The organism is Polynucleobacter sp. MWH-UH25E (genome assembly GCF_018687095.1).
GTDB lineage: Bacteria > Pseudomonadota > Gammaproteobacteria > Burkholderiales > Burkholderiaceae > Polynucleobacter.
Genome location: NZ_CP061286.1, coordinates 1,744,892 through 1,860,234, shown reverse-complemented (window position 1 = coordinate 1,860,234; position 115,343 = coordinate 1,744,892). Strand labels below are relative to the sequence as shown.

General features: G+C 45.8%; 108 protein-coding genes and 3 tRNA genes (2 of these 111 running past the window's edge). 68 read left to right on the top strand and 43 right to left on the bottom strand.

Annotation, left to right across the window (positions count from 1 at the left end; translation table 11 throughout):
* The 3 genes in view from ICV39_RS09515 to argH are tightly spaced (at most 5 nt apart) and all read right to left on the bottom strand, a layout consistent with a single transcriptional unit that may run on beyond the window.
* Window positions 1-647, bottom strand: partial view of a TRAP transporter large permease subunit gene (locus ICV39_RS09515; protein WP_215389842.1) — the 5' end (the start) only. The gene continues 883 nt to the left of window position 1, outside the view; the window shows 647 of its 1,530 coding nt (coding positions 1-647); the start codon lies at window positions 645-647; its stop codon lies off the left edge, out of view.
* Window positions 644-1,195, bottom strand: coding sequence for a TRAP transporter small permease subunit (locus tag ICV39_RS09510; protein WP_215389841.1), 552 nt, complete (start codon window positions 1,193-1,195; stop codon window positions 644-646). The genes ICV39_RS09515 and ICV39_RS09510 overlap by 4 nt, the downstream gene beginning before the upstream one ends.
* A gap of 5 nt (window positions 1,196-1,200) precedes the next feature.
* On the bottom strand, window positions 1,201-2,619 hold the full coding sequence (argH, locus tag ICV39_RS09505) for an argininosuccinate lyase (protein ID WP_215389840.1): 1,419 nt from the start codon (window positions 2,617-2,619) through the stop codon (window positions 1,201-1,203).
* 43 nt (window positions 2,620-2,662) lie between these two features.
* On the opposite strand from argH, the gene hemC reads away from it, so the two are divergent.
* A complete protein-coding gene (gene hemC, locus ICV39_RS09500) occupies window positions 2,663-3,640 on the top strand; it encodes a hydroxymethylbilane synthase (protein WP_215389839.1) in 978 nt (325 codons plus the stop codon).
* 40 nt (window positions 3,641-3,680) lie between these two features.
* Window positions 3,681-4,502 carry a uroporphyrinogen-III synthase gene (locus ICV39_RS09495; protein WP_215389838.1) on the top strand — a complete coding sequence of 274 codons (822 nt, stop codon included), beginning with the start codon at window positions 3,681-3,683 and terminating at the stop codon, window positions 4,500-4,502.
* A gap of 49 nt (window positions 4,503-4,551) precedes the next feature.
* Here the strand turns inward: ICV39_RS09495 and ICV39_RS09490 are convergent, their stop codons facing one another.
* Both ICV39_RS09490 and ICV39_RS09485 read right to left on the bottom strand, forming a co-directional pair.
* Window positions 4,552-5,124, bottom strand: a complete 573-nt coding sequence (locus ICV39_RS09490) for a chorismate lyase (protein ID WP_215389837.1) — start codon at window positions 5,122-5,124, stop codon at window positions 4,552-4,554.
* 2 nt (window positions 5,125-5,126) lie between these two features.
* The gene (locus ICV39_RS09485) at window positions 5,127-6,623 is read right to left on the bottom strand and encodes a DEAD/DEAH box helicase (protein ID WP_215389836.1); all 1,497 of its coding nucleotides are present in this window, start codon (window positions 6,621-6,623) and stop codon (window positions 5,127-5,129) included.
* 264 nt (window positions 6,624-6,887) lie between these two features.
* Between ICV39_RS09485 and leuE the strand changes: the two genes are divergently transcribed.
* Window positions 6,888-7,565, top strand: coding sequence for a leucine efflux protein LeuE (leuE, locus tag ICV39_RS09480; protein ID WP_215389835.1), 678 nt, complete (start codon window positions 6,888-6,890; stop codon window positions 7,563-7,565).
* Between the two features lie 5 nt (window positions 7,566-7,570).
* On the opposite strand, the gene ICV39_RS09475 is transcribed toward leuE, so the two are convergent.
* Window positions 7,571-8,968, bottom strand: coding sequence for a coniferyl aldehyde dehydrogenase (locus ICV39_RS09475; RefSeq protein WP_215389834.1), 1,398 nt, complete (start codon window positions 8,966-8,968; stop codon window positions 7,571-7,573).
* Window positions 8,969-9,044: 76 nt separating this feature from the next.
* On the opposite strand from ICV39_RS09475, the gene msrA reads away from it, so the two are divergent.
* A complete protein-coding gene (gene msrA / locus ICV39_RS09470; RefSeq protein ID WP_215389833.1) occupies window positions 9,045-9,617 on the top strand; it encodes a peptide-methionine (S)-S-oxide reductase MsrA in 573 nt (190 codons plus the stop codon).
* A 19-nt stretch (window positions 9,618-9,636) separates the two neighbouring features.
* Here msrA and pdxH read toward each other — a convergent pair whose 3' ends face one another.
* Entirely contained in the window at window positions 9,637-10,272 is a 636-nt protein-coding gene (gene pdxH / locus ICV39_RS09465) for a pyridoxamine 5'-phosphate oxidase (RefSeq protein WP_215389832.1), read from the bottom strand.
* A 20-nt stretch (window positions 10,273-10,292) separates the two neighbouring features.
* On the opposite strand from pdxH, the gene ICV39_RS09460 reads away from it, so the two are divergent.
* The 5 genes from ICV39_RS09460 (at window position 10,293) to pepN (ending at window position 17,171) form a co-directional block, all read left to right on the top strand.
* A complete protein-coding gene (locus tag ICV39_RS09460) occupies window positions 10,293-11,057 on the top strand; it encodes a ThiF family adenylyltransferase (protein WP_215389831.1) in 765 nt (254 codons plus the stop codon).
* A 325-nt stretch (window positions 11,058-11,382) separates the two neighbouring features.
* Window positions 11,383-12,711, top strand: a complete 1,329-nt coding sequence (locus ICV39_RS09455) for an amino acid permease (RefSeq protein WP_305848930.1) — start codon at window positions 11,383-11,385, stop codon at window positions 12,709-12,711.
* A gap of 9 nt (window positions 12,712-12,720) precedes the next feature.
* Window positions 12,721-13,839, top strand: coding sequence for an alanine dehydrogenase (gene ald / locus ICV39_RS09450; protein ID WP_215389829.1), 1,119 nt, complete (start codon window positions 12,721-12,723; stop codon window positions 13,837-13,839).
* A 95-nt stretch (window positions 13,840-13,934) separates the two neighbouring features.
* On the top strand, window positions 13,935-14,510 hold the full coding sequence (locus ICV39_RS09445) for a TMEM165/GDT1 family protein (RefSeq protein WP_215389828.1): 576 nt from the start codon (window positions 13,935-13,937) through the stop codon (window positions 14,508-14,510).
* Between the two features lie 51 nt (window positions 14,511-14,561).
* Complete coding sequence (pepN, locus tag ICV39_RS09440; protein WP_215389827.1) at window positions 14,562-17,171, top strand: aminopeptidase N; 2,610 nt, start codon at window positions 14,562-14,564, stop codon at window positions 17,169-17,171.
* Window positions 17,172-17,180: 9 nt separating this feature from the next.
* Here the strand turns inward: pepN and ICV39_RS09435 are convergent, their stop codons facing one another.
* Entirely contained in the window at window positions 17,181-17,369 is a 189-nt protein-coding gene (locus ICV39_RS09435) for a type II toxin-antitoxin system VapB family antitoxin (RefSeq protein ID WP_215389826.1), read from the bottom strand.
* A 116-nt stretch (window positions 17,370-17,485) separates the two neighbouring features.
* Here ICV39_RS09435 and ICV39_RS09430 point away from each other — a divergent pair, with 116 nt between their 5' ends.
* On the top strand, window positions 17,486-18,481 hold the full coding sequence (locus ICV39_RS09430) for a class 1 fructose-bisphosphatase (protein ID WP_371816537.1): 996 nt from the start codon (window positions 17,486-17,488) through the stop codon (window positions 18,479-18,481).
* A 94-nt stretch (window positions 18,482-18,575) separates the two neighbouring features.
* Here ICV39_RS09430 and cphA (ICV39_RS09425) read toward each other — a convergent pair whose 3' ends face one another.
* Both cphA (ICV39_RS09425) and cphA (ICV39_RS09420) read right to left on the bottom strand, forming a co-directional pair.
* Window positions 18,576-21,146, bottom strand: coding sequence for a cyanophycin synthetase (gene cphA / locus ICV39_RS09425; RefSeq protein ID WP_215389825.1), 2,571 nt, complete (start codon window positions 21,144-21,146; stop codon window positions 18,576-18,578).
* Entirely contained in the window at window positions 21,147-23,339 is a 2,193-nt protein-coding gene (cphA, locus tag ICV39_RS09420) for a cyanophycin synthetase (protein ID WP_215389824.1), read from the bottom strand. It abuts the gene before it with no gap.
* A 175-nt stretch (window positions 23,340-23,514) separates the two neighbouring features.
* Here cphA (ICV39_RS09420) and ICV39_RS09415 point away from each other — a divergent pair, with 175 nt between their 5' ends.
* From ICV39_RS09415 to ICV39_RS09370, 10 genes are all read left to right on the top strand, one after another.
* On the top strand, window positions 23,515-25,899 hold the full coding sequence (locus ICV39_RS09415) for an ABC transporter ATP-binding protein (protein ID WP_251372676.1): 2,385 nt from the start codon (window positions 23,515-23,517) through the stop codon (window positions 25,897-25,899).
* Entirely contained in the window at window positions 25,896-26,372 is a 477-nt protein-coding gene (locus ICV39_RS09410) for a DUF1854 domain-containing protein (protein WP_215389823.1), read from the top strand. The genes ICV39_RS09415 and ICV39_RS09410 overlap by 4 nt, the downstream gene beginning before the upstream one ends.
* Before the next feature lie 15 nt (window positions 26,373-26,387).
* A tRNA-Thr gene (locus ICV39_RS09405) sits at window positions 26,388-26,463 on the top strand.
* Window positions 26,464-26,987: 524 nt separating this feature from the next.
* The gene (oxlT, locus tag ICV39_RS09400; protein ID WP_215389822.1) at window positions 26,988-28,250 is read left to right on the top strand and encodes an oxalate/formate MFS antiporter; all 1,263 of its coding nucleotides are present in this window, start codon (window positions 26,988-26,990) and stop codon (window positions 28,248-28,250) included.
* Between the two features lie 112 nt (window positions 28,251-28,362).
* Window positions 28,363-28,731 carry a DUF2946 family protein gene (locus tag ICV39_RS09395; RefSeq protein ID WP_215389821.1) on the top strand — a complete coding sequence of 123 codons (369 nt, stop codon included), beginning with the start codon at window positions 28,363-28,365 and terminating at the stop codon, window positions 28,729-28,731.
* A 79-nt stretch (window positions 28,732-28,810) separates the two neighbouring features.
* Window positions 28,811-28,999 carry a hypothetical protein gene (locus ICV39_RS09390; protein WP_215389820.1) on the top strand — a complete coding sequence of 63 codons (189 nt, stop codon included), beginning with the start codon at window positions 28,811-28,813 and terminating at the stop codon, window positions 28,997-28,999.
* Window positions 29,000-29,035: 36 nt separating this feature from the next.
* Window positions 29,036-31,219, top strand: coding sequence for a TonB-dependent receptor (locus ICV39_RS09385; RefSeq protein WP_215389819.1), 2,184 nt, complete (start codon window positions 29,036-29,038; stop codon window positions 31,217-31,219).
* 86 nt (window positions 31,220-31,305) lie between these two features.
* A complete protein-coding gene (locus ICV39_RS09380) occupies window positions 31,306-32,466 on the top strand; it encodes a sialidase family protein (RefSeq protein WP_215389818.1) in 1,161 nt (386 codons plus the stop codon).
* On the top strand, window positions 32,463-32,942 hold the full coding sequence (locus tag ICV39_RS09375) for a TlpA disulfide reductase family protein (RefSeq protein ID WP_215389817.1): 480 nt from the start codon (window positions 32,463-32,465) through the stop codon (window positions 32,940-32,942). Before ICV39_RS09380 ends, ICV39_RS09375 begins: the two co-directional genes overlap by 4 nt.
* A 38-nt stretch (window positions 32,943-32,980) precedes the next feature.
* A complete protein-coding gene (locus ICV39_RS09370) occupies window positions 32,981-33,463 on the top strand; it encodes a copper chaperone PCu(A)C (protein ID WP_251372675.1) in 483 nt (160 codons plus the stop codon).
* 75 nt (window positions 33,464-33,538) lie between these two features.
* Here ICV39_RS09370 and ilvD read toward each other — a convergent pair whose 3' ends face one another.
* Entirely contained in the window at window positions 33,539-35,230 is a 1,692-nt protein-coding gene (ilvD, locus tag ICV39_RS09365; protein WP_215389816.1) for a dihydroxy-acid dehydratase, read from the bottom strand.
* A gap of 227 nt (window positions 35,231-35,457) precedes the next feature.
* Here ilvD and ICV39_RS09360 point away from each other — a divergent pair, with 227 nt between their 5' ends.
* The gene (locus tag ICV39_RS09360) at window positions 35,458-36,087 is read left to right on the top strand and encodes a response regulator transcription factor (RefSeq protein WP_215389815.1); all 630 of its coding nucleotides are present in this window, start codon (window positions 35,458-35,460) and stop codon (window positions 36,085-36,087) included.
* A gap of 90 nt (window positions 36,088-36,177) precedes the next feature.
* Window positions 36,178-37,191: a helix-turn-helix domain-containing protein gene (locus ICV39_RS09355; protein ID WP_215389814.1), complete on the top strand. Its 1,014-nt coding sequence runs from the start codon at window positions 36,178-36,180 to the stop codon at window positions 37,189-37,191.
* A 25-nt stretch (window positions 37,192-37,216) separates the two neighbouring features.
* Here the strand turns inward: ICV39_RS09355 and ICV39_RS09350 are convergent, their stop codons facing one another.
* The 3 genes from ICV39_RS09350 to ppa all read right to left on the bottom strand — a co-directional run bounded on the left by ICV39_RS09350 (window position 37,217) and on the right by ppa (window position 39,816).
* Window positions 37,217-37,555 carry a P-II family nitrogen regulator gene (locus ICV39_RS09350; RefSeq protein ID WP_215389813.1) on the bottom strand — a complete coding sequence of 113 codons (339 nt, stop codon included), beginning with the start codon at window positions 37,553-37,555 and terminating at the stop codon, window positions 37,217-37,219.
* Between the two features lie 71 nt (window positions 37,556-37,626).
* Window positions 37,627-39,246: an NAD+ synthase gene (locus tag ICV39_RS09345; RefSeq protein WP_215389812.1), complete on the bottom strand. Its 1,620-nt coding sequence runs from the start codon at window positions 39,244-39,246 to the stop codon at window positions 37,627-37,629.
* 33 nt (window positions 39,247-39,279) lie between these two features.
* Window positions 39,280-39,816, bottom strand: coding sequence for an inorganic diphosphatase (gene ppa, locus ICV39_RS09340; protein WP_215389811.1), 537 nt, complete (start codon window positions 39,814-39,816; stop codon window positions 39,280-39,282).
* A gap of 173 nt (window positions 39,817-39,989) precedes the next feature.
* Between ppa and ICV39_RS09335 the strand changes: the two genes are divergently transcribed.
* Window positions 39,990-42,050, top strand: a complete 2,061-nt coding sequence (locus tag ICV39_RS09335; RefSeq protein WP_215389810.1) for a sodium-translocating pyrophosphatase — start codon at window positions 39,990-39,992, stop codon at window positions 42,048-42,050.
* Window positions 42,051-42,146: 96 nt separating this feature from the next.
* Here the strand turns inward: ICV39_RS09335 and trxB are convergent, their stop codons facing one another.
* Window positions 42,147-43,103, bottom strand: a complete 957-nt coding sequence (trxB, locus tag ICV39_RS09330) for a thioredoxin-disulfide reductase (protein ID WP_215389809.1) — start codon at window positions 43,101-43,103, stop codon at window positions 42,147-42,149.
* Between the two features lie 39 nt (window positions 43,104-43,142).
* On the opposite strand from trxB, the gene ICV39_RS09325 reads away from it, so the two are divergent.
* The 5 genes from ICV39_RS09325 to ICV39_RS09305 all read left to right on the top strand — a co-directional run bounded on the left by ICV39_RS09325 (window position 43,143) and on the right by ICV39_RS09305 (window position 47,959).
* The gene (locus ICV39_RS09325) at window positions 43,143-45,455 is read left to right on the top strand and encodes a DNA translocase FtsK (RefSeq protein ID WP_371816536.1); all 2,313 of its coding nucleotides are present in this window, start codon (window positions 43,143-43,145) and stop codon (window positions 45,453-45,455) included.
* On the top strand, window positions 45,415-46,146 hold the full coding sequence (locus tag ICV39_RS09320; protein WP_251372674.1) for an outer membrane lipoprotein carrier protein LolA: 732 nt from the start codon (window positions 45,415-45,417) through the stop codon (window positions 46,144-46,146). Before ICV39_RS09325 ends, ICV39_RS09320 begins: the two co-directional genes overlap by 41 nt.
* Window positions 46,147-46,204: 58 nt before the next feature.
* The gene (serS, locus tag ICV39_RS09315) at window positions 46,205-47,515 is read left to right on the top strand and encodes a serine--tRNA ligase (RefSeq protein WP_215389807.1); all 1,311 of its coding nucleotides are present in this window, start codon (window positions 46,205-46,207) and stop codon (window positions 47,513-47,515) included.
* 61 nt (window positions 47,516-47,576) lie between these two features.
* A tRNA-Ser gene (locus tag ICV39_RS09310) sits at window positions 47,577-47,666 on the top strand.
* Between the two features lie 29 nt (window positions 47,667-47,695).
* Entirely contained in the window at window positions 47,696-47,959 is a 264-nt protein-coding gene (locus tag ICV39_RS09305; protein ID WP_215389806.1) for a hypothetical protein, read from the top strand.
* A 14-nt stretch (window positions 47,960-47,973) separates the two neighbouring features.
* Here the strand turns inward: ICV39_RS09305 and ICV39_RS09300 are convergent, their stop codons facing one another.
* On the bottom strand, window positions 47,974-48,810 hold the full coding sequence (locus ICV39_RS09300) for a hypothetical protein (RefSeq protein ID WP_215389805.1): 837 nt from the start codon (window positions 48,808-48,810) through the stop codon (window positions 47,974-47,976).
* Between the two features lie 223 nt (window positions 48,811-49,033).
* Here ICV39_RS09300 and ICV39_RS09295 point away from each other — a divergent pair, with 223 nt between their 5' ends.
* A complete protein-coding gene (locus tag ICV39_RS09295; RefSeq protein WP_215389804.1) occupies window positions 49,034-49,252 on the top strand; it encodes a YdcH family protein in 219 nt (72 codons plus the stop codon).
* Window positions 49,253-49,289: 37 nt separating this feature from the next.
* Here ICV39_RS09295 and ICV39_RS09290 read toward each other — a convergent pair whose 3' ends face one another.
* From ICV39_RS09290 to ICV39_RS09275, 4 genes are all read right to left on the bottom strand, one after another.
* Window positions 49,290-49,631, bottom strand: a complete 342-nt coding sequence (locus ICV39_RS09290; RefSeq protein WP_215389803.1) for a zinc ribbon domain-containing protein YjdM — start codon at window positions 49,629-49,631, stop codon at window positions 49,290-49,292.
* A 13-nt stretch (window positions 49,632-49,644) separates the two neighbouring features.
* Window positions 49,645-49,992, bottom strand: coding sequence for a phage holin family protein (locus ICV39_RS09285; protein ID WP_215389802.1), 348 nt, complete (start codon window positions 49,990-49,992; stop codon window positions 49,645-49,647).
* Window positions 49,993-50,060: 68 nt separating this feature from the next.
* Window positions 50,061-50,261: a SlyX family protein gene (locus ICV39_RS09280; RefSeq protein ID WP_215389801.1), complete on the bottom strand. Its 201-nt coding sequence runs from the start codon at window positions 50,259-50,261 to the stop codon at window positions 50,061-50,063.
* A 12-nt stretch (window positions 50,262-50,273) separates the two neighbouring features.
* Window positions 50,274-50,495 carry a hypothetical protein gene (locus tag ICV39_RS09275; protein WP_215389800.1) on the bottom strand — a complete coding sequence of 74 codons (222 nt, stop codon included), beginning with the start codon at window positions 50,493-50,495 and terminating at the stop codon, window positions 50,274-50,276.
* Window positions 50,496-50,524: 29 nt separating this feature from the next.
* On the opposite strand from ICV39_RS09275, the gene ICV39_RS09270 reads away from it, so the two are divergent.
* Window positions 50,525-51,523 carry an LLM class flavin-dependent oxidoreductase gene (locus tag ICV39_RS09270; RefSeq protein WP_215389799.1) on the top strand — a complete coding sequence of 333 codons (999 nt, stop codon included), beginning with the start codon at window positions 50,525-50,527 and terminating at the stop codon, window positions 51,521-51,523.
* 39 nt (window positions 51,524-51,562) lie between these two features.
* Here ICV39_RS09270 and ICV39_RS09265 read toward each other — a convergent pair whose 3' ends face one another.
* Together ICV39_RS09265 and ICV39_RS09260 are read right to left on the bottom strand one after the other, a co-directional pair.
* A complete protein-coding gene (locus ICV39_RS09265; protein WP_215389798.1) occupies window positions 51,563-51,973 on the bottom strand; it encodes a putative toxin-antitoxin system toxin component, PIN family in 411 nt (136 codons plus the stop codon).
* 16 nt (window positions 51,974-51,989) lie between these two features.
* Entirely contained in the window at window positions 51,990-52,538 is a 549-nt protein-coding gene (locus tag ICV39_RS09260) for a YaeQ family protein (protein ID WP_215389797.1), read from the bottom strand.
* Between the two features lie 76 nt (window positions 52,539-52,614).
* On the opposite strand from ICV39_RS09260, the gene ICV39_RS09255 reads away from it, so the two are divergent.
* The 4 genes from ICV39_RS09255 (at window position 52,615) to ICV39_RS09240 (ending at window position 57,478) form a co-directional block, all read left to right on the top strand.
* Window positions 52,615-53,601 (top strand): tripartite tricarboxylate transporter substrate binding protein, encoded by a 987-nt coding sequence (locus tag ICV39_RS09255; protein WP_215389796.1) that lies wholly within the window; start codon window positions 52,615-52,617, stop codon window positions 53,599-53,601.
* A 23-nt stretch (window positions 53,602-53,624) separates the two neighbouring features.
* Window positions 53,625-55,244: an NAD(P)/FAD-dependent oxidoreductase gene (locus ICV39_RS09250; RefSeq protein WP_215389795.1), complete on the top strand. Its 1,620-nt coding sequence runs from the start codon at window positions 53,625-53,627 to the stop codon at window positions 55,242-55,244.
* Window positions 55,245-55,253: 9 nt separating this feature from the next.
* Window positions 55,254-56,681 (top strand): oxygen-independent coproporphyrinogen III oxidase, encoded by a 1,428-nt coding sequence (hemN, locus tag ICV39_RS09245; RefSeq protein WP_215389794.1) that lies wholly within the window; start codon window positions 55,254-55,256, stop codon window positions 56,679-56,681.
* A 167-nt stretch (window positions 56,682-56,848) separates the two neighbouring features.
* Window positions 56,849-57,478 (top strand): OmpW family protein, encoded by a 630-nt coding sequence (locus tag ICV39_RS09240; RefSeq protein WP_215389793.1) that lies wholly within the window; start codon window positions 56,849-56,851, stop codon window positions 57,476-57,478.
* Window positions 57,479-57,527: 49 nt separating this feature from the next.
* Here the strand turns inward: ICV39_RS09240 and ICV39_RS09235 are convergent, their stop codons facing one another.
* Window positions 57,528-58,124, bottom strand: a complete 597-nt coding sequence (locus ICV39_RS09235; RefSeq protein ID WP_215389792.1) for an AAA family ATPase — start codon at window positions 58,122-58,124, stop codon at window positions 57,528-57,530.
* Window positions 58,125-58,191: 67 nt separating this feature from the next.
* Between ICV39_RS09235 and ICV39_RS09230 the strand changes: the two genes are divergently transcribed.
* On the top strand, window positions 58,192-60,108 hold the full coding sequence (locus ICV39_RS09230) for an ATP-binding cassette domain-containing protein (RefSeq protein WP_215389791.1): 1,917 nt from the start codon (window positions 58,192-58,194) through the stop codon (window positions 60,106-60,108).
* Window positions 60,109-60,112: 4 nt separating this feature from the next.
* Here ICV39_RS09230 and ICV39_RS09225 read toward each other — a convergent pair whose 3' ends face one another.
* Genes ICV39_RS09225 through ICV39_RS09210 form a run of 4 tightly spaced genes read right to left on the bottom strand, consistent with a single transcriptional unit; the run spans window position 60,113 to window position 64,015 of the window.
* On the bottom strand, window positions 60,113-60,433 hold the full coding sequence (locus ICV39_RS09225) for a chaperone modulator CbpM (RefSeq protein ID WP_215389790.1): 321 nt from the start codon (window positions 60,431-60,433) through the stop codon (window positions 60,113-60,115).
* A 4-nt stretch (window positions 60,434-60,437) separates the two neighbouring features.
* Window positions 60,438-61,418, bottom strand: coding sequence for a DnaJ C-terminal domain-containing protein (locus ICV39_RS09220; protein WP_215389789.1), 981 nt, complete (start codon window positions 61,416-61,418; stop codon window positions 60,438-60,440).
* A 60-nt stretch (window positions 61,419-61,478) separates the two neighbouring features.
* Window positions 61,479-63,026 carry a UxaA family hydrolase gene (locus tag ICV39_RS09215; RefSeq protein WP_215389788.1) on the bottom strand — a complete coding sequence of 516 codons (1,548 nt, stop codon included), beginning with the start codon at window positions 63,024-63,026 and terminating at the stop codon, window positions 61,479-61,481.
* 26 nt (window positions 63,027-63,052) lie between these two features.
* Window positions 63,053-64,015 (bottom strand): tripartite tricarboxylate transporter substrate binding protein, encoded by a 963-nt coding sequence (locus tag ICV39_RS09210; protein WP_215389787.1) that lies wholly within the window; start codon window positions 64,013-64,015, stop codon window positions 63,053-63,055.
* A gap of 61 nt (window positions 64,016-64,076) precedes the next feature.
* Between ICV39_RS09210 and ICV39_RS09205 the strand changes: the two genes are divergently transcribed.
* Window positions 64,077-65,222: a mandelate racemase/muconate lactonizing enzyme family protein gene (locus tag ICV39_RS09205; RefSeq protein WP_215389786.1), complete on the top strand. Its 1,146-nt coding sequence runs from the start codon at window positions 64,077-64,079 to the stop codon at window positions 65,220-65,222.
* Here ICV39_RS09205 and ICV39_RS09200 read toward each other — a convergent pair.
* Window positions 65,209-66,144: a 3-hydroxyacyl-CoA dehydrogenase family protein gene (locus ICV39_RS09200; RefSeq protein WP_215389785.1), complete on the bottom strand. Its 936-nt coding sequence runs from the start codon at window positions 66,142-66,144 to the stop codon at window positions 65,209-65,211. The genes ICV39_RS09205 and ICV39_RS09200 overlap by 14 nt on opposite strands.
* A gap of 146 nt (window positions 66,145-66,290) precedes the next feature.
* On the opposite strand from ICV39_RS09200, the gene ICV39_RS09195 reads away from it, so the two are divergent.
* Genes ICV39_RS09195 through ICV39_RS09180 form a run of 4 tightly spaced genes read left to right on the top strand, consistent with a single transcriptional unit; the run spans window position 66,291 to window position 70,000 of the window.
* Window positions 66,291-67,217 (top strand): SMP-30/gluconolactonase/LRE family protein, encoded by a 927-nt coding sequence (locus tag ICV39_RS09195; RefSeq protein WP_173956703.1) that lies wholly within the window; start codon window positions 66,291-66,293, stop codon window positions 67,215-67,217.
* Window positions 67,204-67,953, top strand: a complete 750-nt coding sequence (locus ICV39_RS09190; RefSeq protein WP_215389784.1) for a GntR family transcriptional regulator — start codon at window positions 67,204-67,206, stop codon at window positions 67,951-67,953. Before ICV39_RS09195 ends, ICV39_RS09190 begins: the two co-directional genes overlap by 14 nt.
* Before the next feature lie 6 nt (window positions 67,954-67,959).
* Window positions 67,960-69,009, top strand: coding sequence for an Ldh family oxidoreductase (locus ICV39_RS09185; RefSeq protein WP_215389783.1), 1,050 nt, complete (start codon window positions 67,960-67,962; stop codon window positions 69,007-69,009).
* 19 nt (window positions 69,010-69,028) lie between these two features.
* Entirely contained in the window at window positions 69,029-70,000 is a 972-nt protein-coding gene (locus ICV39_RS09180) for a tripartite tricarboxylate transporter substrate binding protein (RefSeq protein WP_215389782.1), read from the top strand.
* A 32-nt stretch (window positions 70,001-70,032) separates the two neighbouring features.
* Here ICV39_RS09180 and ICV39_RS09175 read toward each other — a convergent pair whose 3' ends face one another.
* Entirely contained in the window at window positions 70,033-70,734 is a 702-nt protein-coding gene (locus ICV39_RS09175; protein ID WP_215389781.1) for a pirin family protein, read from the bottom strand.
* 78 nt (window positions 70,735-70,812) lie between these two features.
* Between ICV39_RS09175 and ICV39_RS09170 the strand changes: the two genes are divergently transcribed.
* The gene (locus ICV39_RS09170) at window positions 70,813-72,225 is read left to right on the top strand and encodes a TAXI family TRAP transporter solute-binding subunit (RefSeq protein ID WP_215389780.1); all 1,413 of its coding nucleotides are present in this window, start codon (window positions 70,813-70,815) and stop codon (window positions 72,223-72,225) included.
* Between the two features lie 9 nt (window positions 72,226-72,234).
* Here the strand turns inward: ICV39_RS09170 and ICV39_RS09165 are convergent, their stop codons facing one another.
* The 3 genes from ICV39_RS09165 to ICV39_RS09155 all read right to left on the bottom strand — a co-directional run bounded on the left by ICV39_RS09165 (window position 72,235) and on the right by ICV39_RS09155 (window position 74,416).
* Window positions 72,235-72,693: a phosphate-starvation-inducible protein PsiE gene (locus ICV39_RS09165; RefSeq protein WP_173955551.1), complete on the bottom strand. Its 459-nt coding sequence runs from the start codon at window positions 72,691-72,693 to the stop codon at window positions 72,235-72,237.
* 106 nt (window positions 72,694-72,799) lie between these two features.
* The gene (locus ICV39_RS09160) at window positions 72,800-74,074 is read right to left on the bottom strand and encodes an NAD(P)/FAD-dependent oxidoreductase (RefSeq protein WP_215389779.1); all 1,275 of its coding nucleotides are present in this window, start codon (window positions 74,072-74,074) and stop codon (window positions 72,800-72,802) included.
* Window positions 74,075-74,083: 9 nt separating this feature from the next.
* Window positions 74,084-74,416, bottom strand: coding sequence for a c-type cytochrome (locus tag ICV39_RS09155; RefSeq protein WP_215389778.1), 333 nt, complete (start codon window positions 74,414-74,416; stop codon window positions 74,084-74,086).
* A 199-nt stretch (window positions 74,417-74,615) separates the two neighbouring features.
* Between ICV39_RS09155 and ICV39_RS09150 the strand changes: the two genes are divergently transcribed.
* The 3 genes from ICV39_RS09150 to ICV39_RS09140 are packed head-to-tail and all read left to right on the top strand — an operon-like array spanning window position 74,616 to window position 78,237.
* Window positions 74,616-76,349 carry a glycosyltransferase family 39 protein gene (locus ICV39_RS09150; protein WP_215389777.1) on the top strand — a complete coding sequence of 578 codons (1,734 nt, stop codon included), beginning with the start codon at window positions 74,616-74,618 and terminating at the stop codon, window positions 76,347-76,349.
* The gene (locus ICV39_RS09145; protein ID WP_215389776.1) at window positions 76,346-77,617 is read left to right on the top strand and encodes an exo-alpha-sialidase; all 1,272 of its coding nucleotides are present in this window, start codon (window positions 76,346-76,348) and stop codon (window positions 77,615-77,617) included. Before ICV39_RS09150 ends, ICV39_RS09145 begins: the two co-directional genes overlap by 4 nt.
* A complete protein-coding gene (locus tag ICV39_RS09140; RefSeq protein WP_215389775.1) occupies window positions 77,614-78,237 on the top strand; it encodes a hypothetical protein in 624 nt (207 codons plus the stop codon). The genes ICV39_RS09145 and ICV39_RS09140 overlap by 4 nt, the downstream gene beginning before the upstream one ends.
* 73 nt (window positions 78,238-78,310) lie before the next feature.
* On the opposite strand, the gene ICV39_RS09135 is transcribed toward ICV39_RS09140, so the two are convergent.
* The 6 genes from ICV39_RS09135 to fabI all read right to left on the bottom strand — a co-directional run bounded on the left by ICV39_RS09135 (window position 78,311) and on the right by fabI (window position 84,699).
* Entirely contained in the window at window positions 78,311-79,300 is a 990-nt protein-coding gene (locus tag ICV39_RS09135) for a tripartite tricarboxylate transporter substrate binding protein BugD (RefSeq protein WP_215389774.1), read from the bottom strand.
* Window positions 79,301-79,390: 90 nt separating this feature from the next.
* The gene (locus ICV39_RS09130; RefSeq protein ID WP_215389773.1) at window positions 79,391-80,236 is read right to left on the bottom strand and encodes a CoA ester lyase; all 846 of its coding nucleotides are present in this window, start codon (window positions 80,234-80,236) and stop codon (window positions 79,391-79,393) included.
* Between the two features lie 24 nt (window positions 80,237-80,260).
* Window positions 80,261-81,637 (bottom strand): MmgE/PrpD family protein, encoded by a 1,377-nt coding sequence (locus ICV39_RS09125; RefSeq protein WP_215389772.1) that lies wholly within the window; start codon window positions 81,635-81,637, stop codon window positions 80,261-80,263.
* Window positions 81,638-81,659: 22 nt separating this feature from the next.
* Window positions 81,660-82,544 carry a MaoC family dehydratase N-terminal domain-containing protein gene (locus ICV39_RS09120; protein WP_215389771.1) on the bottom strand — a complete coding sequence of 295 codons (885 nt, stop codon included), beginning with the start codon at window positions 82,542-82,544 and terminating at the stop codon, window positions 81,660-81,662.
* A gap of 35 nt (window positions 82,545-82,579) precedes the next feature.
* The gene (gene chrA, locus ICV39_RS09115; RefSeq protein ID WP_215389770.1) at window positions 82,580-83,917 is read right to left on the bottom strand and encodes a chromate efflux transporter; all 1,338 of its coding nucleotides are present in this window, start codon (window positions 83,915-83,917) and stop codon (window positions 82,580-82,582) included.
* Window positions 83,914-84,699: an enoyl-ACP reductase FabI gene (gene fabI / locus ICV39_RS09110; protein ID WP_215389769.1), complete on the bottom strand. Its 786-nt coding sequence runs from the start codon at window positions 84,697-84,699 to the stop codon at window positions 83,914-83,916. Before fabI ends, chrA begins: the two co-directional genes overlap by 4 nt.
* A 53-nt stretch (window positions 84,700-84,752) precedes the next feature.
* Here fabI and ICV39_RS09105 point away from each other — a divergent pair, with 53 nt between their 5' ends.
* From ICV39_RS09105 to ICV39_RS09085, 5 genes are all read left to right on the top strand, one after another.
* Window positions 84,753-86,639 carry an extracellular solute-binding protein gene (locus ICV39_RS09105; RefSeq protein WP_215389768.1) on the top strand — a complete coding sequence of 629 codons (1,887 nt, stop codon included), beginning with the start codon at window positions 84,753-84,755 and terminating at the stop codon, window positions 86,637-86,639.
* A gap of 11 nt (window positions 86,640-86,650) precedes the next feature.
* On the top strand, window positions 86,651-87,721 hold the full coding sequence (locus ICV39_RS09100; RefSeq protein ID WP_215390970.1) for a microcin C ABC transporter permease YejB: 1,071 nt from the start codon (window positions 86,651-86,653) through the stop codon (window positions 87,719-87,721).
* Window positions 87,718-88,743 carry an ABC transporter permease gene (locus tag ICV39_RS09095; RefSeq protein WP_215389767.1) on the top strand — a complete coding sequence of 342 codons (1,026 nt, stop codon included), beginning with the start codon at window positions 87,718-87,720 and terminating at the stop codon, window positions 88,741-88,743. Before ICV39_RS09100 ends, ICV39_RS09095 begins: the two co-directional genes overlap by 4 nt.
* Window positions 88,740-90,386, top strand: a complete 1,647-nt coding sequence (locus ICV39_RS09090) for an ABC transporter ATP-binding protein (RefSeq protein WP_215389766.1) — start codon at window positions 88,740-88,742, stop codon at window positions 90,384-90,386. The genes ICV39_RS09095 and ICV39_RS09090 overlap by 4 nt, the downstream gene beginning before the upstream one ends.
* 157 nt (window positions 90,387-90,543) lie before the next feature.
* Window positions 90,544-91,197, top strand: coding sequence for a C40 family peptidase (locus ICV39_RS09085; RefSeq protein ID WP_215389765.1), 654 nt, complete (start codon window positions 90,544-90,546; stop codon window positions 91,195-91,197).
* Window positions 91,198-91,214: 17 nt separating this feature from the next.
* Here ICV39_RS09085 and ICV39_RS09080 read toward each other — a convergent pair whose 3' ends face one another.
* The 3 genes from ICV39_RS09080 to ICV39_RS09070 form a co-directional block, all read right to left on the bottom strand.
* Window positions 91,215-91,487 carry a BrnA antitoxin family protein gene (locus ICV39_RS09080; RefSeq protein ID WP_215389764.1) on the bottom strand — a complete coding sequence of 91 codons (273 nt, stop codon included), beginning with the start codon at window positions 91,485-91,487 and terminating at the stop codon, window positions 91,215-91,217.
* Window positions 91,471-91,740 (bottom strand): BrnT family toxin, encoded by a 270-nt coding sequence (locus ICV39_RS09075; RefSeq protein WP_215389763.1) that lies wholly within the window; start codon window positions 91,738-91,740, stop codon window positions 91,471-91,473. Before ICV39_RS09075 ends, ICV39_RS09080 begins: the two co-directional genes overlap by 17 nt.
* An 88-nt stretch (window positions 91,741-91,828) precedes the next feature.
* The gene (locus ICV39_RS09070; protein WP_215389762.1) at window positions 91,829-92,725 is read right to left on the bottom strand and encodes a patatin-like phospholipase family protein; all 897 of its coding nucleotides are present in this window, start codon (window positions 92,723-92,725) and stop codon (window positions 91,829-91,831) included.
* Between the two features lie 184 nt (window positions 92,726-92,909).
* Between ICV39_RS09070 and scpB the strand changes: the two genes are divergently transcribed.
* The 12 genes from scpB (at window position 92,910) to ICV39_RS09010 (ending at window position 109,546) form a co-directional block, all read left to right on the top strand.
* The gene (scpB, locus tag ICV39_RS09065; protein WP_215389761.1) at window positions 92,910-93,653 is read left to right on the top strand and encodes an SMC-Scp complex subunit ScpB; all 744 of its coding nucleotides are present in this window, start codon (window positions 92,910-92,912) and stop codon (window positions 93,651-93,653) included.
* 6 nt (window positions 93,654-93,659) lie between these two features.
* Window positions 93,660-95,417: a 23S rRNA pseudouridine(2605) synthase RluB gene (gene rluB, locus ICV39_RS09060; RefSeq protein WP_215389760.1), complete on the top strand. Its 1,758-nt coding sequence runs from the start codon at window positions 93,660-93,662 to the stop codon at window positions 95,415-95,417.
* 184 nt (window positions 95,418-95,601) lie between these two features.
* Window positions 95,602-96,093 carry a ribosome maturation factor RimP gene (gene rimP / locus ICV39_RS09055; RefSeq protein WP_215389759.1) on the top strand — a complete coding sequence of 164 codons (492 nt, stop codon included), beginning with the start codon at window positions 95,602-95,604 and terminating at the stop codon, window positions 96,091-96,093.
* Complete coding sequence (gene nusA, locus ICV39_RS09050; protein ID WP_215389758.1) at window positions 96,090-97,571, top strand: transcription termination factor NusA; 1,482 nt, start codon at window positions 96,090-96,092, stop codon at window positions 97,569-97,571. Before rimP ends, nusA begins: the two co-directional genes overlap by 4 nt.
* A gap of 13 nt (window positions 97,572-97,584) precedes the next feature.
* A complete protein-coding gene (infB, locus tag ICV39_RS09045) occupies window positions 97,585-100,344 on the top strand; it encodes a translation initiation factor IF-2 (RefSeq protein WP_215389757.1) in 2,760 nt (919 codons plus the stop codon).
* Window positions 100,345-100,356: 12 nt separating this feature from the next.
* Window positions 100,357-100,725 carry a 30S ribosome-binding factor RbfA gene (gene rbfA, locus ICV39_RS09040; protein ID WP_173955571.1) on the top strand — a complete coding sequence of 123 codons (369 nt, stop codon included), beginning with the start codon at window positions 100,357-100,359 and terminating at the stop codon, window positions 100,723-100,725.
* 1 nt (window position 100,726) lies between these two features.
* The gene (gene truB / locus ICV39_RS09035; RefSeq protein ID WP_215389756.1) at window positions 100,727-101,638 is read left to right on the top strand and encodes a tRNA pseudouridine(55) synthase TruB; all 912 of its coding nucleotides are present in this window, start codon (window positions 100,727-100,729) and stop codon (window positions 101,636-101,638) included.
* Between the two features lie 58 nt (window positions 101,639-101,696).
* A complete protein-coding gene (gene typA / locus ICV39_RS09030) occupies window positions 101,697-103,514 on the top strand; it encodes a translational GTPase TypA (RefSeq protein WP_215389755.1) in 1,818 nt (605 codons plus the stop codon).
* 126 nt (window positions 103,515-103,640) lie between these two features.
* Window positions 103,641-105,998: a Tex family protein gene (locus ICV39_RS09025; RefSeq protein WP_215389754.1), complete on the top strand. Its 2,358-nt coding sequence runs from the start codon at window positions 103,641-103,643 to the stop codon at window positions 105,996-105,998.
* Window positions 105,999-106,034: 36 nt separating this feature from the next.
* Window positions 106,035-107,210, top strand: a complete 1,176-nt coding sequence (locus tag ICV39_RS09020; protein ID WP_215389753.1) for an HD-GYP domain-containing protein — start codon at window positions 106,035-106,037, stop codon at window positions 107,208-107,210.
* Window positions 107,211-107,306: 96 nt separating this feature from the next.
* Complete coding sequence (locus tag ICV39_RS09015) at window positions 107,307-108,608, top strand: glycosyltransferase family 2 protein (protein ID WP_215389752.1); 1,302 nt, start codon at window positions 107,307-107,309, stop codon at window positions 108,606-108,608.
* Window positions 108,605-109,546: a hypothetical protein gene (locus ICV39_RS09010; protein ID WP_215389751.1), complete on the top strand. Its 942-nt coding sequence runs from the start codon at window positions 108,605-108,607 to the stop codon at window positions 109,544-109,546. The genes ICV39_RS09015 and ICV39_RS09010 overlap by 4 nt, the downstream gene beginning before the upstream one ends.
* Here the strand turns inward: ICV39_RS09010 and ICV39_RS09005 are convergent.
* Window positions 109,513-110,379 carry a diguanylate cyclase gene (locus ICV39_RS09005; RefSeq protein ID WP_215389750.1) on the bottom strand — a complete coding sequence of 289 codons (867 nt, stop codon included), beginning with the start codon at window positions 110,377-110,379 and terminating at the stop codon, window positions 109,513-109,515. The two genes, ICV39_RS09010 and ICV39_RS09005, sit on opposite strands and share 34 nt — an antisense overlap.
* Before the next feature lie 163 nt (window positions 110,380-110,542).
* Here ICV39_RS09005 and ICV39_RS09000 point away from each other — a divergent pair, with 163 nt between their 5' ends.
* The 7 genes from ICV39_RS09000 (at window position 110,543) to ICV39_RS10110 (ending at window position 115,118) form a co-directional block, all read left to right on the top strand.
* Entirely contained in the window at window positions 110,543-111,376 is an 834-nt protein-coding gene (locus tag ICV39_RS09000; protein WP_251372673.1) for a pseudouridine synthase, read from the top strand.
* A gap of 101 nt (window positions 111,377-111,477) precedes the next feature.
* A complete protein-coding gene (locus ICV39_RS08995; protein ID WP_215389748.1) occupies window positions 111,478-111,861 on the top strand; it encodes a translational machinery protein in 384 nt (127 codons plus the stop codon).
* On the top strand, window positions 111,858-112,124 hold the full coding sequence (locus ICV39_RS08990) for a DUF1488 family protein (RefSeq protein ID WP_215389747.1): 267 nt from the start codon (window positions 111,858-111,860) through the stop codon (window positions 112,122-112,124). Before ICV39_RS08995 ends, ICV39_RS08990 begins: the two co-directional genes overlap by 4 nt.
* A 19-nt stretch (window positions 112,125-112,143) precedes the next feature.
* Window positions 112,144-112,398, top strand: a complete 255-nt coding sequence (locus ICV39_RS08985; protein WP_215389746.1) for a hypothetical protein — start codon at window positions 112,144-112,146, stop codon at window positions 112,396-112,398.
* 109 nt (window positions 112,399-112,507) lie between these two features.
* On the top strand, window positions 112,508-113,593 hold the full coding sequence (gene dusA / locus ICV39_RS08980) for a tRNA dihydrouridine(20/20a) synthase DusA (RefSeq protein WP_215389745.1): 1,086 nt from the start codon (window positions 112,508-112,510) through the stop codon (window positions 113,591-113,593).
* Between the two features lie 54 nt (window positions 113,594-113,647).
* Window positions 113,648-113,723: transfer RNA gene (locus ICV39_RS08975), tRNA-His, on the top strand.
* A gap of 36 nt (window positions 113,724-113,759) precedes the next feature.
* The gene (locus ICV39_RS10110) at window positions 113,760-115,118 is read left to right on the top strand and encodes an ATP-dependent RecD-like DNA helicase (RefSeq protein WP_305848927.1); all 1,359 of its coding nucleotides are present in this window, start codon (window positions 113,760-113,762) and stop codon (window positions 115,116-115,118) included.
* Here ICV39_RS10110 and ICV39_RS08965 read toward each other — a convergent pair whose 3' ends face one another.
* Window positions 115,119-115,343: the 3' portion of a gamma-glutamyltransferase family protein gene (locus ICV39_RS08965; RefSeq protein WP_215389744.1), read on the bottom strand. It continues 1,365 nt past the right edge of the window; the window shows 225 of its 1,590 coding nt (coding positions 1,366-1,590); its start codon lies off the right edge, out of view; the stop codon is at window positions 115,119-115,121.

Sequence of the window (115,343 nt, the reverse complement as noted above, 5' to 3'; positions counted from 1 at the left end):
TAATCAGGGCGAATACGTGAGAGGAAGAATGTATAAAGCGCAAATAAAGCAATTTGCAAAATGGATGGACCCCATGCGCCTAGATACATACTGCCTACATCAGCACTACCGCTTTGGGTTTTGAGTTGATCTGCCAAGACAATGAGTACTAGTGAGGGCGGCACTAATTGGGTAATGGTGCCAGAGGCTGCTAGAACGCCTGTAGCGTAGCGCATGTTGTAGCCATAGCGCATCATTACTGGAAGCGAGATCATCGCCATGGCAATCACTTGGGCAGCTACCGTGCCGGTAATCGCCCCAAGAATAAAGCCAACAATAATGACGGAGTAGCCAAGACCACCTCGCACTCGGCCAAAGAGCTGGCCCATCGAGTCCAGCATTTCTTCTGCAAGGCCGCAGCGTTCCAGAATAGCGCCCATAAAGGTAAAGAAGGGAATGGCCAACAGCAAATCATTGGCGAGCACACTACCAAATATGCGTTGTGGAATAGCTTGTAAAAATGCGATACCAAAAAAACCTTCGCTCATGGCGATCACAGAAAAAAATAATCCTGCGGCCATTAAAGAAAATGCAACCGGAAAGCCGATCAGCATAAAGATGATCAAGCCGCCGAACATGAGAGGGGGCATCCACTCTAATGGAATCATTGCATGGGCTTTTCGTAATGAAGATCTTCAGCGGACAAGGTGTATTCACCTTTGAGTGCGCCAATCCGTTTGATGATTTCAGATAAGCCTTGCAGGCTCAGCATGAAGAAACCAAATGGCACGATGAACTTAATGGGATAGCGAGCCAGACCCCCTGAATTCAGGGAGCCTTCAGAGATGAGCCAAGAGGGGTAAAACAGGCTGGTCCATGAGAGCCAGGTAAAGAGTAGGCAAGCAGGCATCAAGAAGCAAATAAAGCCAAATAAGTCTAGCCAAATACGACCACGATCAGAGAGTTGCGAGTAGATCAGGTCAACTCGTACGTGCTCATTTCGTTTGAGCGTGTAAGAGGCGCCGAGCATGACAGCTGCGCTAAATAAATACCACTGCAATTCCAGCGGCCAGTTATTGCTAATGTCTAATCCATAACGTAGTAAGGCATTCGCAGCGGAAACAACGCAAGATAGCAAAATCATGATGCTGGCTGCGCTGCCAAGCAACTGATTGATCGCGTCAATGCCCTTGGAGACTTTGTTCCAAAACCCCATGCTGATTAGAGGTCTGCACGACCCCGTTTGATAGCAGCGAGTACTTGGGCTGGGGCTGTGCCACCAGCATGCTGGCGGGATTGCACAGAACCTTCTACCGTGAGTAATTTAAATACGTCATCACCAATAAGTTCAGGGCGACTATCTAAGCCGCATGCAAAGCGTAACTCTGACAGACTTAAGTCGGTCAACATGCAGTTTCTGCCAACGCAGGCTTTAACTGCATGGGCTACCGCCTCATGCGCATCTCGGAAAGCCAGACCTTTTTTTACCAGATAGTCAGCTAAGTCTGTTGCTGTAGCAAAACCTTCTTCTGCAGCTGCCTTCATCACTTCTGCTTTGACCTCAATGTGCGGCACCATATCAGCGAAGATGCGCAAAGTGTCTTGCACGGTATCAACAGCATCGAATAAAGGTTCTTTGTCTTCTTGGTTATCTTTGTTATATGCAAGTGGTTGACCCTTCATAAGTGTCAACAAAGAAATCAGATCACCATAAACACGCCCAGTCTTGCCGCGAGCCAATTCAGGAACATCGGGATTCTTCTTTTGGGGCATGATTGAGCTGCCAGTGCAGAAGCGATCTGGTAAATCAATAAAGCCAAAGCGAGGACTTAACCAGAGGATCAGCTCTTCAGAAAGACGTGAAACATGCATCATCAAAATAGATGCAAAGGCACAGAATTCAATCGCAAAATCACGGTCAGACACAGCATCCAAAGAATTGTTGCAGATGCCATCAAAGCCAAGTGTCTTGGCCACTTGCTCGCGATCGATTGGGTAGGTGGTCCCCGCCAGCGCAGCAGCGCCTAGAGGCAAGCGATTAAAGCGCGCACGCAGATCAGCAAGACGACTTGCATCACGGCTGAACATTTCAAAGTAAGCCATCAAGTGATGGCCAAAAGTGATTGGTTGAGCAACTTGTAAATGGGTATGCCCGGGCATGATTGTTTCAGCATGCTTTTCGGCTAAATCTAATAATGCTGTGCGCAGTGCTTTCAGGCTAGCGGCAATCTCATCGACGCTAGCTCTTAACCACAGGCGCAAATCGGTAGCCACTTGGTCGTTACGTGAACGACCAGTGTGCAAACGTTTGCCAGCATCACCAACTAATTCTGTAAGACGGGCTTCTATATTGAGGTGGACATCCTCGAGGGCAAGTTGCCAGTTAAATTCGCCAGTTTCGATTTCGCTCTTAATTTGAGCCATGCCGCGCTCAATATCAGCGAGGTCTTGGGCGCTGATGATTTTTTGAGTGGCTAACATCTGGGCGTGAGCTAAGGATCCCGCAATATCGACAAGCGCAAAACGTTGATCAAAGCCGATCGAGGCTGTATAACGCTGAACGAGTTCGTCAACCGGTTCGGCAAAACGGGCCGACCAGGCTTGGGCTTTATTGGCTAAGGAATTTTTGGATGAGCTCATAAACACAGTATATTGGTGTAGGTCTTTGATTATTTTAAATGTTATGTCTGATTCCCTGAATTCTTCATCCCCAGTAGCTGGCCAGTTAGCCCCTGAGCGGCTAGTCATTGCCTCCCGTGAGAGCCGATTAGCCATGTGGCAGGCCCAGCACGTGCGTGATTGCCTAAAAAAGCTCTATCCAGCATGCGATGTTCAGATTTTGGGAATGACAACCCGTGGCGACCAAATTTTGGATCGAGCCCTTTCCAAAGTGGGGGGTAAAGGTCTTTTTGTAAAAGAATTAGAAACCGCGCTAGAAGATGGTCGAGCTGACCTCGCAGTGCACTCACTTAAAGATGTCCCTATGGTCATGCCTGAGGGGTTTGAGCTGGCATGTGTGATGTCAAGAGAGGATGCCAGAGATGCTTTTGTATCCAATGACTACGCTAGCTTAGATGATCTTCCAAAAGGTGCAATTGTGGGTACTTCAAGCTTGCGCCGCGAGTCTGTATTGCGAGCAAAATTTCCGCATTTAGAAATCGTTCCCTTGCGCGGTAACTTAGATACTCGGATGGGTAAGTTGGATCGCGGTGAGTATCAGGCCATTATTTTGGCGGCGGCTGGTTTAAAGCGATTGGGATTGGAGAATCGGATTCGCAATTACTTGCCATACGATCCTTACACTCCCGCAGCCGGCCAGGGCGCCTTAGGTATCGAAACATTAAGCAAGCATCCAAATATCAAACAATGGTTGGCACCATTAAATGATCTTCCAACTCTTTATGCAGTATCTGCTGAGCGTATGGTGTCTCGTCAGTTAGGCGGGTCCTGTGAAGTGCCTTTGGCAGCTTATGCGCAGTGGAAAGACCAACAGATGGATATTCGTTCTTTTGTAGCGAGCACCGATGGCAAGGCTTTTTGCTTGGCTACTGGCAATGCAAAAGTAAATTCGGTTGCAGAAGCCGAAGCTCTTGGTATGACAGTGGCTCAAGATCTGATTACGCAGGGCGCTGAAAATCTGATTCCTAAGATTGCAAAGTAAGCATCTTTAATCTTTTTGCGCATCCATTATTTAAGTCATCATGAGCACTAAAACCATCGTGATTACTAGACCGAGTGGTCAAGCGCGACAGCAAGTGGAATTGCTGCATAAAGCGATTGAACAAAGCGGTATCAAATCATCATCGGTCAATATTATTTCTTTGCCTTTATTGACGATTGTTCCAAAAGATAATGAGCAATTGGCGGACCATATTGCTAGCGCTTTAAAGGATGCGGATTTGGCCATCTTTGTTAGTCCAAATGCGATTGAAAGTGTGATGCGCTTGCTTGAGCGTAACTGGCAAGATTTTTCTAAGAAGATCATCCCCATTGGTGTGATGGGTGGCAGTAGTCGTTTGGCATTAACCAATCATGGGATCGGTCTAGAAGATGCTCCGATCCCGGTGTTCATGCCGCAAGAAAGCGGACAGTGGGACTCGGAAGGTTTGTGGCAAGAATTGCAAATGCTAGGTTGGGATTGGGCTACCAAGAAAATTGTGATCTTTAAAGGTGATGGTGGCCGTGAGTGGCTCGCCGACACCCTGAAAAAAGCCGGAGCAATAGTAGAAGCCATTTCTACCTATTCCCGCATTCCTTTAGATCTTGATAATCCTGCTTGGCAGTCTATTCGAGAGCTAGATATTTCAACATCGCTGTGGATATTGACCTCTTCAGAGGCGGTGCGATATCTAGGAAGTGTTGCAAAAGATCAGTTTTCACAAACTCTGAGCCATGCAACTGCGATATGTCCACATTACAACATTGCCGACGCAGCGGAAGCGATCGGTTTTGGTGAGGTCTTTGCGACTGATCCAGGTGATGAGGCTATGATCAAAGCTGCATTAGCTTGGCTCTCAATCTAAAAGTCTTGCCTCTTTATCCCTCAGTCATTCACACCCTTAATTAACGAAATTAAGTTGCTGGGTATTGGAGTAGGGCGGGTAAAAAAACTTCGTTGACTAGGATGGGGTGACCCTTTAAGCGGTATAAGGTACGACGCGCCCAAAGAGGTGAAGGCAATGTAATGCCTGCCTTATAAAAACCTTTCCACAGTGGTGCGCTTTTATCAATACGAGCAATATCACGCCGAGGTCTAGCCTTGGAATGCATTCGAGTTTTGCTAAATAGAACTGCGCCTAAAGGTCTTGTGCCTAAGCGCAGGATCGAATGATTGCTGCCGCTTGAGCTCAATGTGGGAATGATGCTGCGGGCGATGACGAGTGGTGTTTCATTAGCGCAGAGTAGTACCTCTCGTACTCGGCAGTGTTTAATTCTCTTTCGAAATGAGAGGAGTTCATCATCATGCAAAGATTGAGGGCGATCCCGTAAAACCTTAACGGTTAATTTTTTACCAATCGCTTTCTCAATCTTGTGCGTAAGTGACCCAGTGTCGCTTAACCATGGTTGCCACTGAAGGGGCGCCCGATGAATTTCACCGGAATCGACTCGATTCCATGCAGAACGGAGACGATTGCGGTGGGGCATATTTAGCTGCCGCTAAAGTTGCGACGTTGGCTGCCCGACTTTGGTTTTGCAAAGCGAGGACCTGCTGGACGGCTTGGACGAGAGTCTGCGGAGCGTGCAGGACGTGAATCAGCTGAGCGGCTAGGACGAGAGTCGCCAAAGCGATTTCCACCCTCTTTATTGCCGCCAAAACGAGATTCAGAGCGTGCGCCAGAGCCATAACGACCACCACCGCTACCGCCACCACCACCAGAGCGATTCCCACCAAAACCGCCACCGGATCTGTTGCCGGAACGGCCGCCGCCAGAGCGATTACCACCGCCAAAACTCGGTTTGGCTTGTGGCTCAAGGCCTGCGATTACGGAAGCAACGATATCTTGCTGAGTGAAGCGTTCAATGTTGCGAATCTTTGCGCGATCACGATGTTCAACCAAGGTAATGGCGACCCCATTGCGGCCGGCGCGACCCGTACGGCCAATACGGTGCGTATAGTCTTCCGGTTTCATGGGTAGGCCAAAGTTAATCACGTGGCTAATGCGTGGCACATCAATACCTCGAGCGGCAACATCGGTTGCGACCAAAATCTTGGTGTGGCCTTTACGCAAGGACTCTAGGCGACGCATGCGAACTGCTTGGGGCATTGCGCCATGAAGTGCTGTTGCCTCATAGCCATTAGAGCGCAATGTATCAGCAATCTTTTCACTTTCTACCTGTGTACTTGCAAACACCACTGCTTGATCTAAAGAGGCATCAGCCAAGATGTGCTCAAGAAGCTTATGTTTGTGTGACATGCTGTCAGCCCAGTGCAACTTCTGCTCAATGTTGGCGTGCTTTTCACCGGCATGAGCTAGTTCAATACGCTTCGCATCTGTGGTCAACTCATTTGCTAAAGACATAATCTTTGGTGCAAAGGTTGCAGAGAACATTAAAGTTTGCTTGCGACCAGCGCAGCGTTGATCAATGGCTTCCAAATCTTCAGCAAAACCCATGTCTAACATGCGATCTGCTTCGTCAATCACCAGCTGTTGTACATCATCCAAGCGAATCGCTTTGCTATCGCATAGATCTAGTAAGCGTCCTGGAGTAGCGACCACCAATAAGGCGCCTTTAAGAGCTTGGATTTGTTTGCCATAAGGCATGCCACCCATGATCGTAGCAATACGAATGCCTTTCATGCCACGCACGAAATTCACTGCATCAGCAGCAACCTGTTGAGCCAGCTCACGAGTAGGGCAGAGTACGAGAACCTTTGGTTGCGCGCGACCTGGTACAGGTGAGTTTTTAGGATTGTCTTCAATCAACTGATGAATGATTGGCAACAAAAAGGCGCCGGTTTTACCGCTACCCGTTTGACTGCTAACCAATAAGTCACCACCTGCTAAAGCCGCAGGAATAACCTGCGCTTGAACAGGAGTTGCCTGAGTAAAGCCCAACTCAGAAATGTTTTTGAGTAGCGGTGCTGCTAAGGCGAAATTCTGGAATTCAGTTCCAGTCTGTTTGTTTTCTTTAGAAAAAGTCATGCTATTACACATCTCCTTTTGAGAGATGTCTCCGTACGTTGCACTCATGTTTTTTGAAGTGCGATGGTCAAAGGCATCGACCATCAGACAGGCGGCAGCGCGATTTTGTTTCCGGTTGTTCCGGGGTTTAGGGCTTATCGCTTCTAAACAGTGCGCTGAAATATAGCTGGGGGGCGATGAATCAAATTGCTTAAAAAAGCCTCTCATTATGACAGTTCGAATATCTAATTACAAGGGTTTTCCCGAATTTATTATGATGTAGCAATGGAATGGAGTGCATTAACCCTTTTATCACCAACAAATGCTGGAATAGCGGATTTCTCAAGCTATTTGCTCGGAACCCTGCTCATTATTTTGTTGCCAGGCCCTAACTCGCTTTACGTACTGACCATTTCTACACAAAAGGGATGGCGCCATGGTGCTTGGGGTGCTATCGGTATTTTTATCGGTGATTCCATTTTGATGATCGCTGTTGCCTTAGGGGCCGCATCGATGTTGATGTCATCCCCGGTACTTTTTCAGATAGTGCGAATCGCTGGTGCCTTGTATTTGGGATGGATGGGATTTGGTTTATTGCGTAGTGGGCAGCAACGCTGGGCCTTATCTTCTAAAACAAACGCCTATGAAATCCAAGCGGGCCTCATGCAGTTACATCCCTTGATTGCGGCCTTGTCACTATCATTAACCAACCCCAAGGCAATCTTTTTCTTCATTGCGTTCTTCTCGCAATTTATTCGTCCAGATTTTGCTTATCCTGCTTACACCTTTATGTATCTTGCAGTTGTTCTGCAGATGATGAGCATGGCTTACCTAACGGGCTTAATCTTTGCTGGCCAATATTTCTCAAGCTATTTCCAAAGTCGCCAGCGTTTAGCGGCAGGACTCTGGTTGCTTACCGGAGTTCTGTTTATCAGCTTTGCGATACGTCTAGTGTTGGTCTAGGTCGCTTACTTTAGGCGCCGTAGCAATCGCTCTGTCTTTTTTCCGTAGGGTGGACGCGCGGGTTTGGTTCCCTTGAAAAGACTGGTTCCCAAAAAGCCACGAACATCGAGGATGGATTTTTGGTGGCTGAAGGTATCAAATCCAGCCTTGCCGTGATAACTGCCCATGCCGCTGGCGCCAATGCCACCAAACGGTAAAGTTTCTGCAGCAGCGTGCAGAAATACATCGTTTACTGTTACTCCGCCAGAGCGGGTCTCTTGTAATACTTGTTCTAACTGCTTTTTGTTTTTACCAAACCAATAGAGGGCTAGCGGATTTGGTCTCTGATTAATGTAAGAGATTGCAGCAGCTGTATCTTGGATAGCAATAATCGGTAAGATCGGACCAAAGATTTCTTCATGCAATACACGTGCCTCAGCTGGAGTGTTGATGAGCACAACGGGTTCAAAGCGACGTGCACCAGCTCCAGGATTCTGAAGAAGCGAAACAGGTTTAGCGCCACGATCAATCGCATCGCTCAACAAATGTCGCCAATTCTGTAATTGGTTTTCGTCAATTGGGCCCGTTAATTCTTCTGGATTGCTAAATTGCACTTGTGCGGCAATCTGTAGCTCCTTAATTAATGCCTCTTGTTGGTTGGTTTCCACTAAAACATAGTCTGGAGCGATACATGTCTGGCTATTATTGAGTAACTTGCCGTAAATAATTGCTTCAGCCGCATCCTTAATGTTTGCGGAGGAGTCAATAATCGCTGGAGACTTGCCGCCGAGCTCTAAGGTCACGGGTGTGAGGCTTTCGGAGGCGGCTCGCATTACTTTTTTGCCAATTGTTTCTGAGCCGGTAAAGAAAAGGTGTGCAAATGGTAGGGCGGCAAATTGCTCTGCTACCTCAGTGCCACCAGTGCTCACGCAAAATTCAGTTGGATGAAAGTATTCCTGAATCAGGCTCGCCAAGAATCCTGATGTGCGAGAACTACGCTCTGAAGGTTTGAGCCAAACACGGTTACCAGCAGCAAAGGCGGAGATGGCTGGCAGAAGTGCGAGTTGCACGGGGTAGTTCCATGGGCTGATGATGCCAACCACACCAATCGATTGGCTTTCAATCCATGCTTCTGAAGAGCCTAAATAGGATGGTGTTTCCATCTGGACTGGCTTCATCCAATCTTTTAGATGCTTGCGAACAAATTTGCAGGCTTGATACACCATCTGAAATTCAGCGAGACGAGTTTCTGATGAATGACGCACACCAAAATCCGCCGTCAGTGCTTTGCATAACTTTTCTTCATTCGCTTTGATCATCTTCTCAATACGCCCAATACGCTCGAGTCGGACCTCGATGCTGGGATTGGGTTCAGCCGCATAGGCTGCTTTGATTTCATCAAGCTGAATGGTGAAGCGATTCATGGTGTATTAATTAATGGGTAAATAAGGCGATGATTATGGTTTTGCAGGGATTTCAATAAGGCATTAGGATAAAGCTATGAATGAAATCTTCGATAAAAACCCATCCAAACTTGAGCGGGCAACCCTAGGTGGTGGTTGTTTTTGGTGTCTTGAGGCTGTTTACCAGCAGATTCAAGGGGTAAAAACAGTTGTATCTGGCTATGCTGGTGGTGCGATACCAAATCCTTCATATGAGGCAGTATGTGATGGCAATACTGGCCATGCGGAAATTGTTGATATCGAGTTTGATGCTCAAGTGATCAGTTATCGAGACCTCTTAGAAATTTTCTTTGTGATTCATGATCCAACGACCTTGAACTATCAAGGTAATGATCATGGTACGCAATACCGATCAGTGATTTTTACCCATAGTGATGAGCAACTCAAAATTGCGCAGGAGGTAGTGCGTGAATTAGAGGCTTCGAAGATTTATCGTGATCCAGTCGTCACACAGATTGAAGCTGCGCCAATCATTTATCCAGCGGAAGACTATCACCAGAATTATTTTCAGCAACACCCGAATCAAGGGTATTGCGCATTTGTGGTTGCGCCTAAGTTAGAAAAATTCAGAACTAAATTTCAATCTTTAATCGCCCCGAAATATCAGTAAACCCAGTGCCCACCAGAAGTTAGGGAGCAAGTCTGCTGATTTCCCAGTCCTTGCCTTTAAGTTGGTAGTGGATGCGATCGTGGAGACGAGAAGGGCGACCTTGCCAGAACTCAATTTCCGTAGGACGCAGGCGATATCCACCCCAATGTTCTGGACGCGGTGGGTTTTCTCCAAACTCCGCCTTAAATTTCTGCTCCGCTGCCTCTAGAAATTCTCGATTGGGGATAGCGGCACTTTGAGGGGAGGCCCAGGCACCAATTCGAGATGCGGGTGGGCGTGAATGGAAGTATTGATCGCTCTCAGTCGCATCAACTCTTTCAACAATACCTTTAATACGGACTTGACGCTCAAGTTCATGCCAGTGAAATAGAAGTGCTGCCCGTGGGCGAATAGCTAATTCCTTACCTTTTTGACTCTCATAGTTGGTAAAAAACGTAAAGCCATTTTCGTCAGCCCCTTTTAGTAAGACAATACGGGCTGATGGGTTTCCAGCTTGATCAGCGGTGGCCAGTGTCATTGAGTTGGGCTCAGGGCACTCCGCCTTGATTGCTTGATCAAACCATAGCTGAAAGAGGGGCAGTGGTTGATGAGGAACTTCGGTTTCCGAAAGCTGACCAAGGGTATAGTTTTTGCGAAGTTGGGCAATGGAGTTCATTTATTCAGTATAAAGAGGCTATGGCAGAAAACAAGGCAGAAATAAAGGCGCAAGACAGCATTGAAGATCGCCGTTTTGGGGGGGTTTCTAGACTCTATGGGTCCGACCTGCGCGTGAAGTTTCTGAATGCCACTGTCGTAGTCGCTGGATTAGGTGGTGTTGGTTCATGGGCGGCTGAGTCACTAGCCCGTACCGGTATTGGCCACCTTGTTCTAGTAGATCTTGACCACATTGCGGAGAGCAATACCAATCGTCAACTCCATGCTGTTGAGGGTCAGTATGGAAAAGCAAAAGTCCAAGCGATGGCTGAGCGCATTTTGCAGATCAACCCCGAGATTCATTTGACAGTTTGCGATGAATTTTTAGAGCCAGATAATTTAGATCGCATCATTCCTGCTGATGCTTATGTATTGGATGCTACCGATTCAGTTCAAACAAAGATTGCGTTATCAGTATGGGCTAGAACGCATAACCGTGCTTTAGTGATGTGTGGCGCCGCTGGAGGAAAGACCCAGCCCACAGCAGTGCGATGTGATGATCTCTCGCGAACCGAGCAAGATGCCTTATTAGCAAAAGTTCGGCAGGGGCTGAGACAAGATCATGGTTTCTCAAGAAACCTCAAACATAAGATTGGCATTAGGGCAATCTACTCTCATGAGCCCCGTGCGGGTGCTTCCACTGGCGGCCTGGCTTGCTCGGGTTATGGCTCAACTGTTATGGTGACTGCAGCTTGTGGTTTGGCGGCTGCTGCCGAGATTCTCAATCTAATTAGTCAAGGGCAATAGTAAGTCGCGCCTTATCAATTAATTTAAAGCCTTCAATTCAGCAAAAATTCCTAAGGGGATTCCCTGTAGGAAATTACTGATTCTCTTGCAGGTAAAAATTAATTCTTGATAGAGCTCAGTTGTTTTTAAAGAGAATTTTCCATTTCTGAATTCATATTTAGTCATTAAATCACTTTAAGAACTTTTGCCCTCTAGTGAATAATAAAACTCCTCCCTAGACTTTGTCTCGTTGGCAAACCGCCAACAGCAAATCGAAAGGAGGTCTCTTTTGCAGACTGAACAAACTGGCTTAAAACGCCATCTCAAAGTGCGACACATTCGTTTGATGGCTTTAGGATCAACGATTGGTGTTGGTTTATTTCTAGGATCCGCTAGCGCTATTCAAATCGCCGGCCCATCGATTCTGTTGGGATATTTACTCGCAGGAATCGTTGCTTTTATTGTCTTGCGCACCCTAGGTGAAATGGCTGTACATGAGCCTGTAGCAGGTTCTTTTGCTGCTTATGCCAATACCTATGTTGGACCGCTGGCAGGTTATATGGTCGGATGGGGCTATTGGACCTATTGGATAGTCGTAGGTATTGCCGAAGTAACGGCTGTGGGCATTTACATGGGAATTTGGTTCCCTGAAGTTCCGCAGTGGATTTGGGCGCTGTCCTCAATTGTATTGATGGGCTTGATTAATCTCATCGCTGTAAAAGTATTTGGCGAATTTGAATTTTGGTTTGCGCTGATTAAAGTCGTCGCAATTATTGCCATGATCGCATTAGGCGGCTCGGTTATCTTATTTGGCTTTACAAATGATTGGCAGCCTATTGGCTTAAGCAATCTTTGGCAGCATGGTGGATTCTTTCCAAATGGCTTTGAGGGGATGTTGCTCTCATTGCAAATGGTTTTATTCGCCTATGTTGGTATTGAGATGATTGGTCTTTCTGCTGGAGAAGCGGAGAACCCGAAGAAAACGATTCCGATGGCAATTGATTCATTAGCCTGGCGAATTTTGATTTTCTACATGGGCGCGATTCTGGTGATCTTGGCCATCTTCCCATGGAATGAAGTGGGTCAGCAGGGCAGTCCTTTCGTAGTGATGTTTGAACGGATTGGTTTGCGTGAAGCGGCGGGGCTGATTAACTTTGTGGTGATTACCGCAGCACTCTCATCTTGTAATGCAGGCATTTTTAGTGGTGGTCGATTGCTGTACTCCTTATCTACCAATGGCTATGCACCCGCATCTTTTGCAAAGCTATCTAAATATGGGGTTCCGCATCGTGCAGTAATGGCTACGGTTGGTGTCTGTATGTCTGGGGTTGTTTTGAACTACTTCGTGCCGGATAAAGCCTTTCAATACATCATGGCGGCCGTGACCTTTGTGGGTTTGATGGTTTGGATTGCCATCCTGTTTACCCAAATGAAATTCCGTCGTTCGTTAACAAAAGCACAAGTAGCTGAGCTTGGTTATCGCGCTCCTTGGTGGCCTTATTCCTCGTGGTTTGCTTTGGCATTTATTTGCTTAGTTGTGGTGCTAATGGGCTTTCATGAGGATGCGCGGATTGCGTTGATATTGGGTCCGTGCTTACTGGGGGTGTATCTCGCGATGTTCTACATCGTGGGCTTGCATCGCAAAACAAAAACGCAAGCTGTATTTAAATCATAGGAGATCAACATGATTATTGGTGTTCCACAAGAGGTAAAAAATAATGAGTTTCGGGTTGGCTTAACGCCAGGCAATGTCAGCGGACTTTGCAAACAAGGGCATTCGGTATTAGTTCAGCGAGGCGCTGGTGAGCAAATCGGTCTAAGTGATGAGTCATACCGAATTGCTGGAGCCACGCTGATCAATAGTGCCGCCGAAGTTTTCAAAAAAGCAGAAATGATTGTGAAGGTAAAGGAGCCTCAGCCACAAGAGTGCGCCATGCTGCGTGAGGATCAGATTCTGTTTACCTATCTGCACTTGGCTCCGGACCCGATTCAAACCCAAGCGTTGATTCAGTCGGGTGCCAGTTGTATTGCATATGAGACTGTCACGGCATTCAATGGGGCTTTGCCCTTGTTGGCTCCCATGAGTGAAGTGGCGGGGCGGATGTCGATTCAGGCAGCTGCTACCCACTTAGAAAAAACGCATGGAGGTATTGGGGTCTTAATGGCAGGAGTGCCCGGTGTTTCGCCCGCTAAGGTTGTCATTCTTGGTGCCGGAGTAGTAGGACGCAATGCATTACAAATCGCTGTGGGTATGGGGGCTGATGTTTGTGTCTTTGATCGTGATATTGATCGATTACGGCAAATTGATCTGTTTTATGGCAATCGAGTCCGTACCTTTTACTCGGATAGTTTGCTAATTGAGCAGGAGGTGACTGAGGCTGATGTCGTGATTGGGGCGGTACTGCTTCCAGGAGCAGCTGCGCCAAAGTTGGTGACTCGAGAGATGATCAAGAAAATGAAGTCAGGCGCAGTAGTGGTTGATGTTGCCATTGATCAGGGTGGTTGCTTTGAGACTTCAAAGCCAACAACGCATGCAGATCCCACATTCATGATGGATGGCATTTTGCATTATTGCGTTGCTAATATGCCTGGTGCCGTTGCCAGAACCTCTACCTTTGCCCTAACCAATGCCACATATCCTTATGTAGAGGCCTTGGCTAATCGTGGAGTCGTGCAAGCTCTGTCAATTGATCATCACTTGCGTAATGGTTTAAGTGTGCATAAAGGTGTGCTCACTTCCAAGCCCGTAGCTCAGGCGCAAGGCTTGGAATATGCTCTAGCTGAAGACCTATTGCCTGCCTAGCCAGGAGCATTGGTTCATTGGTGAAAGTGAAATCTCAAAATAGTCATCAAGAAGATTTAAACTGACTGGATTCTGATAACTTCATTACCAAACTCATGGACCTATCTGCTGTAACCCTCTCGGCTGGCGTTGTTGCGTTAGCTGAGATGGGTGACAAAACCCAATTGCTTTCTTTAATGCTGGCGGCTCGCTACCCTAAGCAAGCGCTAGCCATTATTGCTGGTATTTTTATTGCAACGATTGCTAATCATGCTTGCGCCGCACTCTTAGGGCATTGGCTGATGACTTTAGTTTCGCCCGATGTAATGAGATGGATTTTGGGGTTGAGCTTTTTAGGTATCGGTCTTTGGTTATTGGTACCCGATCATATTGACGACGCAGCTGAATCAAAAGTAGTGGACCGAGCCACGCAGGTTTTTATTCTGACTGTGGTGTTGTTCTTCTTGGCTGAGATGGGTGACAAAACACAAATCGCCACAATCGCCTTGGGTGCGAAATACGAAGATGTGATCGCCGTAACAATGGGTACTACCTTGGGCATGATGTTGGCGAATGCACCAGCGGTTTGGTTGGGTCAGAGATTTACCAGGCGTATGCCAATTAAGTGGGTCCATGGCGTTGCCGCTCTGACTTTTATTGCTATTGGGGCAGTTACTTTGCTTTGGAGCTAGACAAGTAGCTAGCCCTCTGCAATAGCGTGGCCTTAGACTTAAAATAGGCCTATGAAAACTGAATTAGCACAGAGCTTTCGTCGGCTCGAATACCGTCCTCCTGTTTACATATTTGATCAAGTTGAATTAGACATCGCGCTCGATCCTGCGCGCACGATTGTTAAAAGCAAGATTGAGGTTTTACCAGGTAAAAGTTTTGAACCAGGCGCACCATTAGTACTGACTGGCCAAGAACTGGAGTTTGTCAGTTTGCGAATTAATGGTGAAGCGCATCGACACTTTGAGCTCACGCCAGAGACCTTGACTATTCACTCTTTGCCAAAAGAGGGCAATGAAAAATTTACCCTTGAAATCATTTCAATTTGTGTACCGGAGAAAAATACCAGCCTGATGGGTTTGTATGTCTCTAATGGAAACTTCTTTACCCAATGCGAGGCAGAGGGCTTTAGAAAAATTACTTATTTCTTAGACCGACCTGATGTCATGGCTCGCTATCGGGTGACCTTGCAGGCACCTGAAGCTCGATACCCTGTATTGCTATCCAACGGTAACTTACTCAAAGAAGAAAAGTTGCCAAACGGTTGGCATAGTGCTACCTGGGAAGACCCATTTCCAAAGCCATCGTATCTATTTGCATTGGTAGCTGGAAAGCTTGAGTGTATGGAAGAGACCATCACTACCAGTAGTGGCGCAAAAAAATTACTGCAAATCTGGGTTGAGCCCCATGATTTGCAAAAGACGCGCCATGCGATGGACTCTTTGATCGCATCAATACATTGGGATGAAAGACGTTTTGGTCTAGAACTTGATTTAGAGCGCTTCATGATTGTGGCGGTTGGCGACTTCAACATGGGCGCCATGGAAAACAAGGGGTTGAATATTTTCAATACCAAGTTTGTGTTGGCTCAGCCAGAGACTGCCACCGATGCTGACTTTGCCAATATTGAAAGCGTTGTTGCTCATGAGTATTTCCATAACTGGACAGGCAATCGTGTGACTTGTCAGGATTGGTTCCAGCTATCGCTTAAAGAAGGTTTAACGGTTTTCCGTGATCAGGAGTTCTCAGCTGACCAAATGGGTAGCGAGTCTGGGAGAGCTGTGAAACGTATTGAAGATGTGCGCTTATTACGTCAGTTGCAGTTTCCAGAAGATGCGGGTCCTATGGCGCACCCCATTCGTCCTGACGAATATCAAGAGATCAATAACTTTTATACAGTAACTGTGTATGAGAAGGGGTCTGAAGTGGTGCGGATGTATCAAACCCTATTGGGCAGAGATGGTTTCCGCAAGGGTATGGACTTGTATTTCCAGCGCCATGATGGTCAGGCGGTAACGTGCGATGATTTTCTCGCAGCGATGGCTGATGCCAACGGTAAAGACTTAAGCCAGTTTAAGAATTGGTATAGCCAAGCAGGCACCTCACGTGTGAAAGTGGAAGAGCAATATGATGCAGCTAATAAGCAATACCGTCTCACATTAACCCAGAGCTGCGCGCCTACACCTGGTCAGGCAGAGAAGAAGCCATTTCATATTCCATTGAAGGTACGCCTCATTACTACTGGTAATGATCAAGTAGAAAAACTACTGGAGCTAAAAGAGCCAACTCAAACATGGACTTTTGATCAGATTGAAGATCGACCTGTGCTATCTATCAATCGAAACTTCTCTGCACCAGTCAATATTGACTTTGAGCGGCCCGAGGAAGATTTATTGACACTACTTTCTAGCGATGACGATCCATTTAATCGCTGGGAAGCAGGGCAGAAGCTAGCTATGCAAATGATTTTGAATAATCGTTTGCCAGATTCAGCTCTCATTAATGCCTATCGTGAAATTTTGCTAGATCCAAACCTTGATCCAGCATTTAAAGAGTTAGCACTGACGCTGCCTGCCGAATCTTATTTATATGAGCAGTGCAAGAGTGTTGATCCCCAGAAGATATTTACCGCGCGACAAGCTTTCCGGAAAGAGTTGGCCAAGCAATTGCAATTAGAGTGGGCCGCACTTTACCAACAGAATCAAACTCCAGGATCTTTTAAGTCTGATGCGATTGATTCTGGAAAGCGCGCCCTCAAGAATTTGGCTTTAAGCATGTTGTTGGATGCGGATCCCAAGATTTGGGCGCCAATGGCTCGCAATCAATACCAGATTGCTGACAATATGACAGATCGTTATGCAGCCTTATCTGCTCTGGTAATGCATGGTGCAAAAGGCGCGAAAGAATGCCTTGAGGATTTCTGTAAACGTTTTGCAGATGATGCGCTCGTGATTGATAAGTGGTTTGCATTGCAGTCTAGCCGCCCACCTATTGATGGTCTTGAGTCCACACTTGATGAAGTGAAGCGCTTGCGTGAGCATCCAGCATTTAAGTTAAATAATCCAAATCGTGCCCGCAGTGTTATCCACATGTTCTGCGCAAATAATCCTGCGAGTTTTCATCAGGCTGATGGAAGTGGTTATGCTTTCTGGGCGGAGAGTGTTTTGGCTCTAGACCCCATCAACCCCCAGGTTGCCGCTCGTCTTGCGAGAGCCTTAGATCGCTGGCGCCTATTTGCCGAGCCCTACCAGAGCAAGATGAAGGCCGCTTTAGAGCAGGTAGCAGCTTGTCAGACCTTGTCACCTGATGTTAAAGAGGTGGTTAGCAAGGCTTTGGGAGCTTAGTTTTAAGTATTAGTTTGGGTTTCGGCGCCGTATATCTTTCATGTCTGGTGCCTTACCCCCAAGTTTGGCTAAGCGATGCCCTGCTTGAGTTTGGGTATAGGTCAAGATGACCTTATGGACAAATTCTTGGGCGCTTAGTGTCGATTGAGATATCTCTAGCGCAGTTAGTATTAAATCATCGTCAATTTCTATTTTCATAATCAAGAATTGCTATCTCTGAGTGAGTAAACCCTTTATTTGTACATAAATTCTCACCTCGGGGAAGAACAAGGCAAAATAGACCCTAATTTCAATAGTGTTTCGGAGAAATCGTTTTGTCTTCTACCCATACCAATTTCAAGCAGTATTTGGCAACAGCCAAACCAAAGGGGGCTGCTGTGCCAGCTGGCCTCCAAGATTTATTACTTGCTGTAATCGATACCTGCTCAACCTTAAGTCATGAAGTTGCTCAAGGAGCATTAATTGGACTGCTGGGTTCTGCTGGTACCGGTAATGTTCAGGGTGAAGTTCAGCAAAAGCTCGACATTATTGCGAATGATTTATTAATTGATGGTGTAAAGAACTGCAAATCATTGGCTGGACTAGCATCTGAAGAAATGGAATTGCCTGTTCCTGTTCATCGTACAGGCGACTATTTATTATTATTTGATCCACTCGATGGCTCATCTAATATTGATGTCAATGTTTCCATTGGGACAATTTTCTCAATTCTCAAAAAGCAAGACCCGCAAGCGCCACTACAAACCTCTGACTTTTTATTATCAGGTCGTCACCAAGTGGCTGCTGGATATGTCGTGTATGGACCCCAAACCACAATGGCTCTGACCTTGGGCGATGGCGTTGTGATGTTTACGCTGAATAAGGTGACGGGTGAGTTCTTGCTCATTAAAGACGCCGTGACGATTGCGCATTCAACCAAAGAGTTTGCAATCAATATGTCCAATATGCGCCATTGGGCGGATCCAGTGCGCCGCTATGTGGAGGAGTGCTTAGCCGGAGTAGGCGGCGCTCGTGAAAAAGACTTCAATATGCGTTGGATTGCATCTATGGTGGCCGATGTTCACCGTGTACTTTCTCGTGGTGGCGTATTTATGTATCCATGGGATAAGCGCGAGCCAAATAAGCCGGGTAAATTGCGCCTGATGTACGAAGCCAACCCCATGAGTTTCTTGGTGGAGCAGGCAGGTGGCGCATCTACCAACGGCAAAGATTTGATTATGGATTTGCAACCTACCGATCTGCATGAACGTGTTTCAGTAATACTTGGGTCTAAAGAAGAAGTTGATCTTTTGCGTCATTACCATGCATAAGTAATGCCTCTGAAGCAAATGCTGAGATTAAATGCAAAAAACCCAATCGTCTGATTGGGTTTTTTATTGGGTGAAGCTAAATAAATTCAGTCTTCTACGGCTGAACCTTTTCTTTGAGATAAGCCAATGATTCCTCAACCTGATCAATCAGAATGAGACAGATATCACCCTCAGACACTTCACTCAAGGCGGCATCAATAGCTAGAAACTCCCCATGAATTTCTTTCACCTGTTTAGCTCTAGTTGCGCCAACCAAGCCTTCTTGTAAAAGCTTTAATACTTCGCCGTCTTCACGACCTCGCTGACAGGCATCTTGATACAGGATAACGTTATCAAACGCATTACCTAGAATGCGTGTGAGATCACGAATATCTTCATCACGACGATCCCCGGCGCCACTAATAACCACATGGCTCTTCTTGGGTTTCATCGCTTCAATTGCGCTGGTCAGAGCACGCATGGCATCTGGATTGTGACCATAGTCGGCAATAACAGTGGCGCCTTTGTGTTTGAATTGGTTAAAGCGACCCGGCACAGAATTGGCTGTGCTTTCAAAGCTGCTTAATCCGCGTGCAATTTTCTCTGCATCTAGACCAAGTGCCCAGGCAGCACCAATTGCGGCCATCGCATTCTCGATTTGGAATCCAAGAACACCATTTTGCGTTAGTGGAATTTCGCTAACGGGGAAGCGGTACATTACGCGTGAACCTTTTGAGGCGACGATATAGGTGCCATCAAAGAAAATCACTTTTTTGTTTTTTGCCCGATGTGCCGTAATCACAGGGTGATGTTGGTTCTGGGCAAAGAAGATGACGCGACCAGGGCATTTATCACCCATCTTTGCAACCATTGGATCTGCAGCATTTAGAACAGCGGCGCCAGTAGGTGCCACATTTTGCACAATCACGCGCTTGAGGATTGCGAGATCTTCAACACTGGTGATGTAGTTCAAGCCTAGGTGATCACCTTCACCAATATTGGTTACAACGGCCACTTCACAACGATCAAATCCTAAGCCTTCACGCAATAAACCGCCGCGAGCGGTTTCTAGAACGGCTGCGTCTACGTCTGGGTGCATTAATACATTACGTGCACTCTTTGGGCCGCTGCAATCACCGGTATCAATTAGGCGGTTATTAATGTAGACGCCATCAGTCCCGGTCATGCCTACTCGTAAGCCTGTTTCACTTAATAGATGGGAGATTAATCTAACGGTCGTGGTTTTACCGTTGGTTCCAGTGACGCCTACTACTGGAATGCGGCCATCTTCACCGGGAGGAAACATCATATTGATGATGTCTTCACCAACAGGGCGACCTTTGCCATAAGAGGGTTTAAGGTGCATGCGTAATCCGGGGGCTGCATTGACCTCTACGATGCCTCCACCTTGTTGCTCTAATGGTTTGTAGATGGACTCGCACAGAATGTCGACGCCTGCAATATCAAGACCAATCATTTGCGCTGCCGCAACCGCGCTAGCCGCGACATCTGGGTGAACATCGTCAGTGACATCAGTTGCGGTGCCACCTGTACTGAGGTTGGCGTTATTGCGTAATAAGACACGCTCACCAATTTTTGGAATGTATTGCGGCGAGAGTCCGTTGCTTGCCAAGTGTGCAAGTGCAATATCGTCAAAACGAATCTTAGTCAGGGCGGTAGCGTGACCATCACCACGCAAGGGGTTTTGATTCTCTTTTTCAACAAGCTCAGCAACTGTGTGTTTGCCATCGCCCACAACTTGAGCGGGCTCACGACGGGCGGCAGCTGATAAGCGATTACCTACAACTAAAAGGCGGTAGTCAGCCCCAGGAAGATATCGTTCAACAATCGTTTCACGACCAAAGGCTTGGGTAACTTCAAAACCAGCACGAACTTCTTCCTCGGTTTGTATGTTCGCTACAACCCCTTTGCCTTGGTTGCCATCTTTAGGTTTGAGAACAATAGGGCCGCCAATCTTTTGGGCGGCACGCCATGCATCATCAGCACTGGTAACCACCTCCCCAATGGGGACGGAAACGCCCGCGGCGGCGAGTAAGTTCTTTGTGAGCTCTTTGTCTTGGGCAATCGCTTCTGCAATTGCACTCGTATCACTGGTTTCAGCCGCTTGAATACGCTTCTGTTTACTTCCCCAACCAAATTGCACCATGCTGCCTTCAGTCATGCGGCGATAGGGAATATTTCTTTGAATGGCGGCATCTACGATCGAGCCAGTGCTAGGACCTAGACGCACATCTTCATAAAGTGCTTCGAGTTCTGCTAAAGCAGCGGCTAAGTCAAAAGGGGCATCATTGAGAGTCGCTTGAATGAGTGCGAAGGCAAAATCAAACGCCATACGACCAACAACTTCTTCGATGTATTCAACAACTACTTGATAAACACCTTCATCAATTGTTTGCACGGTGCGACTAAATGTCACCGGACATCCTGCTTGTGCTTGCAAACCAAGCGCGGCATGTTCTAGGGCATTTGCAAGAGAGAGTGGGTCAGTGAGTCCGCCGCGGCGCATGCTGCCAAGCTGCGGAAAGCGCTCACGAATTTTGGTTTCAAACTGCGGAATAGCATCGATTGAGCGCTCGTTCACATCGCAGGTGACTATAGCTTCTAATGCTGTGTGGCGGCTCCACAAATTTGGGCCGCGCAACATACGAATGCGGGTGATTTCCAATTAAGCCCCTGTTATTAATGTTGCATCTGGCACAAAGGTTTGCGCGCCAGCTTCAATCACGTTAAATGGAATATCGAGAGCCCACGCTGCTGCAATGGCAGCGCCTAGATTCATGGTTTTCCAAGGTGTAGTGGTATTTGATTCAGAGTGTCTTGGTACGGGAATCGATTTTTGATCCAGCTTGCCAGATTTCAGGGTGATTTGTTGTTTGCCTACAAGCACAGCGCGACCGCCATTTTGAAGATGGGTTTTAATCACTTCAGAGTCAGGATTCTCACTAAAGAAAATCACCTCACCATCGCAAAGCTCAGCCATTTGAACGCACATCGCATCATCAGCATTCAGAACGCCAACCCCAGTTGGGAGCACAACATCAATTTGAGTACGCACGATACTAAAGACTTGGTCTTCATCGTAGATAGCGTACTCAGGGAAGTTCGCTTTAGGGTCTACATTCAGAACAACGCCCACTTGGCAGCGATCATAAGCCAAGCCTTCAATCAACATGGATAGATGATTGTTTTCAATAACCGCAGCTTCAACGGCGCGGTTCAATAGTGTGCGACGAGCGTTTTCCCAATTTGATGCATTGGTATTCGGTATGGCGCGGTTACCAAAGAACAAGCCTTTACTGCAAGACAGGCCAACATAGACATTGGTTAGGCGTAAAAAGTGGGCAACCATCTCAGCAACAGGGGTCTTACCGCTTTGGCCACAGATGCCAACTAAAGGAACACGGAAGTCAGTGCCTGGAGGGAAGAGGTGATTGGCAATCTCTTTACCAACAGGCTGTGGCTTACCGCTTGCAGGCTTTAGGTGCATCAACAGGCCTGGGCCCGCGTTAACTTCAACAATCGCCGCGTTTTGTTCTGCCAGTGGACGGCTAATATCTTGCGCCACGAGATCAACGCCAGCAATTTCTAAGCCAACAACACGAGCTGCTAATGCGACCTGGCTGGCAACATCAGGGTGAACTAAATCGGTGACATCGAATGCCACATTGCCATTGCTCTGAATAAGTACTTTGTGATCTAAGGCAGGTACGCTATCACCAGTAAGTTTTTGACGAGCCAACTCCAACTCAACAGCAGAATCAATTCTGACTGGATTTAAGGGATGTTCTTCGGCGGTACCGCGGCGTGGGTCAGAATTAATCTGAATCTGAATGAGTTCGTGAACGGTATGTTTACCATCACCAGTAACCCAAACGGTTTCGCCTTTTGCGGCAGCAACTACTTTATTGCCCACGACGAGTAAGCGATGCTCGTCACCAACAATATGACGCTCAACCAAAACTTCGCTGCCTTCATCAATCGCTACAGCATAAGCTGCTTCGATTTCTTGTTGGGTATACAAATTAATAAAGACACCGCGACCATGATTGCCATCGATTGGTTTCACCACAACCGGCAAGCCAATATCTTGTGCCGCCTCCCAAGCATCATCAGGGCTGGTAACGGTTCGACCTTCAGGTGTTGGAACGCCGGCGCTACGTAATAGACTTTTCGTTAAATCTTTGTCACGAGAAATCGTTTCTGCAATCGCGCTGGTTTGATCGGTCTCAGCAGTCCAAATGCGACGTTGCTTAGCGCCATAACCTAGTTGTACTAAGTTGCCTTCGGATAGGCGAATCGATGGAATGCCGCGCTCTTCAGCCGCATTCACAATACATGCAGTGCTAGGACCGAGTAATAAGTCATCACCCAGATCGCGCAACTTCTCAATGATGTCTTTTACTAATGCAATGTAGTCTTGATTATCTTGAGCAAGAGCCAAGTAAAGATCGCGAGCATACTTTAATGCAGTGAGGGTAACTTCTTCATTGATCGCGCTGACCATGACTTTGTAAACGCCACGACGGTCGCCGTCACGAGCTTTGCCAAATCCACCAGGTATGCCTGCTAGATTTTGTAATTCAAGTGTGAGGTGCTCCATGATGTGAGCGGGCCAGGTACCTTCTTCAACGCGTTTGAGAAAGCCACCGGTTTCCCCATAACTGCAGCGGTGCTCAACTAGGCTTGGGAGCGCCTTCACCAGACGGTCATAAAAACCTGGGATGAGGTTAGAGGGGTAGTCCTCCAGCTCACCAATATCGATCCACACCTCAATGACAGGGTGGTAGGTCCACATATTGGGACCACGCAGGTGCTTAACACTCAGGATTTCAATGGATTTATCTAATAACTGGGGCATTTATAGGGGAGCAAGGGGTCTTGGCCGGTGTTTAGGGCTTGGACGGAACGGGCTGTCTCTGAGTTCTAGTTTTATTGAAAATCCAAAAAATGGCAAAAATACATAAAAAGGCTGATTACGCTAATTTAACGGTTTTCTGCCCCCTAAAGTTGACAGAGGCAATAAATCTAAAAAAATGAGCTCCACTATACTTTTGGAGTTAATGAAGCCAAAAATCCTACCTTTTGCCCCAGCTTTGCCAAGCCACTGGCAAGCCATTTTGAAAAGGGAAAAATCGCCTATTCAATCCCAAGAAGCTGTGTTGGCATGGGTTGAGCTCGATTTAGACGCGGATCTGCGCTTTAACAAGAGCCTCTTGCTGCTGACAGAGCAGCTTTTGATTTGGACTGACGGTCAGCATTTCGAGTCTTGGGAGGTCAGTACAGAAGAGCGCTTGGTTCATGGAGACCATGCAGGAGTTGGACATTTAAGGCTTGAGTTAGCCAATAGCTTGAAAAGGGTCTGGTATTTCACTCTGGCAGTGAACCCACAAGTATTACGTCTTCAATCGTCTTTCAGAAAGCTTACCAAGGATGGCCAGCAGAGTGAGGCAGAACTCGGTGAGTATGACAAACAAGTTTGCCCAGTTTGCTTGAGCCCTAAACCAGCAAACTCCGATGCATGTCCAACCTGCGATCCTGAGGACGATAAGCCACCATCAACTTGGACATTATTCAAGCTCTGGCGTTTTGCTAAGCCTTATCAAAACCAGTTATTACTCGGTTTCGTATTAACGCTACTTTCTACTGGCGCAACTTTAATTCCGCCATATCTCACGATGCCTTTAATGGATCATGTGTTGATTCCATATGAGCGTGGTAATCCAATTGATTTCCATTTGGCGAGCATGTATTTGCTAGCGCTATTCGGCGCTGCGCTAGTTGCTTGGGGTCTCGGTTGGTGGAAGACTTATTTGCTTGCATTAGTGAGTGAGCGCATTGGTGCTGACTTACGTAACACCACCTTTGAGCATTTGCTGAAACTCTCGCTCGAGTACTTTGGGGGCAAGCGTACCGGTGATTTGATAGCCCGCATTGGCGCTGAGACGGATCGTATCTGCGTCTTCCTATCCCTTTATGCGCTTGACTTTGCGACCGATGTTCTCATGATTACGATGACCGCGGCCATCTTAGTTTCAATCGATCCTTTGCTCGCATTAGTCACACTAGCTCCCTTGCCATTTATCGTTTGGATGATTCATGTGGTGCGCGATAAGTTGCGATTTGGTTTTGAGAAGATTGATCGCATCTGGTCTGAGGTTACCAACATTTTGGCTGACACCATTCCAGGAATTCGTGTTGTTAAAGCATTTGCACAAGAAGATCGCGAGCTCAAACGTTTTGTAGATTCCAATAAACACAATTTACAAATCAATGATCGAGTCAATCGCGTTTGGGGATTGTTTTCACCCACAGTGACTTTATTAACTGAGACTGGTTTGCTGGTCGTATGGGGCTTTGGCATTTGGCAGGTGGCGCATCAAAAAGTAACAGTGGGTGTTCTGATCGCTTTCCTTGCTTACATTGGTCGCTTCTATGTGCGCTTGGATTCCATGAGCCGCATTGTTTCGCATACGCAAAAAGCGGCCGCTGGCGCTAAACGGATCTTTGATATTTTGGATCATGTATCAAGCGTCCCTGAGCCAATTAATCCAGCACCTTTGGGTCCTGTACAAGGCCGAATCACCATGCGTGGCGTGGGATTCCGATATGGCAATCGTGCCGTATCCAAAGGAATTGATCTGGAGATTGCGCCTGGTGAAATGATTGGTTTAGTTGGTCATAGCGGTTCGGGTAAGAGCACCTTAGTGAACTTGATTTGCCGTTTTTATGATGTGAGCTCGGGATCAATTGCGTTAGACGGGCGCGATATTCGTAGTATCGGAATTGCCGACTATCGCAAGCGCATTGGTCTTGTATTGCAAGAGCCATTCCTGTTCTTTGGAACAATTGCAGAAAACATTGCATATGGCAAACCTGATGCAACTCGCGAAGAAATTATTGAAGCTGCTCGCGCTGCGCATGCTCATGAATTTATTCTGCGCTTGCCGCTGGGTTATGACTCGCTAGTAGGTGAGCGCGGCCAATCGCTCTCTGGTGGTGAACGTCAACGGATTTCTATTGCGAGAGCGTTGTTGATTAACCCAAGTATCTTGATCTTGGATGAGGCGACTTCATCGGTCGACACTACTACCGAGAAAGAAATTCAGCGGGCTTTAGATAACCTGGTTAAAGGCCGCACAACCATTGCAATCGCTCACCGTCTCTCCACCCTGAGAAAGGCTGATCGCCTAGTAGTGCTTGATAAGGGTGAGATCGTAGAAATTGGTTCTCACGAGCAGTTAATGGAAGCGCAGGGCGCTTACTACACCTTGTATCAAGCCCAATTACGTCACGCCGCAGAGCTAGTTGAAGGTGGCGCTATTGGTGAAAGTTTGGAAGAATCTGATCAAGATAAACAAGAGGAAAAACAAGAAGAGACATTGCAAGTGATCGCAAAAAATATTGGGGGAGGGGTATGACACAGCATCAATCTGCCAATGCACTTCATCGCGATTCATTAGGCCGCTTAGTTTTCGTTGACGCAAAAGGTGTTTCTCATATTGGCGTTCACCCAGTGAGAGCATTCCCCATAACTGCAACAGGTGTTGGTATTGGCATCATGAATCAAGCAGGTAAAGAAGTTTGCTGGTACCCGAATGTCGCGGATATTCCTAAAGCAGAGCTTGCGCTGATTGAAGAAGAGCTAGCCGCCCGTGAATTTATGCCGGTGATTGAAAAGATCACCAGGGTTTCTACATTTGCAACACCAAGTATTTGGGATATTGAAACTGACCGTGGGCCAACGCGCATCCGCCTAAAAGGTGAGGAAGATATCCGCAGAATTGCTGGCAATACACTTCTGATCGCCGATTCAAATGGCTTGCAGTTCTTAATTAAGGACTCTACCCAGCTAGATAAGGTCAGCAAGAAGTTTTTAGACCGTTTCCGCTAGAATTTACTCAAGAAGGCCGCTTTAGCTCAGTTGGTAGAGCAGTTCATTCGTAATGAAAAGGTCGCCAGTTCGATTCCGGCAAGCGGCACCATAAACCCTACTTCAAAAATAAAAAAATCCAATAAAAACATTTACTTATATAAATAATTGTTATCGTGTTCTATTAAAATTGACTTATCCGAACTTGTTGCATAGCAATAATATTAGGGTTATACTCTAGGTATTAACCCTTAAGGAGATTCAAATGACTGTACTGTTGAATATGATTAACCAGCTTTTTACTGAAAGCACAACTAGCCAAGAGCAGGCTCCCCGTCACTATGATTTTGACGGTGCTTACCGCGGCATGTAATTTAAAAAATTACAAAATCAAAAGGCCACCTTCGGGTGGCTTTTTTGTTTGAAAAATTTCATCTGTCAGCACAAGTAAATTCAGCAAAATCACCCTTAATAGCCCTTATTTTTAAAAGGATTTTGGGAGGGTAATCACTAGTGGGGTTTTGAAGGAATCTTGATTAACGTCAAGATTAACTTTAATCAAATGCTTAAAAATCACACAACCCCTATTGATAGGGTGATTTTAAGAATCTATAAAAGTATAAATAGGAGATTTAGATGAGCGGTACGCAAACTACTGGGCCAATTGGAGGCCGTTGGTTTCAGCTACTAATCGGCATTATTTGTATGTCGATGATTGCTAACTTGCAGTATGGTTGGACCTTGTTTGTAAACCCAATTGATGCCAAGTTTGGCTGGGGTCGTGCAGCAATTCAGGTTGCATTTACGATTTTCGTATTGACCGAAACTTGGTTGGTGCCTATTGAGGGTTACCTCGTTGATAAGTTTGGCCCACGTCCAGTAGTGTTCGGTGGTGGCATCTTATGCGGTCTTGGCTGGATGATGAATGCCCACGCAGAAACATTGACAATGCTTTACGTAGCAGCTGCTGTGAGTGGTGTTGGTGCGGGTGCTGTTTATGGCACATGTGTTGGTAATGCCTTAAAGTGGTTCCCAGATCGTCGTGGTCTGGCTGCTGGTATGACTGCGGCTGGCTTCGGTGCTGGTTCTGCGTTGACCGTTATTCCAATTGCAAACATGATTGCTAACCAAGGCTATCAAGATGCTTTCTGGTATTTCGGTATCGGCCAAGGCGCCATCGTAGTAGTGCTCAGCTTATTGCTTTCTAAGCCAATCAAGAGTGCTATTACCAGTGCAAAAGCAGCTGTTGTGCAAACACGTAAAGACTTCCGTCCAATGGAGATGGTGAAGCAGCCTGTATTCTGGATTATGTACGTCATGTTTGTGATGGTTGCTGCTGGTGGCTTGATGGCTACTGCTCAGTTGGGCCCAATTGCTAAAGACTTCCAAATTGCTGGCGTAACCGTGAGCTTGATGGGCTTGGCATTGCCAGCTTTGACATTCGCTTTGACAGTTGACCGTGTATTGAACGGTTTGACACGCCCATTCTTTGGCTGGGTATCTGACAAGATTGGTCGCGAGCAAACCATGACTTTATGCTTCGCATTCGAGTGCTTGGGTATTCTTGGTTTGTATTACCTCGGTCGTGATCCAGTATTGTTCGTTCTGTTAACTGGATTAGTGTTCTTTGCATGGGGTGAGATCTATAGCCTGTTCCCATCAACCAATGCTGATACATTCGGATCAACTTATGCAGCTGGTAATGCAGGCTTGCTATACACAGCAAAAGGCACAGCATCTTTGCTCGTTCCGTTGTCTAGCGTATTGGTAAGCGCTACTGGTGGTTGGGAAGCGGTTTTCTGGGTTGCTAGTATCTTGAACGGTACTGCTGCAATCTTGGCTTGGTTTGTATTGCGCCCTATGCGTCGCAAACTTATCGAGCGCTCTGCTAATATGTAATTTGGTTCACATACCAACGCAAAGGGGTCTTAGGACCCCTTTTTGTTTCCCCAAAATGTAATAAGAATCAAAAGAGAGGGCAGCTGGTTGATTCAGATAAAATGCTCCCATCATGAATTTCCATAAAAACTGCTTCATTCACTGGATTGCTGCCATGGCAATTGCAATGAGTGCGCTTGCGCCAGCGGTTTCACAAGCAGTGTCACTTGCGAAGGGCGGTCACGGTTTTGCAATGGAAATTTGTTCTGCGGATGGCAGCAAGATGAAGTTAGATGTACAGATTGATGACGAGGCAAGCAATTCAATGCAGCCTTGCTCATACTGCGTAGTTCACGCCTCCATCACACCGGCATTTAATACCAATCTCACTTTTGCAGCGCCAACATCATTTGCGTTGCTTCCAAAACTTTTCTATCAATCACCCAAGCCCCTCAACGTTTGGGTAACACCTCCCTCAGCTGCTCCTCCCACAAAAGCCTAAGAAAACTTAGGGCATAGCCTAGCTATGTATTGGTAATCACGCATTTCATGCGTGGCAGTCATCTTGTATGGAGAAGTACATGTTTGTGTCTGAAAAAGTCTCATATCGCTTAAAGCGCGTTTATATCGGCATTGCTATGGGCGTTGCCATCTGGCTTGTGTATGTCAGTTATTTAGTTCTTTCAAGCGCCATTAATACCAACGCCCCCATGACAAGCCTTGAGTTGACACTCACGCCGCTGACAACAGGTGGCCCAGCGCAAAAGTAATTTCAAATTTATTAAGCCCAAACACCCCATCAGAATATGAAAACTATAAAAATCACACCGATAGCCTTTGTAGCAGTATTGATGCTAAATCAAGTAAATGCTCAGACAGTTGCACCTCCTGATTATGGTCAGCGTATTGGTGATGTTATCGTCAGCGCTAGCAAAGCAGGTACAGAATTAAAAGATATGGCCCAGAACACTTCAGTTTTAACAAATGAAGATATTCAAAATGCGCCAGCTATGACCATTGATCAGGTACTAAAGAACCAATCGAGTGTTTTTTTAAATGATCAGCCTTATTATGAGAAAGACCCAACTGGACAGAGTTTAAATGTTCGCGGTCTTGGAAATGCAAGAACGCTGGCACTGATAGATGGCTTACCTGCCAATGATGCAATGTATGGGACTATTCAGTGGAATCTTGTTCCCTTGTCTGCAGTTGAAGATGTTGAGTTAATTCGTGGAGGTGTGTCTAATCTCTATGGGAATATGGGTATGGGCGGTGTTGTAAACATCACAACAAAACCAATTTCGGATAACAAAGGTGAAATATCTGGAAGTTATGGAACATTTAATACTAGTAATGCCGCGGTTTCCAAAGAAATTGCAGTTGATGAAGTATTAAAGCTTCGGGTGTCTGCTGATTACTTCAATACCGATGGATATATTAATCAGCCCACTATTTCGCCCGCTACTGTGTATCCAAACAAAAATAAGGCCAACCAATCGGCCCCGCTCTTACCAGGGATGGGGCCTGAGAGCGCGGGAAGTGCAAACTATCGACTGCAGGGTTCATTGAAATTAAGCTCTGATACTGATGCATTCTTCAATATTGGTTCGCATAATATGCATAACTTACCAACTGGTGGGTATAACTTTGCAACCAAAACAACAAACGAGACAACATTCTCCGCCGGAGCCACAACACGGTTGAGTGCCTCTGAAAAAGTACAGGTAAATGCGTATTACGAAAATACTACTTTATGGCAACAGAACGTCAGCAATAGTCCGCCTAGCGCTCCTTATATCAGCGCCAACTACAATGATCCATACTCAACCACAGGCGCATCTGCTCAATACACCAAAGATTTAAAAGATCAAATCATCGACCAAGCAATATTGAGTGTAGATGCGCGGCAAGTTGCGGCACAGAATTTAACAAACTCATTTAGCTCTGCGGCCGGCTACGCAAGCGGCACTGTTACCTCATCAGATTACGCCAAGGGTCAACAGGAATTCTATGGGCTAATGGCTCAGTTCAAGTCTAAGATGGATGTTATACCCCTGCAAGCTACTCTATCGCTGAGGGGGGATCAGTGGCAGAGTCAAACTCCAACCTATTGGATAGCGGGCTCAAACGGCATTCCATCGTATACCAACGTGCCAAATCAGACTGTCAATAAATTTAGCCCAAATCTTGGATTGTTATATCAGGCTACAAAGGAACTGGATTTTAGAGCCGCTGCATATCAAGGTTTTCATGCGCCTGGACTTAACAACACATTGAGAACTTATGGGAATGCAACCAGCGTAAGTCTTGCTAATCCACTTCTCACGCCAGAGAACATGACAGGTTATGAAATCGGAACGGACTATCGTTGGAATGCTGGATTTGTCCAGGTTACAGGATTTAGTGCGCAGGTTAAAAATGCGGTGTATGCTCCAAACGTATCATTGTCCCAGGCTCAAGCTGCTGGATGTCCTGCTACTGTATGTACTGGACTGGGTGGTCAAACATATAGCCTATACGGCAACAATCAGAACTTACAAAGTCAGGGGCTGGAGGTCCAAGCTCATCATGATATCAATGCTCAATGGGGTATTGATGGTACATATACCCATACCAACACTGTGTTGACTTGGATAGGTGATGGCGTTAGTTCAACGCTAAATCCTATAGGCTCGCAGGTTGGTGGTGTACCACAAAATATGGGCTATGCTGCTGTGACTTATTCGCCTTTGCCAAAGACCAGTATTTCTGCCAATATTCGTTGGGTTGGAAATTCTTGGTTGGATGGAGCGCATACCCTACCAGTAGCTGGGTATGCGGTAATTGGTTTGAAGGCAAATTATCAAATCACCCAACAAGCTTCTATTTTTGCTAGTGCAGTCAATTTATTTAATCGTAACTACATTACCTATGGAACTGGAACCAGCCAGGGAAGTTACATTCTTGGTCAGCCTCAAACAATCACCATTGGTGGTCGGATTATTTTCTGATGCTTGTAATACTTAACCAATCTTTTTTTGGACGTCTCCTGCTGGGCCTCGTGGGACTTTTTGCTCTCCAGTCTGCAGTTGCCCAAATGGATCACTCATCTCATGGGATAGGCATTGCCCCAGCTAAGCCTGCAGCTTGTGTTGGGTCTGGCTTAGAGTGCGCTAATGCTGCGACCCCATTCTTTATGCCTGACGGCAGTTTGTTATTAGCTTGGACTGCGGGTGGCGTGGTTTCAGTGGCGCAGTCGGCAGATAAGGGAAAAACATTTTCACCGCCAGTTACCGTTGCTCAACACGGCAAGTCTTTGGATTTAGGTGCTGACGCTAGACCGCAAATTGTTGCTAATTCCAACGACCAAGTATTTTTGGCTTACTCGTTCTTCAAGGATTCCAATTGGAACGCGCAAATCAACACTGCGATTTCAGATAATGGCGGCAAGACATTCTTGGAGCCAAAGTCCTTAGTGAGTGACTCAGCTAGTCAGCGATTTCCGTCCGTACTGATTCAACCAGACAATAAGATTTTCGTGGCGTGGATTGATAAACGCTTAGTGGCTGATGCTAAGAAGGCAGGGCAACAACGTCTAGGTGGGTCTATTGCATACACTTTCTCTGAAGATAGTGGGCTGACTTTTGCTCCAGAAAGAATTGCTAACGAAGCAAGTTGCGAGTGTTGCCGAATTGGTGCAAGCAGGGATCCTAAGGGCGGCGTAGGAATTGTTTACCGTGCAATCTTTGCTGGTGGAATACGTGATCATGCTAGCCAAATTATTACGTCATCGCGCCATGGAAAAATCCGCCGCATATCTAATGATGACTGGAAAACAGATGCATGTCCGCATCATGGGCCAACCATCGCCATCTCTGATTCAGGGAAGATGCATGTTGCTTGGTTTACGCAAGGAAGTAATCGTTCAGGGGTGTTTTACGCAAGCTCTGTTAATCAGGGTGAGACATATACAAAACCACAGCGTATTGGGGCGGTAGATGCAAATATATCAAGACCATATCTGTTAGCGGCAGGCAACTCCATTTGGTTGGTATGGAAAGAATTTGATGGGGTGCGTACAGCAATTCACCTCAAGAAATCATTTGACGATGGGAAGACATGGTCTATGCCAGTACTGGTGTCTAGCACAGCTGGATACAGCGATCATCCATTGTTATTAAATCAAGGTGCTGAGGTATATCTCTCTTGGCTTACTCGCGATAATGGCTACCAATTGATTCTATTAAACTCAAGATGATGAAAAAATTCCTATTACTGATTTCTTTGCTATGCATCTTTACTCAGTTAGGGTATGCGCAAAACAGCACACTAAAGACGTACCAAAAGGGCGATTGGAAAGCTGTTACTAAGCCTTACACTGGTCAAGCAGTAGTGATTCACTTTTGGGGTGTAACTTGCGCTCCTTGCGCTAAAGAGATGCCGCAATGGGGAAGATTTGTTGCTCAAAATAAGAATGCGAAAGTTATTTTTATACAGGTCGATGATGTATCTCCCGATAGCGCTTCAAAGATGATGTCATCTAGCGGACTTGCTAGAGTTGACGCTTATACATTGGCGTCACCATTTGATGATGCTTTGCGCTACGAGATTGATCCTAGGTGGCGCGGTGAAACACCGCTGACATTGCTTATCGATAAAAATGGCAAAGTGATTCGGAAAACAGGCACTATGGATTTCGATAAATTAAAGCAGTGGTATTTCGTAAGTGCTTAATTTGGTTGGCAAGGTAATGAATTCTTAAGGAGAATGAAATGAAACAATTTTTATTTAAAGTGATTGCTATCGGCATATTTGGACTTACTGTGTCAAGTGGCTCAATGGCGCAGGGAGTTACAAAAACTGTCAAAACCGATGTAATCAAAATCGAGGGCGCCTATACACGCGCTACTGCTCCAGGCCAACAAGTAGCTGGCGGTTTCATGAAAATCGATAACAAAGGTAATGTTGCAGATCAATTGGTATCTGCTAGTTCTCCAGCAGCAGGCGAGGTGCAGTTGCATGAAATGGCTATGGAAGGCAATGTCATGAAAATGCGTCAAGTCAAAGATATCGCGGTTCCTGCTGGCGGTTCAGTTGAATTAAAGCCAGGTGGCTACCATCTTATGTTTTTAAATCTTAAGGGCCCATTTACCGCTGGCCAAACCGTTCCGGTTAAGCTGAAGTTTGCGAAGGCAGGGGAGCTTGAGGTAAAGATGCCTGTAAATGCTATGGGTGCTCAGCACAATATGCATTGATTAATATAAATTACTAGATAATAAAAAAGCCCCTAGTTTTATCTAGGGGCTTTGTTTTACAGCTTCCGACTTTTCTTACAGATCCAAGTTCAAGTCCGTTACCGCGCCTTTACTTGCTGTACTTGCAAGCTTGGCATACTTCGCTAGCAAGCCGCGGGTATAACGTGGCTTAGGTTGCTTCCAAGCTGCGCGACGTTTAGCGATTTCTTCATCGCTCACATTGAGTTGAATTAATAGCTTATGCGCATCAATGGTTACTGAGTCACCTTCATTGATGAGCGCAATCGTGCCGCCAACATAAGCCTCAGGAGCTACGTGACCAACGACCATGCCCCATGTGCCACCAGAGAATCGACCATCGGTAATGAGGCCTACAGACTCACCTAAGCCCTGACCAACAAGAGCTGAGGTAGGGGAGAGCATCTCACGCATACCAGGACCACCCTTAGGGCCTTCGTAACGAATCACAACGATGTCACCATCTTTAATCTTCTGAGCCATGATGGCTGCCATTGCGTCATCCTCTGAGTCAAATACACGGGCTGGGCCAGTAATAGAAGGATTCTTGAGGCCGGTAATTTTGGCAACGCAACCTTCTGGAGAGATATTGCCTTTCAAGATTGCCAAGTGGCCTTGTTTGTACAAAGGATTATCTAAAGTGCGAATTACTTTTTGGTCTGCGCGCGGTACAGATGGAACATCTTTTAAAACTTCAGCAATCGTTTTACCGGTGATGGTCATGCAATCACCATGCAATAGGCCGCCATCTAACAAAATTTTCATCACTTGTGGAATGCCGCCAGCTTGATGTAAATCTGTTGCAAGGTAAGTGCCTGATGGTTTCATATCAACGATAACGGGGACGCGTTTACGAATGCGCTCAAAGTCATCAATTGTCCAGTCGATTTCTGCAGCGCTGGTAATGGCCAAGAAATGCAATACCGCATTAGTTGATCCACCAACCGCCATGATGACGCTCACAGCATTCTCAATTGATTTTTTGGTAATGATGTCACGTGGACGCAAATTATTTTTAATGGCTTCCACCAAAACACGTGCAGACTCGGCAGCGCTCGCTACTTTCTCAGCATCTTCGTTTGCCATTGTGGAAGAGTAGGGGAGGCTCATGCCTAGGGCTTCAAAGGATGAGCTCATCGTATTGGCGGTGTACATACCACCGCAAGAGCCGCTTCCAGGGCAAGCATGCTGCTCTACACCCTTTAGATCCTCTTCATTCATACGACCGGAGGTAAATTCACCAACCGCTTCGAATGCGGAAACAATATTGAGATCTTTGCCTTTGTAATGGCCTGGCTTGATGGTTCCGCCATAAACATAGATTGCGGGAACGTTAGTGCGGGCAATCGCCATCATGCCGCCTGGCATATTTTTATCGCAACCACCGATAACGACTACACCGTCTTGCCATAATCCATTGACACAAGTTTCAATGCTATCGGCAATCACTTCGCGTGATACGAGAGAGTACTTCATACCCTCTGTACCCATTCCAATACCATCAGATACGGTTGGCGTGCCAAACATTTGTGCCTTGGCGCCGGCTTCTTCAAGAGCAGTCACTGCTGCATCAGTTAATTTTTGAAGACCACTGTTACATGGAGTAATAGTGGAGTGGCCATTGGCAACACCAACCATTGGCTTGGAGAAATCCTTTTCTTGATAGCCCATCGCGTAATACATTGAACGATTAGGTGCGCGGGCAACTCCCTCGGTGACCATACGAGAGCGTTCATTGAGGCGTTTCATGCAAATTACTCCAAAAAAGGGTTGTTTCGAAAGGCTCTATTGTGCCGTGATATATCAAACGCGGTATTTCTGGGGCGGATACGGAAGCTGGCTTCTAAATGCTGCGTTGCAATATCAAATCTCAGAAAATATCGTTGTTTGGTAGTAAATATTAGCCTGATAGCTAACAGCCTGATGAAATTCTCTACAGTACATTTGCCTATCTAATACTTTTTCCTTTGAATTCAATGACTAAAGTCGGCCATGTTTATTTAATTGATGATGACGAGTCTATGCGCTTGTCTCTCACCAGGATGTTGCGAGAGTTGGGCTATCTCGTTGAGGATTACGCCTCTGCTAAGGTCTTTATAGAGAAGTCCGTCCCAGTGTCCCCGGCGGTTATTTTGTTAGATATGCAAATGCCAGATATGACCGGCTTGGATTTGCAGGAAGCGCTTTTGAAATTAGGCCGCAAAACGCCAGTCGTGTTTGTAAGCGGCCAAAGTCACCCCCATCAAATTGTCCAAGGCCTCAAGAGAGGGGCGCTCGATTTCTTATTTAAACCATTTAATCTCGAAGAGCTATTGAAGGCTGTCTCGGATGCAATTGACTTCGATAGAAGTCAATTAAAGCGTGTTTCTATTGATGTTGAAACAAAGCGTGATTATGAAAAGCTGACCCCCAGAGAGAGGGAGGTTTGTGCTTGGTTAGTTAAAGGGCTTTTAAATAAAGACATTGCCGTTAAGTTGGGTACTACAGATGCCACGATTAAGGTGCACAAGGCTAGAGTGATGGAAAAGATGCATGCGGATTCGCTGCAGACTTTAGTCAAGAAGTACTTGGAATCTGACCTTGAAAACCACCCCCTTACGGTGTAATTTGAACAATTGCCTATACAGCTAATTACTTCTGTGCAATTATGGGATTAGTATCAAATTTATTAAATTAAACAAAATTGATTCTGGCAAGTGAACACACCAAATAAACTTCCTGATATTAAGAAAGAGGCATTTACCAAGGCTCGAGAAAGTCTCGGTTTAAGCACTAAAGAATTATCTGGGATGGCTTGTTTATCTGTGCGCCAAATCGAGCAAATTGAAAATGGTGAGTCCAGCTCTTTTTATGGTCCGCAAGTAAAGGTAACTGCTGCAAAAAAAGTAGCAGGCTTACTAAAGTTGAAAGAAGAAGATGCTTTTGATTTTGGAGTAGTAGCGACTAATAAAGCAGAGAGTAAAAAAGAGACTCAAAAAGAGGCTAAGGACTCAGAAAAAGTAGTTAAGCAAGTTCAATCAGCTGATGCAGAGTCATCAAAGTCGATTAAGACAAACGCCCCTGAAAAAGCAGATAACGTAAAGAAACTTTCACCATCTCAAAAAGCGATTGATCAAAGAAACCAAAGTGCCGCTTCAAAAAACCCAAAGAGAAAGTTATACATTCTTGGGGGTGTTGCTGCGGCACTAGTTTTTTCAATTATTAATTTGCGCCCACTATTTTTCCCAGAGGTGGTTAAAGAGGAAGTGGTGGTTATGGAGCAAACTCAAGCGGCGGCTCCTGTTGATGTACCCGCTGATCCTAAGGCAACACCACCAGCGAGCACCCCAGAGCCAGTTGTAGCTGCTGTTGCTCCGGCTCCAGCTGCAGTACCATCAACAGAATGCCCCGCGGATACAGCAGCAGTGAGCTACAAACCAGACGCCCCTAAAAAGGCAGGCGATATGGTGTATTTACAATCGAAGACCGCCCAAACGGTTTGCGTTGTGGATGCGAGTGGCAAGACTCAAAATAAAACATTAGAAGCTGGAGTGGGTACCAGCGTATATGGGAAGCCGCCATTAAAGGTGCTGACATCGGGCGCAGCTCAGGTTGATATCTATTATCAAGGCGTAAAAGTACGCCTATCAAATATCACCGCAAAGAATATTCTTTTGGAGCCGGCTGAACTCACTCAGCCATTGGCTCCCACAGATTCCCAGTTTCGTTGAAATGGGATTGGTCTAAGCAAAATCCTTAGACTGCAGATTCGTTTGTTTCGCCAGTACGAATACGAATTACTTGTTCAACTGGAGTGATAAAGATTTTTCCATCACCAATCTTGCCGGTGCGTGCAGCCTTGGTAATTGCCTCGATAGCTACTTCAACTCGGTCACCAGGAACAACTGCTTCAACTTTTACTTTAGGCAAGAAGTCGACTACGTATTCAGCGCCACGATAGAGCTCTGTATGACCTTTTTGACGGCCAAAACCCTTTACCTCAGTTACGGTAAGGCCAGTTACGCCAACTTCAGCCAGTGCTTCACGAACTTCATCGAGTTTGAACGGTTTAATAATTGATGTAATGAGTTTCATGTATTCCCCCTAATGCAGTAATCATACCTAGAACTGGAAAGAAGTGCCAAATTTGGCCTTCCTCGAGCTCTTTAGGCTCTAAATTGAGATGTGATGGGATAGCGCCAGTCACGACCGAAAGCGCGGGTAGTAACGCGAACCCCAGGTGGTGCTTGGCGTCGCTTGTATTCATTTAACTTAATCAAGCGCGTCACTTTTTCTACGCTTTCGGCATCAAAGCCCTCGGCAATAATCTGCGCGATGGATTGGTTCTGCTCCATATAGCGTTCCACAATGCCATCGAGCACTTCATAAGACGGTAGGCTATCTTGATCTTTTTGATCGGGACGCAATTCTGCAGAGGGCGCGCGTGTCAGAATGCGCTCTGGAATGATAGGCGCAATACTGTTGCGATAGGCGCACAAACGATAAACTAAAGTCTTGGCAATATCTTTAATGACAGCAAAGCCACCGGCCATATCTCCGTAGAGGGTGCAGTAGCCGACAGCCATCTCACTCTTATTGCCAGTTGTTAATACAAGGCGTCCAGTTTTATTGGAGAGCGCCATCAGCAGGGTGCCACGAACACGTGCTTGAATATTCTCTTCAGTAGCATCCACAGACATGCCCTTGAACTGTTCTGCTAAAGAAGCTTCTAGCGCATCAACAGGACCGCTAATTGGAATCTCATCGTATTGGACGCCTAAGTTCTGCGCCATTTCACGGGCATCAATCCATGAGATGTCAGCGGTATAGCGTGAAGGCATCATGACCGTGCGTACTTTGTTGGCACCAAGCGCATCAACCGCAATAGCTAGTACTAGGGCAGAGTCAACGCCCCCTGATAAACCAATAATGACGCCAGGAAAGCGATTCTTATTGACGTAATCGCGCACACCCAAAACGAGAGCTTGATAAGCCTGTGCTTCTACGCTTTGTGTTGCGGTAATGGATCCAGCCTCAAGCTCGGCAGCTGCATTGACATTGACTAAGCCAAGGCTAGACTCAAATTGAGGCATTGCCATCACTACTTCGCCTTTGCTATTTAAAGCGAAGGAACCACCATCAAATACCAGTTCATCCTGACCACCAACGGCATTGACATATACCAAGGGCATTTTGGTTTGCGCGATATGACTGCGCAAGACATCAATACGTAATGCTTCTTTCTGGAGATGGTAGGGTGATGCGTTAGGCACTAGTAATATTTGTGCGCCAGAAGCGTGCGCTTGTTTTGCTGGATCAGCATGCCAAGCATCTTCACACAAAATCACACCATATGAAATGCCATCGCATTCAAAAACACAGGCTTCATTGCCGGGTACGAAGTAACGCACTTCATCAAAGACTTCATGATTAGGTAATTCTTGTTTGGCGTAACCCGCAATCACTTTACCATTGCGCAATACGGACGCATAGTTCTGCAGACCATTTTCAGTTTGTTTTGGATTTCCCACTATGACCGTGAGATCTGGAAATTGCGCTAGTAAGTTTGTAAGCGATTCCAGCTCACGTGCAGCCGCTTGAATAAAAGCGGGCCGCAGCAATAAGTCTTCTGGAGGGTAGCCTGTGAGCGAAAGCTCTGGTGTAACAAGAAGCTTGGCGCCTTTGGCGCTGGCTTCCTGGGCGGCTTTAAGAATGAGCTGCGCATTGCCGGCCAAATCGCCCAGTAATGGGTTGATCTGGGCTAGGGCGATGGTTTGCGCGCTCACTCCGAATCACAAAGCCTAATCAGTGTTTAAGAATTAAGCGTGCTCTTTGTTGTAACGCTCAATGCCCTCAAGAATTTCTTCATGGGCTTCCGCAACGCCACCCCAACCCTTGACTTTGACCCATTTACCTTTTTCGAGATCTTTGTAGTGCTCGAAGAAGTGTTGAATCTGATTTAAACGCAATGGATTAATGTCTTCTGGTTTTTGCCAATGAGTGTAAATCGGCAAAATCTTATCTTCTGGAACTGCTAACAATTTTGCATCTTGTCCTGCTTCATCTTCCATCATCAAGATACCAATCGCGCGGCAGCTTACAACAACGCCTGGAATGAGTGGGAATGGAGTAATCACGAGAACGTCAACAGGGTCGCCATCACCAGCGATGGTTTTGTTGATGTAGCCATAGTTACATGGGTAGTGCATAGCAGTGCCCATAAAGCGATCGACAAAAATAGCGCCACTCTCTTTATCAACTTCATATTTGATTGGATCCGCATTCATTGGGATTTCAATAATGACGTTAAAGCTCTCTGGGATCTTTTTACCTGGCTTGACGTTGTCGAGACTCATAAATACTCCGAATAGTGATTAGTAAATACCCTGATCCTCGAGAGGGGGCTCAGGGGTAATTCTGCTACATACTGGTACAGCTTAAAGACCATAGTTTAAAGCCTTCGCAAACCTGGTCGACCTAAGCGCTAGTAGATACAAAACAATAAAGACTAACTTTAGGGAGTTCAAGCATGAGTAATGTCACTTTAGGCTTGTATTTTGCCTTAGCATGCGGTGTCCTAGCCGTGATTTACGGTTTTGTGATGCGCGGCTGGATTTTGAGGCAAAGTACGGGCAACGCCAAAATGCAAGAAATTGCAGAGGCGATTCAGCAGGGTGCGGCAGCTTATTTATCGCGCCAATACAAAACGATTGCCATTGTCGGAATAGCCCTCACTATTTTGATGGCGCTCTTTTTAGATCTTGCAACCGCAATCGGCTTTGTAGTCGGCGCAGTTCTATCTGGTGCATGTGGTTTTATCGGCATGAACGTTTCAGTGCGCGCTAATGTGCGTACTGCCGAGGCTGCAACCAAGGGAATGAACGAGGCACTAAATGTTGCATTTAAAGGTGGCGCTATTACTGGCATGCTAGTGGTGGGCCTTGGACTCCTAGGCGTTGGCTTATTCTTTATGTTCTTAGTTTCAATTGGTGCTGGACAAGATCTCTCATCTGTCTTGCATCCATTGATTGGTTTGGCTTTTGGATCTTCTCTCATTTCTATCTTCGCCCGTTTGGGTGGCGGCATCTTTACTAAAGGTGCAGACGTCGGTGCTGACCTCGTTGGTAAGGTCGAAGCAGGCATCCCAGAAGATGACCCACGTAATCCAGCAGTGATTGCCGATAACGTTGGTGACAACGTTGGTGATTGCGCAGGTATGGCTGCCGACTTGTTTGAAACTTATGCGGTGACACTAATCGCCACAATGGTCTTGGGATCCTTGATGGTCTCTGGTGCGCCAGTGGCCGCAATTATTTACCCATTGGTTCTTGGTGGAGTATCGATCATTGCTTCCATCGTTGGCTGCTCTTTTGTTAAAGCAAGTCCTGGCATGAAGAATGTGATGCCGGCACTATACAAAGGTTTGATTATTGCTGGCGGTTTGTCATTGGTGGCCTTCTACTTTGTGACTAATTTCATCATGCCTGATGATGCTTTGGGTATTCCAGGTAGCCAGTGGCGTTTATTTGGTTCAACTGTAGTGGGTCTCTTACTGACTGCCGCATTGGTATGGATTACCGAGTACTACACAGGTACTCAATTTAAGCCAGTGCAACACATTGCTGAGGCCTCTACTAAAGGTCATGGCACAAATATTATTGCTGGCTTGGGCATCTCGATGAAGTCGACCGCTTATCCAGTGCTATTTGTTTGTGCAGCGATTTTTGCTGCTTACTGGTTAGCTGGTTTGTACGGTATCGCAGTAGCCGCTACAGCGATGTTGTCTATGGCAGGTATTGTGGTTGCGCTTGATGCATACGGCCCAATTACAGATAACGCTGGTGGTATCGCAGAAATGGCTGGATTGCCACAAGCTGTTCGCGACATCACAGACCCATTGGATGCTGTTGGCAATACAACCAAAGCAGTTACCAAAGGTTACGCGATTGGCTCTGCTGGTTTAGCCTCATTGGTGCTTTTTGCAGACTACACCCACGCATTAGAGGGCATTGGCCAGCAAGTATCTTTTGATCTATCCAATCACATGGTCATCATTGGACTCTTTATTGGCGGCATGATTCCTTACTTGTTTGGTGCGATGGCGATGGAAGCAGTAGGTCGTTGTGCTGGTGCGGTAGTGGAAGAGGTGCGTCGTCAGTTCCGCGATATCCCAGGCATCATGTCTGGCACTGCAAAACCTGAATACGGTAAGGCAGTGGATATGCTCACCTCAGCTGCGATCAAGGAAATGATTATTCCTTCCTTATTGCCAGTGATTGCCCCTATTGTTGTAGGTCTCTTATTGGGACCTGCTGCACTGGGTGGCTTATTGATGGGTACTATCGTGACTGGTTTATTTGTAGCAATCTCGATGTGTACCGGTGGTGGTGCTTGGGACAATGCCAAGAAATATATCGAAGAAGGTAACTTCGGCGGTAAAGGTTCTGAAGCGCATAAAGCAGCTGTGACTGGTGATACTGTAGGCGATCCCTACAAAGATACCGCTGGTCCAGCAGTAAACCCATTAATCAAGATTATCAATATCGTTGCCTTACTCATCGTTCCATTGCTACCAGTAATTACACGATAAGCACGCGTTAAACAATGCGCAGCTGAAGTAGTTGCAACAAACAAAAACGCCTAGCTATGCTAGGCGTTTTTTATTGCTCGATTGCTCCAGTGATATTTAAGCGAGTGATTCCAAATACCGCTGTGCATCCAATGCAGCCATACAGCCTGTACCAGCGCTAGTAATAGCTTGACGATAGATGTGATCTTGAACATCGCCCGCAGCGAACACGCCAGGGATATTGGTAGCGGTAGCGTTGCCCTCTAGACCTGAGTGGGTCTTGAGATAGCCATTGTTCATATCCAATTGACCTACGAATAGCTCAGTATTAGGTTTATGGCCAATGGCAATAAAGGCACCAGTTACGGCAATCTCTTCAGTGCTGCCATCTTGTTTTTTGATGCGAACACCAGTTACGCCTTTTTCATCACCGAGAACTTCGTCAAGAGTGGAGTTCAATTTCAATTCCACTTTGCCTTCAGCAACTTTTGCCATCAAGCGATCATTGAGGATTGGTTCAGCGCGGAATTTATCGCGACGGTGAATCACAGTAACTTTTTTGGCGATGCCAGTGAGGTAGAGCGCTTCTTCAACAGCGGTATTACCCCCACCAACAACGCACACATCTTGATTGCGGTAGAAGAAGCCATCGCATGTTGCGCATCCAGAAACACCGCGACCCATGAATGCCTCTTCACTTGGCAAGCCAATATATTGAGCAGAAGCGCCTGTACAGATAATTAACGCATCACAGGTATAGGTTCCAGCGTCACCAACGAGGCGAATAGGCTTCTCTTTGAGAGCGGCTGTATGGATATGGTCAAAAATGATTTCTGTATTGAAATGCTCGGCATGCTTTAAAAAGCGATCCATCAGCTCTGGGCCCTGAACCCCGTTAGGGTCTGCTGGCCAGTTTTCAACGTCGGTAGTGGTCATTAATTGACCTCCTTGAGCCAGGCCAGTGATAAGGGTGGGCTTGAGATTGGCTCGGGCGGCATAAACGGCAGCTGTATAGCCTGCAGGACCAGATCCGAGAATGAGAACTTTGGAGTGTTTTGGGGTATTTGTAGTCATAACCAAATTATAGAATTGCTTGTTTACAATCGGTAGAACATGGCGAGAACCGTATACCCAAAGTCTAAGAACCAAACGACCCCCCAGCCCCCTAGCGGTGATGGACAGGGCAGGATGCCCCGCCTCCTCTTGGAGGCCCGCTGGTTTATCTCCCTAGGTCTCTGTTTAGGCTTATTTGCCATATTGCTTACTTATTCCAAGGCAGACCCTGCCTGGTCGCATGCCAGTTTTGAGACCCCCAGGAATCTAGGTGGCCGTTTTGGCGCTTATTTGGCTGATTTATTGCTCTATATCTTCGGAATATCCGCTTTTTGGTGGGTTGTACTGTTTGGGCGTCGAGTTCTTCAGGGCTGGCGTGAGCTTTGGAGTATTCCGCTGCCACCCGATCCTGAAGCGAAGCCGGATTCTTTATTAACGCGTTGGTTAGGCTTTGCTCTCACTTTAATTTGTAGCATGGGTCTTGAATCAATTCGTTTGCATTCTTTGACTTGGGAATTACCAAGACCGCCGGGCGGCATTTTGGGTGAGTTAATTGGTGACCCAATGCAAATGTCTCTAGGGTTTACAGGCGCGACATTGGTTTTGCTATTTGGTTTATGCGCGGGCCTTTCACTTTTCTTGCATTTCTCATGGCTTGATGTCGCTGAAAAAGTAGGGCGCTTCTTGGAGGTTTCTTATCACCGTATTCGTGAGCGTCGTGATAGTGAAGAAGATCGCAAGCTTGGTGAGGCTGCTGCTGAAGAGCGTGAAGAGTTTGTTGAAGAAATTCGTGGGCGCGTTGAAGTTGCGGCACCTGTTCAGATTGTGCGTGCACCAGTAGAGATTCCTAAGAGCGTGCGTGTTGAGCGTGAGAAGCAACAACCACTATTCGTAGATATCCCAGATTCTGAATTACCCCCACTGGCATTACTAGATCCAGTTCCCGAAGCCAAGGAAACTGTCTCTGCGGATGTATTGGAATTTACTTCACGCTTAATTGAACGCAAGCTAGCCGAGTTCAATGTACAAGTAACTGTCATCGCCGCCTATCCTGGCCCTGTTGTAACTCGCTATGAAATTGATCCAGCGGTAGGTGTTAAGGGTAGTCAGATTGTGAACCTATCCCGTGACTTAGCTCGCTCGTTGGGTGTTGTCAGTATGCGAGTGGTGGAAACAATTCCCGGTAAAACTTGCATGGCCTTGGAGTTGCCAAATCCAACGCGTCAGTCTGTGTACTTATCTGAGATTTTGACTTCACAGGTCTACAACGATAACCATTCCTTATTGACTCTTGCTTTAGGTAAAGATATTTCTGGTAGCCCAATGGTCGCTGACTTGGCTAAGATGCCGCACTGCTTGGTGGCAGGTACTACTGGTGCTGGTAAATCCGTTGGAATCAATGCCATGATTTTGTCGCTACTCTTTAAGGCTAAGCCTGATGAAGTGCGTCTCATCATGATTGATCCTAAGATGTTAGAGATGGCGATCTACGACAAGATTCCCCATTTGCTTTGCCCGGTAGTTACAGATATGAAGCAGGCGTATAACGCGCTCAACTGGGCCGTGAATGAGATGGAACGTCGCTACAAACTCATGAGTAAGTTTGGCGTTCGTAACCTTGCAGGCTTTAATAAGAAGATTGCCGAAGCAGAAGAGAAGGGCGAGAAACTTACCAATCCATTTAGCCTAACTCCTGACGATCCAGAGCCAATCTATAAAGCGCCAGTCATCGTGATTGTGATTGACGAGTTGGCTGACCTCATGATGGTCTCTGGCAAGAAGATTGAGGAGTTAATTGCTCGTATCGCACAAAAGGCGCGTGCTGCTGGTATTCATTTAGTATTGGCCACACAACGCCCTAGCGTCGATGTGATTACTGGTTTGATTAAGGCCAACGTGCCAACCCGTATTTCATTCCAAGTAAGTAGCAAGATTGATAGTCGTACGATTTTGGATCAACAGGGTGCAGAAACGCTCTTGGGTATGGGTGATATGTTGTACATGGCGCCAGGTACTGGATTGCCAGTGCGTGTGCATGGCGCATTTGTATCTGATGATGAAGTGCATCGTGTGGTTGAGTGGCTCAAAGAGAAGGGTGAGGCCAACTATATTGACGGCGTTCTCGAAGGCGCTGACGAGTCTAATATTGACGCCCTAACTGGTGAGAGCGGGGGCGAAGCTGATCCACTCTATGATCAAGCTGTAGCCATTGTTCTAGAAAACAAACGCCCATCGATTTCTTTGGTGCAACGCCATCTTCGCATTGGTTATAACCGCGCAGCTCGCCTCTTGGAGGATATGGAGAAAGCTGGACTGGTATCTAAGATGGGTAATGGCGGTAATCGCGAGATTCTTCATCGCCCTTCGGAGTAATTTCCCTTTGCAAAAATTCTGGTCTGCGGTATTCATTGGTATTGCTTGTATTGCTCTGTCCGGCTTAGCTCTAGCAGAGGGCGAAACAGGCTCTGAGCAGTTGCGTCAATTTGTTCGCAACTCCAAAACTGCTGAAGGTGATTTTGTTCAGCAACAACTACGAGCACCTAAGGCTAATGAACCGCAAGATAAAGGCCTGAAAGTGGTGCGCCAAACCCAAGGTCATTTTGTATTTCAAAGGCCGGGCCGTTTTGTTTGGGAAACACAAAAGCCTTATGAGCAAAAACTCATTACCAATGGAAGTCAATTGATCTTGTGGGATAAAGATTTAAATCAAGCGACTATTCGTCCTGCAGGCCAAGCTTTGGCTGCAACACCAGCCGCAATATTGTTTGGTGAGACTTCACTTGATCAGCATTTTGATTTGGTAGATGGTGAAGAGCGTTTAGGAATGAAGTGGGTTGCATTAGTGCCCAAAAAAGATCCTAGCACCAAGAGTAAAAATGATCTGCCTTACACAAAGATATCTATTGGTATGAGTAATGGCCTGCCAAAGGCTTTGGAGCTAATAGACGGCTTAGGCAGTGTGGTGTTGGTGACCCTTGATAAGATTCAGTTAAACGTCAATCTGCCAGCAAATCGCTTTAATTTCACCCCTCCTGCGGGAGCCGAAGTCTTACGCTTAAACTAGAGTCTAAATAAGTAGCAGGCAGCAAATAACTGATTAACCCTTATTCATTGAGCATTACATGATTGATCCGCAACTCCTTCGTAAAGATATCGCTGCAGTACAGGCGCGTTTAGCTACTCGTAAATTCCAGTTGGATGTTGAGAAATTCAATGCCTTGGAGGCTGAGCGCAAATCTTTACAAACTCGCACCGAAGAACTGCAAGCAAAACGCAATCAGCTATCTAAAGCGATTGGCATGAAGAAGGGTAAGGGCGAAGATGCTTCCGCTGAAATGGCAGAGGTTTCTCAGGTCAATGTGGATATGGAATCTGGGGCAACACGTTTAGCAATTTTGCAGGCTGAGATATCAGATTTCTTGATGGGTATTCCAAATCTGCCAGATGAGTCTGTGCCTACCGGCAAAGATGAAACCGAAAATAAAGAAATCAAGCGTTGGGGCGAACAGCCTATTTTTGATTTTGAAATTAAGGACCACGTTGATCTTGGTAGTCCATTGGGGTTAGATTTTGAAGTAGCGGCAAAAATAAGTGGTTCACGTTTCGTAGTGCTGAAAGGGCCTATTGCTCGGTTACATCGCGCTCTAGCGCAATTCATGATTGATACACATGCAAGTAATCATGGCTATCAAGAGGTCTATGCTCCCTACATGGTCAACGCTGCATCTATGCGCGGCACCGGTCAATTGCCCAAGTTTGAAGAAGATCTTTTTAAGGTTCCCCGCCAAATGGGTGGTGATGGTGAAAGCGGTGAAGCTAAGACTGAAAATTTTTATCTCATTCCTACAGCGGAAGTGCCTGTAACCAATCTTGTGCGTGATGAGATTGTGAATGCCGATACTCTGCCATTAAAGTTTGTTGCTCATACCCCTTGCTTCCGCTCAGAAGCGGGTAGTTATGGCCGTGATGTGCGTGGCATGATCCGTCAACACCAGTTTGATAAGGTTGAGTTGGTCCAAATCACTAAACCGGAAGATTCGATGCAAGCACTTGAGGATCTAACAGGCCATGCAGAACGAATCTTAGAATTACTTGAGTTGCCATATCGTAAAGTTTTACTATGTACTGGAGATATGGGCTTTGGTAGCACTAAGACTTATGATTTAGAGGTTTGGGTGCCATCACAGAATGCATATCGAGAGATCAGTTCTTGCTCAAGCATGGGCGATTTCCAAGCACGTCGCATGCAAGCTAGATTCAAAGCGGGGCAGGGTAAGCCAGAATTAGTTCACACGCTCAATGGTTCAGGATTAGCTGTAGGCAGAGCATTAGTTGCGCTGATAGAGAACAAACAGCAAGTAGATGGCAGCATCGTAATCCCGAAAGCGTTACAGCCTTACTTGGGCGGTCTAGAAGTTCTCAAGCCAGTTTAAGCAACGCTTAGCAGGCGCAAGCACTCAAAACCACCCCAAAGCTATAATTTATTTTCGGTTCGGAGAGGTGGCAGAGTGGTCGAATGTACCTGACTCGAAATCAGGCGTACTAGCTATAGTACCGAGGGTTCGAATCCCTCCCTCTCCGCCATATTTTCAATTTCACCTTAGGAATTCAATATGAATTTCTCACGTTACATTCTTCTTGTTCTGACTGCAGCTGTTATTGTCGCCTGCTCAACCCCGCCAAGTCGCTTTGGCGTGTACCAACAATCAGATGGAACTATTGGCGTGCATGCACCCAAGGATGCAAAAGAGGAAGAGGCGCAAGACGTCGCGCTTGCAGAATGCAAGAAGTTAGGAAAGCGTAACGTGACGATTATTGACAGTCGGAAAACGATCAATGACCGTTTTCCAATGACATATAACTATCTGTGCAGATAGTGAGGTTTAGTAAGTTAGCTTAATAGCCACTTTTTGATGGATTTGTTGACACACATCGCATCTAAAGCAAGGCCAAAGAATTCAGAGCCATTGGTGACCATGTTTTCAATGGCTTCCACCTTGCCAGACTTGATTCCTCGCAAGTAAGTTGCAGCGCGGTAGCGCAAGAAATGTTCTGTCTCGCCATCTTCATTCTCGGTAGTACAGATTTCTAGATTGCCATAACGAGTTTCAGGGTTGATGTTGAGAACGGAAAGCTCAATAGCTCCCAATACCTTGCTAGGGATAGGAATTGGTACGTAAGAGTAGAGGGATACCAGCATTTCCTCTTCATCTACCTCAATGATGTGGTCGATATCCAATACATCCTGTTCAGTTAATTCCGTTTCACCAGAGTCGCCACCGCCAAATGTAGATTCAAACTGCAACATGGCGGTATTGCTGTTCTTGGAAATCTCAATCATGTCAGGATAGCCGAGCAAGCCTTTCCACCAATACATGAGTGAGAAAGTACAGGGCTTCACTTCAACCAATCCCTTTTTGGTGGATTTAGCAAAGTAAAGGCCATAAAACTCATCATCCTTCTCTAGACCATATTGATCTACCTTAGGCGACTTGTTGGTGGTCTTCTTGCTCGTTTTTGCGGATGCCTTTTTTGCTACTGGTTTTTTAGAAGTAGCTTTCTTTGCAACAGTTTTCTTGCTTGATACTTTCTTAGCCGGAGGTTTCTTATCTGCCGGCTTCTTTACCGCTTTTTTAGCAACAGTCTTTTTAGTAACTTTCTTGGCGGGAGTTTTTTTCACCGCTTTGGTAGCCACTTTCTTTTTTGTCGCCGTCTTCTTTGTGGCCATGATGTGTTGCCCTTATGGTTTGGTTATTAAAATGAGTATTTATTAGCCTTAATTTATTGATACTACCGCAAATTAATCATGCAAAACAAATGATCGTATGAAAAATAAAAATATTATTTTGCGTATTGTTCTTCGGGAGTGAGGTTGATAAACTAAAACCGTGTTGAGTGGGGGGTAATTGCTCAATACATTTTGATTTCATTACTTTTAAATGGGAGATTCTATGTTTCCGGAATATCGTGAATTAATTACTAATCTTAAAACCACCGACCGCCACTTTTCTCATTTATTTGATAAGCACAATAATCTAGATGCCAAGATCCTTCGTATGGAAGACCATAAGGAGCCGAGCACCCCGGAAGAGATTGAGACTCTTAAGAAAGAAAAGCTGCTATTAAAGGATCAGATCTACGCAGTACTCAAGAAAGCTAGCGCCGCCTAGTTGGCCTCGCTTAGTTGCTTTAAAAATAAAGGGGGCGTTAAGCCTTCTTTAAGAAGCAGGCTTTTAACAACATATTGCCTGCTTCTGTTTTGCAATCCACCTCATGATCTCCTGAGACCAATCGAATACCTTTAATCTTGGTTCCTACTTTTAGAGTGGTAGAGGAGCCTTTGACTTTGAGGTCCTTAATTAGCGTGACCGTATCTCCATCGGCTAGTAAATTGCCATTTGCGTCTTTGACAACTAAGCCAACATCTTCTTCCTCGGCTACTGCGATAGACCATTCATGCCCGCATTGGGCGCAAACATAGTTATCGCCATCGGGATAAGTCATGTCCTCTTGGCAAGCGGGGCACTTTGGAAGGTTGTCTGTACTCATGGATCGGGATGATTTAGAAAACGAGGCCGCTTACAAAGAGGCTGAAGATGGAAATAAAGATACTTGCGAAGAAGGCAGTCCAGAAGCTGGAAATTGTAAATCCGCTAACTAGTGCAGATACCAGCATCAATACCAATGCATTAACCACTAACAGGAACAATCCCATGGTCACAATCGTTAATGGGAGTGTAAATAGGATGAGTAAAGGCTTTACTACCGCATTGGCAAAGCCCAAGAGCAAGGCCGCAATTAATAGGGAGCCACCATCAGCAAACTTCAGGCCACTAAAAATATAGCTTGCTACCCACAAGGAGAGGGAAGTTAGACCCCATTGAATTAAAAACAGTGTGAGGTTACCCATATTGGACTCCTTTGATATTGGTTATTAATGAATTCTTTAAGTGATTTAGCGATATGGTATCAGCCACATCAATAATGTGGCGGAATTTCATCTTTAAGACTGCCGCCGCCTGAACCGCTGGCGCTAGCCTGTTCTTTGATAGCTTTGAGTTCTCTATAGAGAAATTCTAGTTGCTGCTGCTGTTTGTAGACCGTCTCATTCAGTTTTTCAATGAGATCTTCGGTAAAGCTCAGCTTAATTTCGAGATTAGTAATTCGATCGTCTGTCATTTCGTGCTTTCATTATTCAGTGATAAGTTCAAAGCGACCATCTTCCATTTCCGCTTTGGGTCTAATCCAAAAATCATGGGATTGCATGGATTCATAAACGTAAGCAGGCTCGAGGGTGGCCTCCACGTTGGCCAGCAAAAGAACTCTATAAAAACCACCAGTCTTTATATGTCGCAACTTGACTCCAGGCTTAAAAATTCCATCGTCTGGATCAGCCATTTTGGGTTTACTCATAAAACGCACTTTCTCGGTATGATTTGGTGATGGCAAATTCTGTTCCGTACTCTATTCTAGATATATCTCCTATTCCCCAAGGATTTACTGCGGCTGATGCTTTGCGTAACTCCTTAGACGTAGCACAGCATGCAGAGCAGTGGGGCTATACACGCTATTGGGTGGCCGAGCACCACAATATGACTGGTAACGCTAGTTCGGCCACGGCAGTATTGGTTGGCTATATCGCTAGTGGTACCACCAAGATTAAAGTGGGTTCTGGCGGAGTGATGCTACCTAATCATGCACCTTTAGTGATTGCCGAACAGTTTGGCACTCTGGAGTCTTTGTATCCAGGGCGAATTGAGTTGGGTTTGGGTAGAGCGCCTGGCACCGATCAAATGACTGCGAGAGCATTACGCCGTGATTTGCTGGGAAGCGATGATCGCTTTCCTCAAGATGTTCGTGAGTTACAGCATTACTTCGGTCCCATCCAGGATGGGCAGTCAGTAAAAGCAATTCCAGGGGCTAATACTCATGTACCTATTTGGATTTTGGGATCTAGTCTCTATGGTGCCCAGCTAGCCGCACATTTTGGCTTGCCTTATGCCTTTGCTTCTCACTTCGCGCCAGATCATCTATTAGAAGCAATGTCGATTTATCGCGATTTATTTAAGCCTTCAGAGCAATTAGTAAAGCCGTACTCTGCATTTGTGATGAATGTCGTTGCAGCTGATACCGATGAAGAGGCGCAGCATCTATTTACCACTTTGCAGCAGAATGTTGTGCGTATGCGTCGTAACACTCGAGGCCAGTTGCCGCCACCCATTGAAGATTTGGATGATTTTTGCGATCCCCATGAGCAAGCAGCTGCGGCTCATACTTTGCAATGCTCATTGGTAGGTTCGCTAGAAACCATTCGGAATGGGATGAGAACCTGGCTTGAGCGTACAGGTGCAAATGAGATTCTTTTCACAGGGCAAATTTTTGATCACCAAGCACGACTCAAATCATTTGAGATTGCAGCTCAGGCAGCTCAAAGTCTTTAGAAATTCTTAAAGAAAGCCTTGGAAATATTCGGGATGAAATTAGATAGCGCTGTAATCAGCACTAATGAGCACGTCTTCTAAAGCTGCTTTCTTGGCTAGCTTTAGAAGTTCATTGTCCTTGCTGATTAACAAACAAGGCTTTGAGGTGTAAGCAAGATTTAAGAAGATTTGATCATCAGGATCTTGGCATTGCCACGGCGCAGTATTAAGCGTTTCATCTTGAATGATGGTGGCTAAATTGCGCCATTGGCTCAGTATTTGTTCTTGAGTTGATTGTTCTAGGGAGAAGAGGGGTCTGGAGATAACATCCGCGAGTTCCTCAATCGTTTTGAGTGTGGCTAAGGCCTTCAGTTGCTTATCTACTAAAGCAGTCTTGATATGAATTGCCCTAAAGTCATTAAAGACAAATATGTCTAGCAAGACATTGGTATCAAAGATAACAGTCTTCATCAAATTAATTTAAAAATTAATCCTGAGGACTACGCCATATTTCTGGGGTAATTGTCACTTGACCTAGGTCTGAGGAAACGTAGGCTTCACCATCCTGAATATTGACATGTAACACCATACTGCGTTCCACCAGCTTATTCAGTTCTTGTGACTGTTCGGCTGGAATGGCAACCACCTGAAGATTGCGAGCACGAGTTAATTTATTCGCAATGCCATCCCACCAAATTTTGCTGGTTTGTCCACCATAGCAGTACACAATGACCTGATCTGCACGGCCACAGGCTTTCAGGATGCGGCGCTCATCAGGCTGACCCACCTCTATCCAAATTTTGATTTGATCGGTGAGGTCTTTGATCCAAAGATCAGGCTCATCGGTATCGCTCAAGCCTTTGGTGAAAGTCAAATCTTCATGAGCTTGTAGTGCGAAGGCGATGATTCTGATCATCATCCGCTCGTCAGTTTCGGATGGGTGTTTGGCAATGGTGAGGGAATGACTGCCGTAGTAGTGGCGGTCTGAATCTGCGACATGAAGGTCGGCTTTATGGATGGTTGCGCGTAGAGCCATGCGGCATTATCGCCTTTAAATGGACGAACCCCATATTGCCGTATCATTTTAGGAATTTCTCAGCTTTGGAGCCCATATGATCACCAGCAAGACTCTAAAAGTTCGCCTATTGGCGACATTCTTGCTTGGTTTATCTGTTTTGTTTAGCTCAGCAGTGAGCTCTGCTGAAACTTGGCCAAATAAACCTATCAAAATCATCGTTCCTTTTTCACCAGGCAGTGTTCAAGATGCTCTAGCTCGATCCTTTTCTAATGAGCTTGGTGCTGCCCTTGGCGAAGCCGTGATTGTTGAAAACAAGGCGGGGGCAGGAGGTACCGTTGGGACAGGTATCGTTGCCAAATCAAATCCTGATGGATATACATTCCTATTGGCTGCTGCGAGCCATAACATTAATGGCAGTCTTTTTACTAAGTTGAGTTTCGATCCTCTTAAAGACTTTACTGGCGCAGCTTATATTGGCACTAGCAGTTACATCATGATGACAAATGCAGAGTTTCCTGCGAAGTCGGTGGCAGAGTTCATTGCTCTTGCAAAGGCAAACCCAGGTCAATATAACTATGCAAGCGCTGGCAATGGTAGTGCCTCACACTTGGCGATGGCTTACTTTGACAGTATGGCTGGCATTCAGTTGGTGCACATACCCACCAAAGGTACTGGCGATGCTATTACTGAATTGCTAGCGGGCCGCGCTCAAGCGGTGATTGCAGCGAATGTAGCCGCTTTACCTTTCACAAATGATCCCCGCATTCGTTTTCTAGGGGTCTCTTCAGACAAGCCTTCGCCATTCGTGCCAGGCATTCCGCCTATTGGTAATACTGTGAAGGGCTATGTCTTTGATAGTTGGTTTGGATTGCTCGCGCCAGCAGGAACTCCACAAGAGGTTATTAGCAAAATGCAGGCGCAAATGGGCAAGATATTGAAACAACCTGAAATCATTGAGCGTATGAAGCGCCAAGGTATTGAGATTGGTCGTTTGACCCCTAGCGAATTTAATCAGTTATTGGTGGGAGATTATGTCCGTATGGCAAAAGTCGTTAAAGCATCCGGCGCTAAGCCCGAATAAGTAAATACAGTAAATTAAGTCTCATGATTCGAATTACTGAACTGCGCTTACCAATTGATCACGCGCCAGAATCTTTAGAGGCGGCGATATTAAAGCGTCTTGGCATTGCCGCAAAAGAATTAATTTCATTTGAGATCTTCAAACGTAGTTATGACGCTCGCAAGAATGTCTCGCTGGCCTTCATTTATACCGTCGATGTTTCGGTAAAGAACGAAGAGGACGTCTTAAAGAAATTAGCAAACGATACCCACATCCGTCCATCACCAGATACTAGCTATCACTTTGTAGCAAAGGCGCCTCCATCTATTGATTTAGGTAAAACATTGCGCCCTGTAGTAATTGGATTTGGCCCATGTGGAATCTTTGCCGCCTTATTGCTAGCGCAAATGGGTTTTAAGCCGATTGTGCTGGAACGTGGCAAGCAAGTTCGTGAGCGCACGCAAGATACCTGGGGCTTATGGCGTAAAAAGATATTGAACCCCGAGTCCAATGTGCAGTTTGGTGAAGGTGGTGCAGGAACCTTTTCTGATGGCAAGCTCTACAGTCAAATTAAAGACCCTAAGTTTTATGGGCGTAAGGTTATTCATGAGTTTGTGAAGGCGGGAGCTCCACCTGAAATTCAGTATGTTGCTAAACCGCATATCGGCACTTTTCGCTTGGTAGGCATGGTGGAAAAGATTCGTCAAGAAATTATTGATTTAGGTGGTGAAATCCGCTTTTCTCAAAAAGTCATAGGCTTCGATATAAAAAATGAGCAAATCACCGGCATCAAGATTGAGGGGCATCCAGACTTACCGGCCAGTCATGTTGTTCTTGCCCTAGGGCATAGTGCACGCGATACATTTAAAGCATTACATGATGCTGGCGTCTTCATGGAGGCCAAACCATTCTCAGTAGGCTTCCGAATTGAGCATCCACAGTCCTTAATTGATAAGGCGCGTTTAGGTCCTCATGCTGGTAACGAATTAATTGGTGCTGCTGACTACAAGCTAGTTCACCATGCCAAAAATGGACGCTCTGTATATAGCTTCTGTATGTGTCCAGGTGGAACTGTGGTTGCCGCAACATCCGAGCCCAATCGCGTTGTGACCAATGGCATGAGTCAGTACTCTCGTAATGAGCGCAATGCTAATGCGGGCATCGTAGTGGGTATTACGCCAGATGACTATCCAGGCGGTCCACTTGCTGGCATCGAGTTTCAGCGCCAAATTGAATCAAAGGCCTTTGAGTTGGGTGGTGGGACATATGAGGCTCCAGGTCAATTGGTAGGGGACTTTATCGAGGGTAAGCCATCAACTGAGTTTGGCAGTGTTATTCCTTCTTACAAGCCTGGTGTGCATTTAACGGATTTGGCTCAAGCCTTACCCCCTTATGCAATTGAAGCAATTCGAGAGGCTTTACCTGCTTTTGAAAAGCAGATTAAAGGTTTTTCAATGAAGGATGCTGTATTAACCGGGGTAGAAACTAGGACCTCTTCGCCACTACGTATTACGCGTGGACCCAATTTTCAAAGTCTGAATATCAAAGGCCTCTATCCTGCGGGGGAGGGTGCTGGCTACGCTGGCGGAATCTTGTCGGCGGGCGTTGATGGGATTAAAGTAGCAGAAGCAGTAGCACTAGATTATTTAGAATCCACACACTGATAAGCATACATGAGCTCCAGCGCATCTCAAGAGCAAACACAAGGTAATGCACAAGAAAAAGAAGTCTTGTTTCATCCTGAGTTACTGCAAAAATTTGATATCAATGGGCCGCGCTATACATCCTACCCAAGCGCCGATCGATTCCATAATGAATTCTCGGAACAAGATTATCTAGGGGCTCTTACACGTGTAGCAAGTATTAACGAGCCTTTATCGCTGTATTTTCATTTACCGTTTTGCCCCAACATTTGCTATTACTGCGGTTGTAACAAAATCATCACCAAGGACCATGGGCGTAGTGCCAAGTACATCAAGTACCTAGCAAAAGAAATGGCTATGGTTTGCGATGCAATGGGCCTACAGAAGAAAATCCCCATTACCCAATTGCACTGGGGTGGTGGTACGCCTACTTTTCTATCTCACGAAGAGATGATTGAGTTGATGCACCATACTCGCCAGCACTTTGACTTATTGCCCGGCGGTGAATATTCCATTGAGATTGATCCGCGTAGAGTATCTGAGGCAGACATTAAGCTTTTAGCAGATCTCGGTTTTAACCGTATTAGTTTAGGTGTACAAGATTTCAATTTGGCGGTACAGGAAGCAGTGCATCGCGTTCAAACGATCGAAGAAACCCAGGCCGTAATGGATTGGTCTCGTAAATATGGCTTTAAATCTCGTAGCGTTGATTTGATTTACGGCTTACCCAAGCAAACCCCGGAGACTTTTAAAGAAACTGTCGATGCGGTGCTCAAAATGAATCCAGATCGACTCTCGGTATACAACTACGCTCACTTGCCGCATATCTTTAAACCCCAGCGCCGTATTGCAGAAGAAGATCTGCCACCTGCTGCGGCTAAGTTAGACATTCTCTCTAATACTATTGAGCGCTTGGGTGAAGCGGGTTATCAATTTATTGGCATGGATCACTTTGCAAAACCCGATGATGAATTAGCCATTGCGCAAAGAGAAGGAAAGTTGCATCGTAATTTTCAGGGTTATTCAACCCAAGCAGAGTGTGACCTTTTAGCCTTTGGAATTTCTTCAATTGGCAAAGTGGATGACTGCTACTCTCAGAATGTGCGCACTTTAGACGAGTACTATGCTTCGCTGGATTCGGGCCACCTTCCAGTATTAAGAGGCTTGCGCTTAGATCAAGATGATTTATTGCGCCGTGAATTAATCGGTGAGTTGATGTGTCAGTTCAACCTAGATACAAAGCGCTTTGCAGGCCAACACCAGATCGACTTCCAAGCGTACTTCAAAACTGAGATGGAAGAGCTTAAAGACCTGGAAAAAGCTGGCTTATTGGAGTGGCGTGAGGATGGTATTTTTGTACCCATTAAAGGCCGCCTGCTAGCAAGGCGTGTTGCGATGACATTCGACCGCCACCTAAGAGAGTCACAAGCAAAAGGCACTTATTCCAAAGTGCTTTAGGGTAAACCTCAATCAATTTGATCTAGATCAATTAAGCACTAAAACTATGTTGCTTTTTGACCAATAAAAAAATCATGCCATTCAATCATTTGATGTAAATCAAATTCCCGAATGAGTATCAATTTCAAAATGAACATATTGAAATTGATAACAAAAAGGGAATCATCATGCGTCTTAAATCACTAGTGGCAGCAATGGCTGCTGTAGCATCCTTAGCCCCAATCGCAGCACATGCTCAAGCAGAAGAGAATCCATGGATGTTGCGTGTACGCGCAGTGGATTTGCTTTGGCAAAATGGTCAAACTGGATCAGTGCAGTCATTGAACGTGAATGCTAAGAATCAATGGATTCCCGAGTTTGATGTTTCTTATTTCTTTACTAAAAATATTGCTGCTGAGTTGGTCTTGACATGGCCTCAGCAGGTCAACATTACTGCTGGTGGTTCTAATATCGGTAAGATTTCTGCTTTGCCACCTTCATTGTTGGCGCAGTACCACTTTACAGATTTAGGCGCTTTTAAGCCTTATGTTGGCGTTGGTGTGAACTACACCATTTTTGGAAACCGCCAGAATTTCCCTGGATACACTGCTGCCGCTTTGCAAGTTGAGCCATCAAGTTTCGGTGTAGTTGGTCAAATCGGCGCAGACTATATGTTTGATAAAAATTGGGGTGCCAATATCGATTTGAAATACGCCACAATCGCAACAAATGTGCAGACAGTTAGCAATGGTGCAAACATCGGTAAATTAACTCTAAACCCATGGATGCCTGCAGTTGGTGTCACTTACAAGTTCTAAGAATTCAGTTCTTAGTATCTTGAGATAGAGCCCCTTAGGGGCTCTATTTTTATTTGATCAGGTTACTGATTAGCTTCTCAAACTCTCTCTGATCAAAATTCAGATTATCAAAGCGCTGAATGCTTATATGCTCGGGCGGGTCAATCCTGCGTTTGACATATTCATCCCAATGAGTGAGCTTCCATTGATCTCTGGGATCAGCGCGCTTTTCCATCCGCCTCTTTGCTTCGCTTTCCTTCAGATCAATCCAGGCTATGGAGATTTTTGTTTGTGCTGGAATACCAAGCGCTTCGGGGCTGAACATATGGCCACTTTGAATCTCTTTTGAGAACGGCCCTACCAGAATGACATTGACACCCAGCAACAAATTTTCTCGAGCAATATCAATTAAGCCTCGATACTCCCAATCCCTTAAATTTTGAAGATAGTATGGGCTATCGCGATCATTGGGGTTCTGGGTTGTTAGTTCCATTACATGAGCGCTAAAGGCGCCATAGACCGTGTCTTTGTCTAAAAAGAAAAAGTCTTCCCCGGTGCTTTCAATAATAAGAGGGAGGGCTCTTTTAGCTAGAGTGGATTTGCCTGTTCCAGCATGTCCTGCAAAAAGGATGAGCCGAGGGGCAGAAGGGGTAAGTTTGCAGACCATTGGGTATTAGTCTCGCAGAAATTGGGAGAAATTTCTTCTGTTTCTCTGAAGTGACGATAATGTTGCCATGGCTTTAATCGTACTAACTGATGCAAAACTGGCTTTTGGCCATGTAGATCTCCTTGCAAATACCGCTTTTTCGCTTGAATCGGGCGAGCGCGTTGGCTTAATCGGTCGCAATGGCACCGGCAAATCCTCTTTACTGAAGATCCTTGCTGGCATAGAAAAAATGGATGACGGACTCTTACAGTACCAGCAAGGGCTTCGTATCGCCTATGTTCCTCAAGAGCCCATATTTGAGGCTGAAGAAACCGTCTTTGAGGCGGTCTCTAAGGGTGTTGCTGAGGCAAAAGCTTTGCGCGAGGAGTATGAGGCTCTTAGCGTCGGAGAGTGGGATGATGCTGCACATCATCGCTTGGATGAGGTTCAGTCCAAACTCGAAGCGCTGAGTGGTTGGAACTGGGAGCAGCGTGTACATGAAACTCTAGATCGTTTGCATTTGGATGCCGATGTCAAAATTAGCAATTTGTCTGGCGGCACAAAAAAAAGAGTAGCACTTGCTAGAGCATTGGTTGAGGTTCCGGATGTTCTATTGCTGGATGAGCCAACTAACCACTTAGATTTAGATTCGATTGCGTGGCTAGAAGAGCTTCTGAAAGAATATCAAGGCTCTGTGATTCTGATTACGCATGATCGAGCATTTTTGGACAATGTTTGTACGCAAATAGTGGAGCTTGATCGCGGCATCTTGCGAAGCTATCCTGGAAACTTCACGCAATATGAAGCACTCAAAGAACAAGAGTTAAATGCAGAGTCTTTAGCTAATGCTAGAGCTGACAAGCTTTTAGCGCAAGAAGAGGTTTGGATACGAAAGGGCGTCGAGGCAAGGCGTACTCGCAGCGTAGCCCGCATTGCTCGTTTGGAAAAGCTGCGTGCCAGTCGGGCTGAGCGTAGAGATGCGATGGGGCAAGTCAAACTTGCCGTTTCTGCTGGTGAGCGCAGTGGCAAGATTGTTGCTGAGTTACAAAATGTCAGCAAGTCTTATGACAGACCAATTGTGAAAGACTTTACGGCCACGATATTGCGTGGAGATAAGGTTGGTTTACTTGGTCCAAATGGTGCTGGCAAAACAACTTTACTCAAATTAATTTTAGGAACAATTGCACCAGACTCTGGTTCTGCAACCATGGGCACCCGTATTGAAGTGGCTTACTTTGACCAAATGCGCGAGGGACTTAATCTCAATGCCTCGCTAGAGGACTACATCAGTCCTGGTAGTGAATGGATTGAGATTAATGGCAATAAGAAACATGTTAAAAGTTACTTGAGTGATTTCTTATTCGCCCCAGAGAGAACCAATTCACCAGTAAGCACATTGTCCGGTGGCGAGCGCAATCGCCTTTTATTGGCACGCTTATTTGCAAGACCTGCAAATGTGCTGGTTTTGGATGAGCCAACCAACGATTTGGATATTGATACCCTCGATTTGCTAGAGCAATTACTGCAAGATTACAAGGGTACTGTTTTCTTGGTCAGTCATGATCGCTATTTTTTGGATAACGTAGTTACGAGCATCATCGCCAATGAGGGTGATGGCTTCTGGCGTGAGTACGAAGGTGGCTATGAAGACTGGAAGATTCAGAAAGCGCGTTCAGAGCAATTGCGTGCAGCCAATCAAAGTCAAAAAGTTCCTGCAAAGCAAGAGTCTGCGCCTACCCCAGCCCCATCCTCTAAGCCAGTAGCCAAGAATAACGTGCAGAAGCTAAACGGCAAAGAGCGGCAAGAGTTAGAGGGGTTGCCCGCTGTAATTGAAGAGTTGGAGACTGAGCAGGCGGATATCGGAATTGCGATGAGCAATCCCGATTTATATAAAAATGAGCCAGAATTAGCTGCCAGTATGCAGGCGCGCTTGAGTGAGATTACTGAGCAGCTAGATCAAAAGTTGCAGCGCTGGGAAGCTTTACTGAGCCGCTCAGAATCATAAAAAACTAGTCACCACGATGAAATTGTGAGCGTAACTGTGCAATTTCATCAAGCAGATCAAGCGCTAAAGCAACGCCAGGAACATTCAATTCGAGATCGTGGGTGAGGTGGGCGGCGGTCTTTGCTCTGCGTAAAGAGTCGCCACTAAAACGCCAGTCTTCCGGTGATGAGCCAGTGGGACTTAGCACTCCCTCAGTCACCCAAGCCATAATTAAATCTTCTGGCGTACGTGATGCATGTGAGAGCTCAACAATACTCATATGTACTTCATTCTCGACAACGCTGCCTTCAATCCAGGTGATATTGCTTGTATTTACTTGTGTCATGGCATCATCCCTTCAAATGGGTTCTAGGGTTGAAATCAAAGGCTTTCTCAAAGTTTTGATACGCCTCTTTGCGGGTATCGGTATCAGCAGGAGGCAGTGCAATGGCTGGAATTACATATAGATCACCAGGTTCTGAGCTTGGTATGCCTTTGCCCTTAAGGCGCATTTTTCGACCTGCAACAGTACCCGCAGGTATTTTGAGTTCCAGGGTTGATCCAGCAGGGGTTGGCACATGAACCGTGGTTCCAAGAGCAGCTTCCCATGGCGCAAGAGGGATATCAATAAAGACATCTTTTCCATCAACGCGATAAATGGGGTTTGCATGAAAATCAATTTCAAGATAAAGATCACCTGCAGGACCTTGACCAACGCCTGGACCACCTTGCCCGGAAAGTCTCAGATTCTGCCCCGCTTTTATGCCTTTTGGAATGCTTACGTCTAGTTTTCGTTCTTGCGTTATCACATGACCGCTAGCATCCATTGTTGGCATGTGCAGGGAAATGGTTCGCTTAGCACCGTTATATGTATCAGCAAGATCAATCAAAATTTTGGCGTGATGATCTTGACCTTTGAAGTTCATGCCTTGGCGTGTGTGACTACCTTTACCACCTTGACGATGCTTGCCTCTGCCAAATAATGATTCAAAAAATTCGCTTTGATCGCCTTCAAACCCACCACCATATCCAGGATGACCGCCGCCGAAGCCGCCATCGGAATATTCAAAGCCCTCATTCCAGTCTGGTGGGGGAGTGAAGTCTTGCCCATTTTTCCAGTTAGCGCCAAAGCGATCGTAAGCAGCACGCTTCTCGGTATCTTTTAATACGGCGTAGGCTTCACCAATTTCTTTGAACTTTTCTTCGGCACCAGCTTCTTTATTGACATCTGGGTGATATTTGCGAGCCATCTTGCGATAGGCTGATTTGATCTCTGCCTCGGTGGCTGTTCGGGCAACACCGAGGGTCTCGTAATAATCCCTAAATTTCATATGCCTCTATTAATCCTTAACCTATGAATACTGTGTCAATGGATTAATTCTACAGGCGTATTAGCTCATTACGCCAATTTGCCAGGGTACGAATTCATAGTCTCCTAGACCCAAAAGCTCGCTCTTGGATGGTTCGCCAGAAGCCGTTCTGAGGAATAGTTCAAAGATGCGTTGGCCCATTTCTTGGACAGATACTGTGCCATCCAAAATTTCCCCGCAGTTAATATCCATATCCTCAGTTAGACGCTGATACATAGGGGTATTTGTAGCCAATTTGATGCAGGGTGCAGGTTTGGATCCAAACATAGAGCCACGACCAGTAGTAAAAGCAACAAGATTTGCGCCACCGGCAATTTGACCTGTAGCAGACACGGGATCAAATCCAGGGGTGTCCATAAATACAAAGCCTTTAGTAGTGACCGGTTCAGCATATTTATAGACTTCCATTAGTGGACCAGTACCGCCTTTCATAGAAGAGCCTAATGACTTCTCAAAAATATTAGCCAGTCCACCAATTTGATTTCCAGGGCTTACCTGTCCGTTAATTTGTACGTCACGACCAACAGAATATTCATCTTTCCACCAGCGAATACGTTTAATCAGTTTTTCACCAATTTCTTTGCTGGCTGCGCGGCGGGTAAGGGTATGTTCAACACCATAAATCTCAGGAGTTTCAGACAAAATACCCGTGCCACCATGGCGAGACAAGATATCAATTGCTGCGCCTAGTGCTGGGTTGGCTGTAATAGATGAGAAACCATCGGAGCCTCCGCACTGAAGGCCTACTGTGAGGTGGCTTGCGGATACGGTTTGGCGTTTCGCTTTATTGGCCTCCGGCAAAAGAGCTTTAACTGCTTCAATACCGGCTTCAATTGTTTTGCGTGTGCCACCAGACTCTTGCATGATGAAGGTGTGCAAGTTAGATCCCTCTTTAAGATCTTCTTGTTCCATCAAGCCTTTCAATTGATTGCGCTCGCAACCAAGACCCACAATTAATGCGGCAGCAAGATTGGGATGGCGAGCATAGCCCGCCATAGTGCGACGAAGCAACTGCATCGGCTCACCGCTCATTTCCATTCCACAGCCGATACCGTGGCTAAACGCAACAACCCCATCAACATTCGGAAAATCTTTTAAACGTTCTGGCGTGAAATACGCTGCAATTTTGTTTACTACAGTGGCAGAGCAGTTTACTGTCGACAGAATGCCAATGAAGTTACGTGTGCCAACCTTGCCATTCGCGCGGACATAACCTTGGAAGGTGGCGCGCTCAGACTCAGGAAGCATCTGGGTAGGCTTGTATTCGCTAGCATGTGCATAATCGCGATCAAATTCACGGAACTCAGTATTGTGACTATGAACCATAGTCCCAGGTTCAATGTCGGTATTGGCAAAACCTACAGTGACGTTGTATTTAAGGATCGGCTCGCCCTTAAGAATCTTCTTTGCGGCAATTTTGTAACCTGCAGGTACCTGGCTACGACTGGTGAAGTTTTCGCTAGGCACTTCAGTGCCAATGCCAACATCTATTCGAGCAACAACAATATTGTCATTTGGATGTAGGCGGATGATTGGGCCGGCCAATTTTTTTTCAGTGATTTCAATCATGGATGCTTTCTAGTAGATGGATTTAATTATTCTGCAGTGGCGCCAGATTTCTTAACGATTGGGCCCCATTTGGCAACTTCGGATTTGATGTAATCGCCTAGCTGACTTGGGGTGCTGGTGACGATGTCAAACCCTTTGCTGTTAATTTGGCTTTTAATCTCTGGATTATTTAATACCGTATTTAATTGGGAGTTAAGTTTGTCAATAATTGCCTTTGGGGTATTAGCAGGGGCAACAATCGCGTACACCAACTCCACTTCAAACTTTGGTAGAAATTCAGAAATTGCTGGGATTTCAGGCGCGCTTGGCGAGCGCTTAAGGCTGGTGATTCCTAACGGAATTAATTTTCCTGAGCGAACGTAGGGAAGTGCTGCAGGTGTACCAACTAAAGCGGTTTCAATCTGCCCACCCAGTACATCGGTAAGTGCTGGCGCTGCGCCTTTGTAAGGAACGTGCAGGATATCGGTTCCAGCTTGTGTATTGAAGAGTTCCCCGCCTAAATGCAGAGGGGTGCCTGCACCTGAGGAAGCAAAGCTGACTTTATTTGGGTTTGCTTTAGCGTATGCAATGAGTTCAGGAATTGTTTTGAATGGGGCTGATGGATTGGCAACAAATAACAATGAGGAAGAAGCAACCAATGAGACGGGTGAAAAATCCTTAACGAGGTTGTAATTTAGTTTTTTGTACAACGTTTCATTGATGGCTTGCGTTCCTACCATCATTAAAAACAGTGTGTAACCGTCTGGTTTTGAATTTGCAACATACTCCGCGGCTAAGTTTGCACCAGCACCTGGCTTATTTTCAATAATGATGGGTTGCCCAAGATTTTCACCAAGCTTTGGCGCAAAGCCTCGAGCCAGAACATCTGAAGGACCTCCAGCTGCGAATGGAATAACCAATTTAATCGGCTGAGATGGGTAGCTTTGAGCTTGCGCGTTAAAGGCAAAGCAAATACTGATAAGCGACAATGCTAAAAATACTTTTCTCATGTAATGTTCTCCCTAATTATTTTCTTAATCGTTTCTTTTGGCGTATTGGCTAATTTTTTATATGAAAATTACTCAGGCTCTTATTTTCCCGTTATCAATCCCACTGATTGAACCAATCAAGATGGCTAAGGAAGTCATCGTTGATGCCAAAACCGTATTGGTATGTTTGACTGATGATGGTGGCCGCCAAGGTTGGGGCGAAGCGTCAGTAGCACCACTAATGACAGGGGAGACCCTTGATAGTTTGCTTGCCAGCATTAAATACTTGGCAGAAAAAATACGCACAACAGAGTGGACTGAACCCAAGATATTTATTAGCCAGCTTGATGCGATTCTGTATGGCAATCCATCCGCAAAGTCTTGTCTAGAAATGGCATTGCTTGATTTATACACACAAAAGAAATCCATTCCTTTATGGAAATACTTGCAGTCCTTAAGCAATGGAAATGCCGTAGTAAGCCCAAATAGAATGCCCCTCTTGAGAATGCTTGGCGGCACTTTGGATAAAGAGATTGCAGATGCAAAAACATTCCGCCAGGCTGGATTTAAGCATTGGAAAATCAAAATTGGGCTTTTGTCTTTAGATGAAGACTTGCATCGCGTAAAGGTATTGTCTGAGTTGCTAAAGGACGATGTGGTTTCGGTTGATGCTAATGGCGCCATGTCTTTAGAAGACGCAATTCGATTCTGCGAATCGTTAGAGGCTAAAAATTTATCTTTCGCAGAGCAATTGATTAATGCGAATTCTTCATTAGATGATTTTGTATTGCTCAAGAAGCATTCCGCCATTCCCATTGCTTTAGATGAATCTATCCATGGCATCCAAGAGATTGAAGGATTTATAAAGGCTAAAGCTTTTGATGGTGCAAGCCTTAAATTAATTAAGACGGGTGGAGTTCTAGAGGCATGGAGTTGTGCCCAGACCTTGTGCGAGAAGGGCTTTAAGCTGAATTTAGCTTGCAAGGTTGCGGAGACATCCTTATCAGGTGCGGCAACAGCCTCTATTGGCTTTGCTTTAGGCGAGGTTCCCTGGGGATTTAGCATGTCAAATCAATATCTGAAGTTTGATATTTGCGATAAGCCGCTGCGAGCAAATCAGGGCTATTTGGACTGCGCCCAAATGAATGCCGTTGGTGTTGGCATTACCCCGAATATTGATCGCGTTAAAGATGCTATGGCCCAAGGCTATTCAACTATTCAATATTAAGAACATCAAACGCGGCTTTTAATCTGCGTGAATAAGAGTCTGATACCTGAGCTATTTCTTCAGGGCTCCATTTACGAAATCCTTCACCGGCTTTCATGCCAGTTTTTCCATCGGCCATGAGTTGCGCAACCTTCGGTGGCAGGGCGGTGATATTGGACAGGGATGGATAAATCTCTTTTGCGGCATTGGCCATTCCGTCCCAACCCGAAATTTCTTTCTGAGTCATTGGGCCGACGGCAGCATAACGGAACCCAAAGCTGTAACGCACTGCATCGTCGATGTCTTCTGGGGTGGCGATGCCTTCCTGTACGAGAGATAGAGCCTCTCTCATCAGCGCGTGTTGAATGCGGTTTGCCAGAAATCCTGGAATATCTTTCTTAACCAGAACTGGCTTCTTATCAACTGATCTATAGAGCTCACAAGCTCGCTCAGCGTATTGAATGTCTGTCTTTTGTCCCATAACAATTTCAACTAATGGCACTACTTCGGCGGGCATGAAGTAATGTGCGCCCATCATGCGGTTTGCAGTTTTTAAGCCTTCTGCGATTTTGCTAATTGGGAAACCAGAGCTGTTACTTCCAATAGGAATGTTGGCTGGTACTACTTGATCTAGGTATTTGAATACCTCTTGTTTTAATGCAAGGTTTTCTGCGACAGTTTCAATGACCCATTGACAATCATTCCACCCTTGGTATTCCTCTAGTATTCCAACGACTTGCTGCTTCTTGATGTCAGCTTGATCTTTGGTGGCATTGTCTCCCTCCACGCCAATTTTCTTTGCAAGGGTAAGCGCCTTATCAAGGCAAGCCTCCGCTTTTTCTTCGCTTCTTCCTAAGATAACTACAGGGACGCTACGAGCTAAAAATCCAGCGGCTATGCCTGCACCCATGATTCCGGTTCCAACAACAACTACAGATTTCATATTTTTAAACCTATACGGTCAAGTAATAATTTGATTAAACAGCGATATGTCAATAATTGCGTAAGATTAGCACTAATTATGGTTTAATAGTAAAACCTTAAAACTAACTTATCCGTATAACTAATCCGAGGAGACAAAACGTGACCATGCATAACCCCTTCCAGCCAGTAGAAAAAATCAAAACGGAAGTTTTTGCAACGATGCCAGAGAAATTCAGGAAGAAATCTCGTACTGGCTGGTCAGATCCAAACCGCCAAGGCGCAGAAGTGGAGTGCTTTTTGGAGGGCCCATCCTTTGATCGCGAAGGTAACTTGTGGTTTGTTGATATTCCTTTTGGCCGTATTTTCAGAATCGATACCAAAGGCAATTGGGAATTAATCACTCAATATGACGGATGGCCAAATGGCTTGAAGTTCCACAAAGATGGTCGCGCATTCATTTGTGACTACAAAGCAGGGTTGTTGGCTTTGGATCCAAAAACAGGAAAAATTGAAACTATCTTGGGCTCCATGTATAGCGAGAACTTTAAGGGCTTGAATGACCTTCACTTCGCATCTAACGGTGATCTATATTTCACGGATCAGGGTCAGACTGGCATCGCAGATCCAACAGGGCGAGTATTCAGATTACGAGCTAATGGCCAATTAGATCGTTTGGCTCTAAATGTTCCAAGTCCTAACGGCATTACTTTAAATACTCAAGAAAAGCACGTGTTTGTAGCGGCCACTCGCTCGCAACAAATATGGCGTCTACCCTTAATGGCTGATGGTTCAGTTTCTAAGACTGGTGTAGCTATTCAGTTGACTGGTGGTGTTGCAGGCCCTGACGGCATTGAGATGGATTCTGAGAATGGTTTATTGGTATGCCATCTTGGCATTGGTATTTGGAGATTTGATAGCAATATGCTGCCAACCCATTTAATCTATTCTGAGAACCCGCATCACCACCACTTGGCGAATATGTGCTTTGGTGGCCCTGACAATAAAGATCTCTACATTACCGAATCTTTATCAGGTGATATTTTGAAAGTAACTTTGCCAGTTGCTGGCAAAAAAATGTTTGGACTTTCCTAAATTGTCTGAGCGCTTACCGTTATACAAGTCTCTAGCGAATACGCTAGAGCAGCGAATTTATAACGGAGACTGGCCGGTAGGGTCTGTCTTGCCTGCTGAGGCAGACCTGTGCCGAGATTTTGAATCTAGTCGACACACTTTGCGACATGCATTGCAGATTTTGGAGGCGAATGGACTGATCTATCGCCATCAAGGCGCGCCTACAAAGGTGGTCTCGCGGCAACGTTTGCGTCGCTTTACGCAAAGCTTCAATTCCCCGATTGATATTTTGAGTTATTCACGAGACACCTATCGCGAGAATTTAGTCGAGGAATATATCGAGCTAGATCAATCCTTGAGTCAAATCGTTGGCGCTCCAGTAGGGTCTTCTTGGTATCACATTGGTGGAATACGCAAACGCCAAAAGTTGGAAGAGGTTATTGCGTGGACGGATATTTATATCTTGCCTCAGTTTGCATCTTTGACTAAAGATCCTGAGCACACACAAGTGATGGTGTACGAGCAAATTGAAAAAAAATATGGCGCCCGAATTGAGCGTGCAGAAGTAGATGTTTATGCTGCCGCTGCTTCACCTGTGATTTCTAAAAAGTTGAACATTGAGCCTAACGCGTCGTGTTTAGTCATCATTCGCCGATATTTTGATGACCAAGATAAGCTATTTGAGGTAACGGTGACGCACCATCCGGAAAATAAATACAAATATAGTATGGAATTTAAAGCGAGCTCAGAGGTATAAATCACAATGAAATATTTATCCATTGCAGATGCTGAAGGATTTATCGCTAGAGCTCTAGAGGCGGAAAAAGTGCCTGCAGCGGATGCAAAAATAATTGCCAATTTGATGGTGAAGTCAGATTTGGTTGGTGCTGATGGACATGGTATTTTTCGGTTGCCGGCTTACCTTAAGAGAATTCGTGCGGGCGGCGTAAATCTTCAACCTAATATTCATATTGAGCGCGAACAGGGTGCAACTGCACTCATTAATGGCGACAATGCGTTAGGCCATTTAGTAATGAACCGTGCAGTAGAGCTCGCGCTTGAGAAAGTGAAACAACATAGCGTTTGCTGGATTGGCAGTCATTATGGAAATCATTCTGGTGCCGCTTCAGTTTATGTGCGTAAATTAGCTGAGCAAGGCTATATTGGAATTTATATGGCGGTAGGCAACGCAAATCACATGGCCCCATGGGGTGGAATTGATTTGCTCTTATCAACCAATCCCATTGCCATTGCTGTCCCTGCTGGTAAAGAGCCAATTGTGCTGTTGGATATTGCCACTACGGTAGCTGCATACGGCAAAGTTAAAGTGGCCGCGCAAAAAGGCGAAACTATTCCTGATGATTGGATGATTGATAAGCAAGGTAAGCCGATTACAGATCCAAAGCGATCCGCTGAAGGCTCTTTATTGCCTATTGGCGGATACAAAGGCTATGGCTTGGCGGTCATGATTGGTTTATTGGCTGGCGCCTTAAATAATGCAGCCGTAGGTAAAGGGACAATTGATTTCAACGCCCATCATGATTTGGTTACCAATACTGGGCAAGCGATTATTGCGGCAGATCCCAGCGCTTTTGGCAATAAGGATGACTTCATTGCTCGAGTCATTGAGCTAGTAAATGATTTGAAGAGCTCAACCACTCTTCCTGGCGTTAAAGAAATCCGCGTGCCAGGAGAAGGTGCCGCTAAAACCATGGCAGAGAGACAGCGTTTAGGTATTCCAGTTTCACCTGAGCTATTAGATGCCCTAAATGCGTGTGCTAAAGAATGCGGAATCGCGACTCTGGCACTGTAAAAATTCTGGAGGAGACAATATGTTTAAAAAGATATATAAAAACATAGCAATAGGCGTAGTGATAACTGGCCTTTTTGTAGGGGCAGTCAATGCTGCTTATCCAGATAAACCGATCAAGATGATGATTGGTTATGCGCCAGGTAGCTCAACCGACATTGTGGGCAGGATGATTGCCAATGATTTGAGTATCGCCCTCAAACAACCTATTGTTGTTGAAAATCGTGGTGGTGCTGCTGGAAGTTTGGCTGCTGAAGCAGTTGCAAAGAGCAATCCAGATGGCTACACCATCTTATTCGCACAAAACGGTTTGGCAATTAATGTTGCTGCAAATCCAAAATTACCTTTTAACGGCCAAAAAGATTTATTGCCTGTGGTGGGTGTTGCTGCTACTCCTCACATTTTGATTGTGAACAATAATTCCCCGGCGAAAACTGTTGCCGACCTAATTGCAATGCTTAAAGCTGATCCTGGCAAGCTGAGTTTCGGTTCTTCTGGGATTGGAAACTCAGATCACATGGCAGGGGAGTTGTTTTTGGCTACTACTGGTTTACAAGCTATTCATGTGCCTTATAAGGGTGGTTCACCTGCGGCGACTGATTTAGTAGGAGGTCAAATTGATTTCTATTTTGCAGGTATGCCAGTAGGGCTTCCTCTCTATAAAGGCGATAAGGCAAGAGCTTTAGCAGTGACAAGCAAGAATCGTTTTAGTGGCGCTCCTGAGCTAATGACCATTCAAGAGGCAGGAGTGAAGGGCTATGAGATGGCTTTATGGCAGGGCATGTTTGTCCCAGCTGGAACGCCGCAAAATATTGTCAAAGCGCTAAACAACTCAACTCTGAAAATTCTGGAAACACCTGAGATGAAAGAGCGGTTTCAAAAAGCAGGTGTCCAAATCGCGCCGATGGACACGAAGCAATTCTCAGAGCTTTACTTTTCCGATATAGCAAGATGGAAAGTAGTGATGGAAAAAGCCAAGATTAAGCTCGACTAATTCCAAAACCAGTCTTGCTGCGCTACTCCTTATTAAGCGCTGAGGTCAAATACTAAGACTTCGGCGCTTTTTCCATTCAAAATCGACAATTGAGATTCATCTTTGATGAGAAGCGCGTCGCCACTATTTAATTCTTGACCATTAACTTGAAGTGAACCACGAATCAGGTGAACGTACGCTTTGCGACTGGGGTCTAATTTCAGACTGGCTGACTGCTCGCCATCAAAGTGTCCCGCATACATTTTGGCATCGGCTGAAATGCTGACTGATCCAGCTTCTCCAGTAGGGGAGGCAACCAAACATAATTTCCCATCCTTATTGACAGCAGGAATGGTTTTTTGTTCATAGCTGGGTGCAATTTCTAACTGATTGGGTTCAATCCAGATTTGCAGGAAGTGCGTGGTTTGATCTTTTGCATGATTAAATTCGCTATGCATCACTCCAGTGCCAGCACTCATGCGTTGCACATCCCCGGGAGGAATGCCTTTAATGTTTCCCATGCTGTCTTCGTGTGCCAATTCACCTGATAGCACATAGCTGATGATTTCCATGTTGCGATGGCCATGCTTGCCAAAGCCCATGCTAGGTGCAACGCGATCCTCATTAATCACGCGCAAATTTCCCCAGCCCATAAATCGGGGATCGTGATAGCCAGCAAAGGAGAAGGAGTGAAAGCTTTTGAGCCAGCTATGGTCAGCATAGCCCCGCTCTTGGGATTTTCGGATAAATAGCATATAGAACGCCTTTTATTGTTTATTCCTGTATTAAGCACATTATCATTAGCTTTTGAAATATTTGCTTAATGGTTGGGCATGGGAAGCTTTAAAGAGAACACTAGCGAAACCTTCTTGGGTTTAAAAGAGACTATTGCTGAAAAATGGTCTGATTTCATCCAATTCTTAGAAGAGGCGTGGCCACTGTTAATTCTCTTGCTCACGATTTTGATGGGCATTTGGTGGTATGCAGATCCACCTCCGCCAAGGCATGTGCAGATTGCTACCGGATCAGCGGGCGGCTCCTATGAAGATCTTGGTAAAAAATATGCTGAGTATTTCGCGACCAAGGGCGTTACTCTTGAGCTGGTTTCAACTAACGGAGCACAAGAAAATCTCCTTCGTTTAAGTGATCGAAATGATCCCGTTCAAGCTGCCTTTGTTCAAGCTGGAGTGGAGCGACCAAAAAATATTAGCGGCATTCAATCTTTGGGTTCAATTGGCTATGATCCGATTTGGTTCTTTTATCGTGGTCCAGAAGTAAAAAGTAGCGACTTTCAAGTCATTGCTGGACACTCTAAATATTTTTCTAATCGCAAAGTATCCGTCGGTGTAGAGGGCAGCGGGACTCATGCTCAGACTACCCGGATTATTAAACTATCTGGATTGGAGAATGCCGGTCTGCAATTTGTGAACTACCCTGGCGAAAAGGCTGTTAAGGCTTTACAAGCCGGTGAGATTGACGGCGCATTTATTGTTGATGCTTTAGAGGCGCATAACGTACAGACCTTGCTTAAGGATCCACAATTGCACTTGGTTACCTTTAAGCGTGCAGAGGCATTCACGAAGCTAATGCCTTATGTGAAAATCTTAAGCGTCCCAGAGGGGGCGTTTAGTCTGCAACGTAATTTTCCAAATCAAGATATCAAGTTAATTGCAACCACAACGAACTTATTGATTGATGACCGGATGCACCCTGCGATTCAGTTTCTATTTTTAGAGGCTGCTCGAGAAATTAACGGTAAAGAGTCCTTTTTTGCAAATAGAGGGGAGTTCCCGTCCTTTAAAGACTCCCTTTGGCCTGAGAGTCCGGTTGCCGTTCATTATGAAAAGAATAGTTATCCGCTAATTTCCGCATATTTCCCATTCTGGATGGCGGAGTTTATTAGCCGTCTGTTGTTTATCTTCCTGCCGTTTTGCATCATCGCCTACCCAGTTTTGCGTAGCTTGCCTAGCTATCGAACCAAGTTGATGTACAACAAGATCAATCGACTATACGGTGAATTAAAAACTTTTGAGCAAAGCCTATTAACGACTTTTGATGCCGCTCAAAGAGATGAATACTTGAAAAAGCTAGATCTATTGGAATATCAGGCGCTAAACATCAAGGTATCAAAACGTCTAGCGGGTGATTACTACGCCTTGCGAACTAGCATTGACTACGTTCGCAATTGTCTGAATAGGGGCGTGCACCCCTATCAATTCAGTGATGCAGTGGATCCAGATCTATAGCGCTATTACTTATTCGTTGTCCGCATGGCGGCTTGGGAACTTGTAAGACGCGTAGCGAACAACTGCATTAGCCAATGCCAGAACAAGAATGGTAATACCCATCAATAAGATGGCCATGTCTGCTTCATGCTTGGTATTTACTAAATCAATAATCAGACGTGTTACTGCAGTAATGGCAACATAAATTAGAAAGCGCACTGGCATATGGTTGGTCTTGAAATAGATTCCGACCATTGCGCCGATCTCAAGATAGATAAATAAAAGCAACAAGTCTTCAATTGAGGCGGAGCCTTTGCTAACCATCCCTAAAAAAGCAACTGCGGCTGACCAAACTGTCGCAGCGCCAATGCCAAACAAAGCTATCCGATGAAAGAGTGACACAAATAAATTGCCGATGGGCACCGTCCACCGTTCAATCGCGTTTTCTATTTTGGTTGCATCTTTCGGTGAAGTTGGGGTCATATTCATAAAGCCTCCTACATTATTGTTATTGAGCTCAGTATATTTATCGGGGTAAATAAGTAAACAAAAAAAGGGGCAAATGCGCCCCTTTTTTCATAAGTGTTGACCTGGATCAACCCAAGGTATCCGCCCAGATATTGTGAGCCCAGCCCCATGCATAAACCCCTTCTAAGGTTGAGGGTGCAGGTGAGAGGCCGCCAGAGCCTGGGACAGGCTTAAAGGTCTTCTCTGCGGCGATGTACTGATGCACGCTGGCCACATGGACCACCTCTTTTGAATTAACAAAGCTATAGCAGGTGTTTGTTAACACAGGGGAGGGATTCACTTCCCAGTCGCTGAGTTCAGCAACAATTGCGGCTGCTGCCACTTTGGCATGTTGATTAGCCATATGACCAGATTTGGGCATTGCATAAGCAACTTGTATCGAATCACCTAGAACGTGAATATCTTTTTGCGCTGTTGACTCAAAGTTCAGAAAGTTCACGTTGACCCAGCGACCATTGGCATTAGCAAGGCCAGTTTTTACGGCAATGTCACCGGCACTCATCGCTGGTAATAAGTTAAGCACATCCGCTTTAATGTCTTCCTGAATTTCAAACTTGATTGTTTTGGTTTTTGCATCAACGCCAGTCACGTTGTATTTTGGTAAATACTCAATCATGCCGGGGTACTGCTCAGCCCATACCTTTTTAAAGAGTGCGCCTTTAGAAACCACATCTTGATTGGCGTCCAGGATAAGTACTTTGGACTTGGGTTTGTATTGCTTGAAATAGTTTGCTACTTGGCAAGCGCGTTCATAGGGTCCAGGAGGGCAGCGATAAGGCGCTTCTGGGATGCTAATGGCAAATGTGCCGCCATCTTTCATTGCAGCTAGTTGCTTGTGCAGAGCTACAGTCTCAGGGCCTGCCTTCCACGCCTGTAAGGTCACTCCAGCTTTATTGGCTTGCGCAAGACCCTCAATGCTATTCATTATTAGACTAGAGCCTGGCGACAAAATCACTTTGTCATAGCGCAAGGTTTTGCCCGAGGTTAATTTGACAGTTTTTTTGTCGGGATCGATATTGCCAACACTGTCTTGAATAATTTTTACTCCATGACGCTTACTTAGATTGTCATAGGGGCTCGTTATATCAGCCAAAGTGCGAGATCCACCAACTACAAGGTTGGATAGGGGGCATGAAACAAATGCGGCATTGGGTTCAATCAAAGTCACATTTGCTGTGTTGTTGGAAAAAAGGCGCAAATACTTTGCTGCGGTAGCGCCCCCATAGCCGCCGCCGATTACGATTATTTCTGCCTTTTGTAAGTTTGCGTGGGCTTGGCCAGCAAAGCCTGCCAATAAGCCTATTCCAGCTGCACTCTGTCCAATAAAGTGTCGACGATCCATGTTGGGCTCCTATTTATTTCCCAATTGCTTGGCGATGATTTCGAGTTGCTCATCAGAGTAACCTTTGGCGAGTTGCGGCATGATGGTGCCCTCGCGTGCGCCAGACTTGAATGCTTTGAGTTGACTCAGAATCTGCTCAGTGCTTAGATTGTTAATGAGTGGTATGCCCCCATCTAATACACCTTTGCCATCAGTGCCATGGCAATTAGCACAGGTTGCGGCAAGTCCGCGGTGATAAAGATTGGTCGCGCCCGTTGACTCTGCTTGGGTTTGATAAGAGACAAAGCAAAGATTTAAAAAACCCAAAAGGTATAAAGAGGGCTTTATTTGTTTCCATTGCATGAGAATAATCTCCATTTCTGATTGGCGCACAAGATAGATGGCAACCTTATTTATAAGCTTGTACTATCTTAATCAAGAACGAGGGAAATGCGAAGGAAGTAGAGCGCCCTTTTAAGATGGAATTTTTATATATTTATACCCCGTTAGGGGTAAACCCATTTTTGTCGCTGCAAGTCCTTTGCGCCTATAAACTATAGGTATGCGCGGCTCATTCACCCTCCGATATGCACTATTGACTCTAGCCTTGGCAATATTTGCCTACCTGTACGGTCTAGATAGCCGTTTTGCCCCAAAAAATGGGGATGAGTATCCCTATATGCATATTGTGAGAATGACCGCAGATTCGGGATCATGGTTGCCGCTTCAATCTGAAATGGACGGCATCAAAAACACCAAGCCGCCACTGATTTTTTGGCAGGGGATTGCCAGTACTCATTGGGCAAGCCAATGGAGTTTAGAAAACTTACGTTGGCCCAGTGTTTTATATACCACACTTACCGCATTGTTGCTTTTTGTGGCTGTTCGTCGCTTTAGTGGAAAAGCGCAAACAGGAATTGTTGCGGCATTGGTTTGGCTATCTTTTTTTGCAACATATCGCTATGGCCGACCATTTCTAACAGATCCCCCAGAAATATTTTGGTTAAGCCTGCCATTTTTTGCACTTCTGTATTGGGGCAAAAGCGCCTTCGAGTCGAAATTACTATTTCCAGTATTGGCTGGTCTATCCCTTGGACTTGCTTTATTTGCTAAATCATTCGCCTACATTGTCCCTGCCGCATTTGCACTAGGCTTGTATTACTGGCATTGGCGTCAGTGGAGCATTTCCCAGACGCTCATTCGCGACTTATATAAGTTGATGCTGATAGGCATTGTTGCACTTGGTATTTTCTCCCTATGGTTTTTCCTAGACCCCAACCCTGAGGCCGTTTGGCGGGAGTTTGTATTGGGTGAGAACGCAGGAAAGTTTTCTGCTAGAAGCTCTAACTATCTTTTGGATTTGGTGCGTGGCGGTGACAGCATTTGGATGTTGTTGCTCACGACGCTCGCTAATGCTGGGCTCTTCATCTTTGTACTGATTTCAACCTTACTTCAGTGCTGGCGTGAAAGAAGATTCATGTCCGCCGAAGAGTCATTATTATTATTGCTGATAGCTGCTTTCTTCCTAGTGTTTAGTTTGCCAAGTCAGCGATCTGGTCGCTACCTTCTTCCCGTGATGCCGGCTTTTGCTGCATTGATAGCCATGCATTGGGATCGATTGCCTTTATGGGGATTCCGAATTGCATTGCTATTGCAGGCAATCGTGCTTGCACTATTGTTATGGCTTGGACTCAATCTTCAGCTCTCTACATTGATGGTGGATTCAGGGGCTTGGCATTACAACCCGCTGCACTGGGTTCTTATGGGGCTGAGTCTACTGCTAGTTATTACTGGATTGATCCGTCGTGAGCGATGCAAGGCTTTTGCTCTAATGGCTTGTTTTCTGGTTTATGGTGCTTTGACGAGCAGTCTGGCTCCGCTTGAAGGGCAGCTAGGGCGATATTCCGCTGAAACAATTGAGCGTGCGCAGGGTAAAGATGTATGGGTTCCATGCGACTATCGAGCAAAAGATGAGGAATATCGATTGCTCCTTCCAGGAACTCAATTACATGGTTATCTTGCTAAAGATGCCGGTGATATTGAGGGGCTCACTAAAACGTATCCAATTGTCGCCGTACATGCGCCAATGGGCGCTGCACCCACTCTATGCGACTCGTGTCAGGTATTGGGGCAACGCATGGAGATGAGAGCGCGTCACTCCGATAAGGAAATTAAAGAAATGCTACTTGGAAAAATTGCCGAGCATTTATTTGTTGTCGAATACTTGGTTTCCACTCCAAGCGATAATTCTGTTACCAATCCAGACTTATTGAATGTGAAGGATGTTTGTAGATGAGTCGTGTACTCGCATTTTGCTTTTTACTTTTGGCCGCAGTACTTGGTTTTATTCATAATGATGGTCGGCCATCTTGGGCGCCGTTTGCTGCAAGTGAAGGTGCTCATGAAGAGTCTGTTGAAGTAGCTTCAGATGCAGTTCCAGAATTAAAGCCAAGTGCTATAAAAGGGAAGCTCGCTTCTCAGTCTGCAGTCCAGGATCCACGAATGGACTGGCTCCCTGATACAGGTGCTGCTTCTGTTCACGCCGCTTCATTAATTGGATTAAAGGATGGTGGTATTCGGGCATTTTGGTTTGCGGGTAGTCGAGAAGGAGCCCCGGATGTGGTGATCAACACTGCAGTGTTGAATTCAAAATCCAATACATGGGGTGCATCAAGCGTAGTAATGGATAGGGTTGCCGCAGAAAAAGGTCTCTCACGCTATATCGCTAAGCTCGGCAATCCTGTGCCAGCACGACTTGCTGATGGACGTTTGCAGCTATTCTTTGTAACGGTATCGATAGGGGGTTGGGCTGGTAGCTCAATTTCAACAATATTTTCTGAGGACGAGGGTGCTACATGGTCTCGTCCACAGCGTTTAATTGCGTCACCGTTTTTTAACCTCAGTACTTTAGTTAAATCACCAGCAGTAACTTTTGCGGATGGTCGTTTGGGTTTGCCTGCCTATCACGAATGGATTGGTCGATTTGGTGAATTTTTGAGGTTGGATGCTGTTCAGGTGCTAGACAAGCGTCGCATGAGTGCAGGGCGCAGTGCTATACAACCTGTTATGTTTGTCAATGATGCTCAAAATGCGGCTGCGCTTTTTAGGCAAACGCGTGGCTCAGGACAAGTAAAACAAATTCCAGTAAGCGCCACTCAAGATGCCGGCCAAACGTGGCAATCATTGGGCGACTTAGAGATCCTGAATCCAAATTCGGCAGTGGCAGGAGTGCTATTGCAAAACGGAGCCCGCTTACTGGCGCTTAATAATATTGAAGCGGGGCGTTATCGCCTGGTATTGATGATGAGTAAGCCCAAATCAGGCGAATGGCATATTGTTCAAACCATAGAAAATGACGAAGCTTTGCCAGAGCTAGAGCGTAAGGAGTTTTCTTATCCCTATTTGTTAAGTGCGCATGGTGGTGATGTGCACCTGGTGTATACCTGGGATCGTAAAAAGATTCGTCATGTCTATTTCTCAAGTGCTTGGTTGGATCGCGCATATAAGCAGTTACCAAGCTCTACAGAAAATCAATCAAATGGCGAATCAAGGGAGACGCAATGACAAACGATCTCATGCAAATTGCCGCTATGGTGGAGATATCGATTACATGCTCAGTGTTATTGGTTCTGTTGCTTGAAGTCTTTGCTCGCAATGGCATCCCATTCTCTATAAAGGCATTATTAGTATTGATATTCGCCAATCTATTTTTCTGGCCGCTAGGAATGTCGATGGAATTGCCTTTGGCTGCTTATGTACGAGGGATAATTGGAGATTTGAGTATTGTGAGCACTTTGTTGCTTTGGAGCGCCTTGCTACCGAGTTACCAAGCTACGCCCACTCCAATCAAATGGGGCATCGCTATTTTGGCAATTGTCTTTTACCCATTTGCCTTAGGTATCAGCATGTTTGATCCTTATGCCTGGGGTTATGGATCTATTGCCTTTTTAATCAGTGTTCTGATCTTTGCCTTGGTATGCGGCCTAGTAGGTTGGACCAAAGGGGTTTGGATTATTGGCATTGCCATCATTGCATGGAGCATTCGTTGGCATGAGTCAAGTAACTTATGGGATTACCTGTTGGATCCCGCATTAGCGATTTGGTCTTTGTTTGCCGTATGGAATGGAATGCGAAAGCAGCGAAAAGAAAAGGCTCGATCTGGATATTTATTCAGACCAGGATGACTGCATAGATTTATAGATAAAAGTAAAGCCAGCTAATTGCTTAGCTGGCTTTTTAATTGCACCGGGGCTTGGATTAGTCTGCGTATGCACCCGCTTTACGAATCACTGGACCCCATTTATTGATCTCAGCTTCCAGGTGCTCCTTTAAGCCATTCGGAGTTCTCTTGGCTGGAGGAACGATTTCAATATTGGACTCTACCAAACGAGCTTTCACTTCGGGGTCGTTTAAAGCAACGTTGAGAGCTTTGTTGATCTTGTTGATAACAGCTGGAGGGGTTCCTTTAGAAACATACATACCATGCCAAACTTTTACCTCAAAACCTTTGAGGCCTTGCTCATCCAAAGTAGGAACATTTGGTAGGGCAGCAAGACGTTTTGGTGTCGTGACGCCGTAAGTTTTTACTAGGCCATCGCGAATATAAGGAATAGTTTGCGTTGTTTGATCGCACAAGAGGTCAACCTGTCCACCCAAAAGGTCGGTTAACGCAGGACCTGTGCCTTTGTATGGAACGGTTGTGAGCTCTACGCCTTCACGAGACATAAACAAAAGGCCGCACAACTGTGAAACAGCACCTGGACCTGCGTTTGCTAAAGTAACCTTCTCTTTATTAGCTTTGATGTAAGCCTCGAGTTCTTTAAAGTTGTTTGGTGGGAAGTTTTTGCGGCCTAATAGAACCATAGGTACGTCAACCACTTGACCGATGTACTCAAAGTCTTTCATTGGGTCAAAAGGTAGTTTTTTGTATAAAGCTGGCGCCGTAGCCATGCCCATGTGGTGAATAAAAATCATGTAGCCATCTGGAGCAGAGCGAGCCACGCGAGTGGCAGCAATCGTTCCGCCAGCACCAACGGTATTTTCAACGATGACAGATTGACCCAATTCTTTGCCCATGGGAACAGCAATCAAGCGAGCAACAGCATCAGTAGGGCCGCCTGCAGCAAATGGAACCACTAAGGTAACTGGTTTATTTGGATAAACATCAGCAGCCATTACGCCACCTGATATGAAAGCGCTTGCAGCAAACGCGCATGCACTTGCAAGTAAGGATTTATAAAATGTCATGATTAGTCCCGCCGTAGTTGTATAGTATTTTTTGGTACTGCTCGGATGGGTATTTTGCCATTTTTTGGCAAAAAAGAGTTCGCTTCTAAATTAGTGTTTACCAGCAATTGCTAGCGTTCTTTTGGCCAATAGAACCACTGGTCGATCAATCATTTTTCCATCTAATTTCACGGCGCCACCCTTGGAGGTCTTATCTGCCTCAATGACCCTTTGAGCCCAATGAACTTCTTCTTCTGTGGGCATAAAGGCTGCCTGAACAATGGCGACTTGTTTGGGGTGGATGCACAGTTTTGCGCCAAAACCCATGCGTTTGGCGCGCTCGGCGTCATCGGTAATGCGGGGTAGATCATCTGTGGATGGTGTAACCCCATCAACTGGAGGGGTAATTTGTGCCAGTCGAGAAGCTAGGACGATTTGGTAGCGCGCAGTTTGCAGCCCAGTCTCTTGCGCGTCACACATCATCCCAAGATCGGCTTGTAAATCCAGGTTACCCAAAGCTAGGCGTAAGACTTGATTGGAGTTTGCGATTTCATTAAGGTGATGTAAGCCAAGAGCAGTCTCAATCATCGGAATAATGGCAGTGTTTGGCAGTATGAGAGCTGCACCATTAATTTGATCTAAAGATTCGCTCTTGGGAATGAGAATGCATGCAACTTGTAACTCTTGCGCCAGAATTAAATCCGCTGAATAAAATTTTGATCCTGGCGAATTCGTGCGAATCACAAGACGTTTTTTTTGCTCATCTGAAAACTGTGACCAAGCAGACCGTATGGCAGCGCGTGCAGTTTCTTTATCTTCTTCTGCTACCGCATCCTCTAGATCCAATATGACACCACTGGCGCCACTATCTAATGCTTTCAGAAAACGCTCTGGGCGTGTGCCTGGAACAAATAAGAAGTTAGAGCAAAAACCGAGCGGGGTATTGAGTGGATTCATAAAGAAAGAAGTTGACAATTGAAATTATGAGTTTGGTAGGAGCTTGCTAATCGATTGTTGTTTACGAATATTCCATAAAAGATCGATTGCTTGTTTCATTTCACTTGGATTTGCCCCGCCACTAAATGCAGCCAGGCGAAGTGCTTTGTCGGTGATTTCAGTGCGGGAGAGGGTGTTGCCAGGATCTCCTTTAGGTTCGTCAACGCGGCCATCAAGTATTTGTCCATTCTGAAGATGCACTTTTACTTTGCCAATCCAGCGTTGTGGGTAAGCAGAATCTACTTCGGGATCTAGATTCATAGTGACGCGATCACGGAATAGGCAAATCGCATCATCATGAAAATGTTGATCAAATTCTTGTAAGCCAGCAAATTGATAATGCGCGATCAACGCAAGCACCGTACCCATAGAAAACTTGGATTGATGAACAGTAGCGGGATCTGTCACAGGGCCTAGAACATCAATGGCACCTTGGTGAACCAGAGTTTCCACTTTTGCGATGTCACTAGGCTTGAGTTTATGTGCAAGCATTACTTGTAGTAGTGCATCAGCAGCAGGGTGGGTGTGGCGACATGAGGCGTGGTATTTGAAGCTTGTCTCTGCTAAGGCCCACCGAGTGCCTAAGCCATCAACCAGTTTGCTGGGAACCGCATCACTTGACATTCCAGCAGCTAAACCTTGCTTGCCTTCCAAAATATGCTCTGCACCAGTAAAGCCAGATTTGGCAATGTAAGCAGACATCAAGCCAGTAGAGGCGGCATGAGCTGTGTGTAATTGTTTAGAGTCGGCGGCGTCTCGCAAGAATTCCCAAAGACCGGCAGATTGTGTGCCCGCAGAACCAAAGGCATGCAACATTTGAACCGGATTGAGCTTAAGTAATCGTCCAACAGTTGCCGCAGCAGCGATCGTACCTGCGGTACCTGTCGTATGAAACACTTTGTAATGTGAACGACCTAAAAATTCACCAACACGTATACCCACTTCATATCCAGCAACGGCAGCAACGATCAAATCCTCGCCAGATGCTCCAATTGCTTGAGCACAAGCTAGCGCTGGTGGAAACACTACAGTCGCCGGATGAAACACGGAGCCGTTATGTACATCGTCTTGTTCAGCAACATGGGATGCGGCAGCATTTGCCATTGCCGCCAAAAATGGACTTGATGTTTTGCGAGTAATTAGAATTTCCGACGGTCCAGCATGAGAGGCATCGAAGCCACCCATGTGCTCTGCAAACTGGGTAATGGTTTCAACTGGGCGAGAGCCTTTACCGGCAATCGCAGAGCCGAACCAGTCGACCAAAAGATCTTCGGCTCTAGCAATCACATCATTGGGAATGTCAGAAATCTTGAGGTTTGCCGCAAATGCAGCTAGCTCGCGAGAGAAATGTTCGGTTGTCATGTTCAGTTATCAAATTTGATTTTTAGGCAAGAACCGCAGTTGCTTGCATGGTGAGCCAGCCCTCATGGTCTTGCGCCCAAATAGCAATCGTTTTGCCGGAAGAATCTTTTTCTAAGTCAGGTTTAGCGCTGACTTTGAAGATGTTGATGTCAAAAGTTGGGCGAATAGCTCGGAACTCAAAGCTCTTGAGCTTACAACCCGGAATGCTTTGGCGCACCAGATCTACAAGCAATGTTGCAATCAAAGGCCCATGCACAATGAGACCTGGATAGCCTTCTACTTCAGTGACGTATTTGCGGTCGTAGTGAATGCGATGACCATTGAATGTGAGTGCAGAGTAACGAAATAACAACACATCGTCTGGAGTAATTGTCTTGCTCCATTTGGCATCGCTTGGCGCAGGCGTTGGTGCAACAGGTTTGTCGTCTGGTCCAGGAGCATCGCGATAAACAATGTCGTGCTCTTCAATAATCGCCAAGCCTTTTTGATTGGAGATTTCATGTTTGACTAATACGAAAATCAAATCTCCTGTGCGGCCGGATTTATGAGTCACAGATTCAATTTTGGAAACGCGTTTAATCTCATCACCAACAGCTAAAGGTTCCAGCCACTGCACGCGACTGCCCGCCCACATCCGACGGGGAAGTGGAACAGGCGGCAAAAATCCACCGCGCTTAGGATGGCCATCAGGACCGATTTCTGATTGACGTGCGTGCGGCAAGAAATACAGCCAGTGCCATAGCTCAGGCAAAAAAGTACCCTTGCTTGGCTCGGGGTCTGGTCTATCTAAAGTTGCCGATAGTGCTCTTACTGGCGCAGCAGTAACGGTGTCAGATAGGGTCTCGGTTTTACCGAGCCACTCTTGTAGATGGGTAATGGTTTGGGGTTTGATTCGCATAACTTCCATTATGCCAATCTTAAGAAAAAAGCTATTGCGCTAGATCATCCCAGCAATACGCTCGCTAGATGACTTAAGAGGCCAGCAAGGGCGCAGCCACCCAATACTGTCATTACACCTTTTTGGTATTTAAATAGGGCAAGAGAGGCTAGTGCGCAAATCAGGATGGATATCCAAGAAATAGATCCACCAATGCCATATGGAAAGAACACATGATAGGCAAAAAATAAGCCTAGATTAACAATGACCCCGACAACGGCAGCAGTGATTGCAGTCAGCGATGCGGTAAAGCCTAGTTTGCCGTGAGTTGACTCTACAAGGGGCCCGCCAACCAAGATGAAAAAGAATGATGGTAAGAAGGTAAACCACGTAGCAACAATTGCACCCAAGGCACCATACCAAAATGGATTGCTATTGCCAATCAAGTGTTGAATATGACCCGCAAGATAGCCAACAAAAGCGACAACCATGATGAGTGGACCAGGAGTAGTTTCTCCTAAAGCAAGTCCATCAATCATTTGATTGGCGCTTAACCAATGGAAGTGATCTACTGCGCCTTGGTAAACATATGGCAATACCGCGTATGCGCCCCCAAACGTTAAGAACGCAGCCTTAGTAAAGAACCAAGCGATATTGGGGTAAAGCGTCTTCCATCCAAATGCTAGGCCGAGTATTCCGATGGGGATAAGCCAGCAGCACAGGGCGACGAAACTATGCAACACAGTTTTTTGAATACGAAATTGCGCATGTGGTGGCGTAGGAGTGTTGTCATCAATCATGGCAGCACCATAATGCGCAAGACCTTTATTGCCATGGACTGACTGCTGAAAATATTCTGGGTAACGTTTACCACCCCAATAGCCAACTGTGGCAGCAATCAGCACAATGATTGGAAAAGATAAGTTCAATATAAAGATTGCTAAAAAGGAGCACAGTGCAATCCATTTCAAAGCATTGTTGTGAATCGTCCGTTTACCAATACGAACGGCAGCATGCAAGACGATAGCAGTGACTGCCGGTTTAATACCAAAGAAAATCGCAGCTATCCACGGCACTTGGCCAAAGGTGATGTAAACCCAAGATAGGGCAATCAATATCAATAGGGAGGGTAGTACAAATAAGCTCCCCGCCAAAATGCCACCCCAGCTGCGATGCATGAGCCAGCCGATATAAGTGACGAGTTGCTGTGCTTCAGGTCCCGGCAACAGCATGCAGTAATTGAGCGCATGTAAAAAGCGCCGCTCGGAAATCCAGCGACGCTTTTCTACTAACTCTTGATGCAGAACTGCGATTTGTCCGGCGGGTCCCCCGAAACTAATGAAGCCGAGTTTGGTCCAAAATTTGAGGGCTTCGCGAAGACTAATGGTTGAGGGGGAGCTCAAGCCTCTTCCATTCCGCCAATCACTTGGCTAAAGCCGTTATCAACATAAATGATTTCTGCGGTAATGCCATTTGCTAAATCGGATAGCAAGAAGGCGGCAGTATTGCCAACATCATCAATCGTGACATTACGACGCAGTGGGGCAGTTTGCTCAACTGCTTCCAAAATCTTGCCAAAGCCCTTGATGCCAGAGGCCGCCAAGGTTTTGATGGGGCCAGCAGAGATGCCGTTGGCGCGGATACCTTTGGGTCCAACAGAACCTGCGAGGTAGCGCACGGATGCCTCAAGAGATGCTTTAGCCAAACCCATGGTGTTGTAGTTGGGAACATTCTTCATTGAGCCAAGATAGGTCAATGTAAGTAATGAAGATTTATCGCGCAACATAGGCAATGCTTCTTTTGCCATTGCTGGAAAGCTGTATGCAGAAATGTCATGGGCGATCTTGAATCCCTCGCGTGAGAGGCCATCCAAAAAGTCGCCGGCAATCGCTTCGCGTGGCGCAAAGCCGATTGCATGCACAAAACCATCAAACTGTGGCCAGGATTTTGCTAAATCCTTAAATAGTGCTGAGATTTGCTCATCGCTACCAACGTCACAGTCAAAAATCAGATCTGAATTAAATTCTTTCGCAAAATCCACGATGCGGTCTTTAAAGCGCTCACCAACATAAGTAAAAGCAAGCTCGGCACCTTCACGATGGCAGGCTTTGGCGATGCCATAGGCGATAGAGCGGTTAGAGAGGAGGCCGGTAATGAGGATTTTTTTGCCAGCGAGAAAGCCCATGTTGTGTCCTTTGCTTCTTCAAATATGATTTGCTATCTACAATTGTTGCATATATGTCAGCCCAAACCCTTTTTGCCCCCTTTGCCTTATTTGGCAGATTTACCCAATTCTTGCTCTTAGCCGTCCTGACTGGGTCGTTGAGTGGTGTGGCATTGGCGGGTCAGGGAATTGCTCAGTATGGCAAACCAAAGTATCCAGAGGGTTTTACCCATTTTGACTATGTCAATCCCAATGCTCCCAAGGGAGGCACCCTTGTGTTGCCCAATCCAGGGCAAAGAACTAGCTTTGATAAGTTCAACCCGTTTACATTGCGTGGTGTCACTGCTCCAGGCATTGAGTTGATATTTGAGTCTTTGGCTGAGGGTAGTGCCGATGAAACATCGAGTGTCTACGGATTACTTGCGGATGACATTGAGGTTGCAAAGGATCGTAAATCAGTTACGTTTCATATTCGTCCGGAAGCGAAGTTTTCAGATGGCAGTCCCATATTAGCGGCGGATGTGAAATACAGTTTTGATGTGCTGATGAGCGGGAAGGCGCATCCCCGTTATAAAACCACCTTTGCTGATATTTCATCTGCAGTGGTCCTCTCTGATCGATTGGTGCGTTTTGAATTTAAGAATAACAATTCAGAATTGCCGATTCTGGCTGGAACACTTCCAATCTTCTCGCGTAACTGGGGCAAGAAGCCTGATGGCAGCATGATTCCATTTGAGCAGCTTGCCTTCGAGGCTCCCATTGGCAGCGGTCCCTACTTAATAGAATCGTTTAAGGCAGGCAAATCGATTGTTTACAAGAAGAACCCACAGTATTGGGCTGATCAACTTGCTAAGCCGCTCAATATTCGGGTTGGTTTTTACAACTTCGATCGTGTGCTTTACAAACTCTACAGTGATGACGCTGTTCGTCTTGAAGCATTTAAGGCGGGGGAGTTCGATGCCATCGTAGAGTACCGCGCCAAAATTTGGGCTAAAGGATATGTGGGATCAAAGTTTGATAATGGCACACTGACGAAGAAGGCATTCATCAACCACAATGGCGCAGGCATGCAGGGCTTTGCGATGAACATTCGCAGACCTATTTTCCAGGATCCGCGCGTTCGTCAAGCATTGGGTTTGGCATTGGATTTTGAGTGGCTCAATCGTCAGATCTTTTTTGACCAATACGGACGCATTAATAGTTATTTCACGAATAGTGATTTGAGTGCGAATTTTGATGGCCCAAGTAAGCCAACTGAAGGTGAGTTGAAATTACTGAGGTCCCTCAAGGCGCAATACCCTCAGTGGGTGCCAGATGCGGTGTTTGGGCCGATGCCGCCAGCACCGTCCACCTTGCCACCAAGCAGCTTGCGCCAAAATTTGCGTAAAGCGCGAGAGTTATTGATGCATGCGGGTTGGCAATATCGTGATGGTGCTTTGCGTAATGAAAAGGGCGAGCCATTTCGCTTTGAGATTGTTGAGGATGGTGGATTCTTCCTCAGGGTTATTTCAGCCTACATTCGCAATCTTGAAAAATTAGGGATTCAGGTAGATGTGCGCACAAGTGACTTTGCGCTTCATCAAAAACGTATGAATGAGTTTGATTTTGATATGACAACGGTGCGTTTCCAAGACTCGCAAAATCCTGGAAGTGAGTTGTGGGATCGCTTTGGTAGTCAGGCTGCAAAAGAAAAGGGCTCTGATAACGTGATCGGAATTCAATCGCCTGTTGTCGATGCACTAGTTTCTGAAATTACGAGAGCCCAGAATCGAGATCAATTAAGAACGGCTGCTCGAGCGCTCGATCGGGTCTTATGGAATAGTTATTACGTGGTACCGCAGTGGTACAACCCCACGCATCGTGTCGCCTTCCGCAAGGAAATGCGTTACCCAGAGCCACCGCTGTATTACCAAGCTGAGCCTTGGATTATGCAAAACTGGTGGAAAGAGGAGAGTAAGTGATGCAAGCTCAAATGCGTGTTTATATCTTCAAGCGTTTACTTTTAATGATTCCAACTCTCCTTGGAGTTTTAACGCTTACATTCGCGGTGGTGCAATTTGTTCCAGGTGGGCCAGTTGAACAAATGGTGCTTGAACTTAAAGGAAAAGGTGGCGCCGCAACCGGTGGCAGTGAATCTTCAGGTGCTGGTGCAAGCGCAAATTATCGTGGTCGCCAAGGAATAGATGCACAGCGTTTAGAAGAGGTCAAAGCTCTCTATGGTTTTGATAAGCCGCCAGTTGAGCGCTACTTCATGATGCTTGGTCGATTTGCTCGATTTGACTTAGGTGATAGTTATTACCAGCACGAAAGTGTTTGGCGTTTAGTAGTTTCCAAACTTCCAGTCTCCATCAGTATTGGTTTATGGACATTCTTTATTACCTATTTGGTATCTATTCCTCTAGGTATAGCTAAAGCAGTACGCGATGGATCTCGATTCGATGCCGTTACAAGCACGATGATTCTGGTCGGTTACGCCATTCCAGGATTTGTATTGGGTGTTTTATTGCTGGTGATATTTGGCGGCGGTAGTTTTCTGCAAATATTTCCCTTGCGTGGACTTACCTCGGATGACTGGAGCGAACTGAGTCTGATCGGCAAGGTTATGGACTATCTGTGGCATCTCGTCTTGCCAATTACAGCATCCGTATTGGGCAGCTTTGCTGTGGTAACAATGTTGACAAAGAATTCATTCTTGGAAGAGATTCGCAAACAGTATGTGTTGACTGCTAGGGCTAAAGGTCTAACCGAGAAGCAAGTGCTATGGAAGCATGTCTTTCGTAATGCGATGTTGCCACTAGTAACGGGCTTTCCTGCTGCATTTATCGGCGCATTCTTTACTGGGTCTTTATTGATTGAAACCCTGTTTTCTTTGGATGGGCTGGGCTTGCTTTCTTACGAGTCAGTCATGCGTCGCGATTATCCCGTTGTATTCGGAACCCTTTACTTATTCACATTGATTGGTTTATTTACCAAGCTGATTTCTGATCTTTGCTATGTCTATGTTGATCCTCGCATCCAGTTTGGTTCGGGAGGAGGGTCATGAGTCGTTGGCAACGCTTTAAGACAAATCGACGTGGCTACTTCAGTCTGTGGATTTTCCTTGGCCTTTTTGGTTTATCCCTATGTGCCGAATTAATTGCGAACGATAAGCCTTTAGTCGTTCGTTATGACGGACATTTTTATTTTCCGATTGTGAAGAGCCAGCCCGAAACCGTTTTTGGTGGTGACTTTGCGACCCCAACAGACTTTTTGGATCCTGATATTCGTCACAACATCACCAGCGGTGGAAATTGGGCGATCTATCCGCCGATTCAATATAGCTACGAGACGCTGAATTACTTTGCGCCTTCACCAAATCCAGCTCCACCTTCATGGCAGAACTGGCTGGGGACTGATGACCGGGGGCGCGATGTTTTGTCTCGTCTAATCTACGGATTCCGCTTGTCGATTCTCTTTGGTCTAGCGTTGACCATTGTGGGTGTTACTGTTGGTGTCATCACTGGATCTTTAATGGGATTTTTTGGCGGTAAGTTTGACTTGATTTCTCAGCGCTTGATTGAGATTTGGTCGGCAATGCCAGAGTTGTATCTCCTGATTATTTTTGCTTCCATCTTTCATCCAAGTGTTTTGTTGTTAATTCTTCTGTTGGCTGCATTTGGATGGATGGGCTTATCAGACTATGTGCGAGCTGAGTTCTTCCGTAACCGCGCCTTAGAGTATGTGCGCGCCGCAAGAGCGCTTGGCTTGACCAATGTGCAAATTATGTGGCGCCACATTCTGCCGAATAGTTTGACACCGGTCATTACTTTCTTGCCATTTCGCATGAGCGCCGCAATTTTGTCTCTCACCAGCCTTGATTTTCTGGGGCTGGGTGTTCCTCCAGGTACGCCTAGCTTGGGCGAGCTACTTTCGCAAGGCAAAGGAAACCTAGATGCTTGGTGGATTTCCTTATCTACCTTTGTGGTGTTAGTCAGCACCTTGTTGCTGTTGACTTTTATGGGTGAGGCACTGCGTGATGCTTATGACTCACGTAAAGCTGGGTTGATGAGCGGGGGTCGTTCATGAGTCTGTTGCGCTATCAAAATCTTTCTATTTCCTTTGGATCAGGGCGCCGTGAAAAGTTTGCTGTTAATCAACTTGATCTCGATATTGGTGTTGGCGAGCGATTAGCTCTAGTTGGTGAATCCGGCTCTGGAAAAACACTGACTGCGTTGGCGCCTCTCAGATTAGAGCCCGAAGGAGCCAAGGTAAGTGGAAAAATTTTGTGGAAGCGGCGTGATACGAGTGAAGGGCAAGGGGAGGTTGATCTCCTCTCAATGTCGATTGAAGATATTCGGGAGATCCGTGGGCGTGAGATCGCCATGATTTTCCAGGAGCCAATGACAGCCTTAAATCCGCTATTCACAATTGGTAATCAAATTATCGAAGCGGTACAGATTGATCAGCCCTTGATTTCAAAGGCAGATGCAATTGATGCTGCGATTGATTTACTGAAAAAGACGGGCATTCCAGAGCCTGAGCGCCGTTTTCATTCTTATCCGCATCAATTATCCGGTGGGCAGCGCCAACGCGCCATGATTGCGATGGCTTTAGCGTGTAAGCCAAGATTGCTTATTGCCGATGAGCCCACAACTGCATTAGATGTGAGTTTGCGGATGCAAATTCTGGATCTCTTAAAAGAGTTACAGCAAGAATCTAAAGAGTATGGTGGCATGAGTATTTTGCTAATTACTCATGACCTCAACTTAGTAAAGCATTTTGCACAGCGCGTGGCTGTTTTAAATCAAGGAAATTTAATTGAGGTTGGCACAACCAAACAAGTATTCGAGCATACAGTCGATCCCTATACTCGCGCCTTAGTTAATAGCGAGCCCGTTCGCAATCTTGCGCCTGTGATGCCTTTAGCTCCAGTTTTATTAAAGACTGAAGAATTATCAGTTGCTTATCCAAGTTCTGAAGCGGTTGGCTGGTTTAAAAAGGCTCCTCCACACAAGGTGTTAAAGAAGGTGAGCTTTGAATTAAAGCAGGGTCAAACGATTGGCGTTATCGGTGAATCTGGGTCTGGTAAGACCACGCTTGGCATGGCTGTGCTTGGCTTGCTGGGCGACTCTGCTGCTCAAGTCTCTAGCAATGTGGATGTGCTCGGTAAAGATTGGCAGTTATTAAAACCAGTTGAGCGCAGAGCAATGCGTGCTAGCTTGCAAGTGATCTTTCAGGATCCATTTGGTTCACTTTCTCCGCGGATGAGTGTGTTGCAAATCATTGCCGAAGGTTTGGACGTGCATCACCCAAATCTATCTGCCACAGAGAGAGAATCTCGAGTGGTGGATATGCTCAAAGAAGTAGGGCTCGATCGCTCAGCACTGCATCGCTACCCACACGAGTTTTCTGGCGGGCAGCGTCAGAGAATTGCGATTGCACGTGCGCTCATTTTGCGCCCACAAATTTTGGTCTTAGATGAGCCCACCTCGGCGCTAGATGTTTCAATTCAAAAACAGGTGCTCGCTTTACTTTCTGAGCTGCAAAAGAAATACAACTTGGCCTACCTCATGATTAGCCATGACTTGGCAGTCATTCGAGCTATGTCTCACGAGGTGATGGTTCTTAAGGAAGGCAGAGTGGTGGAATTCGGGGATACCGAAACCATGATTAAGCATCCAAGGCAGGTCTACACCAAAGAGCTTTTTGCTGCCGCTGAGCTGACCTAGAAAGTTTTATTCCCGCTTTAGACGGGTAATTCATGGGCTGTTTTGGTGCAAATTTCCCCCGAGAATGATACTTAAATACAAAAAATCTAATAAAAACAACAAATTAAGAGACATACCTCAACTTGGTTAATTGATGTTTATTTGTTAAACTGACCCGATGTCATTCAAAAAAGTGCTTCTTTCGCAATGCTTAGGCCTCATTCTTGGCCTGAGCGCGCCTTTCATGGTGTATGCGGCTGATGCACCTGCAGATCTTCCTGCGGTTGCGGAAACAGCGGTTCCCAAGGAAAGCATGTTTCAAGCCGGTAAGGCTTACATTGCTAAAGTGTCTGATCGTTTTGCGGACACCGTCACCGGAAAATCTGAAGAGTTAATTAACCGCGCCATGGAAGTCATTGGCGTGCGTTATCGCTGGGACACAGAGTTACCTCAGTCTGGATTGGATGGTAGTAGCTTTGTTGGTTATGTGTTCAAAGACAAGTTAGGTTTTTTATTGCCACGCAAGTCCACACAAATGAGTCGTGTTGGTAAGCCCATTAGTCGCGAAGAATTGCAACCAGGCGATCTCGTGTTTTTCAATACGATGCGCCTGACGTTTTCTCATGTGGGCATTTATGTTGGGGATAACAAATTTATCCATTCACCATCGAAGGGCACTAGCGTGCGCGTAGATGATCTTGGTAGTCTCTACTGGGATAAACGTTTTGATGGTGCACGTCGCCTTGACGGTAGTGATAACTTGGACGAAAGCGAGCGTCAAGAGTTGTTGAACGAAGTTAAAAATCTCAAGCGTAAGTCCCGCAGCCTGTAGTTTTATAGCCAAGCTTCTCACGTGAGCTTGTGCTCCTCAAGCCACTGTTTTAAAGCCAAATCTATTTTTGTTTGCCAGCCAGAACCAGTAGCTTTAAAAGATGAAATCACTTCACTCGAGAGTCGAATTGTTGTTGATACTTTGGTTGGATTTTTTTGAGGGCCTCGAACTTTTCTTGATGCAATCTTGGATTGTAAAGTTTTAGGAAGCGAATTGATCTTTACTGAATGCTTGAATTCAGTATCTGTCCACTCAAAATCATCTTCAACAACATTAACTTTTTTGTTCATATATTCCCATCTCGCGTTTGTTTGCTTTTCTGAAGCTAATCACACGAATGCCTTTATCAGTTTCGGTAAAGACTAGGACGTGCAATCTTCCATCAAGTAAGCCGATTGCACATCTTCGAATTTCCCCATAGTTCTTTCTGTTATCGATGGTGAAATTTGCAGACTCAAAATCAAAATCCACAACTCGATCAAATGAGAGCTTTCGCTCTTGGATGTTTTGATTGTTTTTTGTGTGGTCATAGCTAATCTCCATCTATCTAATTGTAAATACAATTAGATAGATGGAACTATACCATGTTGTCGAAAAGGTGATTTACTTCAGTAACTTAGCGGGGTTAATGTTAATTTTTTAACTTTTCCTTAATTAACCCCATTTGTTCTTGTGTGGCCACTTCGCCAGCAAGAATCGCGGCATTTCGGGACTTAAAGTCACTACCACCCATTTGTTTTAGATGTGGTGCGATGACGATATCCGCACTTTTTAATTCAAACTGATTGATGCTTCTTTGCATGATTGAGATCGTTTGCTGGAGTACTCCAAATGTGCCGCTCGCATCTTGATGAACAGGTTCAGAAGAGATATTGACTGCAATTACTAGTGTCGCCCCCATTTGTCTTGCATAACTCACTGGTACCGGGGCCACTAAACCGCCATCGATATATTCTTTTCCACCAATGACGGTTGGCTGAAATACTCCAGGGATGCTGCAAGATGCGCGAACAGCTTGGCCAGTATTTCCGGTGCGAAACAGCACGCCTTTGCCTGATTGCAATTCTGTTGCAACGATTCCCAGTGGAATGCGCATTTGTTCAATAGATTTGTTCTGCACTTCACGATTAATCATGTTTTGCAGGGCGTCGCCTTTAATAAGTCCACCGAAACGTCCTGCAAACGGTAAGCCCCAATCAGCAATAGTTGCTTCATCTAGATTTAGGGCAAGTCGATTGAGGTCATTTCCAGTGGCACCGGAAGCGAGTAGGGCGGCAATAACACTGCCAGCACTACTGCCAACGACGATATCGGGTCGAATGCCTTGTGCTTCGAGCGCTTTGATGACGCCCACATGCGCAAAGCCTCTGGCGGCGCCAGCTCCCAAAACTAGTCCAATAACTGGCTTTTTTGAACCTACGAGACCGCATGAGCTAAGGCCGCCCATGCTTAAAAGGGAGGCAATTCCAAGGCCTAGTGCTTGACGGCGGCTGGGAGAGATCAAGGTTTTTGATGAAATCGGGTGCATTTGGCTATTGTATTGAGCCTACCTTATAATGGGTCCACGGTGAACGAAAAAGACTTCGTGCAGCGCGGGCAATTCCCAAACTAGAAATCAGATGGATTGTCCGTAGTCGCTAGAAAACACCCAACTCATTACTGAAATACATTTACAAGAGTCTACTCAGGATATTCCTGATAGCCCAATTTTTATGGACGATCATAACAAGCGCGTTATCGAAACAGCTCTTCTGTGTGCACAAGAGCCACTCACTGTAGCTGACCTGTCACGTCTATTTGTAGAAGACATCACTACGGCAGATATTGATGAGGCGCTCGTGGAGTTACAACGCGCTTGGGATGACAAGGGTATGGAGCTGGTGCATATCGCTACTGGCTGGCGCTTCCAAAGTCGTTTGTCTATGCGCGAGTATTTAGATCGCCTTACACCAGAGAAGCCACCTAAGTACTCACGTGCCGTGCTGGAAACCTTGGCAATTATTGCTTACCGTCAACCAGTAACCCGTGGCGAGATTGAAGAGATTCGTGGCGTTGCTGTTAGCAGCAACGTAATGAAGCAATTGGAAGACCGTGGCTGGGTAGAGGTGATTGGTCATAAAGACACTGTTGGTCGCCCCGGCTTATACGCCACCACTAAACAATTTTTAGATGATTTGAGTCTCACCAACTTACAAAGCTTGCCAGTCTTGGAGGACGCTGCGCCAATGGCCGCTGCTGAACAGTTGGGCCAAGCAGTCATTGAGTTTGATCCAAGCGCAACAGTAGAGACGGTAGTCATCGAAGAAGCTATTGTTGCTGAAAGCTCAGAAGCCGGTGAAGAGGCTGTAGAAGATGCAGCAGAAGAAACAACTCCAGAAGTGACAGAAGAAGCTACTGAAGAAACTACAGAATCAATCACCCCTGAGTCTGACGAGCAAGCAGACGAAACAAAATAATTTGTAATGACAAGTTCTAACGAAAACGATTCAACCTCAGCAGTTCCCGCAGCAGCTTCAAACCATACCGATCATCAGCCCTCACAGGCAGGTATTGATCAATCGGAGAATGGTGAGCGCAGCTCGCGTGAAGACCGGGGCCCACGTCATCCGCGACGCGCAGGAACGGGTAAGCACCCTTTTAACAAGAAGCGCCCATTCAATAAAGATAAACAGCGTCGTGATGGTCGTGAAGGAGATCAACAAAACGGTCCACGGGAAGGTGCCGGTAATCAAGGTTCTAAGTTCGCCCCTAATCCAGCAGAAGCAGAGGCCTTATTCGCTTCCGTAGTGTCTGGTGAATTTGATGCAGCATTAGATGCGCCAGAGGTAGTGGAGGTAAAGAATCCCGAAGGTTTGAACGAGATTGAAATCTCGCATCAGACCGGAGCAGAGCGTCGCGCTCAGCGCGCACAACGTTCGCGCGAGGATGAAGACTCTGATGCGCCTACAGAAGAAGAGATGAGTAGTTTGCAATTTGCCAATATTGACGAATTGCCTTTGAGCTTACGTGATGAAGTTTGGTCTGATCTTGATGGATTGGACGACGAAGCAGAAGACGAAGATACGGTTAAGTTACACAAGGTGCTAGCTGATGCTGGCATGGGCTCACGCCGCGACATGGAAGATTTGATTATTCAGGGTCGTGTGTCAGTCAATGGTTTGCCTGCGCATATCGGACAACGCATTGGGCCAACAGATCAAGTGCGCATTAATGGCAAACAAGTTCATCGCAAGATTCAGACAAAACCGCCGCGCGTGATTTTGTATCACAAGCCTGCTGGTGAAATCGTCAGTCAGTCAGATCCTGAGGGTCGTCCAACCGTATTTGATCGTTTGCCAAAGCCTCGCCAAGGCCGTTGGATTGCGGTAGGGCGCTTAGACTTTAATACAGAAGGCTTGTTGTTATTTACAACTTCTGGTGAATTAGCAAATCGTTTAATGCACCCACGTTATGGAGTTGAGCGTGAGTACGCTGTACGTATCTTGGGTGAATTGAGTCAGGACAATACTGCGCAACTGAAGAGCGGTATCAAGCTTGACGATGGGCAAGCACGATTTTTGCGCTTATCAATGGGTGGTGGCGATGGCGCCAATCGTTGGTATCACGTTGCATTGACTGAGGGTCGCAATCGTGAAGTGCGTCGTATGTTTGAGGCGGTGGGTCATACTGTTTCTCGCTTGATTCGAACTCGTTACGGTATGTTCTTATTGCCGCCTCGCTTACGTCGCGGCAAGTGGGAAGAGGTAGAGGCTGGTGGTATCTATAACTTGATGAAGTCTGCCGGCCTAAAAATGCCACAACCTCAAGATAAGGGCCGCAATCCCAACTCAGGTGGTCAAAGCCGTAATCCTGAGGGTGCAGATTTCCAGCCTGATCCAATGCAAACCTCAGTTTCTTATTGGGGCTCACGCGATGCCTTAACTTTGGCTAGTGGCCACCATGGCATGACCCATCAGGGCAAGAATGCTAAATCTGGTGGCTCTGGAGATGGACGCGGGCCATTCCGAGGTCGTACTCAGGGTGGCAGACCCGGTCAAGGCGGCCAGGGTGGTAATGGCCAAGGTCGAAATAAAGGCAAAAAGGTGCATCACGGCCAATCCGCTTTTGTCACTGGAAACCCCCAAAATCCAGGTAACAGCCCTAAAAGGGGTGCGCCAAAAGGTAAAATACCCTTTCATAAAGGGCCTAGAAAGCCTCGAAATCCTGGCGAAAGCTTCTGATTTTTAACAGTTTTCCCTAGAAATCCCTTCAAAAATCCGCTACAATTTGGGTCTTGCAACACAAATAGTTGCAAGTGTTGTTACCGACTGATGTTGCGATCAACGTAAGTCGGCCTGTTCTGAATTTCGAGAATATGGGCTTTGAAGCCCATTTTTTTTTGCCGTTTTAGTTTGAAGGGAAGTTGTGAGAGATCAGCAGATCATTGCTGCAGAGTTGGAAAACCTGGGTTATACGCTGGTGGATATCGAGCGTGAAGCCGGTGGACTGCTGCGCGTCACAATTGAAAACCCTGACTACGAACGATTGATCACGGTGATGGATTGTGAAAAGGTGAGCCATCAACTGAGCTACACCTTGCCCGTTGAAAACATTCCTTACGAGCGCTTGGAAATCTCTTCTCCAGGTTTGGATCGTCCGGTGAAGAGTGCTGCGGATTTTGAGCGTTTCGCTGGCATGGAAGTAGATTTGAAGTTACGCGTTGCTGTAGGCAACCGTAAAAATTTTCGTGGTGTGTTGCAAGGTTTGCTGAGTGGCGAGTTGGATTCGCCTGATGCGAAATTTGGTTTGGTGTTCGAGGCAGCTGATGGTCAGCCGTCTCAATTGGAGTTTTCTTTAGCCGAGGTCGATAAGACTCGGTTGGTCCCTGTTATTGATTTCAAAGGAAGAAAGTCATGAGCCGAGAAGTTCTCATGTTGGCAGACGCGCTAGCGCGTGAAAAGAACGTTGATCAAGCAATTGTGTTTGAGGCGCTTGAGATGGCGTTGGCATCAGCCACAAAGAAACGTTATGCAACCGAAGATGTGGATATTCGCGTATCGATCGATCGTGATTCAGGTGAATATGAAACCTTCCGTCGCTGGTTGGTAGTGCCAGATGAAGCTGGTCTACAAGAGCCTGATAAGGAAATCTTGCAATTCGAGGCTAAAGAGCAAATCGCTGACATCGAAGTAGGTGACTACATTGAAGAGCAGATCGAATCCTTAGCTTTCGGACGTATTGGCGCCCAAGCTGCTAAGCAAGTTATTTTGCAACGCATCCGTGATGCTGAGCGCGAGCAAATTTTGAACGATTACCTCGAGCGTGGCGAGAAAGTCATGACGGGTACTGTTAAGCGTGCTGACAAAAATGGTTTGATTATTGAATCAGGTCGTGTAGAAGCATTGCTACGTCGCGACCAAATGATTCCAAAAGAGAACTTGCGTTCTGGCGATCGTGTACGTGCATACATCTTGAAAGTAGATCGTGAAGCACGTGGTCCGCAAATTGAACTTTCTCGTACTTGCCCAGAGTTCTTGATTAAATTATTCGAGAACGAGGTTCCAGAGATGGAGCAGGGCCTTCTCGAGATTAAAGGTGCTGCACGCGATCCAGGCGTACGCGCGAAGATTGCTGTCATCACTTATGACAAGCGTATCGATCCAATTGGTACTTGCGTAGGTGTTCGTGGTACTCGTGTTACTGCGGTGCGCAACGAAGTTGCTGGCGAAGCAGTAGATATCGTTCTGTGGTCAGAAGATCCAGCGCAATTTGTAATTGGTGCTTTGGCTCCAGCGCAAGTATCTTCTATCGTGGTTGATGAAGAGCGTCACGCGATGGATGTAGTAGTTGACGAAGAGAATTTGGCAATCGCGATTGGCCGTAGCGGTCAAAACGTTCGTTTGGCGAGCGATTTGACTGGCTGGCAGATCAACATCATGACTCCTGAAGAGTCTGCAGAGAAGACGGAAAAAGAAGCCTCATCTGTACGTCAGTTGTTTATGGATAAGTTGGACGTTGATCAAGAAGTGGCTGATATCTTGATCGAGGAAGGTTTCAATACATTAGAAGAAGTGGCTTATGTGCCGCTATCTGAAATGTTAGAAATCGATTCGTTCGATGAAGACACTGTAAATGAGTTGCGTACCCGCGCTCGCGATTCCTTGTTAACGATGGAATTGGCGAAAGAAGAGCGTATTGGCGAAGTGTCTCAAGATCTGCGCTCATTGGAAGGCATGACTCCCGAATTGATCGCTAAGCTTGCCGACAATCAAGTGCACACCCGTGATGACCTCGCTGAACTGGCTGTTGATGAGCTAGTTGAGGCAACACAAATTGACGAAGAAACTGCGAAAACGCTCATCATGAAAGCGCGCGAACATTGGTTTACTTCATGAGAGGAAGTAGTACATGGCAACAACAACAGTAAAAGTACTCGCTAAGGAACTGAAAAGAACCTCAGCTGACCTCTTAGAGCAATTAAAGGCAGCTGGGATCGAAAAAGGTTCTGAGGACGAGAGCATTACCGATAAGGACAAAACTGCCTTACTCGAATATTTGCAAAAAGCGCATGGCAACGCTGAGACAGGTGCTCGTAAAAAGATCACCTTGATCAAGCGTGAGAGCTCTGAGATTCGTCAGGCGGATTCCGCCGGGCGTACTCGCACCGTACAAGTTGAGGTTCGTAAAAAGCGAGTCTTGGTAAAACGTGGTGATGAGGCTTCAGCTCCAGCTCCTACCGCTGAAACTGCAAAGCCAGCGAAGGCTGCTACAGCTGCACCAGCTAAACCAATTCTGTCAGAAGAAGAGTTGGAGAAGCGTGCAGCGGAAGCAACCCGTCAAGCTGAGTTGTTAGCTCGTCAAGAAGCTGAAATGAAAGCCGCTGAAGAGGCGCGTCAAAAAGAAGTGGTGACTCCAGCAGAAAAAGAAGAGCAAGCAACAAAAGAAGCATCTGATGCTGCAGCTGAGAAAAAAGCGCAAGCAGATAAGGCGGCAAAAGAATTAGCTGCCGCTAAAGAGAAAGAGTTAGCCGATCTTCGTGCTCGACGTGCTGCCGCTGAGGCGGAAGCTTTGGCAATTCGCGACATGATGAGTGCGCCAGCACGCGTTTTAAAAGCACCAAGTGAAGTTGCTGCTGAAGAAGCGAAAAAAGGCACTTTGCATAAACCTGCAAAAGCAGAAGGTGCTGAAGATAAGAAAAAACCAGCTAAGGTGGGTGGTAAGACGATTAAGTCTTCTGAAACATCATCAACCTGGCAAGAAGAGGGCGCCAAAAAGCCTGGCGGTGGCCTCAAGACTCGTGGTGATACTTCTGGTGGCGTTGGTGGATGGCGAACTGGCGGAGCTCGCAAGAAGCAACGTCAAATCGCAGAAGCAAACGTGGATACCAATTTCCAGGTTCCTACCGAGCCTATCGTGCGCGATGTAAACGTTCCGGAAACGATTACTGTTGCCGAGCTAGCTCATGCAATGGCAGTGAAAAGTGCTGAAGTGATTAAGTTGTTAATGGGTATGGGCCAAATGGTCACCATTAACCAGGTACTTGATCAAGATACGGCGATGATCATCGTCGAAGAAATGGGTCACCGTGCTCATGCTGCGAAGTTGGATGATCCAGACTTGGATCTTGGCGCTGAAGGCCATGATGCTGAGCTATTGCCGCGCCCACCAGTGGTCACGGTGATGGGTCACGTTGACCACGGTAAGACTTCTTTGCTCGATAAGATTCGCACTGCAAAAGTTGCCTCTGGCGAAGCAGGCGGTATTACTCAGCACATTGGCGCATACCACGTGGAAACACCGCGAGGCATGATTACTTTCCTTGATACTCCGGGTCACGAAGCGTTTACCGCAATGCGTGCTCGTGGTGCGAAGGCTACTGATATTGTGATTCTGGTAGTTGCGGCTGATGACGGTGTGATGCCGCAAACCAAGGAAGCGATTCACCATGCAATCGCTGGTGGTGTGCCATTGGTTGTTGCGATTAATAAGATTGATAAACCTGAAGCCAATCCTGAGCGTGTAAAAACAGAATTAGTTGCCGAGCAAGTAGTTCCAGAGGAATACGGTGGCGATGTGCCATTTGTTCCTGTTTCTGCAAAATCAGGCGAAGGTATTGATGCATTGTTAGAGAACGTTCTCTTACAAGCAGAAATCTTAGAACTCAAGGCTCCTAAAGATGCGCCTGCTCAAGGCCTCGTGATTGAAGCAAGATTGGATAAAGGTAAGGGTGCTGTGGCAACTGTACTAGTCCAGTCAGGTACGCTCAAGCGCGGCGATATGTTATTGGCTGGTTCTACCTTTGGTCGTGTTCGTGCAATGTTGGACGAAAACGGCAAGCCATGTAATGAAGCTGGCCCTTCCATTCCGGTGGAGATTCAAGGTTTGGCAGAAGTGCCTGCCGCTGGCGAGACTGTTCAAGTTGTTCCAGATGAGCGTAAGGCTCGTGAGATTGCACTCTTCCGTCAAGGCAAGTTCCGCGATGTGAAGTTGGCAAAACAACAAGCGGTCAAACTCGAGACCATGATGGAAAACATGGGTGAGGGCGCGATTGAGGCGAAGTTGTTGCCTTTGATCATCAAGGCGGATGTACAAGGCTCTCAAGAAGCTCTGGCTCAGTCTTTAATGAAACTATCAACACCAGAAGTGAAGGTGCAGATTGTTCACGCTGCTGTAGGCGGCATTACTGAGACTGACGTGAACTTGGCGGTTGCTTCTAAAGCTGTCATCATTGGCTTTAACTCCCGCGCTGATGCTGCTGCTCGTAAGCTAGCTGAAAACAATGGTGTGGATATTCGTTATCACAACATTATTTATGACGCGGTAGACGAAGTGAAACTCGCCCTGAGCGGCATGTTGACTCCAGATAAGAAAGAGGAAATCACCGGCTTGGTGGAGATTCGTCAAGTCTTCTTGGTATCTAAAGTTGGCGCGATTGCGGGTTGCTTAGTGGTTGACGGCGTTGTTAAACGTACATCAAGTGTCCGCCTCTTGCGTGACAACGTGGTTATCTGGTCTGGTGAATTGGATTCTCTTAAACGCTTTAAAGATGACGCAAAAGAAGTTCGCGCCGGCGTTGAGTGCGGTCTGTCATTAAAAGGCTATAACGATATTAAAGAAGGTGATCAACTCGAAGTATTTGAAGTAACCGAAGTTGCTCGTTCTCTGTAAGTTGTAGTCGATATGCACAAGACAAGTCCGCATCGTAACCAGCGTCTCGCCGATCAAATTCAGCGAGACCTGGCCGAGCTTATTCCTCGCGAGTTACGTAGTTCCAGTTTGGGTCTAATCACTTTACAAAGTGTTGAGCTCTCTCCAGATTTGGCTCATGCCAAAGTGTTTTTTACGGTATTGGGTGCAGAGCCTGAGCACGCTTTAAATGCACTGCAAGAAAAGGCAGGCTACTTACATTCCTTGTTATTCAAGCGTTTGCATATTCATACCGTGCCGACTTTGCATTTCCACTATGACAACTCAGTTGAGCATGGCATTGAAATGTCTAGATTGATCGATAAGGCAGTAGAAAGCGATCATCAGGATGAGAATCCTTAATATGTCCACACGGATTGACGGAGTGGTTTTGCTTGATAAACCAGCAGGAATGAGTTCTCAGGGTGCAGTCACCGCTGTTAAGCGTGCATTCAATGCAGAGAAAGCAGGTCATACTGGCACTTTAGATCCGATGGCAACGGGCTTACTCCCTATATGTTTGGGCGAAGCCACTAAATATTCACAAGATTTACTTGAGGCAGATAAGACTTATGTTGCTCAAGTCAAATTTGGCTCCCGTACCGATACAGGCGATGCGGAAGGCTTGGTGATCGAAGAATTGCCATTGCCCGTTTTTGAAAACCAAACCGATCTTCAGAAGGCGCTTGATGCTTTATTGCCAAAATTTACTGGAGCTATTTCACAAGTGCCCCCAATGTACTCTGCATTAAAGCGTGACGGCAAACCTCTATATGAATACGCACGTGCTGGGGTTGAACTTGAGCGTACCCCGCGCGATATCGTTATCCATAAAATTCGTTGGACTGATATTGCCTGGCCTCAAGCAACTTTGGAGGTGACTTGCAGCAAGGGTACTTACATTCGTGTTTTAGCTGAAGACTTAGGAGACGCCTTAGGTTGTGGCGCCCATTTGGTTGGCTTACGAAGAACAGAAGTGGGTCACTTAAGCTTAGAGCATTCATTTACGATGGAGTCGATACAGCAGGCTGTACACGATAGCTCCAACTACATTCTTCCAGTTGATGCGCTTTTGCAGACCTTGCCCCACCTAACAGTGGATGAGCAGCAAGCAAAGCGCTTGGAGATGGGGCAACGTGTGCCACTTAATTTGCCGTCTATCGAAGCATTGGTGCGGATTTATCGTGCCACTGCTGCACCACACAACTTTATTGGAACTGCCGATTGGCGTTCCGGGGTCTTGCATCCAAAACGACTTATTTCGCAGGCACATTAAGGCAAGCCAAATAGAACTAACTACCCATTTTTATTATCTTTAACTTTAGAAGCTTCACATGACTAAACGCGCACTTCGTAATATCGCCATTATTGCCCACGTTGACCACGGTAAAACTACTTTGGTTGACCAACTCTTACGTCAATCCGGTACCTTCCGCTCAAATGAGAAAGTGGCCGAACGCGTCATGGACTCAAACGATCTTGAAAAGGAGCGCGGCATTACCATTTTGTCCAAAAACTGCGCGGTTGAATACGATGGAACTCACATCAACATCGTAGATACACCGGGACACGCGGATTTTGGTGGTGAGGTAGAGCGTGTGCTGTCGATGGTTGATGGTGTGCTCTTGTTGGTTGACGCTGTTGAAGGCCCGATGCCACAGACTCGCTTCGTTACCAAGAAGGCATTGGCTCTTGGACTTAAGCCGATCGTTGTAATTAATAAAGTAGATCGCCCAGGTGCTCGTACCGATTACGTGATTAATGCTACTTTTGAGTTGTTTGACAAATTAGGCGCCACAGAAGAGCAGTTAGACTTCCCAGTAGTATATGCCTCTGGATTGAATGGTTATGCAGGCATGACAGATGATGTGCGTGAAGGCGATATGCGTCCTTTGTTTGACACAGTCCTCAAGCATGTTCCAGTGCGTGACGATAATCCGGATGGTCCTTTGCAGTTACAGATTACCTCTATTGAATACAGCACATATGTCGGTAAGATCGGCGTTGGTCGCGTCAATCGTGGCACTGTGAAGCCAGGCATGGATGTGGTGTTTATGGATGGCCCAGAAGGTGTTCAACGTAAGGGCCGTATTAATCAAGTATTAAAGTTCCGTGGTCTAGACCGTGAATTGGTTGATGAAGCGCAAGCGGGCGACATCGTATTGATTAACGGTATTGAAGATTTGGCAATTGGTACTACTGTATGTGCTCCAGATACACCTGAAGCATTACCAATGCTCAAAATTGATGAGCCAACCTTAACCATGAACTTCATGGTGAACACGAGCCCATTGGCAGGTCGTGAGGGTAAGTTTGTAACTAGCCGCCAAATTCGTGAGCGCTTGGATCGTGAGTTGAAGTCTAATATGGCCTTGCGCGTAAAAGACACTGACGATGACACCGTATTTGAAGTATCTGGTCGTGGTGAATTGCACCTCACCATCTTGGTTGAGACGATGCGTCGTGAAGGCTATGAGCTAGCAGTATCACGTCCTCGTGTAGTTTTCCACGAAGAAGATGGCGTCAAGATGGAGCCGTATGAGAACTTGACCGTGGACGTTGAGGATACGACTCAAGGCGCAGTGATGGAAGACCTGGGCAAGCGCAAAGGTGAATTGCTCGATATGGTGAGTGATGGTAAAGGTCGTACCCGTTTGGAATACCGTATTCCTGCGCGTGGTTTGATTGGTTTCCAAGGTGACTTTATGACCATGACTCGCGGTAATGGTTTGATGAGCCACACGTTTGATTCCTATGCACCAGCCAAAGAGGGTATTTTGGGTGAACGTCATAACGGCGTATTAGTAAGTCAAGATGACGGTGAGGCGGTTGCTTACGCATTATGGAAATTGCAAGATCGTGGCCGTATGTTTGTAAGCCCAGGCGACCCCTTGTATGAAGGCATGGTGATTGGTATTCATAGTCGCGATAACGACTTGGTTGTTAACCCAATTAAAGGTAAGCAGTTAACCAACGTTCGCGCCTCTGGTACCGATGAAGCAGTTCGTTTGGTGCCACCAATTGCACTCAATCTCGAGTATGCAGTTGAGTTTATCGATGATGACGAGTTAGTTGAAGTAACGCCTAAGAGCATTCGTATTCGTAAGCGCTACCTCAAAGAGCATGAGCGTAAAAAAGCCTCACGCGAATAAATTCTTATAGCATCACCACAAAAGTCACCTGCGGGTGGCTTTTGTACTTCATTGAATTCGATATTCAATAAATAAAAACAAAGCAAAAAACTAAGAAAAAAACTGAGCAAAAAATAAAGTAAATTCATGCTGCCATCTATAGAACAACGTCTTGCCCAAGAACTATCCGCCAAACCCAATCAAGTGGCTGCTGCCATTGCCTTACTAGATGAAGGTGCAACGGTTCCATTTATTGCTCGTTATCGTAAAGAGGCTACAGGTGGACTAGATGATGCCCAGTTGCGTTTGTTGGAAGAGCGTTTAGGTTATTTACGAGAGCTTGAGGAGCGCCGCAAGACTATCGTGGCTTCTATTGAAGAGCAGGGCAAGATGACACCTGAGTTGCTCAAAGCCATCATGATGGCTGAAGATAAGACGCGACTAGAGGATCTTTACTTACCTTATAAGCCTAAGCGCAGAACCAAAGCACAGATAGCACTAGAGGCTGGTTTAGAGTCCCTTGCCAACGATTTACTTGCAAATCCAAAGCTGGATCCTGAAATTGAAGCGGCGAAATACATTAAAGAGGCCTTTAAAACAGAGCAGGGTGACAATGCTGGCGTGCCAGATGCCAAAGCAGCGCTAGAGGGTGCTCGTCAAATCTTGATGGAGCGTTTTGCTGAAGATGCCGGCTTGGTTCAATCCCTAAGAACGTATTTGCAAGATCATGGTGTAGTTGAATCTAAGGTGATTGCAGGCAAAGAGCAAGAGGGTGAAAAGTTTGCGGATTATTTTGATTACTCTGAGCCTATTAAAGCCATTCCATCTCATCGAGCGCTAGCCTTATTTAGAGGTCGTCGCGAGCAAATGCTGATGGTGAGCTTACGTTTAGATAGTGAAGAAGAGAAGCCAAAATGGGATTCACCACACAATCCTTGTGAGCAACGCATTGCAAATCATTTCAAGATTAAGAATGAGGGTCGACTTGCAGATGCTTGGTTAGCTGATACTGTTCGCTGGACCTGGCGTATTAAGTGCTCTATGCATCTAGAGACTGAACTCATGACTGCATTGCGTGAGCGCGCAGAGACCGAGGCGATTAATGTCTTTGCTCGCAATCTAAAAGATCTCTTATTGGCTGCCCCTGCTGGCCCTAGGGTCACTATTGGCTTAGATCCTGGCATGCGCACTGGAGTCAAAGTTGCGGTGGTAGATGAGACCGGTAAGGTGGTGGATACCGATGTGATCTATCCGCATCAACCTAAGAATGATTGGGCTGGCTCGTTAGTGACTTTGGCTAAATTGGCTCAAAAACACAAAGCAACCCTGATTTCTATTGGTAATGGCACTGCATCTAGAGAAACAGATAAGTTGGCGCAAGAATTAATCAAGGCTAAGCCAGAGCTAGGGCTTACAAAGATTGTGGTTTCAGAGGCGGGCGCTTCGGTGTATTCAGCATCGGAATATGCTTCAAAAGAATTACCGGGAATGGATGTGTCTCTGCGTGGCGCAGTATCTATTGCACGAAGACTACAAGATCCCCTAGCTGAGCTGGTCAAAATTGATCCAAAGTCGATTGGTGTAGGCCAGTATCAGCATGATGTAATGCAAACCCAACTCGCAAAATCATTGGTAGCCGTGGTGGAGGATTGCGTGAACGCAGTCGGTGTTGATGTCAACACCGCTTCAGCCCCACTATTAGCAAGGGTTTCAGGTTTAAGCTCCACAGTAGCAGAGGGAATTGTTGCCTATCGAGATAGCAAAGGTGCATTTAAATCTAGAGCAGATTTAAAGAGCGTACCGCGCTTGGGTGAAAAGACTTTTGAGCAGGCCGCAGGCTTCTTGCGCATTATGAATGGTCAAGATCCATTAGATGCGTCTGCGGTTCACCCAGAATCTTATCCATTGGTAGAGAAAATTCTTAAAGACATCAAGAAGAGCGTTAAAGAAGTGATTGGTGATACAAGTCTACTCAAATCGCTATCGCCAGAGAAATATGCTGACGGACAGTTTGGTGTTCCTACGGTTACGGATATTCTGAAAGAGTTAGAAAAGCCAGGAAGAGACCCACGACCAGAATTTACAACTGCCACCTTTAAAGAAGGTGTGGAAACTATTGGCGATTTGAAGGCTGACATGATTTTGGAGGGTGTGGTGACCAACGTCGCAGCCTTTGGTGCTTTCGTAGACATTGGTGTGCATCAAGATGGACTAGTGCATATCTCTGCTTTGTCGAATACCTTTGTTAAGGATCCGCATACAGTCGTTAAAGCAGGTCAAGTAGTTAAGGTTAAGGTGCTGGAGGTTGATGAAAAGCGCAGGCGTATTGCTTTAACCATGCGCCTATCAGATGAGGCGCCTAAGGCAGGGGCTAAGCCAGAGCAAAAAACACCAAATCGCCCAAAGCAAAATGAGGCCAAAAGACCGCAAGAAGAACGTAGACAAGCGCCCTCTATGAATAATGCGATGGCAAGCGCCTTAAGTAAGCTTAATTTTAAAAACTAGGTGGTTATTTAGGTTTAAATGCGCTAGGATGAAACGATGACGGGCAATCATCTTAAAAAACAGTTGTGGGCATTGGAGGCTTACGCTAATTCTGCAAAAGTCTTGTCTCACGCTAAAACTCCTGAAGAATTAATTCAGGGTGTTTGTGAGGGTATAACCAAGCAATATCCTTATGTGATTGCTTGGGTTGGCATAGCCGAAAACAATCCTGAGAAGACTGTTCGTGTTGCTGGCATGTCTGGTAAGGCAAAAGCCTATGCTCAAGGCATATTTGTTACATGGGACGGAAATAAGCCAAATGGACGCGGTCCTACTGGGGCGGCTATTCGCTTGGGCGAACCGCAAATGATGCGAGATTCTGAGTTAGACCCAAACTTTGCGCCGTGGCGTGAACGTGCTGCACTATATGGTATTCGCTGCTCTGTGGGTATTCCCATCTTCGCTGATGAAAAAGTCATTGGAGCTCTAACTGTTTATACGTGCGAGCCCGATTCCTTTTCTGCTGCAGAAATCGATCTTTTCCAGAACTTAGCTAATGAAATTGGTCATGGTTTAGCGCTGCTTCAAGAGCGTTCCTTGCTCGAAGAGGAGAGGAAGAGGCGTGAGTTAGCTCAACAGCGCTTATTTGATTCGTTGGAATTAACTATAGGCGCCATGGCAACTACCATGGAGATGAGAGATCCTTACACAGCTGGCCATCAAAAAGCAGTGGCAAAAATTGCACAGGCGATTGCTAAAGAGATGGGTTTGGATAAGGATGTTATTCACGGCTTAAAGATGGCTGCCTTGATACATGACATTGGAAAAGTTTCAATTCCGTCTGAATTATTGACTAAGCCTACAAAACTCTCGCCCCTTGAATACTCCCTAATGAAAGAGCATGTCAATAATGGGTACCTAATACTGAAGGACATTCCATTTCCATGGCCGATCGCTGATATGGTGCGACAGCATCATGAACGATTGGATGGTTCTGGCTATCCACAAGGATTAAAAGGCGATGAAATATTAATGGGCGCTAGAGTCCTTGCAGTTGCCGACATCATTGAGTCAATGTCCTCTCATCGACCTTATCGCCCAGCACTGGGTTTGAACAAGGCTATACAGGAAGTGTTAGTGGAAGCTGGGCAGGGTAAGTTAGATCCCACCGTAGTTCAAGCCGCAGTAAAACTGTATGATCGGGGCGAGCTAGGCGAAAAAATGGATAAATAGAGCAATTATCAAACGCTCAGGGTATCCCCCCTTCTGAACGTGGCATTAGCGGGTTTAAGATCAACCTTTGGTGCTAACCAAGGGCGCGTTGACATTATGTACATATCCGTTAAGTTTAAATTCCTTATCGCATTGCTCGTTTCGCTTTCTTGGATGGGTTTATCCATTTGGCTTTCAATGCCATGGTATGCGGATTTAGCATCGCAAATTGGCGGGGTGCCGTCATACTTTTTAATCACTATGATTGCGATCGTTCCAGGATTTATGAATGCGTTTGTATTTACAGCGCTCCTCATGGATAAACGACCAAGTGTCATTGCAGATCAAAAATATCCACCAGTAACAATATTAATTGCCGCCTATAACGAAGTAGGCTCTATTGAAGAGACTTTGACCAGCCTGGTAAAGCAAGATTATCCGAACCACATTCAAGTGGTCGTGATTAGCGATGGCTCAACTGACGGCACAGTGGACAAGGTAAGAGGGATCGCTGATAGCAACCCTAATATTGAATTTATATATCTCCATCACAACGGCGGGAAATCTGCTGCTCTAAATCGGGGTCTCCAACATGTAACAACCGATATCGTGATCTCTATTGATGCTGATGGCTATGTTTTTAAGGATGGAGTGCGAAATTTGGTTGGTAGATATTTATCCGATCCACCAAATACTAAAGCTGTTGCAGGTGAAATTCTCATTCGTAATTCAAGAGAAAATTGGATCACCAAAGCTCAGGAATGGGATTATTTTCTGGGTATTGCGAGCATTAAGAGAATTCAATCTTTATTCCAAGGAACTTTAGTTGCTCAGGGCGCTTTTTCTTTATATGAACGAAAGATCTTGAGTGAGTTGGGTGGGTGGCCAGAGATGGTGGGGGAGGACATTGTTCTAACCTGGAAGATTCTTGATCGTGGTTACCGTGTTGGACATGCTGAAGATGCACTGGTATTCACGGATTGCCCTAATACTTTGCACAAATTTATTCGCCAGCGGCAACGTTGGTCAAGAGGTTTAATTGAGGCCTTTAAGGAAAACCCACTCATTCTAATTAGACCGCGTTTAACAACCCTTTACGTTTGGTGGAATACGATGTTCCCACTTATGGATATAGCCTATACCTTTGGCTTTATTCCAGGATTAATTTTGGCGTGCTTTGGCATGTATTGGATTGTTGGTCCAATGACTTTATTTTTATTGCCCATGGCTGCTTTATTAAATTGGCTCATGTATGTACGCGGAAGAAAAATGTTTGAGAAGGAGCATTTACACGTTCGCACCAATATCTTTGGCTTTATTTTTTATGTTTTTGCTTATGGCTTAGTTCTACAGCCTGCTTGCGTTTATGGATATCTATCTGAGCTATTAAATTTCAGAAAATCATGGGGGACCAAATGAAGCGGTTTGCCATGGTAATTATTGCTTTATCGCTTTTTGCTAATGCTCGATTAGTTATTGCTCAGGATGATCAAACCGTGCAGGCGCTTTCAATACCAAACGCATATATAGCGTCAGATAGCGAAGGATTCTCAACTTACAAATACCGCGCAGGATACCTTCCCCTATACACCCATGGTGAAAAATATACGGGAATTAGCTATCAGCATAATTACTTTACTCAGGGATCATGGGATTCTTCAGCAGAGGTTTATACCTTGCTGACTAAGGCGATTAATCCAAGAACTGGTCTTGGTTACAACCTCAATGCTAGCTACAACTTACAAAATGGGTATCGTTTATTTACTACAGACAGCACCTACGGATTAAGGGTTACAGACAGTACCGTTGTAGAAGCGTTTGTTAACCGAGATCGAGTTGAAACACAAAATTCCTTGAATAATGGAATTTATTACACTTTCCCAGGAATTAGCATTGAGCAACAATTGCTGGAGAGGCTATCAGTGGTATTGATGGGTGGAAATATGTACTTTTCTGACACTAATACTCGACCAACAGTGAAGGCGAAATTAATTTACGATTTAGTACCTGAGTATGGGGTGACTGCGCAATTACGTTATCGAAAGTATCGCGACACGAATACTACTGTGGCTAATAATTACTTCAATCCAACCGAATATAGCGAGACCATGATTGCACTTGGTTTCAGAAAGTTTATGTCCGGTTGGATGCTTAGTGGAACAGCGGGCGTTGGACGGCAAACGATTAGTCAAGATCCGAGCACAACCACGCAGTTATATGAATTTGCAGCAACCAGTCCCGTTAACTCAAAGGATTACTACCTAAAGACCAGATTGGGTTATGGTAAGTCGGCAGGATTTCTGGGGCCCAATTACTTCTATCGTTATCTAATGGAGGAGTTGATCATCCCATTTTGATTTATCTCACTCCAGCATGAAGATTTATTTCTGCCGGTATTTTTTGCGTTATACATTGCTTGATCTGCTTGCTTCACGAGGTCTACGTTAATTTGGCCAGCTGTTTTACCATTGTTTTCAGTGGTGGTGGCGCTAAGACCAATGCTGATGGTGATTTGAATAGGGGTCGACTCTACGCGAGTAAAGTAGGTCTGCATTTCTATATGAGTGCGAATACGTTCGGCAATGATTAGTGCGGATTTTTCATTTGTTTCGGGAAGAACTACGATAAATTCTTCGCCACCAATTCTTCCAAGGTGATCATTCGTACGAAGTTGTAATTGAATCTGTTGTGTTAAAAACTGAAGAATTTCATCACCTATAGCATGCCCATATTGATCATTTACGAGCTTAAATCGGTCGATATCTATTTCAAGAATTGCCAAAGGGCGGGAAGTGCGCAGGTGACGTTGAATTTCATTTGACAGGCGATAAAGAATTTCTGAACGACTATAGGCATGAGTTAGGGGGTCTAATTCCGACAATCCACAAAGGAGGTCATTGTCAGAGCGGATGCGGGATATAAAGCGATGGATGCCAATAGATCCAATTAATAGAAAGCTGGAAATAATAAACGAAAGGATCGCATCAAACAGGTTCTGATGTCCAGTTTGAAAGGTCTCGAGAAGAGGGTTAATTCTTCGGGCCAGAATGATTAAAAAACCCATGCTTAGAAATACCCAGCCCCAACGATAGCTTTGAGGCGCCTTTTTAGATACTATTAAAGCAAAGAATATTGCGATGCCTTGAATTAGTATTGCTACCAAGTAAATTGTGATGGTGCCTATATTCACGTTTCTGTAGCCCGCTTGATGTTGTTAGTAAATCTATTAGTTACATCTTTTATTACTATACTCGTACAAAATTCATTTATCTAGTCGTTGATCAATCGATATGTTAGTTAATTCAGAGGGGATATCTTCTTCGCGGGTTTATTTGCCTGCAGGGCAATCTCATTTGAGCTTGCTGCATTTCTTTATTAAGCAATTCCCGCATGTGAATGCGCGTGAGTGGGAGAGTCGATTTAAGGAAGGTTTAATTTTAGATTTGGATGGACATGTTTTATCGGCATCGGATTCATATCGCCCAAACTCACACCTGATTTACTTTAGAAGATTGGAGCGTGAGCCAGAAATTCCCTTTGAGGAAAAAATTCTTTTTCAAGATGATCATATCCTTGTAGCCGATAAGCCCCATTTTCTGCCAGTCACACCTAGCGGCTTGTATTTGCACCAAACACTTCTGAATCGCCTGAAGAAAAAAACGCAAATTCCTACGCTCAGTCCAATTCATCGTATTGACCGAGATACGGCAGGTTTGGTTATTTTCTCAATTAATCCTGAAGAGAGAGCACAATATCAAAATCTATTTCGTGATCGCTCTGTAAATAAGTTTTATGAAGCTATTGCCCCATTTTCTCAGGATTTGTCTGACAAATTGCCCTTGACTTACCAAAGTCGCATTGAGGAATCAGCCCACTTTCTACAAATGCAGGAAGTACATGGCGCACCCAATACTAATACTTTGATAGAGCTGATGGAAGTTTCAGGTGCGTGGGCGAAATATCGACTCAACCCTAATACCGGCAAGAAACACCAGTTACGTTGCCATCTTAATGCTTTGGGTATACCCATTCGGAATGATCAGATTTATCCTGTACTCACGCCTTACCAAGAATACGACCTGGATTTTTCAAAGCCCCTGCAGTTGCTAGCTAAAGAAATTCAATTTAGGGACCCCATTACACAAGTTGATAGGTTATTTATAAGTGCTAGATTACTAAATTTTTAGTGTTTATTGCCCAGCATTTGATATAAATCAAGTCCGAAATAGTCTATCTGCTATTCCAAGAGTATTCTGAAGAAATCTAGACGATTGTATTAAGGAAAAGTATGTCATTAAATCATGCCGTTATTTGGATTGACCATCAACAAGCACACGTGATGTTTTTGAGTGAATCAGCCAGTCAAGCTGAAATCATTAAAAGCAAATCAAGCCACCAGCATTTGCATCATAAGGGTGGAGAGGTGGGTAGCGGAAAAGTCGAATTGGATCCCAAATATCTCCATTCAGTTATTCAGGCGGTAAATGAGTCCAAGGAAATCTTGGTTCTAGGCCCTGGTTCGGCTAAATTAGAGTTGATTAAGCATGCGCATCATCATGATCCAAAGATTGCTGAAAAAATCGTTGGTGTAGAAACGGTGGATCATCCAAGTGATAAAGAGATTCTTGCTTATGCCCGCAAGTTTTTCTACAAAGTAGATCAGATGCTATGAGAATTGAATTTATCGGGCCGCCAATATTGATGACTGACCAAGGGGTAAGTTACCGCGCTAAGCTTGATGGTAAAGATCTTGAGTGTCAATTTAGCTATGAGGCGTTGGAGGATATTGATCCAGATAGCATCATGGGAAATCCATTAGAACACTTTGCCAAACATCAATTAAAGCTTTTATCGATCGCTGAGCAAAAAATTTCTAAGGGCTACAGTCATGATGGCATACTGCAAGTTCATAGCAATGATCTCATTGCTGACTGAATTTAGGGGGTGACTAAGTATGAGTAAGAATGAATTAGGTTCAGATGGATTGCCAGGACACGATTACTTTTTAGATGCGGTTAATCATATTGATGAGGCCATAAAGAGCAATACCATTGCGATTGGTGCTGCTAAAGGTATTGTGTTTAGTCTTGTTGAGACATTGGGCGCCATGGTTGGCGATCCTGACCTACCAAGCCATCTTAAGTCTGGATATATGGGCGCCCTGGATTTGGCCGCAGAGCTTGAAGCTAAGCTTGAAAAGATGAAGTAGGGCTAGAGCCGGATTTAGATTACTGTATCACCAGCATTACACTTATTTAGGGCAACTTCGGTTGCCTTATTGCCTTTAAAATGGGGTATTGATTAATGCATAGATGTTTATGAATAGTGCCCCACAAAAGAGAATGGCGGTCGCTCCGATGATGGAGTGGACAGATCGTCATTGTCGATCATTCCACCGCTCACTTAGCAAGGAAGCCGTCTTATATACAGAGATGGTGACAACTGGCGCGCTTATGCATGGTGATGTACCGCGCCACTTAGATTACTCGCAGGATCAACGTCCTGTTGTATTGCAATTAGGGGGGTCCGAGCCAAATGATTTAGCCAAATCAGCTGAGCTTGCTCAGCAATGGGGCTACGATGAAATTGATCTTAATTGTGGTTGCCCATCAGAGCGTGTACAGCGTGGGGCATTTGGAGCATGCCTAATGGCAGAACCTAAATTAGTTGCCCAATGTGTAAAGGCCATGAAAGATGCTGTAGATGTTCCTATTTCAGTAAAGCATCGATTGGGGCTAGATTCCATGGATGCATCTACTTCAAAAACTGACTATCAGTTTGCGCTAGATTTTATTTTGTCAGTGGCTGATGCTGGGGCAAGTCAAGTAACTATTCATGCGCGTAATGCAGTACTCAAAGGGTTATCTCCAAAAGAGAATCGTAGTAAGCCCCCATTGCGATACGAGGTTGCGGCTCAACTGCGTCTAGATGCACAAAAGCAATTTCCTAATTTAAAAGTTTTGCTAAATGGTGGCTTAGAGTCCAATGAGCAAATTGCTGGTCATTGGGATGACTTTGATGGATTTATGGTTGGCAGGGCTGCCTATCATTTCCCAGCAATGCTCTTGGGGTGGGATGATTTAATCGATACTAATGGCGATGCAGCGGGCTATCTCTTTAGTGAAACTGAATGGCATCGAATTCAGATTGCATTGGTTAAACAGGTACAGGCTTGGTTTGATGAATGTCGAGAGAAAGGTAAGCCGTTTTATATCGGGGCATTTACAAGGCATATTTTGGGATTGGCGCATGGCAGGGCAGGCTCACGCTATTGGCGCCAACGACTCTCAGACCATCATGCTTTAGCCAAAGTGCAAAGCAAGGCAGCCATTGCAGACTTCTTTATTGACGCTAGCCTAACCCTTGGTGATTGGGCTGCTTTTGAGCTTGAGACCGCAGAATAGGGCTGTTTTGGCGGGTTTTTGCCTAAAAAGGCTATAATTTCACCTTCTTCAGAGGCGGACGTAGCTCAGTTGGTAGAGTCCCAGATTGTGATTCTGGTTGTCGCGGGTTCGAGTCCCGTCGTTCGCCCCAAAATATCAATAAAGCACTCCCCAGGCGGAGAAATGCATGGCTTGCACTGTATCGATGAATAACACAAACAAGCCTTTTACTGATTCCTCTGAAATTGAAATTACGCCTGATTATGAGGCGGTCATTGATGCCATTGATCGTGGAGACCCTTACATCTTTGTCAGCGGTAAAGCCGGTACCGGTAAAACAACGCTGATTGGTTATCTTCGAGAAACCGTCTCTGGTAATGTCGTGGTCGTTGCGCCAACAGGAGTTGCTGCTTTGCAAGTAAAAGGTGTGACTATTCATTCCTTCTTTCGTTTGCCGCCACGCCTCATATTCCCCGAAGAAGATATCAAGCCACTACGCGATAAGCGTCTTTATAAAGATATTCGTCTATTAATCATTGATGAAATCTCCATGGTTCGTGCGGATGTGGTCGATGCAATGGATTTGTTTTTGCGTGAGAATGGTCCGCAAAAAGGAAAGCCATTTGGGGGTATTCAGGTGATGTTTGTGGGGGACTTATTTCAGTTGCCGCCCGTCGTATCTGCTGCGGATATGCAGGTGCTGGCAGATAGGGGATATGAAGGTCCATACTTCTTTTGCGCCATGGCTCTGCACCGCAAAGATGTCACGATGGTGGAGTTAAGTAAGATCTTTCGTCAAAAGGATGCCAGTTTTGCTAGTTTGTTAAATCAAATTCGCATTAATCAAGACGCTGATGAGGCAATCGATACACTCAATGCCCAGTGCTATCGCAAGGATCAGCTAATAGATGAGCAAACTATTACGCTGACCACTACTAATGCCAGAGCTGATCAAATTAATGCAGCCGGCCTAAGAGCGATTGAGACGGCCACAAAAGTGTATGTCGGCAAGACAACTGGCAAGTTCAATGTAGATGACCGTAATCTACCATCGCCGAATCAGCTCACTCTTAAAGTGGGCGCTAAGGTGATGTTTACCGCAACTGACCCTGGATTTCCGAAACGATGGGTTAATGGAACCATTGGAGTGGTGCGCGAGCTATTACCCGATAAGGTCAAAGTGATGGCGCAAAACGGGCCTTATTCCAATACCGTGGAGGTAACCGGGCACCAATGGGAATCCTATCGTTATGACCACGACATGATGTCAGGAAAAATATCCCCCAGCATTATTGGTACCTATGTCCAGATACCACTCATGCTGGCTTGGGCGGTGACGATTCATAAGAGTCAAGGAAAGACACTTGATAAAGTCAAAGTAGATCTTTCAACAGGCGCTTTTGCTTCGGGTCAGGTTTATGTCGCATTAAGTCGCTGTAAAACCATCGAGGGCATCACCTTGCAGAGACCCATTGAACCCAGAGACGTGAGTTGTGATCAAGAAATTAAGCGTTTTTATCTCGCGTGTCTGCCAAGACCTCAGTAATTAAAAACCAGCCGCCAAACCATCGCGTCGATGGTCGCTACCAGCGATATAAGCAGAAACAGCATCATCACTTAATTTGGCAATCGCTTGAGCGCTACCAAAATCTAAGCTGTTAGCAGGCTGAACTGCAACTTCGTGCCCCATGGCTCTGAGTCCATCCACAATACTTTGTGGCATCGCTGCCTCAACAGTGAGTTTTCCTAAGTCATCAATTCGCCAGCGCGG

Coding starts and splice junctions, on each gene's coding strand:
- ICV39_RS09135 (WP_215389774.1), bottom strand. CDS start 79,300: ATGACATTTTATAAATCCTTACTTGCAAGTGCATGCGCGTTTGCTGCA.
- ICV39_RS09200 (WP_215389785.1), bottom strand. CDS start 66,144: ATGAAATCTGTAGTTGTTGTTGGAACCGGAATCATGGGTGCAGGCATA.
- ICV39_RS09490 (WP_215389837.1), bottom strand. CDS start 5,124: ATGCCCCACCGCAATCGTCTCCGTTCTGCATGGAATCGAGTCGATTCC.
- ICV39_RS08995 (WP_215389748.1), top strand. CDS start 111,478: ATGTCATTAAATCATGCCGTTATTTGGATTGACCATCAACAAGCACAC.
- ICV39_RS09495 (WP_215389838.1), top strand. CDS start 3,681: ATGAGCACTAAAACCATCGTGATTACTAGACCGAGTGGTCAAGCGCGA.
- ICV39_RS09235 (WP_215389792.1), bottom strand. CDS start 58,124: ATGGTCTGCAAACTTACCCCTTCTGCCCCTCGGCTCATCCTTTTTGCA.
- ICV39_RS09125 (WP_215389772.1), bottom strand. CDS start 81,637: ATGACAACCGAACATTTCTCTCGCGAGCTAGCTGCATTTGCGGCAAAC.
- ICV39_RS09025 (WP_215389754.1), top strand. CDS start 103,641: ATGCTGCCATCTATAGAACAACGTCTTGCCCAAGAACTATCCGCCAAA.
- pepN (WP_215389827.1), top strand. CDS start 14,562: ATGAAAACTGAATTAGCACAGAGCTTTCGTCGGCTCGAATACCGTCCT.
- rbfA (WP_173955571.1), top strand. CDS start 100,357: ATGCACAAGACAAGTCCGCATCGTAACCAGCGTCTCGCCGATCAAATT.
- ICV39_RS08990 (WP_215389747.1), top strand. CDS start 111,858: ATGAGAATTGAATTTATCGGGCCGCCAATATTGATGACTGACCAAGGG.
- ICV39_RS09350 (WP_215389813.1), bottom strand. CDS start 37,555: ATGAAACTCATTACATCAATTATTAAACCGTTCAAACTCGATGAAGTT.
- ICV39_RS09090 (WP_215389766.1), top strand. CDS start 88,740: ATGAGTCTGTTGCGCTATCAAAATCTTTCTATTTCCTTTGGATCAGGG.
- ICV39_RS09225 (WP_215389790.1), bottom strand. CDS start 60,433: ATGACACAAGTAAATACAAGCAATATCACCTGGATTGAAGGCAGCGTT.
- ICV39_RS10110 (WP_305848927.1), top strand. CDS start 113,760: ATGGCTTGCACTGTATCGATGAATAACACAAACAAGCCTTTTACTGAT.
- ICV39_RS09260 (WP_215389797.1), bottom strand. CDS start 52,538: ATGGCTCTACGCGCAACCATCCATAAAGCCGACCTTCATGTCGCAGAT.
- ICV39_RS09285 (WP_215389802.1), bottom strand. CDS start 49,992: ATGGGTAACCTCACACTGTTTTTAATTCAATGGGGTCTAACTTCCCTC.
- cphA (WP_215389824.1), bottom strand. CDS start 23,339: ATGCCCCAGTTATTAGATAAATCCATTGAAATCCTGAGTGTTAAGCAC.
- ICV39_RS09510 (WP_215389841.1), bottom strand. CDS start 1,195: ATGGGGTTTTGGAACAAAGTCTCCAAGGGCATTGACGCGATCAATCAG.
- ICV39_RS09195 (WP_173956703.1), top strand. CDS start 66,291: ATGCATAACCCCTTCCAGCCAGTAGAAAAAATCAAAACGGAAGTTTTT.
- ICV39_RS09120 (WP_215389771.1), bottom strand. CDS start 82,544: ATGGAAGTTATGCGAATCAAACCCCAAACCATTACCCATCTACAAGAG.
- trxB (WP_215389809.1), bottom strand. CDS start 43,103: ATGACTACAAATACCCCAAAACACTCCAAAGTTCTCATTCTCGGATCT.
- ICV39_RS09275 (WP_215389800.1), bottom strand. CDS start 50,495: ATGAGTAAACCCAAAATGGCTGATCCAGACGATGGAATTTTTAAGCCT.
- ICV39_RS09395 (WP_215389821.1), top strand. CDS start 28,363: ATGAATTTCCATAAAAACTGCTTCATTCACTGGATTGCTGCCATGGCA.
- ICV39_RS09085 (WP_215389765.1), top strand. CDS start 90,544: ATGTCATTCAAAAAAGTGCTTCTTTCGCAATGCTTAGGCCTCATTCTT.
- ICV39_RS09010 (WP_215389751.1), top strand. CDS start 108,605: ATGAAGCGGTTTGCCATGGTAATTATTGCTTTATCGCTTTTTGCTAAT.
- ICV39_RS09130 (WP_215389773.1), bottom strand. CDS start 80,236: ATGAATCCACTCAATACCCCGCTCGGTTTTTGCTCTAACTTCTTATTT.
- ICV39_RS09185 (WP_215389783.1), top strand. CDS start 67,960: ATGAAATATTTATCCATTGCAGATGCTGAAGGATTTATCGCTAGAGCT.
- ICV39_RS09445 (WP_215389828.1), top strand. CDS start 13,935: ATGGACCTATCTGCTGTAACCCTCTCGGCTGGCGTTGTTGCGTTAGCT.
- ICV39_RS09205 (WP_215389786.1), top strand. CDS start 64,077: ATGAAAATTACTCAGGCTCTTATTTTCCCGTTATCAATCCCACTGATT.
- ICV39_RS09140 (WP_215389775.1), top strand. CDS start 77,614: ATGACAAACGATCTCATGCAAATTGCCGCTATGGTGGAGATATCGATT.
- ICV39_RS09220 (WP_215389789.1), bottom strand. CDS start 61,418: ATGAAATTTAGGGATTATTACGAGACCCTCGGTGTTGCCCGAACAGCC.
- ICV39_RS09360 (WP_215389815.1), top strand. CDS start 35,458: ATGACTAAAGTCGGCCATGTTTATTTAATTGATGATGACGAGTCTATG.
- ICV39_RS09250 (WP_215389795.1), top strand. CDS start 53,625: ATGATTCGAATTACTGAACTGCGCTTACCAATTGATCACGCGCCAGAA.
- ICV39_RS09145 (WP_215389776.1), top strand. CDS start 76,346: ATGAGTCGTGTACTCGCATTTTGCTTTTTACTTTTGGCCGCAGTACTT.
- ICV39_RS09375 (WP_215389817.1), top strand. CDS start 32,463: ATGATGAAAAAATTCCTATTACTGATTTCTTTGCTATGCATCTTTACT.
- ICV39_RS09320 (WP_251372674.1), top strand. CDS start 45,415: ATGGCGGTAATCGCGAGATTCTTCATCGCCCTTCGGAGTAATTTCCCT.
- msrA (WP_215389833.1), top strand. CDS start 9,045: ATGAATGAAATCTTCGATAAAAACCCATCCAAACTTGAGCGGGCAACC.
- ICV39_RS09325 (WP_371816536.1), top strand. CDS start 43,143: ATGGCGAGAACCGTATACCCAAAGTCTAAGAACCAAACGACCCCCCAG.
- dusA (WP_215389745.1), top strand. CDS start 112,508: ATGAATAGTGCCCCACAAAAGAGAATGGCGGTCGCTCCGATGATGGAG.
- fabI (WP_215389769.1), bottom strand. CDS start 84,699: ATGGGCTTTCTCGCTGGCAAAAAAATCCTCATTACCGGCCTCCTCTCT.
- ICV39_RS09180 (WP_215389782.1), top strand. CDS start 69,029: ATGTTTAAAAAGATATATAAAAACATAGCAATAGGCGTAGTGATAACT.
- ICV39_RS09370 (WP_251372675.1), top strand. CDS start 32,981: ATGAAACAATTTTTATTTAAAGTGATTGCTATCGGCATATTTGGACTT.
- ppa (WP_215389811.1), bottom strand. CDS start 39,816: ATGAGTCTCGACAACGTCAAGCCAGGTAAAAAGATCCCAGAGAGCTTT.
- ICV39_RS09170 (WP_215389780.1), top strand. CDS start 70,813: ATGGGAAGCTTTAAAGAGAACACTAGCGAAACCTTCTTGGGTTTAAAA.
- ICV39_RS09305 (WP_215389806.1), top strand. CDS start 47,696: ATGAATTTCTCACGTTACATTCTTCTTGTTCTGACTGCAGCTGTTATT.
- hemC (WP_215389839.1), top strand. CDS start 2,663: ATGTCTGATTCCCTGAATTCTTCATCCCCAGTAGCTGGCCAGTTAGCC.
- ICV39_RS09165 (WP_173955551.1), bottom strand. CDS start 72,693: ATGAATATGACCCCAACTTCACCGAAAGATGCAACCAAAATAGAAAAC.
- ICV39_RS09100 (WP_215390970.1), top strand. CDS start 86,651: ATGCGTGTTTATATCTTCAAGCGTTTACTTTTAATGATTCCAACTCTC.
- ICV39_RS09280 (WP_215389801.1), bottom strand. CDS start 50,261: ATGACAGACGATCGAATTACTAATCTCGAAATTAAGCTGAGCTTTACC.
- ICV39_RS09335 (WP_215389810.1), top strand. CDS start 39,990: ATGAGTAATGTCACTTTAGGCTTGTATTTTGCCTTAGCATGCGGTGTC.
- ilvD (WP_215389816.1), bottom strand. CDS start 35,230: ATGAAACGCCTCAATGAACGCTCTCGTATGGTCACCGAGGGAGTTGCC.
- ICV39_RS09390 (WP_215389820.1), top strand. CDS start 28,811: ATGTTTGTGTCTGAAAAAGTCTCATATCGCTTAAAGCGCGTTTATATC.
- ICV39_RS09380 (WP_215389818.1), top strand. CDS start 31,306: ATGGATCACTCATCTCATGGGATAGGCATTGCCCCAGCTAAGCCTGCA.
- ICV39_RS09455 (WP_305848930.1), top strand. CDS start 11,383: ATGGCTTTAGGATCAACGATTGGTGTTGGTTTATTTCTAGGATCCGCT.
- ICV39_RS09015 (WP_215389752.1), top strand. CDS start 107,307: ATGTACATATCCGTTAAGTTTAAATTCCTTATCGCATTGCTCGTTTCG.
- ICV39_RS09080 (WP_215389764.1), bottom strand. CDS start 91,487: ATGAACAAAAAAGTTAATGTTGTTGAAGATGATTTTGAGTGGACAGAT.
- ICV39_RS09300 (WP_215389805.1), bottom strand. CDS start 48,810: ATGGCCACAAAGAAGACGGCGACAAAAAAGAAAGTGGCTACCAAAGCG.
- ICV39_RS08985 (WP_215389746.1), top strand. CDS start 112,144: ATGAGTAAGAATGAATTAGGTTCAGATGGATTGCCAGGACACGATTAC.
- ICV39_RS09265 (WP_215389798.1), bottom strand. CDS start 51,973: ATGAAGACTGTTATCTTTGATACCAATGTCTTGCTAGACATATTTGTC.
- hemN (WP_215389794.1), top strand. CDS start 55,254: ATGAGCTCCAGCGCATCTCAAGAGCAAACACAAGGTAATGCACAAGAA.
- ICV39_RS09385 (WP_215389819.1), top strand. CDS start 29,036: ATGAAAACTATAAAAATCACACCGATAGCCTTTGTAGCAGTATTGATG.
- ICV39_RS09230 (WP_215389791.1), top strand. CDS start 58,192: ATGGCTTTAATCGTACTAACTGATGCAAAACTGGCTTTTGGCCATGTA.
- rluB (WP_215389760.1), top strand. CDS start 93,660: ATGACAAGTTCTAACGAAAACGATTCAACCTCAGCAGTTCCCGCAGCA.
- ICV39_RS09210 (WP_215389787.1), bottom strand. CDS start 64,015: ATGAGAAAAGTATTTTTAGCATTGTCGCTTATCAGTATTTGCTTTGCC.
- infB (WP_215389757.1), top strand. CDS start 97,585: ATGGCAACAACAACAGTAAAAGTACTCGCTAAGGAACTGAAAAGAACC.
- ICV39_RS09410 (WP_215389823.1), top strand. CDS start 25,896: ATGACACAGCATCAATCTGCCAATGCACTTCATCGCGATTCATTAGGC.
- ICV39_RS09475 (WP_215389834.1), bottom strand. CDS start 8,968: ATGAATCGCTTCACCATTCAGCTTGATGAAATCAAAGCAGCCTATGCG.
- ICV39_RS09290 (WP_215389803.1), bottom strand. CDS start 49,631: ATGAGTACAGACAACCTTCCAAAGTGCCCCGCTTGCCAAGAGGACATG.
- pdxH (WP_215389832.1), bottom strand. CDS start 10,272: ATGAACTCCATTGCCCAACTTCGCAAAAACTATACCCTTGGTCAGCTT.
- ICV39_RS09075 (WP_215389763.1), bottom strand. CDS start 91,740: ATGGAGATTAGCTATGACCACACAAAAAACAATCAAAACATCCAAGAG.
- nusA (WP_215389758.1), top strand. CDS start 96,090: ATGAGCCGAGAAGTTCTCATGTTGGCAGACGCGCTAGCGCGTGAAAAG.
- truB (WP_215389756.1), top strand. CDS start 100,727: ATGTCCACACGGATTGACGGAGTGGTTTTGCTTGATAAACCAGCAGGA.
- ICV39_RS09270 (WP_215389799.1), top strand. CDS start 50,525: ATGGCAAATTCTGTTCCGTACTCTATTCTAGATATATCTCCTATTCCC.
- ICV39_RS09435 (WP_215389826.1), bottom strand. CDS start 17,369: ATGAAAATAGAAATTGACGATGATTTAATACTAACTGCGCTAGAGATA.
- ICV39_RS09070 (WP_215389762.1), bottom strand. CDS start 92,725: ATGCACCCGATTTCATCAAAAACCTTGATCTCTCCCAGCCGCCGTCAA.
- ICV39_RS09155 (WP_215389778.1), bottom strand. CDS start 74,416: ATGCAATGGAAACAAATAAAGCCCTCTTTATACCTTTTGGGTTTTTTA.
- ICV39_RS09175 (WP_215389781.1), bottom strand. CDS start 70,734: ATGCTATTTATCCGAAAATCCCAAGAGCGGGGCTATGCTGACCATAGC.
- ICV39_RS09255 (WP_215389796.1), top strand. CDS start 52,615: ATGATCACCAGCAAGACTCTAAAAGTTCGCCTATTGGCGACATTCTTG.
- ICV39_RS09415 (WP_251372676.1), top strand. CDS start 23,515: ATGAGCTCCACTATACTTTTGGAGTTAATGAAGCCAAAAATCCTACCT.
- leuE (WP_215389835.1), top strand. CDS start 6,888: ATGGAATGGAGTGCATTAACCCTTTTATCACCAACAAATGCTGGAATA.
- ICV39_RS09460 (WP_215389831.1), top strand. CDS start 10,293: ATGGCAGAAAACAAGGCAGAAATAAAGGCGCAAGACAGCATTGAAGAT.
- ICV39_RS09240 (WP_215389793.1), top strand. CDS start 56,849: ATGCGTCTTAAATCACTAGTGGCAGCAATGGCTGCTGTAGCATCCTTA.
- oxlT (WP_215389822.1), top strand. CDS start 26,988: ATGAGCGGTACGCAAACTACTGGGCCAATTGGAGGCCGTTGGTTTCAG.
- scpB (WP_215389761.1), top strand. CDS start 92,910: ATGGACGATCATAACAAGCGCGTTATCGAAACAGCTCTTCTGTGTGCA.
- ICV39_RS09095 (WP_215389767.1), top strand. CDS start 87,718: ATGAGTCGTTGGCAACGCTTTAAGACAAATCGACGTGGCTACTTCAGT.
- serS (WP_215389807.1), top strand. CDS start 46,205: ATGATTGATCCGCAACTCCTTCGTAAAGATATCGCTGCAGTACAGGCG.
- ICV39_RS09160 (WP_215389779.1), bottom strand. CDS start 74,074: ATGGATCGTCGACACTTTATTGGACAGAGTGCAGCTGGAATAGGCTTA.
- ald (WP_215389829.1), top strand. CDS start 12,721: ATGATTATTGGTGTTCCACAAGAGGTAAAAAATAATGAGTTTCGGGTT.
- typA (WP_215389755.1), top strand. CDS start 101,697: ATGACTAAACGCGCACTTCGTAATATCGCCATTATTGCCCACGTTGAC.
- ICV39_RS09485 (WP_215389836.1), bottom strand. CDS start 6,623: ATGACTTTTTCTAAAGAAAACAAACAGACTGGAACTGAATTCCAGAAT.
- ICV39_RS09105 (WP_215389768.1), top strand. CDS start 84,753: ATGTCAGCCCAAACCCTTTTTGCCCCCTTTGCCTTATTTGGCAGATTT.
- ICV39_RS09020 (WP_215389753.1), top strand. CDS start 106,035: ATGACGGGCAATCATCTTAAAAAACAGTTGTGGGCATTGGAGGCTTAC.
- argH (WP_215389840.1), bottom strand. CDS start 2,619: ATGAGCTCATCCAAAAATTCCTTAGCCAATAAAGCCCAAGCCTGGTCG.
- ICV39_RS09295 (WP_215389804.1), top strand. CDS start 49,034: ATGTTTCCGGAATATCGTGAATTAATTACTAATCTTAAAACCACCGAC.
- ICV39_RS09215 (WP_215389788.1), bottom strand. CDS start 63,026: ATGATTGAAATCACTGAAAAAAAATTGGCCGGCCCAATCATCCGCCTA.
- ICV39_RS09150 (WP_215389777.1), top strand. CDS start 74,616: ATGCGCGGCTCATTCACCCTCCGATATGCACTATTGACTCTAGCCTTG.